General features: G+C 67.7%; 109 protein-coding genes and 4 tRNA genes (2 of these 113 only partly in view). 61 read left to right on the forward strand and 52 right to left on the reverse strand.

Annotated features, from left to right (window positions below; translation table 11 throughout):
* The 7 genes from lepB to ACIQ0W_RS02320 form a co-directional block, all read left to right on the forward strand.
* Positions 1–217 carry the final stretch of a signal peptidase I gene (gene lepB, locus ACIQ0W_RS02290; RefSeq protein ID WP_396641252.1) on the forward strand. 548 nt of this gene lie to the left of the window's left edge, so 217 of the gene's 765 nt are visible here — the last part of the coding sequence; the start codon falls outside the window, past its left edge; it ends in the stop codon at positions 215–217.
* A complete protein-coding gene (locus ACIQ0W_RS02295) occupies positions 214–870 on the forward strand; it encodes a ribonuclease HII (RefSeq protein WP_396641253.1) in 657 nt (218 codons plus the stop codon). Before lepB ends, ACIQ0W_RS02295 begins: the two co-directional genes overlap by 4 nt.
* Positions 871–931: 61 nt before the next feature.
* On the forward strand, positions 932–1,258 hold the full coding sequence (locus ACIQ0W_RS02300; protein ID WP_036296353.1) for a DUF2469 family protein: 327 nt from the start codon (positions 932–934) through the stop codon (positions 1,256–1,258).
* Positions 1,259–1,384: 126 nt separating this feature from the next.
* The gene (locus tag ACIQ0W_RS02305) at positions 1,385–1,747 is read left to right on the forward strand and encodes a YraN family protein (RefSeq protein ID WP_396641254.1); all 363 of its coding nucleotides are present in this window, start codon (positions 1,385–1,387) and stop codon (positions 1,745–1,747) included.
* Positions 1,744–3,270 (forward strand): YifB family Mg chelatase-like AAA ATPase, encoded by a 1,527-nt coding sequence (locus ACIQ0W_RS02310; protein ID WP_396641255.1) that lies wholly within the window; start codon positions 1,744–1,746, stop codon positions 3,268–3,270. Before ACIQ0W_RS02305 ends, ACIQ0W_RS02310 begins: the two co-directional genes overlap by 4 nt.
* Positions 3,267–4,532 carry a DNA-processing protein DprA gene (dprA, locus tag ACIQ0W_RS02315; protein ID WP_396641256.1) on the forward strand — a complete coding sequence of 422 codons (1,266 nt, stop codon included), beginning with the start codon at positions 3,267–3,269 and terminating at the stop codon, positions 4,530–4,532. Before ACIQ0W_RS02310 ends, dprA begins: the two co-directional genes overlap by 4 nt.
* 15 nt (positions 4,533–4,547) lie before the next feature.
* Positions 4,548–5,498: a tyrosine recombinase XerC gene (locus ACIQ0W_RS02320; RefSeq protein WP_396641257.1), complete on the forward strand. Its 951-nt coding sequence runs from the start codon at positions 4,548–4,550 to the stop codon at positions 5,496–5,498.
* A gap of 32 nt (positions 5,499–5,530) precedes the next feature.
* On the opposite strand, the gene ACIQ0W_RS02325 is transcribed toward ACIQ0W_RS02320, so the two are convergent.
* From ACIQ0W_RS02325 to ACIQ0W_RS02335, 3 genes are all read right to left on the reverse strand, one after another.
* Positions 5,531–6,136 carry a murein hydrolase activator EnvC family protein gene (locus tag ACIQ0W_RS02325; protein WP_396641258.1) on the reverse strand — a complete coding sequence of 202 codons (606 nt, stop codon included), beginning with the start codon at positions 6,134–6,136 and terminating at the stop codon, positions 5,531–5,533.
* Positions 6,137–6,273: 137 nt separating this feature from the next.
* Positions 6,274–7,164: a glycosyltransferase family 2 protein gene (locus ACIQ0W_RS02330; protein ID WP_396641259.1), complete on the reverse strand. Its 891-nt coding sequence runs from the start codon at positions 7,162–7,164 to the stop codon at positions 6,274–6,276.
* 34 nt (positions 7,165–7,198) lie between these two features.
* On the reverse strand, positions 7,199–8,437 hold the full coding sequence (locus ACIQ0W_RS02335) for a hypothetical protein (RefSeq protein WP_396641260.1): 1,239 nt from the start codon (positions 8,435–8,437) through the stop codon (positions 7,199–7,201).
* Positions 8,438–8,742: 305 nt separating this feature from the next.
* Between ACIQ0W_RS02335 and rpsB the strand changes: the two genes are divergently transcribed.
* From rpsB to ACIQ0W_RS02380, 9 genes are all read left to right on the forward strand, one after another.
* Entirely contained in the window at positions 8,743–9,738 is a 996-nt protein-coding gene (gene rpsB, locus ACIQ0W_RS02340) for a 30S ribosomal protein S2 (protein WP_396641261.1), read from the forward strand.
* Positions 9,739–9,829: 91 nt separating this feature from the next.
* Positions 9,830–10,657, forward strand: coding sequence for a translation elongation factor Ts (tsf, locus tag ACIQ0W_RS02345; protein ID WP_396641262.1), 828 nt, complete (start codon positions 9,830–9,832; stop codon positions 10,655–10,657).
* Positions 10,658–10,776: 119 nt separating this feature from the next.
* On the forward strand, positions 10,777–11,496 hold the full coding sequence (pyrH, locus tag ACIQ0W_RS02350; RefSeq protein ID WP_396641263.1) for a UMP kinase: 720 nt from the start codon (positions 10,777–10,779) through the stop codon (positions 11,494–11,496).
* A gap of 53 nt (positions 11,497–11,549) precedes the next feature.
* Positions 11,550–12,104, forward strand: coding sequence for a ribosome recycling factor (gene frr, locus ACIQ0W_RS02355; RefSeq protein WP_396641264.1), 555 nt, complete (start codon positions 11,550–11,552; stop codon positions 12,102–12,104).
* Positions 12,105–12,118: 14 nt separating this feature from the next.
* Positions 12,119–13,141 carry a phosphatidate cytidylyltransferase gene (locus ACIQ0W_RS02360; protein ID WP_396641265.1) on the forward strand — a complete coding sequence of 341 codons (1,023 nt, stop codon included), beginning with the start codon at positions 12,119–12,121 and terminating at the stop codon, positions 13,139–13,141.
* Complete coding sequence (locus tag ACIQ0W_RS02365) at positions 13,138–13,707, forward strand: DivIVA domain-containing protein (RefSeq protein ID WP_396641266.1); 570 nt, start codon at positions 13,138–13,140, stop codon at positions 13,705–13,707. The genes ACIQ0W_RS02360 and ACIQ0W_RS02365 overlap by 4 nt, the downstream gene beginning before the upstream one ends.
* Before the next feature lie 75 nt (positions 13,708–13,782).
* Positions 13,783–14,520, forward strand: coding sequence for a lytic transglycosylase domain-containing protein (locus tag ACIQ0W_RS02370; protein ID WP_396641267.1), 738 nt, complete (start codon positions 13,783–13,785; stop codon positions 14,518–14,520).
* Between the two features lie 5 nt (positions 14,521–14,525).
* The gene (locus ACIQ0W_RS02375) at positions 14,526–14,807 is read left to right on the forward strand and encodes a hypothetical protein (RefSeq protein ID WP_396641268.1); all 282 of its coding nucleotides are present in this window, start codon (positions 14,526–14,528) and stop codon (positions 14,805–14,807) included.
* A complete protein-coding gene (locus tag ACIQ0W_RS02380) occupies positions 14,804–15,523 on the forward strand; it encodes an alpha/beta hydrolase (protein ID WP_396641269.1) in 720 nt (239 codons plus the stop codon). Before ACIQ0W_RS02375 ends, ACIQ0W_RS02380 begins: the two co-directional genes overlap by 4 nt.
* Before the next feature lie 16 nt (positions 15,524–15,539).
* Here the strand turns inward: ACIQ0W_RS02380 and ACIQ0W_RS02385 are convergent, their stop codons facing one another.
* Positions 15,540–16,598: an AI-2E family transporter gene (locus tag ACIQ0W_RS02385; protein ID WP_396641270.1), complete on the reverse strand. Its 1,059-nt coding sequence runs from the start codon at positions 16,596–16,598 to the stop codon at positions 15,540–15,542.
* 171 nt (positions 16,599–16,769) lie between these two features.
* Between ACIQ0W_RS02385 and ACIQ0W_RS02390 the strand changes: the two genes are divergently transcribed.
* Together ACIQ0W_RS02390 and ACIQ0W_RS02395 are read left to right on the forward strand one after the other, a co-directional pair.
* On the forward strand, positions 16,770–18,668 hold the full coding sequence (locus tag ACIQ0W_RS02390) for a glycosyl transferase (protein WP_396641271.1): 1,899 nt from the start codon (positions 16,770–16,772) through the stop codon (positions 18,666–18,668).
* A complete protein-coding gene (locus ACIQ0W_RS02395; RefSeq protein WP_396641272.1) occupies positions 18,665–19,624 on the forward strand; it encodes a tetratricopeptide repeat protein in 960 nt (319 codons plus the stop codon). The genes ACIQ0W_RS02390 and ACIQ0W_RS02395 overlap by 4 nt, the downstream gene beginning before the upstream one ends.
* Positions 19,625–19,730: 106 nt before the next feature.
* Here ACIQ0W_RS02395 and glgB read toward each other — a convergent pair whose 3' ends face one another.
* The 3 genes from glgB to glgX all read right to left on the reverse strand — a co-directional run bounded on the left by glgB (position 19,731) and on the right by glgX (position 26,117).
* Complete coding sequence (glgB, locus tag ACIQ0W_RS02400) at positions 19,731–21,893, reverse strand: 1,4-alpha-glucan branching protein GlgB (RefSeq protein ID WP_396641273.1); 2,163 nt, start codon at positions 21,891–21,893, stop codon at positions 19,731–19,733.
* Entirely contained in the window at positions 21,890–23,857 is a 1,968-nt protein-coding gene (locus ACIQ0W_RS02405) for a maltotransferase domain-containing protein (protein WP_396641431.1), read from the reverse strand. The genes glgB and ACIQ0W_RS02405 overlap by 4 nt, the downstream gene beginning before the upstream one ends.
* Before the next feature lie 178 nt (positions 23,858–24,035).
* Positions 24,036–26,117: a glycogen debranching protein GlgX gene (gene glgX, locus ACIQ0W_RS02410; protein WP_396641274.1), complete on the reverse strand. Its 2,082-nt coding sequence runs from the start codon at positions 26,115–26,117 to the stop codon at positions 24,036–24,038.
* A 149-nt stretch (positions 26,118–26,266) separates the two neighbouring features.
* On the opposite strand from glgX, the gene ACIQ0W_RS02415 reads away from it, so the two are divergent.
* From ACIQ0W_RS02415 to ACIQ0W_RS02430, 4 genes are all read left to right on the forward strand, one after another.
* Positions 26,267–27,481: a cysteine desulfurase family protein gene (locus tag ACIQ0W_RS02415; protein WP_396641275.1), complete on the forward strand. Its 1,215-nt coding sequence runs from the start codon at positions 26,267–26,269 to the stop codon at positions 27,479–27,481.
* A gap of 110 nt (positions 27,482–27,591) precedes the next feature.
* Positions 27,592–28,737: a tRNA 2-thiouridine(34) synthase MnmA gene (gene mnmA / locus ACIQ0W_RS02420; protein WP_396641276.1), complete on the forward strand. Its 1,146-nt coding sequence runs from the start codon at positions 27,592–27,594 to the stop codon at positions 28,735–28,737.
* A 155-nt stretch (positions 28,738–28,892) separates the two neighbouring features.
* A complete protein-coding gene (gene ligA / locus ACIQ0W_RS02425; RefSeq protein WP_396641277.1) occupies positions 28,893–31,247 on the forward strand; it encodes an NAD-dependent DNA ligase LigA in 2,355 nt (784 codons plus the stop codon).
* Positions 31,248–31,292: 45 nt separating this feature from the next.
* Positions 31,293–31,784: a DUF4262 domain-containing protein gene (locus tag ACIQ0W_RS02430; protein WP_396641278.1), complete on the forward strand. Its 492-nt coding sequence runs from the start codon at positions 31,293–31,295 to the stop codon at positions 31,782–31,784.
* Between the two features lie 16 nt (positions 31,785–31,800).
* On the opposite strand, the gene ACIQ0W_RS02435 is transcribed toward ACIQ0W_RS02430, so the two are convergent.
* Entirely contained in the window at positions 31,801–33,504 is a 1,704-nt protein-coding gene (locus ACIQ0W_RS02435) for a long-chain-fatty-acid--CoA ligase (RefSeq protein ID WP_396641279.1), read from the reverse strand.
* Positions 33,505–33,708: 204 nt separating this feature from the next.
* On the opposite strand from ACIQ0W_RS02435, the gene gatC reads away from it, so the two are divergent.
* The 6 genes from gatC to ACIQ0W_RS02465 all read left to right on the forward strand — a co-directional run bounded on the left by gatC (position 33,709) and on the right by ACIQ0W_RS02465 (position 39,328).
* Complete coding sequence (gene gatC / locus ACIQ0W_RS02440; RefSeq protein WP_396641280.1) at positions 33,709–34,008, forward strand: Asp-tRNA(Asn)/Glu-tRNA(Gln) amidotransferase subunit GatC; 300 nt, start codon at positions 33,709–33,711, stop codon at positions 34,006–34,008.
* On the forward strand, positions 34,005–35,528 hold the full coding sequence (gene gatA / locus ACIQ0W_RS02445) for an Asp-tRNA(Asn)/Glu-tRNA(Gln) amidotransferase subunit GatA (RefSeq protein WP_396641281.1): 1,524 nt from the start codon (positions 34,005–34,007) through the stop codon (positions 35,526–35,528). Before gatC ends, gatA begins: the two co-directional genes overlap by 4 nt.
* Positions 35,528–37,030 carry an Asp-tRNA(Asn)/Glu-tRNA(Gln) amidotransferase subunit GatB gene (gatB, locus tag ACIQ0W_RS02450; protein ID WP_396641282.1) on the forward strand — a complete coding sequence of 501 codons (1,503 nt, stop codon included), beginning with the start codon at positions 35,528–35,530 and terminating at the stop codon, positions 37,028–37,030. Before gatA ends, gatB begins: the two co-directional genes overlap by 1 nt.
* 88 nt (positions 37,031–37,118) lie before the next feature.
* Entirely contained in the window at positions 37,119–38,378 is a 1,260-nt protein-coding gene (locus ACIQ0W_RS02455; RefSeq protein WP_396641283.1) for a DNA polymerase IV, read from the forward strand.
* A 52-nt stretch (positions 38,379–38,430) separates the two neighbouring features.
* The gene (locus ACIQ0W_RS02460) at positions 38,431–38,751 is read left to right on the forward strand and encodes a hypothetical protein (RefSeq protein ID WP_396641284.1); all 321 of its coding nucleotides are present in this window, start codon (positions 38,431–38,433) and stop codon (positions 38,749–38,751) included.
* Positions 38,726–39,328: a hypothetical protein gene (locus ACIQ0W_RS02465; protein WP_396641285.1), complete on the forward strand. Its 603-nt coding sequence runs from the start codon at positions 38,726–38,728 to the stop codon at positions 39,326–39,328. Before ACIQ0W_RS02460 ends, ACIQ0W_RS02465 begins: the two co-directional genes overlap by 26 nt.
* 55 nt (positions 39,329–39,383) lie before the next feature.
* Here ACIQ0W_RS02465 and ACIQ0W_RS02470 read toward each other — a convergent pair whose 3' ends face one another.
* The 5 genes from ACIQ0W_RS02470 to orn form a co-directional block, all read right to left on the reverse strand.
* Positions 39,384–39,902, reverse strand: coding sequence for a DUF2017 family protein (locus ACIQ0W_RS02470; protein ID WP_396641286.1), 519 nt, complete (start codon positions 39,900–39,902; stop codon positions 39,384–39,386).
* Positions 39,899–40,204 carry an ATP-dependent Clp protease adapter ClpS gene (gene clpS / locus ACIQ0W_RS02475; protein ID WP_396641287.1) on the reverse strand — a complete coding sequence of 102 codons (306 nt, stop codon included), beginning with the start codon at positions 40,202–40,204 and terminating at the stop codon, positions 39,899–39,901. Before clpS ends, ACIQ0W_RS02470 begins: the two co-directional genes overlap by 4 nt.
* Complete coding sequence (locus tag ACIQ0W_RS02480) at positions 40,195–40,545, reverse strand: metallopeptidase family protein (RefSeq protein WP_396641288.1); 351 nt, start codon at positions 40,543–40,545, stop codon at positions 40,195–40,197. The genes clpS and ACIQ0W_RS02480 overlap by 10 nt, the downstream gene beginning before the upstream one ends.
* Positions 40,546–40,621: transfer RNA gene (locus ACIQ0W_RS02485), tRNA-His, on the reverse strand.
* Positions 40,622–40,657: 36 nt separating this feature from the next.
* Positions 40,658–41,278, reverse strand: a complete 621-nt coding sequence (gene orn / locus ACIQ0W_RS02490) for an oligoribonuclease (RefSeq protein ID WP_396641289.1) — start codon at positions 41,276–41,278, stop codon at positions 40,658–40,660.
* A gap of 69 nt (positions 41,279–41,347) precedes the next feature.
* Between orn and ACIQ0W_RS02495 the strand changes: the two genes are divergently transcribed.
* The 3 genes from ACIQ0W_RS02495 to ACIQ0W_RS02505 all read left to right on the forward strand — a co-directional run bounded on the left by ACIQ0W_RS02495 (position 41,348) and on the right by ACIQ0W_RS02505 (position 42,605).
* A tRNA-Arg gene (locus tag ACIQ0W_RS02495) sits at positions 41,348–41,420 on the forward strand.
* Positions 41,421–41,440: 20 nt separating this feature from the next.
* On the forward strand, positions 41,441–42,334 hold the full coding sequence (locus ACIQ0W_RS02500; protein ID WP_396641290.1) for an alpha/beta hydrolase fold domain-containing protein: 894 nt from the start codon (positions 41,441–41,443) through the stop codon (positions 42,332–42,334).
* 58 nt (positions 42,335–42,392) lie between these two features.
* Positions 42,393–42,605 (forward strand): methyltransferase, encoded by a 213-nt coding sequence (locus ACIQ0W_RS02505; protein WP_396641291.1) that lies wholly within the window; start codon positions 42,393–42,395, stop codon positions 42,603–42,605.
* A 21-nt stretch (positions 42,606–42,626) separates the two neighbouring features.
* Here ACIQ0W_RS02505 and ACIQ0W_RS02510 read toward each other — a convergent pair whose 3' ends face one another.
* Positions 42,627–43,235, reverse strand: a complete 609-nt coding sequence (locus tag ACIQ0W_RS02510) for a YitT family protein (RefSeq protein ID WP_396641292.1) — start codon at positions 43,233–43,235, stop codon at positions 42,627–42,629.
* Positions 43,236–43,375: 140 nt separating this feature from the next.
* On the opposite strand from ACIQ0W_RS02510, the gene ACIQ0W_RS02515 reads away from it, so the two are divergent.
* Positions 43,376–44,821: a PLP-dependent aminotransferase family protein gene (locus ACIQ0W_RS02515; RefSeq protein WP_396641293.1), complete on the forward strand. Its 1,446-nt coding sequence runs from the start codon at positions 43,376–43,378 to the stop codon at positions 44,819–44,821.
* A gap of 60 nt (positions 44,822–44,881) precedes the next feature.
* Here the strand turns inward: ACIQ0W_RS02515 and ACIQ0W_RS02520 are convergent, their stop codons facing one another.
* Complete coding sequence (locus tag ACIQ0W_RS02520) at positions 44,882–45,160, reverse strand: hypothetical protein (protein WP_396641294.1); 279 nt, start codon at positions 45,158–45,160, stop codon at positions 44,882–44,884.
* 224 nt (positions 45,161–45,384) lie between these two features.
* Between ACIQ0W_RS02520 and ssb the strand changes: the two genes are divergently transcribed.
* From ssb to ACIQ0W_RS02540, 4 genes are all read left to right on the forward strand, one after another.
* On the forward strand, positions 45,385–45,921 hold the full coding sequence (ssb, locus tag ACIQ0W_RS02525) for a single-stranded DNA-binding protein (protein ID WP_396641295.1): 537 nt from the start codon (positions 45,385–45,387) through the stop codon (positions 45,919–45,921).
* A 109-nt stretch (positions 45,922–46,030) separates the two neighbouring features.
* On the forward strand, positions 46,031–46,531 hold the full coding sequence (locus ACIQ0W_RS02530) for a DUF6993 domain-containing protein (RefSeq protein WP_396641296.1): 501 nt from the start codon (positions 46,031–46,033) through the stop codon (positions 46,529–46,531).
* A gap of 71 nt (positions 46,532–46,602) precedes the next feature.
* Positions 46,603–48,285, forward strand: coding sequence for an energy-dependent translational throttle protein EttA (ettA, locus tag ACIQ0W_RS02535; protein ID WP_396641297.1), 1,683 nt, complete (start codon positions 46,603–46,605; stop codon positions 48,283–48,285).
* Between the two features lie 43 nt (positions 48,286–48,328).
* Entirely contained in the window at positions 48,329–48,802 is a 474-nt protein-coding gene (locus ACIQ0W_RS02540) for an acyl-CoA thioesterase (protein ID WP_396641432.1), read from the forward strand.
* Positions 48,803–48,814: 12 nt separating this feature from the next.
* Here ACIQ0W_RS02540 and ACIQ0W_RS02545 read toward each other — a convergent pair whose 3' ends face one another.
* A complete protein-coding gene (locus ACIQ0W_RS02545) occupies positions 48,815–49,714 on the reverse strand; it encodes an acyl-CoA thioesterase (protein WP_396641298.1) in 900 nt (299 codons plus the stop codon).
* Positions 49,715–49,765: 51 nt separating this feature from the next.
* On the opposite strand from ACIQ0W_RS02545, the gene ACIQ0W_RS02550 reads away from it, so the two are divergent.
* Positions 49,766–50,407, forward strand: coding sequence for a hypothetical protein (locus ACIQ0W_RS02550; RefSeq protein ID WP_396641299.1), 642 nt, complete (start codon positions 49,766–49,768; stop codon positions 50,405–50,407).
* Between the two features lie 13 nt (positions 50,408–50,420).
* Here ACIQ0W_RS02550 and ACIQ0W_RS02555 read toward each other — a convergent pair whose 3' ends face one another.
* The 10 genes from ACIQ0W_RS02555 to ACIQ0W_RS02600 all read right to left on the reverse strand — a co-directional run bounded on the left by ACIQ0W_RS02555 (position 50,421) and on the right by ACIQ0W_RS02600 (position 62,528).
* Positions 50,421–52,085: an FAD-binding dehydrogenase gene (locus ACIQ0W_RS02555; RefSeq protein ID WP_396641300.1), complete on the reverse strand. Its 1,665-nt coding sequence runs from the start codon at positions 52,083–52,085 to the stop codon at positions 50,421–50,423.
* A gap of 46 nt (positions 52,086–52,131) precedes the next feature.
* Positions 52,132–52,647: a globin gene (locus ACIQ0W_RS02560; protein ID WP_396641301.1), complete on the reverse strand. Its 516-nt coding sequence runs from the start codon at positions 52,645–52,647 to the stop codon at positions 52,132–52,134.
* The gene (locus ACIQ0W_RS02565; protein WP_396641302.1) at positions 52,644–53,831 is read right to left on the reverse strand and encodes a mechanosensitive ion channel family protein; all 1,188 of its coding nucleotides are present in this window, start codon (positions 53,829–53,831) and stop codon (positions 52,644–52,646) included. The genes ACIQ0W_RS02560 and ACIQ0W_RS02565 overlap by 4 nt, the downstream gene beginning before the upstream one ends.
* A 23-nt stretch (positions 53,832–53,854) precedes the next feature.
* Positions 53,855–54,532: a response regulator gene (locus tag ACIQ0W_RS02570; RefSeq protein WP_396641303.1), complete on the reverse strand. Its 678-nt coding sequence runs from the start codon at positions 54,530–54,532 to the stop codon at positions 53,855–53,857.
* A complete protein-coding gene (locus tag ACIQ0W_RS02575; RefSeq protein ID WP_396641304.1) occupies positions 54,525–55,781 on the reverse strand; it encodes a sensor histidine kinase in 1,257 nt (418 codons plus the stop codon). Before ACIQ0W_RS02575 ends, ACIQ0W_RS02570 begins: the two co-directional genes overlap by 8 nt.
* A gap of 9 nt (positions 55,782–55,790) precedes the next feature.
* The gene (locus ACIQ0W_RS02580) at positions 55,791–56,654 is read right to left on the reverse strand and encodes an ABC transporter permease (RefSeq protein ID WP_396641305.1); all 864 of its coding nucleotides are present in this window, start codon (positions 56,652–56,654) and stop codon (positions 55,791–55,793) included.
* Positions 56,651–57,562 (reverse strand): ABC transporter ATP-binding protein, encoded by a 912-nt coding sequence (locus ACIQ0W_RS02585; protein WP_396641306.1) that lies wholly within the window; start codon positions 57,560–57,562, stop codon positions 56,651–56,653. The genes ACIQ0W_RS02580 and ACIQ0W_RS02585 overlap by 4 nt, the downstream gene beginning before the upstream one ends.
* A gap of 103 nt (positions 57,563–57,665) precedes the next feature.
* Complete coding sequence (gene pepN, locus ACIQ0W_RS02590; protein WP_396641307.1) at positions 57,666–60,233, reverse strand: aminopeptidase N; 2,568 nt, start codon at positions 60,231–60,233, stop codon at positions 57,666–57,668.
* Positions 60,234–60,537: 304 nt separating this feature from the next.
* On the reverse strand, positions 60,538–62,166 hold the full coding sequence (locus ACIQ0W_RS02595; protein ID WP_396641308.1) for a SulP family inorganic anion transporter: 1,629 nt from the start codon (positions 62,164–62,166) through the stop codon (positions 60,538–60,540).
* Positions 62,163–62,528 carry an ArsR/SmtB family transcription factor gene (locus ACIQ0W_RS02600; protein WP_396641309.1) on the reverse strand — a complete coding sequence of 122 codons (366 nt, stop codon included), beginning with the start codon at positions 62,526–62,528 and terminating at the stop codon, positions 62,163–62,165. Before ACIQ0W_RS02600 ends, ACIQ0W_RS02595 begins: the two co-directional genes overlap by 4 nt.
* 38 nt (positions 62,529–62,566) lie before the next feature.
* Between ACIQ0W_RS02600 and ACIQ0W_RS02605 the strand changes: the two genes are divergently transcribed.
* A complete protein-coding gene (locus ACIQ0W_RS02605) occupies positions 62,567–63,376 on the forward strand; it encodes a TrmH family RNA methyltransferase (RefSeq protein WP_396641310.1) in 810 nt (269 codons plus the stop codon).
* A 25-nt stretch (positions 63,377–63,401) separates the two neighbouring features.
* On the opposite strand, the gene ACIQ0W_RS02610 is transcribed toward ACIQ0W_RS02605, so the two are convergent.
* Entirely contained in the window at positions 63,402–64,268 is an 867-nt protein-coding gene (locus ACIQ0W_RS02610; protein ID WP_396641311.1) for an SGNH/GDSL hydrolase family protein, read from the reverse strand.
* A gap of 160 nt (positions 64,269–64,428) precedes the next feature.
* Here ACIQ0W_RS02610 and ACIQ0W_RS02615 point away from each other — a divergent pair, with 160 nt between their 5' ends.
* Together ACIQ0W_RS02615 and ACIQ0W_RS02620 are read left to right on the forward strand one after the other, a co-directional pair.
* Positions 64,429–66,261: a DEAD/DEAH box helicase gene (locus ACIQ0W_RS02615; protein WP_396641312.1), complete on the forward strand. Its 1,833-nt coding sequence runs from the start codon at positions 64,429–64,431 to the stop codon at positions 66,259–66,261.
* A 144-nt stretch (positions 66,262–66,405) separates the two neighbouring features.
* Positions 66,406–67,497, forward strand: a complete 1,092-nt coding sequence (locus ACIQ0W_RS02620; protein WP_304689434.1) for a VIT1/CCC1 family protein — start codon at positions 66,406–66,408, stop codon at positions 67,495–67,497.
* Here ACIQ0W_RS02620 and ACIQ0W_RS02625 read toward each other — a convergent pair whose 3' ends face one another.
* Together ACIQ0W_RS02625 and ACIQ0W_RS02630 are read right to left on the reverse strand one after the other, a co-directional pair.
* On the reverse strand, positions 67,498–69,120 hold the full coding sequence (locus tag ACIQ0W_RS02625) for a peptide chain release factor 3 (protein ID WP_396641313.1): 1,623 nt from the start codon (positions 69,118–69,120) through the stop codon (positions 67,498–67,500). It abuts the gene before it with no gap.
* Between the two features lie 109 nt (positions 69,121–69,229).
* Positions 69,230–69,315: transfer RNA gene (locus tag ACIQ0W_RS02630), tRNA-Leu, on the reverse strand.
* A gap of 80 nt (positions 69,316–69,395) precedes the next feature.
* Between ACIQ0W_RS02630 and ACIQ0W_RS02635 the strand changes: the two genes are divergently transcribed.
* Both ACIQ0W_RS02635 and ACIQ0W_RS02640 read left to right on the forward strand, forming a co-directional pair.
* Positions 69,396–70,724, forward strand: a complete 1,329-nt coding sequence (locus ACIQ0W_RS02635; protein WP_396641314.1) for a M20/M25/M40 family metallo-hydrolase — start codon at positions 69,396–69,398, stop codon at positions 70,722–70,724.
* A 69-nt stretch (positions 70,725–70,793) separates the two neighbouring features.
* Positions 70,794–71,624, forward strand: coding sequence for an undecaprenyl-diphosphate phosphatase (locus ACIQ0W_RS02640; RefSeq protein WP_396641315.1), 831 nt, complete (start codon positions 70,794–70,796; stop codon positions 71,622–71,624).
* 127 nt (positions 71,625–71,751) lie between these two features.
* Here ACIQ0W_RS02640 and ACIQ0W_RS02645 read toward each other — a convergent pair whose 3' ends face one another.
* On the reverse strand, positions 71,752–72,615 hold the full coding sequence (locus tag ACIQ0W_RS02645) for a PAC2 family protein (RefSeq protein ID WP_396641316.1): 864 nt from the start codon (positions 72,613–72,615) through the stop codon (positions 71,752–71,754).
* A gap of 136 nt (positions 72,616–72,751) precedes the next feature.
* On the opposite strand from ACIQ0W_RS02645, the gene ACIQ0W_RS02650 reads away from it, so the two are divergent.
* The 9 genes from ACIQ0W_RS02650 (at position 72,752) to lnt (ending at position 82,676) form a co-directional block, all read left to right on the forward strand.
* Positions 72,752–73,438, forward strand: a complete 687-nt coding sequence (locus ACIQ0W_RS02650) for an HAD family hydrolase (protein WP_396641317.1) — start codon at positions 72,752–72,754, stop codon at positions 73,436–73,438.
* A complete protein-coding gene (locus tag ACIQ0W_RS02655; RefSeq protein ID WP_396641318.1) occupies positions 73,435–74,532 on the forward strand; it encodes a tRNA (adenine-N1)-methyltransferase in 1,098 nt (365 codons plus the stop codon). Before ACIQ0W_RS02650 ends, ACIQ0W_RS02655 begins: the two co-directional genes overlap by 4 nt.
* Before the next feature lie 5 nt (positions 74,533–74,537).
* A complete protein-coding gene (locus ACIQ0W_RS02660) occupies positions 74,538–75,497 on the forward strand; it encodes an FKBP-type peptidyl-prolyl cis-trans isomerase (protein ID WP_396641319.1) in 960 nt (319 codons plus the stop codon).
* Between the two features lie 46 nt (positions 75,498–75,543).
* The gene (locus tag ACIQ0W_RS02665) at positions 75,544–76,527 is read left to right on the forward strand and encodes a helix-turn-helix transcriptional regulator (protein ID WP_396641320.1); all 984 of its coding nucleotides are present in this window, start codon (positions 75,544–75,546) and stop codon (positions 76,525–76,527) included.
* On the forward strand, positions 76,524–77,471 hold the full coding sequence (locus ACIQ0W_RS02670; RefSeq protein ID WP_396641321.1) for a helix-turn-helix transcriptional regulator: 948 nt from the start codon (positions 76,524–76,526) through the stop codon (positions 77,469–77,471). Before ACIQ0W_RS02665 ends, ACIQ0W_RS02670 begins: the two co-directional genes overlap by 4 nt.
* An 84-nt stretch (positions 77,472–77,555) precedes the next feature.
* A complete protein-coding gene (tatA, locus tag ACIQ0W_RS02675) occupies positions 77,556–77,816 on the forward strand; it encodes a Sec-independent protein translocase subunit TatA (RefSeq protein ID WP_304688184.1) in 261 nt (86 codons plus the stop codon).
* 66 nt (positions 77,817–77,882) lie between these two features.
* Entirely contained in the window at positions 77,883–78,641 is a 759-nt protein-coding gene (tatC, locus tag ACIQ0W_RS02680; RefSeq protein WP_396641433.1) for a twin-arginine translocase subunit TatC, read from the forward strand.
* Positions 78,642–78,709: 68 nt separating this feature from the next.
* Positions 78,710–81,154, forward strand: coding sequence for a DEAD/DEAH box helicase (locus tag ACIQ0W_RS02685; protein ID WP_396641322.1), 2,445 nt, complete (start codon positions 78,710–78,712; stop codon positions 81,152–81,154).
* On the forward strand, positions 81,147–82,676 hold the full coding sequence (gene lnt / locus ACIQ0W_RS02690) for an apolipoprotein N-acyltransferase (RefSeq protein ID WP_396641323.1): 1,530 nt from the start codon (positions 81,147–81,149) through the stop codon (positions 82,674–82,676). Before ACIQ0W_RS02685 ends, lnt begins: the two co-directional genes overlap by 8 nt.
* Positions 82,677–82,745: 69 nt before the next feature.
* Here the strand turns inward: lnt and ACIQ0W_RS02695 are convergent, their stop codons facing one another.
* The 4 genes from ACIQ0W_RS02695 to ACIQ0W_RS02710 all read right to left on the reverse strand — a co-directional run bounded on the left by ACIQ0W_RS02695 (position 82,746) and on the right by ACIQ0W_RS02710 (position 85,504).
* On the reverse strand, positions 82,746–83,129 hold the full coding sequence (locus tag ACIQ0W_RS02695; protein WP_396641324.1) for an RNA polymerase-binding protein RbpA: 384 nt from the start codon (positions 83,127–83,129) through the stop codon (positions 82,746–82,748).
* A 149-nt stretch (positions 83,130–83,278) separates the two neighbouring features.
* Positions 83,279–84,055: a glycerophosphodiester phosphodiesterase family protein gene (locus tag ACIQ0W_RS02700; RefSeq protein ID WP_396641325.1), complete on the reverse strand. Its 777-nt coding sequence runs from the start codon at positions 84,053–84,055 to the stop codon at positions 83,279–83,281.
* 10 nt (positions 84,056–84,065) lie between these two features.
* Positions 84,066–85,016: an SPFH domain-containing protein gene (locus ACIQ0W_RS02705; RefSeq protein ID WP_396641326.1), complete on the reverse strand. Its 951-nt coding sequence runs from the start codon at positions 85,014–85,016 to the stop codon at positions 84,066–84,068.
* Positions 85,013–85,504 carry an NfeD family protein gene (locus ACIQ0W_RS02710; RefSeq protein ID WP_396641327.1) on the reverse strand — a complete coding sequence of 164 codons (492 nt, stop codon included), beginning with the start codon at positions 85,502–85,504 and terminating at the stop codon, positions 85,013–85,015. Before ACIQ0W_RS02710 ends, ACIQ0W_RS02705 begins: the two co-directional genes overlap by 4 nt.
* A gap of 132 nt (positions 85,505–85,636) precedes the next feature.
* Between ACIQ0W_RS02710 and ACIQ0W_RS02715 the strand changes: the two genes are divergently transcribed.
* Entirely contained in the window at positions 85,637–86,395 is a 759-nt protein-coding gene (locus tag ACIQ0W_RS02715; RefSeq protein WP_396641328.1) for an SDR family oxidoreductase, read from the forward strand.
* Between the two features lie 72 nt (positions 86,396–86,467).
* On the opposite strand, the gene ACIQ0W_RS02720 is transcribed toward ACIQ0W_RS02715, so the two are convergent.
* Together ACIQ0W_RS02720 and ACIQ0W_RS02725 are read right to left on the reverse strand one after the other, a co-directional pair.
* Positions 86,468–87,022, reverse strand: a complete 555-nt coding sequence (locus ACIQ0W_RS02720; protein ID WP_396641329.1) for an HdeD family acid-resistance protein — start codon at positions 87,020–87,022, stop codon at positions 86,468–86,470.
* 94 nt (positions 87,023–87,116) lie between these two features.
* A complete protein-coding gene (locus ACIQ0W_RS02725; RefSeq protein ID WP_396641330.1) occupies positions 87,117–88,040 on the reverse strand; it encodes an AEC family transporter in 924 nt (307 codons plus the stop codon).
* A 174-nt stretch (positions 88,041–88,214) separates the two neighbouring features.
* Between ACIQ0W_RS02725 and ACIQ0W_RS02730 the strand changes: the two genes are divergently transcribed.
* The 4 genes from ACIQ0W_RS02730 to ACIQ0W_RS02745 are packed head-to-tail and all read left to right on the forward strand — an operon-like array spanning position 88,215 to position 90,616.
* The gene (locus ACIQ0W_RS02730; protein ID WP_396641331.1) at positions 88,215–88,808 is read left to right on the forward strand and encodes a sulfite oxidase-like oxidoreductase; all 594 of its coding nucleotides are present in this window, start codon (positions 88,215–88,217) and stop codon (positions 88,806–88,808) included.
* On the forward strand, positions 88,805–89,527 hold the full coding sequence (locus ACIQ0W_RS02735) for an FAD-binding oxidoreductase (protein WP_396641332.1): 723 nt from the start codon (positions 88,805–88,807) through the stop codon (positions 89,525–89,527). The genes ACIQ0W_RS02730 and ACIQ0W_RS02735 overlap by 4 nt, the downstream gene beginning before the upstream one ends.
* The gene (locus tag ACIQ0W_RS02740; RefSeq protein ID WP_396641333.1) at positions 89,524–89,805 is read left to right on the forward strand and encodes a DUF6510 family protein; all 282 of its coding nucleotides are present in this window, start codon (positions 89,524–89,526) and stop codon (positions 89,803–89,805) included. The genes ACIQ0W_RS02735 and ACIQ0W_RS02740 overlap by 4 nt, the downstream gene beginning before the upstream one ends.
* 58 nt (positions 89,806–89,863) lie before the next feature.
* Positions 89,864–90,616 carry a hypothetical protein gene (locus ACIQ0W_RS02745; RefSeq protein ID WP_396641334.1) on the forward strand — a complete coding sequence of 251 codons (753 nt, stop codon included), beginning with the start codon at positions 89,864–89,866 and terminating at the stop codon, positions 90,614–90,616.
* A 106-nt stretch (positions 90,617–90,722) separates the two neighbouring features.
* On the opposite strand, the gene ACIQ0W_RS02750 is transcribed toward ACIQ0W_RS02745, so the two are convergent.
* Positions 90,723–91,109, reverse strand: a complete 387-nt coding sequence (locus ACIQ0W_RS02750; protein WP_396641335.1) for a GntR family transcriptional regulator — start codon at positions 91,107–91,109, stop codon at positions 90,723–90,725.
* Between the two features lie 68 nt (positions 91,110–91,177).
* Entirely contained in the window at positions 91,178–91,528 is a 351-nt protein-coding gene (locus tag ACIQ0W_RS02755; protein WP_396641336.1) for a hypothetical protein, read from the reverse strand.
* A 119-nt stretch (positions 91,529–91,647) separates the two neighbouring features.
* On the opposite strand from ACIQ0W_RS02755, the gene ACIQ0W_RS02760 reads away from it, so the two are divergent.
* Genes ACIQ0W_RS02760 through ACIQ0W_RS02770 form a run of 3 tightly spaced genes read left to right on the forward strand, consistent with a single transcriptional unit; the run spans position 91,648 to position 93,535 of the window.
* The gene (locus ACIQ0W_RS02760) at positions 91,648–92,217 is read left to right on the forward strand and encodes a dihydrofolate reductase family protein (protein WP_396641337.1); all 570 of its coding nucleotides are present in this window, start codon (positions 91,648–91,650) and stop codon (positions 92,215–92,217) included.
* Between the two features lie 26 nt (positions 92,218–92,243).
* Positions 92,244–92,780, forward strand: a complete 537-nt coding sequence (locus tag ACIQ0W_RS02765) for a hypothetical protein (RefSeq protein WP_396641338.1) — start codon at positions 92,244–92,246, stop codon at positions 92,778–92,780.
* 41 nt (positions 92,781–92,821) lie between these two features.
* Positions 92,822–93,535, forward strand: a complete 714-nt coding sequence (locus ACIQ0W_RS02770) for a hypothetical protein (protein ID WP_396641339.1) — start codon at positions 92,822–92,824, stop codon at positions 93,533–93,535.
* A gap of 75 nt (positions 93,536–93,610) precedes the next feature.
* Here the strand turns inward: ACIQ0W_RS02770 and ACIQ0W_RS02775 are convergent, their stop codons facing one another.
* The 4 genes from ACIQ0W_RS02775 to polA form a co-directional block, all read right to left on the reverse strand.
* Entirely contained in the window at positions 93,611–94,369 is a 759-nt protein-coding gene (locus ACIQ0W_RS02775) for an SGNH/GDSL hydrolase family protein (RefSeq protein WP_396641340.1), read from the reverse strand.
* Between the two features lie 167 nt (positions 94,370–94,536).
* The gene (locus ACIQ0W_RS02780; protein WP_396641341.1) at positions 94,537–95,586 is read right to left on the reverse strand and encodes an LLM class flavin-dependent oxidoreductase; all 1,050 of its coding nucleotides are present in this window, start codon (positions 95,584–95,586) and stop codon (positions 94,537–94,539) included.
* Positions 95,587–95,699: 113 nt separating this feature from the next.
* Entirely contained in the window at positions 95,700–97,376 is a 1,677-nt protein-coding gene (locus ACIQ0W_RS02785; RefSeq protein ID WP_396641342.1) for a DUF885 domain-containing protein, read from the reverse strand.
* 9 nt (positions 97,377–97,385) lie between these two features.
* Complete coding sequence (polA, locus tag ACIQ0W_RS02790; RefSeq protein ID WP_396641343.1) at positions 97,386–100,043, reverse strand: DNA polymerase I; 2,658 nt, start codon at positions 100,041–100,043, stop codon at positions 97,386–97,388.
* Positions 100,044–100,115: 72 nt separating this feature from the next.
* Between polA and ACIQ0W_RS02795 the strand changes: the two genes are divergently transcribed.
* Positions 100,116–100,541 (forward strand): hotdog fold thioesterase, encoded by a 426-nt coding sequence (locus ACIQ0W_RS02795; protein ID WP_396641344.1) that lies wholly within the window; start codon positions 100,116–100,118, stop codon positions 100,539–100,541.
* A gap of 86 nt (positions 100,542–100,627) precedes the next feature.
* Here ACIQ0W_RS02795 and ACIQ0W_RS02800 read toward each other — a convergent pair whose 3' ends face one another.
* The gene (locus ACIQ0W_RS02800; RefSeq protein ID WP_396641345.1) at positions 100,628–101,248 is read right to left on the reverse strand and encodes an ANTAR domain-containing response regulator; all 621 of its coding nucleotides are present in this window, start codon (positions 101,246–101,248) and stop codon (positions 100,628–100,630) included.
* Between the two features lie 38 nt (positions 101,249–101,286).
* Here ACIQ0W_RS02800 and ACIQ0W_RS02805 point away from each other — a divergent pair.
* Positions 101,287–101,369 (forward strand) — tRNA-Leu (locus ACIQ0W_RS02805).
* Between the two features lie 45 nt (positions 101,370–101,414).
* Here the strand turns inward: ACIQ0W_RS02805 and pyk are convergent.
* The 9 genes from pyk to ACIQ0W_RS02850 all read right to left on the reverse strand — a co-directional run.
* Positions 101,415–102,863, reverse strand: a complete 1,449-nt coding sequence (pyk, locus tag ACIQ0W_RS02810; protein ID WP_304689657.1) for a pyruvate kinase — start codon at positions 102,861–102,863, stop codon at positions 101,415–101,417.
* Between the two features lie 68 nt (positions 102,864–102,931).
* Complete coding sequence (locus ACIQ0W_RS02815; protein WP_396641346.1) at positions 102,932–104,398, reverse strand: glutamate synthase subunit beta; 1,467 nt, start codon at positions 104,396–104,398, stop codon at positions 102,932–102,934.
* Positions 104,391–108,965, reverse strand: coding sequence for a glutamate synthase large subunit (gltB, locus tag ACIQ0W_RS02820; RefSeq protein ID WP_396641347.1), 4,575 nt, complete (start codon positions 108,963–108,965; stop codon positions 104,391–104,393). The genes ACIQ0W_RS02815 and gltB overlap by 8 nt, the downstream gene beginning before the upstream one ends.
* 65 nt (positions 108,966–109,030) lie before the next feature.
* Complete coding sequence (lgt, locus tag ACIQ0W_RS02825; RefSeq protein WP_304686926.1) at positions 109,031–110,029, reverse strand: prolipoprotein diacylglyceryl transferase; 999 nt, start codon at positions 110,027–110,029, stop codon at positions 109,031–109,033.
* 143 nt (positions 110,030–110,172) lie between these two features.
* Entirely contained in the window at positions 110,173–110,970 is a 798-nt protein-coding gene (gene trpA, locus ACIQ0W_RS02830; protein WP_396641348.1) for a tryptophan synthase subunit alpha, read from the reverse strand.
* Positions 110,967–112,238, reverse strand: coding sequence for a tryptophan synthase subunit beta (trpB, locus tag ACIQ0W_RS02835; RefSeq protein WP_396641349.1), 1,272 nt, complete (start codon positions 112,236–112,238; stop codon positions 110,967–110,969). Before trpB ends, trpA begins: the two co-directional genes overlap by 4 nt.
* Positions 112,235–113,011: an indole-3-glycerol phosphate synthase TrpC gene (gene trpC, locus ACIQ0W_RS02840; protein WP_396641350.1), complete on the reverse strand. Its 777-nt coding sequence runs from the start codon at positions 113,009–113,011 to the stop codon at positions 112,235–112,237. Before trpC ends, trpB begins: the two co-directional genes overlap by 4 nt.
* 2 nt (positions 113,012–113,013) lie before the next feature.
* The gene (locus ACIQ0W_RS02845) at positions 113,014–113,244 is read right to left on the reverse strand and encodes a DUF6704 family protein (RefSeq protein WP_036296238.1); all 231 of its coding nucleotides are present in this window, start codon (positions 113,242–113,244) and stop codon (positions 113,014–113,016) included.
* A 77-nt stretch (positions 113,245–113,321) separates the two neighbouring features.
* On the reverse strand, positions 113,322–113,708 hold the 3' portion of the coding sequence (locus ACIQ0W_RS02850; protein WP_396641351.1) for a Trp biosynthesis-associated membrane protein. Its footprint extends 261 nt past the window's final position; 387 of the gene's 648 nt are visible here — the last part of the coding sequence; its start codon lies beyond the right edge, outside the window; its stop codon occupies positions 113,322–113,324.

Here is a 113,708-nt window from a genome sequence, read left to right on the forward strand (position 1 = left end):
CAGCCTGTGGGTGCTCGGCGATAACCGGTACCGCTCGAAGGACTCGCGCTACAACCAGGATCAACCCGGGAAGGGTTTCGTCCCGCTCGATAACGTCGTGGGACGCGCCTTCCTCGTCACCTTCCCCTTCTCGCGGTTCGGCACGATCGACTTCCACCACGGGGTGTTCGCGGGCGTGCCAGAACCCGAGGGTGCCGCGGGGGCTCTCGCGCGATGACCGTCATCGAGCCGCGTCTGACGCTCGAGCGTCGGCTGCTGCGCGAACGGCCGATCGTGATCGCATGCGACGAGGTCGGGCGCGGAGCTCTCGCCGGCCCGGTAGCCGTGGGAGCGACGGCGGTCGACGCTGGACGCGCACGTAAGCGGGTCCCGCAGGGTCTGCGCGACTCGAAACTGGTTCCCGAGGCGCGCAGAGCGGATGTGGCAGCTCGGGCGGCCGATTGGGTGCGTGCGAGCGGGGTCGGGTGGGCCTCCGCGGCAGAGGTCGACGAGGTCGGGATCATGCGTGCCCTCGGGCTGGCGGCCATCCGTGCCCTCGCCGATCTGCGTGCCCACGGCATTGCGCTCGAAGAGGGGATCGTCATCCTCGACGGCAACTACGACTACATCACGGCGGCGGGGGCGACGGGCCTGACGGTGCAACCCGTCATCAAGGCCGACCGAGACTGCGCGAGTGCGGCCGCCGCATCCGTCATCGCGAAGGTCGCGCGTGACGCCGTGATGACGGGGCTGCACGACGATCTGCCCGCGTATCAGTGGGCGCGAAACAAGGGCTATGCGAGCGCCGAGCACCGGCTCGCGATCGACGAACACGGGCTGAGCCCGCACCACCGGGCGTCGTGGGCGATTGCGCCCGCCACACTTTTCTGACTCTGATACGGAGCCCGTGCGGCCTGTTCGGGGCAGAGCGGGTAACTAGGATGGAAGCATCATGGATGACGATGTCTTCGAGGACTATGACCGCGAACTCGAGCTTGCTCTCTTTCGCGAGTATCGCGACGTCGTTTCGCAGTTCCAGTACGTGATCGAGACCGAGCGTCGCTTCTACTTGGCGAACGAGGTCAATGTCGTCCGCCGCGACACCGAGCACGACTTCTACTTCGAGATCACGATGAACGACGTGTGGGTGTGGGACATCTACCGCGCCGACCGCTTTGTGAAATCGGTGCGCGTGCTGACGTTCAAGGACGTCAACGTCGAGGAGCTTTCGCGTCGTGACTTCGAGTTGCCTCAGGAGCTCTCGCTCGACGGGGAGTAGCGCTCAGCCCTCCACATCGACGTGAATCCCGGGTGTTCCCCGGATTGGCCGTCGGCGCCCTACTGGCGGTCTGCGCGCTGCGAGGGTTGACCCGCATCGACCGTCGGTCGGGCGGGAGGGCGGCCGATGGCGCAGAAAGACGAGCGCGGGCGAGCGGGAGAGCAGCGGGCTGCCGAGTATCTGGAGCGCCTCGGCTACACCGTGCTTGACCGCAATTGGCGCTGTGATCAGGGCGAGCTCGACATCGTCGCGCGCCAGGGCGATGATCTCGTCTTCATCGAGGTCAAGACGCGTCGTGGCACGGGCTACGGGCATCCGTTCGAGGCGATCACGCCGGAGAAGTTCGCGCGCCTGCATCGCCTCGCGATCGCGTGGATCATCGCCCACCCGGGTTCCGGGTGGGAACGTAGCATCCGGATCGACGCGATCGGCATCGTCGGCGACGATCCCGCGACGGGAACGCTGGAGCACCTCGAGGCGCTCCGATGACCATCGCGCGCACGTGGTGCGTGGCCCTGAGCGGAATCGACGGTTCGCTCGTCGAGGTCGAGGCGGACCTGTCCAGCCAGCTACCTGAGTTCCGCCTCATCGGATTACCCGACAAGGCGCTCGGTGAGGCGCAGTTGCGGGTTCGAAACGCCACGGCCAATTGCGGGATGCCCCTGCCCGCCCGCCGGCTGACGGTGAACCTGTCGCCCGCCAGCCTTCCCAAACACGGATCCGGTTTCGACGTTGCGATCGCGGTCGCCGCGCTGGCCACCGCTGGCGGGTTCGATGCTTCGTCACTAGCCGAGACGGTGCATCTCGGTGAGCTGGGGCTCGACGGTCGTCTGCGTCCCGTTCCCGGGATTCTGCCGGCGGTGCTGGCGGCGGCGCGGGCGGGCATCCGGCGTGTGGTCGTGCCCCATGCGAACGCCGACGAGGCGCGGCTGATCGACGGTGTCGAGGTGCTCGGGGCGGTCTCGCTCGCCGACGTGGTTCGACTGCACGGGGTCGAGGCCCCCGAGTTGGATCTCGAGCCGGTGCCACGCACGGCGATGCCGGACGCGCTGAATCGTCCGCCTGAGCTCGCCGAGGTGGTCGGCCAACGCGAGGCGGTCGAGGCTGTGATCGCTGCCGCGGCCGGTGGCCACCATCTCTTGATGTCGGGTCCGCCGGGCGCCGGCAAGACGATGATCGCCGAGCGCCTGCCGGGCATCCTTCCTCCCCTCGCCGACGATGAGGCTCTCGAGGCCGCGGCGTTGCGATCGCTTTCCGGAGAGGCCGTCGATGCGCTCAGCCGCACACCTCCCCTTGAAGCGCCGCACCACAGTGCCTCGATGGCTGCGCTGGTGGGCGGCGGGAGCCGACTCGTCCGCCCCGGGGCGATCGCGCGCGCTTCGGGCGGAGTCCTCTTCCTGGACGAAGCGGGCGAATTCCCGGCATCCGTTCTGGATGCGTTGCGTCTGCCGCTCGAGAAGGGGGAGATCACGATTCACCGCTCCGGGGTGTCCGCCACGTTCCCCGCGCGGTTTCAGCTGGTGCTGGCGACCAACCCCTGCCCGTGCGGAAATCACGGCGTTCCCGGCGGCTCCTGCACGTGCCCGCCTCAGGCGATCCGTCGGTATGTCGGACGCCTTTCCGGCCCGCTGCTGGATCGCGTAGACATCCGATTCGGGCTCATGCGCGTCTCGCGGGTTCCGGGCGTCGCCGAATCCGACACGATCACGACAGCGGTGGCGCGGGAGCGAGTAGCCGGCGCCCGGGACCGCGCCCGGCGACGACTGAGTGGTACGCCCTGGCAGACGAACGCCCAAGCGGCCGGAGCATGGCTGCGTCAGGGACCCGTCGCCCTGGCGCCCGAATTGCGTCGTCCTCTCGACACGGCCCTGCAACGCGGAGCGCTGACTCTGCGCGGCTACGACCGTACGCTCCGCGTCGCGTGGACCCTTGCGGACCTCGGCGGGCGGGACCGACCCGCGCTCGAGGACATCGGGCGGGCCCTGTTCCTGCGCAAAGGGGTGCAGGCGTGAACCCCGAATTGCCTGACCGCGTGGAGGACCGGCGTGCTCAGCTCGCGGGGATCGTTCCCGCCAATCTGAAGGACGCAGATGTTTCGGATGCCTGGGCGCGGGCGATCTGGAGTCTCATTTCGGAACCGGGCGACGGTGTCGCGGGCCACCTGGTCGCGGCGCTCGGCGCTGAGGAGGCGTTGCGGGAGATCCGCTCCCAGGCGTCCGCTCGGAGGGGACCGCGCTCGTTGGCGCTGACGGCGGGACTCAAACGGTGGTTGCCTCGTTTGAACGACATCGCCGTAGAAGGCATGTTCAGGACGGCCCGGTTTGCCCGCCTACGACTCGTGACCCCGGAGAATGCCGACTGGCCGCGTGGGCTGACAGATCTCGGTGCGCACGCCCCCTTGGTGCTGTGGGTGCGCGGCGCTGGTGTCGCGTTGTCGTCGGGCGGTCCGCGTGTGGCGCTCGTGGGGGCGCGAGCATCCAGCGCGTACGGCGAGCTCGTTGCGGCCGATCTTGCCGCTGATCTGGTCGACCGCGGTGTGTGTGTTGTGTCCGGTGCCGCGTTTGGGATCGATGGTGCCGCGCATCGCGCGGCTCTCGGCATGGGCGGGGCGACGGTCGCCGTCCTGGCGGGCGGGGTCGACCGCCCGTACCCCTCGAGGCACTCCGAGCTGATCGCTCGAATCGCAGACCACGGCGCGGTGATCGGGGAGGTCGCACCCGGAGGCGCCCCGACCAAATCGCGGTTTCTCGAGCGGAACAGGGTCATCGCCGCGATGTCCGACGCGACGGTCGTGGTCGAGGCAGGCTGGCGGAGCGGATCGCTCAACACGGCGGGGCATGCCGCAGCCCTCGGCCGGCCCCTGGGCGCGGTGCCGGGTCCGATCACCTCCGCCACCTCCGCGGGCTGCCATCGCATGCTGCGGGAGTTCGACGCGACCTGTGTGACGTCCGCCGCCGACATCATCGAGTTGACCGGATGGGAAACGCAGCCGACGCGACGCGCGGCGGCGGATGGGGAAGACGAACGGGCTATCGCAGGCGAGACGACCCGGACGAATGAACCCAGGCGCGCCGATTCGTCCATGGACGCGAACACGAGCGTGCTCAATGCGCTGGGCGCCCGTGCGCGCAGATCGAGTGATGAGATCGCGCGTCGAGCGGGGCTGGTCACCGCGCAGGTGGAGGCGCAACTCGGCCTGTTCGAGCTCGAGGGGCTCGTCGTGCGAGAGGACGGCGGCTGGCGGCGCGCCGCCGCGCGACCGGAGCGGGGATGAGCGCATGCTGGGATCGTGGACTGGCACGAGGCATCCGAGGCGTTCGAAACGCATCTCAGGACCGTGCGCCGCCTCTCGCCCGCGACGACCCGTGCGTACCGTTCCGACCTCCGAGACCTGATCGAGGTCGCCCTGCTGACCGGTGTGCGAACGCCCGCCGAGGCAGACCTCGAACTGCTCCGTGAGTGGCAGGGGCAGGCGAGCGAACGCGGTGACGCGCGAGCGACCCTTGCACGCCGAACCGCGGCCATCCGGTCGTTCTTCGCGTGGACCCTCGAAATGGGCATCGTGACGCAGGATCCGAGCTTGCGGCTCGTCGCCCCGAAGCGCGGACGGACGCTGCCGACCGTCGCGACAGCCCCGGCGGTGGCCGAGATGCTCGACGGGCTCGACTCCCTCGCCGAGGGCGGCGACCCGCTCCCGCTGCGAGATCGGGCGATGCTCGAACTGCTCTACGGCGCGGGCGTCCGCGTGTCCGAGTTGTGCGGGCTCGACGTCGGCGACCTCGACCTCGATCGTGGCACGGCGCGCGTGCTCGGCAAGGGCTCGAAGGAGCGCGTCGTGCCGTTCGGTGCTCCCGCGCGACGCGCGATAGGTGCCTACCTCACGCGGGGACGCCCCGAACTCTTCGTGGAACGCTCGGGCGACGGCGCGGCCTCGGGGGGAGGCCCCGAGACACGGGGGAGCGGCAGTGCGCTGTTCCTCGGCTCGCGCGGGGGCAGGATCTCGCCGCGCGCCGTCTACGCCGTCGTCTCACACCGGCTAGCACCGGCGCTCGGCGTCGAGCACGTCGGCCCGCACGCGCTACGGCACTCGGCCGCGACCCATTTGCTCGACGGCGGCGCCGACCTGCGGACGGTGCAGGAGATCCTCGGGCACGCGAGTCTTGGCACGACCCAGATCTACACGCACGTCTCGAGCGAGCGGCTCCGCGCCGCCTATCGTCTGGCGCATCCACGGGCCTGAAGGGTGCGCCGGCGGGACGGCGGGAGGATCGCTCAGCGGCCCCCGTACGGAAGGAGCACCGCTCGGGGCATCGCACCCAACAGCACGAGCGGATTGATGTACTCGCCGTTCAGCCGCGCACCCCAGTGGAGTCGCCCGGGTTCTGCATGGCCACCTGAACCGAGCGTCGCGATCAGCTGTCCCCGTTGAACCCGGTCGCCTGCTCCGACGAGCGGATCCACCGGTTCGAGCGTGGAGACGATGCCACCAGCGTGCGAGATCGTGATCACGGAGCGGTCCGCGACGCGCCCTGCAAAGGCAACGACACCACCCGCCGGGGCACGGACGGAATGCTCGCCCGCTACGGCGATGTCGACACCGCGGTGACCTGCGCCATACGGGTTCGGAGGCGCGACGAATGCTCGCGAGACACGGACCGGCGCCCGTACCGGCCACTGAAACTCTGAGGCGCTGTCCGGCCCCGTGCTGTCCGTCGACGCGGGAACCATGGATCCAGACCCGAAAAGACGGTGTTCCGGTGCGACGCGCTCCACAGCCTGCGCCGGATAGGTCGCCCAGGTCAGTGTCACGAGTAGGGAAAGTGCGCCAGCAACTCTCACCATCGTCGACCCCGTGCGCGACCGAGCTGACTCATCCATCCGCCGAGCCTGCCAGCGTGGTGGAAGGGATCGGACGGGCGCTGCCCGGGCCGGGGTGATTCGGTCCCACCGAACATTGTGGAGGAGCGACTGCGCCGAATCCCGGCGGAACCAGCCGCCGCGGGCGTCTCAGGGGATCAGAGGAATAGGCGCCGGTGCCGGACGCTACCACCCAGACGGCCCACGCGAGCGCCGAGGTGTCGAGCCGCCACCACCAGGTCGATTCGATTTCGCGCGGTCACGAGCAACTGGAGGCTGCGACCCCACCGAAGCGCTGCGCGAAGCTGGCCCGACGCCTGCCAACCGCGCTCGTGGTACCGGCGATAGAGCGCTACCTGTCCGGCGCCCCATCCGCGACTCTGCCGGAACGCGTCTCGCACCCCGAGCCGCAGACGATAGTTGAGTGTCGCCTCTGGGACGTACCGGAACGTCGCACCCGCGTCCAATTGCGCTCGCCAGCAGAGGTCCGTGTCCTCGGTCGTGAGCAGCGAGTCGTCGAACCCGCCGACTCTGTCGAACGTCTCTCGTCGAACGCCGAGTGCACCACCGAAAGTCCATGGAAGGAAGCCGAAGTGACTCATCGGCCCCGACTCATGCAGCCCCTGCCAGTCCTTGACGAGATCCGCCGGGTTGAGCATGTCGAGCCGGATCCGCGGGGATACCAGGTCCGCTTCGTCGAGCGCCGCCGCCATCGCGAGGACGTAGTTCGGCGAGACCACGTCGTCGTCGTCGAGAAACAGAAGTCCGGGTGAACTGCTGTGTCGCGCGCCGACGTTGCGTGCGTAACCCGGGCTGCGAACCGTGCTGTCCTCGATCAGTGTCAGATTCGGCAGGCGTTCCCGAAACTCATCGATACGGACCGAAAGCGCGCCGGGAGTACCGTTGTTGACCACAATCACTTCCCGGGGCGCATGCTCCTGCGCAGCGAGGGACGCGAGCTGATCGACGAGCCAAGGACCCCCGAGGGTCGCTATGACGACAGTGCACTCCAAAATTCCTCCTGGAAATCCAGCGTAGGACCCATTCACCGACGTGCAAGCCGCCAGCCCAGTCAGTGACCGGTCAGGACGGGTCGTCTTCCGTTCGCTCGGCCCTGATCGCCGACCTCAGCCCCCACAGCTGGACGGTGATCGCGGTCAACTCGGCGAGGATCTCACCGAGAAATGCTCCCGGGGCGCCGGCCACGACAGCGAGAAGGCAGATTGCGGGTAGACCCACCACCGCGGCGACAGCGGTGGAGAGCGTCAGCCACGGGACGCGCCGATAGGCCACCAGCGCGAGCCCACCGGTTGCCCGCGAAACGCATACGAGGAAGACGACGACACCGCCGAGGGCTGCCACATGCCACGGTACGGAGACGGTTCCGGTGAACAGCAGCGGCGTCACCACCGGGGTCGCGACAGTGAACACCGCGCCCGCGACGATACCGAGTCCGCCGCATAGCAGGATCGACCGCGTAGCCCGCTCGCGCCGCTCGTCGCGACTGCGGGCCGAACCGAGCCAGTTCTGCAAGACGTTGGGGACGGCCTGGAGCAGGGTGAGGCCCATCCTCATCAATCGTTCCGCGGCCGCGAACATCGCGAGAGCTGCGGGTGCGAAAGCGCCGACCAGCGCGATCGGAAGCGCCATGTACAGCGCGGCGATGGAGCGGACACCCACGGCCGCAAACTGCTCCCTGATGACCCCGAAGTCCTGCCTCAGGGTGAACCGAGCGGCGAACTCCCGGTCGCGCCGGGCGAGGAGCAGGCTCGCGGCGGGGCTGAAGATTGCGGCGAGCAGGTAGCTGGCGGGAATGACTACGAGCGGCGCGCCGGCGACGACCGCAACGGAAGCGACGATGATCAGGAGGGTTCGCGGCAGTGCCTCGGACGCCAGAATGCGCAGCGGATGTCCCGTGCCGACGAAATACCAGCTCCCGGACAGGCCGACGGCAACGCAGGCGAGAGCCATGAGGCCCGCCGTGGCGACATGCTCGGACCGCGCGTTACCGGCGAGGAGCATCGCGACGACCGTCGCGACCGGCGCGACGACGACGAGTGCGATCAGGCGGGTACGCACAGAAGAGACGAGCGTGACCCAGCGCCGTCCAGGCGCTTCGGCGGCTACGCGCTGCGGGCCCATGAGCGACCAGCCCAGCTCGACGATCACTCCGCCCGCCGAACCGATCGACAGGCCCAGCGCATACGCTTCCCACCCGGGTGCGCCGGCAGTTGCTGTGATCGCCGGGATGGCGATCAGGGGCGTGGCCGCGCTCAGCCCGGGAATGACCAGGAAGGCGAGCAACTGCAGGAATCGGTTCACGGGGTTACGTCAGTCGCGAAGAACCACTTATGCACGCTGCTCACCGACAAAATCGTACGCCAGGTCGAGGTACCCACGGCCACCATGTCGCTGTCACCGACTGATACACTGGCAGAGCACCTCGTTTACGGGGTGACTTCGCGTGCCCAGAGCGCTGCGATCCGAGGATCGCGCGTGGCATACCCTCCCCACGGTCCCGCCTCACGGCGGGTGGGAGTGTGCCGGGCACCAGGCCCGTCGCCCAACCGGAGCGACGAATCACAACCGCAAGAGGCACCCGCGTGGTGCCAAGACAGGAGTCGGCCATGGCCGTCGTTACAATTCGCCAGCTGCTCGATTCGGGCGTGCACTTCGGACACCAGACGCGTCGGTGGAACCCGAAGGTGAAGCGCTTCATCCTCACCGAGCGCAGCGGCATCCACATCATCGATCTGCAGCAGTCGCTGTCGTACATCGACAAGGCGTACGACTTCGTCAAGGAGACGGTCGCCCGTGGCGGCACCGTGCTGTTCGTCGGCACGAAGAAGCAGGCTCAGAGCGTCGTCGCCGAGCAGGCGACCCGCGTCGGCCAGCCCTACGTCAACCAGCGTTGGCTCGGCGGTCTGCTCACGAACTTCCAGACGATCTCCAAGCGTCTCGCTCGTATGAAGGAGCTCGAAGAGCTCGACTACGAGGTTCCCGCGAACAGTGGCTTCACCAAGAAGGAACTGCTGATCAAGAAGCGCGAGCTCGACAAGCTGCACAAGTCGCTCGGCGGAATCCGCAACCTGACCAAGACGCCCTCGGCCATCTGGGTCATCGACGCCAAGCGCGAGCACCTCGCGATCAACGAGGCCAAGAAACTCGGCATCCCCGTCATCGGCATCCTGGACACGAACGCCGACCCGGACGAGTTCCAGTACCCGATCCCCGGTAACGACGACGCGATCCGCTCGGTGGGCCTGCTCACCCGCATCATCGCCGACGCCGCCGCCGAGGGTCTGATCCAGCGCCACCAGCCCTCGGGTGAAGCCGAAGCGGCCGAGCCCCTCGCCGACTGGGAGCGCGAGCTCCTCGAGCAGGCTGCTCCCGAGCAGTCCTCGGCCACCACCGAGAAGGTTGCCGAAGAGGCTCCCGCCGAGGCCGTCGCCAGCGAACTCGTCGCCGACGAGCAGGCCATCGAGGGCGCTTCCGCCACCGAGTCCGCCGCTGACGCCGAAGGCGCCGCCTCTCACGACCAGACGATCGCCGAGGCCGCGGGTCTCGACGCCGCGGACGTGAAGGCCGCCGAAGACGCAGCCGCGCCGGCCTCCGCCGAATAAGCGCGTCGGCTCGCCGGGCGGGATCCCGTCCGGCGAGCCTTCACCCCGACATCCACGACACACCAGAGACACCGCAAGGGGTTCACACACCATGGCAAACTTCACGATCGCCGACATCAAGGCGTTGCGCGAGCAGCTCGGCACCGGCATGGTCGACACGAAGAAGGCGCTCGAAGAGGCCGACGGAGACGTCGAGAAGGCCGTCGAGATCCTGCGCCTCAAGGGAGCGAAGGGCAACGCCAAGCGTGCCGATCGCTCCACCAGCGAGGGACTCGTCGTCGCCCGCGAGGTCGGTGGCAAGGTCACGCTCCTCGAGCTGGCCTGCGAAACCGACTTCGTTGCCAAGAACGAGCGCTTCATCGCCCTCGCCGACAAGGTCGCGGATGCCGCGGCCGCCGTTTCGGCCGACTCGGTCGAGGCCGCTCTCGCCGCGCCCGCGGGCAACGGAACCGTCGACCAGCTCATCTCGGACGAGGCTGCGATCATCGGAGAGAAGGTCGAACTGCGCCGCGTGCGCACGCTGACCGGCGATCACTTCGAGATCTACCTCCACAAGACCAGCAAGGACCTGCCGCCGCAGATCGGTGTCGTCGTCGCCTACTCGGGTGACGACGCCGAGACCGCGCGCAGCATCGCCCAGCACGTCTCGTTCGCGAACCCGTCCTACCTCGCAAAGGCGGACGTTCCCGAGGCAGACGTCGAGCGCGAACGCGACATCGTCACGAAGATCTCGCTCGAAGAGGGCAAGCCGGAGGCCGCGCTGCCCAAGATCGTCGAGGGCCGTGTGAACGCCTTCTTCAAGCAGGTCGCCCTGCTCGAGCAGGACTACGCGAAGGACAACAAGCTGTCCGTCGCGAAGGTTGCTCAGGATGCGGGCATCACCGTGACCGACTTCGCTCGGTTCAAGGTCGGCGCCTGACGCTGTGATGAAGGGGCCTGGTGCGATTGCACCGGGCCCCTTTTTTCTGCGCGCGTCACACGCGGCGCGCGGTGAGACGACCTCTGCCGTTAGGTTGGAGGCAGACGGAAGGATGCTGAGTGATCGACGAGGATACCGGGCGCCGACGCGTCCTGCTCAAACTCTCGGGTGAGGCGTTCGGCGGAGGGGCTCTCGGGGTCAACCCCGATGTCGTCAGCCAGATCGCACGCGAAATCGCCGAGGCGGTGGATCGCGTCGAGATCGCGATCGTCGTCGGCGGCGGCAACTTCTTCCGGGGCGCCGAACTGAGCCAGCGCGGGATGGACCGGGGCCGCGCGGACTACATGGGCATGCTCGGCACCGTGATGAACGCGCTCGCGCTGCAGGACTTCCTCGAGCAGGCGGGTGCCGCCACGCGCGTGCAGTCCGCGATCTCGATGATGCAGGTCGCCGAGCCGTACATCCCCCGCCGCGCGGAACGCCACATGGAGAAGGGGCGTGTCGTGATCTTCGGAGCGGGCGCCGGTCTGCCGTACTTCTCGACCGACACGGTCGCGGCGCAGCGCGCGCTCGAAATCGGTGCGAGCGAAGTGCTTGTCGCCAAGAACGGCGTCGACGGGGTGTACACCGCCGACCCCCGAACCGATCCGTCTGCCGTCCGGCTCGACAGCGTGACATACAACGACGCCCTGCAGCGCGGCCTGAAGGTCGTCGATTCGACCGCGTTCAGCCTGTGCATGGACAACCACATGGACATGCGCGTGTTCGGAATGGAACCCGCCGGAAACGTCACGCGAGCGCTTCTCGGTGACGAGATCGGCACGCTGGTCACGGTCTGACCGCGACCCCGCGGCTAGACTGGGTGAACGTTTTAACCCCTGAAGGAGTCACCGTGATCGCGGACGTCTTGGCGGATGCCGCCACCCGTATGGACCGTGCCGTGGAGTCCGCGAAGGACGACTTCGCGACCGTACGGACGGGTCGTGCGAACCCCCAGCTGTTCCAGAAGATCCTCGTGGACTACTACGGCACCCCGACCCCGCTTGCGCAGCTCGCGTCGCTCAACAACATCGAGGCGCGCACGATCGTCGTCACGCCGTACGACAAGTCCGCGTTGAAGGCGATCGAAGAGGCCATTCGCAACACCCCCAACCTCGGCGCTAACCCGACGAACGACGGAAACCTCGTTCGCGTGACCATGCCCGAGCTGACGGAAGAGCGTCGCAAGGAATTCGTGAAGATCGTCCGTACGAAGGGCGAGGACGCGAAGGTGCACGTTCGCGGCATCCGTCGCAAGGCGAAGGATGACCTGGACTCACTCAAGAGCGACGTCGGCGAGGACGAGATCTCGCGCGGAGAGAAGGAGCTGGACGCGCTGACAAAGGCGCACGTCGATCTGATCGACGAGGCACTCAAGCGCAAAGAGGCAGAGCTGCTCGAGGTCTGAGCCGCATCCCGACCATGAGCGACGCACCCGACGAACCAGAGCTTCGAGAAGCGCCGTCCCCGACGACGCGCGCGGGGCGCGGAGGCGGCGATTCCGCTGCAGCGTTCCAGGAGCACGTTCGTCAGGCGCGCAGCGACCTCGAACAGCAGGTTGCCCACGCGCGCGACCAGTTCGGTGAGGCGAACGAGCGGATCAAACAGAGGACGGGGCGCGACCTGATCGTCGCGATCATCATCGGCCTTGCGATCGGCGTCGTCGTGATCGCATCGCTGATCTTCTTCAAATGGGTCTTCGCGATCTTCGCGCTGGCCGTTGCGCTCTTCGGGACATTCGAACTGTGTCGTGCGCTGCAGGTGTCCGGTCGCAAAGTGGACATCGTTCCGCAGGTCGCCTTCGTGTTCGTCTTGGTCCCGGCGGGATTCTTCCTCGAACTGTGGGCCCTGTGGGTCCTGGTTTTCGTGGACATCGCCGTGGTGATCGTCTGGCGCGTGCTCGGTCAGATGATGGCGCAGGACGGCCGTCGCTACGGTGACGTGCTCTCGGACGTCTTGATCGGCGCTCTCGTCCAGCTGTACGTGCCGTTCCTCGGCAGTCTCGCCATGGTGCTGTTGCGACAGGACGGCGGGCAGTGGTGGGTGCTGTCGTTCATCATCATCGCCGTGGCATCCGACACCGGCGCGTACGCGACCGGCTTGGCTTTCGGGCGCACGCCGATGGCGCCCCGGATCAGCCCCAAAAAGACCTGGGAAGGCTTTGCCGGCGCGGTCGCGGCTGCCCTCATCGCCGGTGTGCTCCTGGCGTGGCTCATGATCGGGCTGCCCTGGTGGGCGGGCCTCATCCTCGGGGCGGTCATCGTCGTGACAGCGACGGCGGGTGACCTCGGCGAGTCGATGCTCAAGCGTGATCTCGGCATCAAAGACATGAGCTCGTGGCTTCCGGGTCACGGGGGTGTGCTCGACCGGCTCGACTCGATCCTCCCGTCGGCTGCCGCGGCACTCGCGCTCTTCTATCTGCTTTCGCCCCTGGGAGTGGCATGACCGACCCGACCCCAGCACTTTTCCCCGAGGCACCGCGCCGTGTACTCGGCTACGACAAGACAGCGGTCGACGCCTTCCTCGAGCGCGCGCGTCAGGAGTTCGAGGGTGAGCCGGCCGCGGACGGTACTCCTTACCTCGACGCCGCCGCCGTGCGCACCGCGGCGTTTCCTCTCGTGAAGGGCGGGTACGCGATCGATCCGGTGGATGCCGCGCTCGCCCGTATCGAGGACGCTTTCGCGGCCCGCGACCGGGAAGCGGCGGTCGCCTCCACGGGGACGAAGGTCTGGGTGGAACGCGCCCGCGATGACGCACAGGTTCTGCTCGATCATCTTTCCCGGCCCCGTCGGCGACGTTTCGCCCGCGCCGGGTGGCTGCGATTCGGGTACCGCACGGACGAGGTCGACCTGGTCGCCGATCGGCTGGTCGAGTACTTCGAGACGGGGCGTCCCATCACGGTGGACCAGGTGCGTGCGGTCGCGTTCCGGATGCAGCGGCGCGGGTACCGCGAAGAGCAGGTCGACGCGGTGCTCGACGCGGTCATCGACGTGATGCTCGCGGTGCGCTGACGATTCACTCGGATCCGCGCCGCGTGCGGCCATAACGTGGCACCTCGCCGGGGTCGCGGCTAAGCTCAAAGCACTGTGAGCCAGGGCAACGAGATCATCCCGACGCCGACTTCCACGTCTGTGGGTCGCGTGTCGTCGACGAGTTCGTCACACCTCGCACGCCGCGTGCCCGCGCCCCAGCCCGTCCGCTGGTCTCGGCGTCGCGGAGTCCTCGGGGTGTTCGCGACGGTCGCTGCGGTCGGCTTCCTCGGTGCGTACATCGTCGTTCCGACCGGGGCGGCTCTGGCCGAGGCATCCGCGGAGGACACGAGCGTGACGACCCTGTACGCGGCAGCCCAGAGCGACGCCCAGTCGCTCGTGGTCGACATCGCGGGCGAATCGAGCGCTCCCGAGCTGTCGCGCGGCAGCTACCAGGTCTATGTGAAGCCCAAACCGAAGCCCGTCGTGCCCGCCGCGGCGGCGAGCACGAAGGCTGCGAGCGGGTGGGCGCCGCCGAGCGTCGTCCCCGACCCGGGATCCGCACAGGCGATCGCATTCGACATGGTTGCGGCCCGCGGGTGGGGCACCGGCGAGTTCGACTGCCTCGTCGCTCTGTGGAAGAAGGAATCGGGCTGGCGCGTGAACGCGCACAACAAATCCAGCGGCGCCTACGGCATCCCGCAGGCTCTTCCCGGCACGAAGATGGCGTCCGCGGGTGCGGACTGGGAATCGAACCCCGCGACGCAGATCGCCTGGGGACTCGGGTACATCGGCGGCCGCTACGGCGCACCGTGCGGCGCGTGGGGTCATTCCCAGGCCCGCGGGTGGTACTGACCGCGATGCCGCGGTCAAACCGACGCAGACCCGACCCGCCCGGTGACGGGCTCGAGCGCCTCATGGCGGGCTGGAAGAAGTCCGAGTCTCGGCGTGGCGTCGAGTACACGGTTCAGCCCGTCTCGGCACACCGCGCCGTGAAGTCGTACACCTGTCCCGGTTGCGGGCGACCCGTCGCCGCGCACACCGCGCACCTCGTCGTGTGGCGTGCGGACGGCGTCCTCGGCGAGGCCGCCGATCTCGCGGCTCGGCGACACTGGCACACGCACTGTTGGAGGATCGCTTGACAGAGATACGTGGACCACTTCAGCTGCCCGCTCGTCGCGAGGATATCGAGCTGCGCACGTTGGACGGACTGACGTTGGTGGGGGAGTTGGCCTTGCCACTGTCGACCGAACCGGTGGCGACGCTCGTGACGCTGCATCCGCTCCCTACGGCGGGCGGATTCATGGACTCGCACATCCTGCGCAAGGCAGCGGGCCGTCTGCCGGCGCTGGCCGATCTGGCTGTGCTGCGTTTCAACACCCGAGGCACGACATCGCCGCGGGGGACGAGCGAGGGATCATTCGATGGCGGGCACGACGAGGCTTTCGACGTCGCCGCGGCGATGGACTTCGTGCGCGAGCGGGGCTTGCCGAATCCCTGGCTGGTGGGCTGGTCGTTCGGTACCGAGCTCGCCCTGAAATACGGTCGCGACCATGACATCGCGGGCGTTATTCTCCTCTCGCCGCCCCTGCACCGCACGAGCGATGACGAAATCGCCGCGTGGGCGGGGGATGACCGCCCCCTCGTCGCCGTGATCCCCGAACTCGACGACTACCTCCGACCGGATGCCGCGACGGAGCGCTTCGCGTCGATCCCGCACCTCGTCGTGGTTCCCGTCGAGGGCGGTCGGCACCTGTGGGTCGGCGAGACCCAGACCCGGCGTGTGCTGACCGAGATCGTGGCTGCGGTGAACCCGGGGGCGCTCCCGCTTGCCACGGAGTGGGACGGCCCGCTCTAGCCCGTGGCGCGGCGCGCTACAGCTCGTTCATCTTCGGGATGACGACCTGCCGGTAGATGATCAGGATGCTGGCGGCCACCGGGATCGCGACGAGCGCCCCGAGCAGTCCCAGCAGCGAGCCACCGGCGAGGGCCGCGATCACGACGACCGCGCCCGGTACGGAGACGGCGCGGCTCATGATGCGCGGTGCAAGAACGTAGGCCTCGATCTGCATGTAGATCAGGTAGTAGATCGCCGCCGCCAGGGCCGTACCGGGCGAACCGACGCCGGGCAGCAGGCAGGTCAGAACGATGATCGCTGATCCCGTCAAGGTGCCCACGAGGGGAATGATCGAAAACAGGAGGGCGACCACCGCCAGAACGGCTGTGAACGGCGCTCCGATGATCGACAGGAAGATGAAGCTCAACACGCCGTTCGTCAGACCGAGACTGAGCTGGCCCATGACGAAGTACCCCACAGAGTCGGTGATCTGCTCAGCGAGATCGATGAACCGGGCCCGTCTGCTGGCGGGCACAAGCTGATAGACCGCTGCTTTCAGGTTGGGGGTGGACGCGGTGAAGTAGATCGTGAGGATCATGACGATGAATCCACCGGCGATTCCTGCGACGACGGCCGCACCGAACGCGATCACACTCTCGCCGATCGCCGCGAAGTCGAGCGAATTGACCCAGTCGGTCACGTATTGCAGCACACGGTCGACGTCGAGGTAGGGGAAGACTCCGCCGAGCCAGGTCCGGAAGTCCGCGAGGAAAGGTTCTACTCCTTCGTCGAGCGCATCGGAGATCAACACGACGAGTTGGCTGATCTGGTCGACGATGATCGGGACGATCATCAAGACGATCCCGGTGAAAGCAGCCAAGATCCCAGCGACCGTGATCAGCACCGCGAGCCAGCGCTTCATGCGCCGGCGCTCGAGGAACGAGATCGCCGGTTCGAGTCCGAGTGAGAGGAAGAGCGCCGTGCCGACGTACAACAGGATCGTCGAGAGAGTCTGAATACTCGAGATCAGGACGATCCCGAGCCCCACGCCGAGCGTCGCGATGAATGCGACGCGGAACGGGTTGTGAATCTTCACGTGCACCTCCGGCTGCGACGCGCCCGACGCGCGTCACGTCAGACTACGTGCGCGGCGTCCAGATCCCGTGCTCTACGCGCGTGCGGCTGACATTCAGGCGTACTTCGGTAGTCTGGGATGTCCGCTTCCGCGCCGAAACTCTCCCGGGCGCGTCGATGGAGGAGTTTTCGTTTGCGTTTTGTCTGGGCTGTCGCGGCATTCGTGCTCGCCGCCGTACTGATCGGTGCGGGTATCGCGCAACGAACGGTCTTCGTCGGCGCCGAGACCACAGAGACCGAGATCAGCACGGAGGATGCGCTTCCGTACACGCTGATCGAGGGTGCTGTACTGACAAGCACGCCCGGTTCGCAGACGATGATCGCGACGGCCGATTCCGGCCCCGTTTACGCCGCTTACGGGCGTACGGCGGACGTCACCGCCTGGCTCTCCGATGTCTCCTACACGCGTGTGACGCTCGACGACGCGGGCGAGATCGTGACGGAACTCGTCGAACCCGAGCTCGTCGAACCCGAACCGACCGCGCCCGAAACAGACGAGCCCGCGACGGGCGCGGAGGGTGACACCGCCGACGACGGTGCGAGCACGGATGCGTCGACCGAAACGCCGCCGGACGCCACGACGGGGCGCAACCCCGCCGGTTCGGACCTCTGGCTCGATGAGTTCACCGACGAGGGAACACTCACGGCACAGCTGCAACTGCCCGACACGATGAGCGTGCTGCTCGCTTCCGACGGCACGGCGCCGGCGCCGGAGACGATAGAACTCAGCTGGCCCCTGGACAACTCGACGCCGTGGGCGGGACCGCTGATCGTGGCCGGGGGCATCCTGATGGTGCTCGGCGTGCTGCTGTATCTGCTCGGCATCCGTCATGCGCGTCGCTCGCGGGGCCCGCGGCGCAAGGGCATCCCGCAGCCCGCTACCCAGCCGCTCGACACGATCCCCGCCGGCGACGCCGAGGCGAAGGGTGTGATCAGTTCGGGAACTCCGTCCCGCCGAGCCTTGCGCGGCGGCACCCGCGGTTTCATCGTGATCCCGAGCCTCGCGCTCGCGGGTCTGCTCTTCACCGGCTGTACCGCCGCATCGTGGCCGCAGCTCGCCCCCTCGGCCACTCCGTCTCCCACCGCGAGCGTCCTCGACGCGGACCAACAGGACGCACCAGCCGTGACCGAGACCCAGGCGAAGCGCATCCTCGCGAAGGTCGCCCAGACCGTCTCCGAGGCTGACGTGGCGGCCGACGGTGATCTCGCGGCCACCCGCCTTGCCGGCGCGGTGCTCGACGAGCGCAAGGCGAACTATCTCATCCGCAGCAAAGTGGCGGATCACCCCGCGCTCGCGGCCATCCCCACCGAGCCGCTGCAGATCTTGCTGCCGCAGGCCAACGACGACTGGCCACGAACGATCATGACGGTTGTCGGCGAAGAGGGCGAGACGACCGTGGCGCCCACCGTCGCCGTGCTGACGCAGAACGACCCCTGGTCCGAATACAAGCTGACCTACTTGGCGAGCCTCGCGGCATCCGCCGAGTTCCCTGGCGGCGTCGCTCCCTCCACGATCGGCGCGGCGCTCGTCCCGCCCGACTCCCCGTTCCTGCTGCTCGAGCCGCAGGAGTTGGCCGCGGCCTACGCGGACGTCATCGACAACGGCGACAACAGCTCCTTCTCATCGCTGTTCGAGGAGGAGGGTGATCAGTTCCGTGTCAAGGTCGCAGAGGATCGACGGACACGCCTCGAGCAGTTCAATCAGACGGGTGCCGAGACGGGCAGCCTCACGTTCTCGTCGGCTGCCGGCGCCTACCCGGCGATCGGACTGGCCACACTCGAGTCCGGCGCCATCGTCGCCATCAGTCTCACCGAGACCGATACCGTTAAGCCGACGAACAGCGACGCCGTCATCAAACTCGACGGCAACCCGACGGCCGAGGCCCTCGCGGGAACGGCCAGTTCGGCCTCGGGCTTCCAGATCAATTTCTCCGACCAGCTTTTCTTTTACGTACCGAACCAGGCGGACGGTGGACAGATCCGACTGCTCGGTTACGCCTCGAACATTCTCAGCGCAGGAGTCATCCAATGAGCCAGAACGCCAATCCGGGCGCCGTCCTCCGCGGTGCCGTCGACCTGTCGTCGCTACGTAACCGTCCGCAGCCGACTGCGCCCGGTGCTGCTCCCGCATCCGCTGGCGCGTCGGCGCCGACCGGCACCGCGGGCCTTGTCCGGGATGCGACGGATGAGACATTCGGCGAGATCCTGGAACTCTCCCGCACCGTACCGGTGGTCATCGACCTCTGGGCCGAGTGGTGCGGACCGTGCAAGCAGCTGAGCCCGATCCTCGAGTCCGTCATCACCGAGCTTGCCGGCCGTCTGGTCCTGGTCAAGGTCGACGTGGATGCGAACCCCCAGCTTGCGCAGGCCTTCCGGGCCCAGTCCATCCCCATGGTCGTGGCGCTCGTCGCCGGTCAGCCCGTGCCGCTGTTCACGGGCGCGGTTCCCGAGCAGCAGGTCCGCGAGGTCTTCGCCCAGCTCCTGCAGCTTGCGGCCCAGAACGGAGTCACGGGAACGCTGGCCGTAGACGATGCGGATGCCATCGACCCGGACGATGAAACGGTAGAGCCGACGCTCCCGCCGCTGCATGCCGCAGCCTTCGCGGCCATCGAAGAGGGCGACTACGACGCGGCGATCGCGGCATACGAGCAGGCACTCGTGGAGAACCCGAGGGACGAGGATGCGCGGGCAGGACTCGGGCAGGTTCGCCTGCTCAGCCGCGTCACGGGCCTGGAGCTCGAAGCGGCACGCGCCGCCGCGGCTGCTGCGCCCACTGATGTCGCAGCGCAGTTCGCCGTCGCCGACCTCGACATCGCCGGGGGACACGTCGACGACGCCTTCGGCCGCCTGCTCGACCTGTTCGGTGCACTTCCCGAGGATGAGCGTGCGCCCGTCCGTGAGCGCCTGCTCGAGCTCTTCGGGCTCATCGGCGACCCTGACCCGCGCGTCATCCGTGCGCGTGGACGGCTGGCGTCGCTCCTCTTCTGACAAGCCTGCATCCGCGAGGGTGCCCATTCCATCCGCGAGGGTGCCCGTTGGTGTTCAGGACGGGCACCCTCGGGATCCGGAACGGGCACTCTCGCGCTGAGGCGGGTCAGCGGGTGTGGTGCAGCCAGACGACGCCGAGAGGCGGGAGGGTGACCGTGGCGCGCGCGGCGCCATCGGCGGTTGCCGAGGCATTCACCGCCCCGAAGTTACCCACCCCGGATCCGCCGTACTCGACGGCGTCAGAGTTCAGGATCTCTGTCCACACGCCGGCCTCGGGCAGCTCGATGTCGTAATCGTGCACCGGGACGCCCGAGAAGTTGCAGAGCACGGCGACCGTGTTGCCGTGCCAGTCCGTGCGCGAGAACGCCACGACGCTCGGGTTGTGATGAGACCCGAATAGTCGCCGGAAGGCCGCACCGTCGTGGTCGCGGGCCCAGAGGGGCGCGTGCTTCCGATACGTCTCGTTGAGCACCGACACGTATGCCTGAAGCTGTGCGTGCAACGGCTGGTCGAGGATCCACCAGTCGAGCGAGCGTCCCTCGGACCATTCCGAGATCTGCCCGAACTCCTGCCCCATGAACAGAAGCTGCTTGCCCGGATGCCCCCACTGGAAGCCGAGGAAGGCTCGAGCATTGGCGAGCTTCTGCCAGTGGTCACCAGGCATCCGTGACACCAGCGTGCCCTTGCCATGGACAACCTCGTCGTGGCTGATCGGCAGCACGAAGTTCTCACTGAACGCGTAGACGAAGGTGAAGGTGATCTCGCCCTCGTGGTGCTCGCGGTACATGGGATCGCGCCCGAAGTACTGGAGCGTGTCGTTCATCCAGCCCATGTTCCACTTGAGCCCGAACCCGAGGCCGCCCTGATCGGTCGGGGCCGTCACCCCCGGATAGCTCGTGGACTCCTCGGCGATCATCGCGATCCCCGGATAGCGCTTGTACGCCGTCGCGTTGACCTCTTGCAAGAAGCCGATGGCCTCGAGGTTCTCGCGACCACCGTGGATGTTCGGCGTCCACTCGCCCTCGTTGCGCGAATAATCGAGGTAGAGCATCGATGCGACGGCGTCGACGCGCAGCCCATCGACGTGGAACTCCTCGAACCAGTACAGGGCGTTCGCGACCAGGAAGTTGCGGACCTCGCGACGCCCGTAGTCGAAGATGTAGGTGCCCCAGTCCTTGTGCTCGCCACGGTGCGGATCCGGATGCTCGTACAGCGGCCGTCCGTCGAAGCGTGCGAGGGCGAACTCGTCCTTCGGGAAGTGACCCGGTACCCAGTCCATGATGACGCCGATGCCGGCCTGGTGCAGTCGGTCGATCAGGTATCGCAGGTCATCGGGCGTGCCGAACCGGCTGGTCGGCGCGTAGTACCCGGTGACCTGATACCCCCAGGATCCGCCGAACGGGTGCTCGGCGAGCGGCAGGAACTCGACATGGGTGAAGCCGAGGGAGGTGACATGCCCGATGATCTCGTCGACCGCGGTGCGGTAGGTGAGGCCCGGACGCCATGATCCGAGGTGGAGCTCGTAGACCGACATGGGCTGGTCGACGGGCGTCGTGCGGGCGCGTCGCTCCATCCATACGTCGTCCTGCCAGAGATGTCGAGCCTTCGTCACGACGGACGCGGTCGCGGGTGGCACCTCGGCCCAGCGCGCCATCGGGTCGGCCTTGACGATCCAGCGTCCGTCGCTCGTGAGGAGCTCGTATTTGTAGGCCGAGCCTTCGCCGACCCCGGGCGCAAAGAGCTCCCATACTCCTGAGCCCCCCATGGAGCGCATCGGATGACTCTGGCCGTCCCAGCCGTTGAAATCGCCGACGACACGTACCGCCTGTGCGTTCGGAGCCCAGACGGCGAAGGAGGTGCCCGACGCGCCCTGGTGGTCACGCAGGTGAGATCCGAGCACACGCCAGAGCTCTTCGTGCCGGCCCTCGGCGATCAGGTGCAGGTCGAGGTCGCCGACGGTCGGGGTGAAGCGATAGGGGTCGTCGGCGGTCCACGTCGGCGCAGACGCGTAGGTCGCCTCGATGAGATAGGGAACCGGGGCTCCCTGATGGGTACCTTCCCAGATCCCACTGCGGACGTGCTCGAGCGCTGTTCGTTCACTACCGTTCGTGATGGCGGTCACGGTCTCGGCGAGGGGACGACGAACGCGAATCGTGGTGATCGCGCGGCCCGAGGCATCCTGACCCGCGTGATGACCGAGCACGCTGTGGGGCGAGTAGTGGGATCCCGTGGCAACAAGATCCAGATCGTTCTGAGATACGACAGTCATCGCGGGCTCCTCACCTTCAGAATGTGTACCGGCTCGGCGAAGGCATCGAGGCGGACATAGTTGCGGTCGGTCCAGGTCCAGACGGCACCGGTGACAAGGTCTTCGACCTCGAAGGGCGCCCCGGGTTCGACGCCCCAGAGGGTCGTGTCGAGATAGACCGTCGTCTCGCGGGCGGAATGGGGATCCACGTTCGCGACGACGATGATGGTGTCTGCCTGCCCGGTCGGCGAGAGGGCAGCGTCGAGGTGCTTCGAGTAGACCAGGATCGCCTCGTCGTCGCTCCAATGGGTGCGGAGGTTGCGCAGCTGCTGCAGCGCAGGATGCTCGTTGCGCACGCGGTTGAGCATCCGCAGATACGGCGCGAGAGAGTCACCGGATGCCTCGGCACCGGCCCAGTCGCGCGTCTTGTACTCGTACTTCTCGTTGTCGAGGTTCTCTTCCGACCCCGGTCGGGCCACGCTCTCGTAGAGCTCGTACCCGGCGTAGACGCCGTATGTGGGCGCAGCCGTCGCGGCGATCGCGGCACGGGTCTTGTAGCCGGCCCTGCCGCCGTACTGCAGGTATTCGGTCAGGATGTCGGGGGTGTTGACGAACAGGTTCGGACGCAAGAAGTCGGCCGTCTCGGTCGCCAGCCCGGTCAGGAACTCCTCGAGCTCTTCCTTGGTGTTGCGCCAGGTGAAGTACGTGTAGCTCTGCTGGAATCCCGCCATCGCAAGACCCTGCATGATCGCCGGGCGCGCGAACGCCTCGGCGAGGAACACAACCCCGGGATGCTCGGCGTTCACGGTGCGGATCAGCCACTCCCAGAACTTCAACGGCTTGGTGTGGGGATTGTCGACGCGGAAGATCTCGACGCCTTGAGCGATCCAGTGCCGGATGACCCGCAGGGCCTCCGAGCGGATGCCCTCGTAGTCGTTGTCGAAGTTGATCGGGTAGATGTCCTGATACTTCTTCGGAGGATTCTCGGCATACGCGATCGAGCCATCAGGAAGGGTCGTGAACCATTCGGGATGCTCAGTGACCCAGGGGTGATCCGGCGACGCCTGCAGGGCGAAATCGATCGCGACCTCGATGCCCTCGGTTCGCGCAGCCTTCACGAATGCGCGGAAGTCGGACAGCGTCCCCAGGTCGGGGTGGACGGTGTCGTGCCCGCCTGCGGCGCCGCCGATCGCCCAGGGCGACCCGGGGTCGCCGGGCTCGGTGACGAGCGAATTGTTCCGTCCCTTCCGGTGCGTCTCGCCGATCGGGTGGATCGGGGGCAGGTACAGCACGTCGAAGCCCATCGCCGCGACCTCCGGCAGCCGCTTCATCGCCGTGCGGAAGGTGCCGCTCTTGACGCGTCCGTCCTTCAGCCGTTTGGCGCCTTCCGAGCGCGGGAAGAACTCGTACCAGGCGCCGACGCCCGCTCGGCGACGTTCGACGAGCAGTTCTCGTGTCGCACCGACGGTGACGAGCGAGGCGACCGGGCGGGCCGCGAAGGACGCGGCGATCGCGGCGTCCTGAACGATCAAGAGCGCGTCTTCGTCCGACACCTCGGGGTCGAGCAGACGAGCAGCGGATGCCTGGAGCAGACGTCGCTCCGCAGCCGGTCGGGTGCGCTCGCGCCCCGCACCCTCGAACAGGTCGGCCCCGATCCGGCGCATCACGGGCGCATCGACGCCCGCGGCGATCTTCAGGCTCGCGGCATGCCGCCAGGTGGCGTACTCATCCGCGAAAGCCTCGTACTGGAATGTCCAGACACCTTCTTCGAGGAGGGCGACGAGGACCTGCCATCGATCGAATCCGTCCTCGAGAGCGGTGAGTCGGTGCAGCGATTCGTCGCCGCTCGGGGAGAAGAGGCGCAGGTGCACGCCGATCCGGTCGTGTCCTTCGCGGAATGCCGTCACGATGAACGGGACGACCTCTGTTGCGTAGGCCTTCGGCCGGTACTGATCGCCCGGCACGGACGGCCTCGGCTGGAACATCGGGATGCGCCCGGCAGCCGTGACGCGCTCATCGGGCCACGCGGTGGCGGGGCGGACGGGGAGAGCGGCGGCACTGCGCCACGCTCGGGGGACAGCATTCACGGAAGGGGCAGCCACACCCCGAACCTACCTTGCATGCCGAGGTGAGGATACGCCTTGCGCGGCCCGCCGAACGGTGTTACTCGGCGCGGAAGAGTCGCATCGAGGTGCCGGGAAGAGGCACGATGTCACCGGGCTCGAAGGTCTGCTCGACATCCCTCGGGCGCTCGTCGATCGATGACCACAGCTCGACGTATCGGGTCACGCCCTCGACGTCCGGCAGGGTGACGTCGATGGGCGACTCGTTGCCGTGCACCATGAGCAGGATCCGGTTGAAGGCCTCGTGTTCCGGGGTGGACGCTGCGACGTACTGGATCGTCCTGTGCGCCGGATTCGTCCATCGGTCGATGGACATCATCGCGCCGCTCTCGTCGTACCAGTCCATGACGGATGCCGAGGGCGTCGGCCGGTCTTGGACGGCGAACCGGCTGGGCCGGAGGGCGGGGTTCTCGCCGCGCAGGGTGATCAGTCGGCGGACGTGCTCCTGAAGATCCGTCTGCCACTCGGCGTGGTCCCATGACAGCCATGTGAGGGCCGAGTCATGGCAATACGCGTTGTTGTTGCCGCGCTGCGTCCGGCCGAATTCATCCCCCGCCGTGAGCATCGGGATGCCCGACGAGAGCAGAAGCGTTCCGAGCAGATTCCGCATGGCCTTGCGGCGTGTGGCGAGGACGTGCGGATCGTCGGTCGGACCCTCGGCGCCGTGGTTGAAGGCGCGGTTGGTGTCGGCCCCGTCGCGGTTCTGCTCGCCGTTGGCGAGGTTGTGCTTGACGTCGTACGAGACGAGATCGCGGAGGGTGAAGCCATCGTGCGCGGTGACGAAGTTGACGCTCGCGAGCGGTCCGCGCTCGTGCGAGAACGTGTTGGAGGAGCCGGCGAGGCGGGTTGCGAAACCGCCGATCCCGACCGGGGCGGTCGATGCCCGGCGGGCGTAATCGACGTCCGAGAGCCAGAAGTTGCGGACGCGATCGCGGTATCGGTCGTTCCATTCGCTCCAGCCGGTCCCGAAGTTGCCGGTCTGCCAGCCGCCCATGCCGACGTCCCATGGTTCGGCGATCATCTTGACCTCGGCGAGCGCCGGGTCGTCCATGATCGTCTGCAGCAGGGGGTGCTCGGGCGTGAAGTGGTGCTGCGCGTCACGACCGAGTGTCGCGGCGAGGTCGAAACGGAATCCGTCGATCTGCACGTCGTTCGCCCAGTACCGGAGCGAATCGAGGATGAGTCGCGCAGCGGCATCCGTCGCCGTGTTCACGGCGTTGCCGCATCCGGTCTCGTCAACGTACGTGCCGTCGTCGAGTTGGCGGTAGTACGAGCGGTTGTCGATGCCGCGGAAGCTCGAGCGCGGACCGCCGACGCCCTCTTCGGCGGTGTGGTTGTAGACGACGTCGAGGATGACCTCGAGTCCGGCCTCGTGTAGCAGGCGCACCATGCCCTTGAACTCGCGCAGGATCGCCTCGGGCCCCTCGCGTCGGCTGGCCTCGGTGGCGTAGGCGGCGTGCGGGGTGAAGAAGTTAAGGGTGTTGTAGCCCCAGTAATTGCTGAGTCCCAGCTGGTGCAGCCGCGGTTCGCTCGCGAAAGCGTGAACCGGCAGCAACTCGACGCTCGTGACGCCGAGCCCCACGAGGTAGTCGATCATCGCCGGATTGGCGAGCCCGGCATAGGTTCCGTGCAGTGCGGGCGGGACCGCGGGGTGACGCTTCGTCAGGCCCTTGAGGTGTCCCTCGTAGATGACGGTCCGATCGAGGGGAACGCGGGGCTTCTGGACGCCGCCCCAGTCGAAGGATCCGTCGAGGGCGACCGAGCGCCAGTCGCTGAAACCACCGGACACGAGGCCGCGCGCGTACGGGTCGAGCAAAAGGGTGCGCGGGTTGAATGTGTTGCCGGGGCCAGCAGGACCGCTGACGCGGATGGCATAGCGCGTGCCGGGGCGGAGCAACGGCGTCGTGACCTCCCACACCGACCCGCCGACGAGTCGCAGGGGGAGGGTCTCGACGATCCAGTCGAGGTCCGTGTCGTCGAAGACGACGAGGTCGATGCCATCGGCGTGCCCCGACCACACGCGCAGGCGACCGCCCTCGGGGGTGTACGTGACGCCCAGGTCGTCTAGCGCGGGCGAGAGGAGTGCAGGGCGCGCGTCGGTCGTCGGTGTCGGGATGACCATGGGGACAAGACTAATGAGCACGTGAGTCCGGCGCGTTACGCGGGAATGGACGCGGGTTCGCGTCGGTCCTTGAGAGTGTTGCGCCCTCGGCCCCCGAACCCTGTCGACGGGTCCATCCAGCGCGGGCACGGATATGTGAGAGTTGTCGGGTGAACGCACCCCTCGACCGCGCGTATCTGGATCATGCGGCTACGACCCCGCTGCGGGCCGAGGCGCGGGCGGCCTGGATCGAGGCATCCGAGATCGTCGGTAACGCGTCGTCCATCCACGGCGCGGGGCAGGACGCGCGGCGGCTGCTCGAGGACGCCCGCGACCGGCTGGCGGCCGCGCTGGGCTGCGAACCGATCGAGGTCGTGTTCACTTCGGGCGGCACCGAGTCGATCAACCTCGCCCTCGTCGGCCTGTTGCGCACCCGCCGCGCGGCGACCGGGCGGAACCTGATGGTCGTGCCCGAGGGCGAGCACCACGCCACGCTCGACACCGTCCGTTGGTTGGAGTCGAGCGGTCAGGCGGACGCCCGGTGGGTGTCGATCGATGCGGACGCCCGGGTGGACCTGGATGTCTGGCGCGCGGCGCTCGCGGACGAACGCGCCGCTGTCGCCACCCTCCTCGGCGCCAATAACGAGGTCGGCTCGCTGCAGCCCGTGGCCGAGGCATCCGCCGCAGCCGCGGACGCCGAAGTTCCGCTGCACGTGGACGCGGTCGGCACGTTCGGGCACGTCCCCCTGTCATTCCGCGAGCTGCGCGCGGATGCGCGTGGCGGCACGGGGCTCGTGGCGCTGAGCGTTTCGGCGCACAAGGTCGGCGGCCCGGTCGGCGTCGGAGCCCTCGTCGTATCGCGCCACGTCACGCTCGAGGCCTTGCTGCACGGCGGTGGACAGCAGCGGGGCCTTCGGGCAGGGACGCAGGATGTCGCGGGCGCGGTCGCCTTCTCGGTCGCCGCCGAACTCGCCGTCGCCGCATTGGCCGCCGAGGCCGAACGGGTGGGTGCGCTCCGCGACACGCTCGAAGAAGGCCTGCGGGCGGCGATACCCGACGTCGTGGTCTCTGCAGCCGGGGTGGATCGTCTGCCCGGGCACCTGCACGTCGTGTTGCCGGGAGCCCAGGGCGACTCGTTGCTCCTGTTGCTCGATAGCGCAGGTGTTGCCGTTTCCACGGGATCCGCATGCCAGGCAGGCGTTCCGGAGCCATCCCACGTCCTGTTGGCGATGGGCGTCGCGTCCGACCTCGCCGCGGGCGCCCTGCGCTTCACGCTCGGGCGGACGTCGACGCGTGCGGACGTCGACGCGCTTCTCGCCGCCTTACCGCCGGCCTACGACCGCGCCCGGCGCGCGGGTCTGTCGTCGCGCACCCCCCGCGCCTGAGCGCGCGCTTCCTGCTCGGCCGGCGCACATCGATGTTTCCGAGCCGGGTGGGCGTCGATGTCCGACAGCGGAACGGACCCACGCAGAGGTGCCCCGCGTAGAATCGATGGATGCGTGTTTTGGCGGCGATGAGCGGCGGGGTGGACTCCGCGGTGGCTACCGCGCGCGCGGTCGACGCGGGTCACGACGTCACCGGTGTGCACTTGGCGCTCTCGCGCGCGGGCGGAACGCTGCGGGCGGGCAGTCGCGGATGCTGCACGATCGAGGACGCTATGGATGCCCGCCGCGCGGCCGACCGCCTCGGCATCCCCTTCTACGTGTGGGACTTCTCCGAGCGCTTCCGCGACGACGTCATCGAAGACTTCGTCAACGAGTACGCCGCCGGCCGCACGCCGAACCCGTGCATGCGCTGCAACGAGCGGATCAAGTTCGCCGCCGTCCTCGAGAAGGCGCTCGACCTCGGATTCGACGCGGTCGTGACGGGGCACTACGCGATCGTTCGGCCGGGCGCATCCGGCGAACTCGAGTTGCACCGCGCCAGCGACGCGGCGAAGGATCAGTCCTACGTGCTGGGAGTGCTGACGGCCGAGCAACTGCCGCACACGCTCTTCCCGCTCGGTGAGACGCCGTCGAAGGCGCTCGTCCGAGCCGAGGCCGAGGCGCGCGGCCTGACCGTGGCGCAGAAGCCGGACAGCCACGACATCTGCTTCATCCCGGACGGCGACACGCGCGGGTGGTTGGCCGATCGGGTCGGAACGGTCCCCGGGGACATCGTCGACGCATCCGGCGCCGTCGTCGGTGCGCACGAGGGAGCGCACGCGTTCACGGTCGGGCAGCGGCGCGGCCTCGCGCTCGGGGTGCCCGCGGCGGACGGCAAGCCCCGATTCGTGCTTGAGGTCCGTCCGGTGTCCAACACGGTCGTCGTCGGTCCGCGCGAGGCGCTCGCGATCGCCGAGATTTCGGGCGATCGCTTCACGTGGGCGGGTTCTGCGGCGCTGGCGGTCGGGTCGGAACTGACGTGCCATGTGCAGATACGCGCGCACGCGGATCCCGTGCCCGCGACCCTGAGTTTCGTGGCGGGTTCTGAGGTCGGTTCCGGCGTGGACGGCGACGGGATGCCGCGGCTCGTCGTGCGCCCGGACGTGCCCCTCGACGGCGTCGCGCCCGGCCAGACCGCGGTGCTGTACGCCGGCACGCGCGTGCTCGGGCAGTTCACGATCGACCGCACGGTCTCCGCGGTTCCCGCGGGCGTCTGACCTACCCTGGCTGAACCTTCTGGCGTTCGCGTCGACTGACCATGCGTCGTCCGCATCTTGCGGCGTTCGCGTCGTCGCGCGCCCCACTCGTGCGGGGGCTGAAGTGCAGTCGCGGGTCGCGGACGGATGTCGGAGGTCGAACCTAAACTGAACCGGTGGCATCCGAAGCGCCGGTGGAATCCGAAGCATCCGAACTTCCCGACCTCACACTCGACGAGGCGCGCGAGGAGGCGCGGACCCTGGCCGAGCGGATTCTCGGAGCGCGAGAGGCCTACTACGGGCGAGACACGGTCCCGGTCGACGATGCGACCTACGACGGCTGGATGCATCGACTCGAGGCGATCGAGCGGCTGTACCCCGAATTGCAGGGGCAGGATTCACCGACGCTGACGGTCGGTGCCGCTCAGGGGACGCAGTTCGCGCCCGTCGAACACGCCGAGCGGATGCTGAGCCTCGACAACGTCTTCTCGCTCGACGAGTTGCGGGAGTGGTGCGCCAAGGCTCAGGCGGGTGCCGGCCGAGCCGTGCGGTGGCTGACCGAGCTGAAGATCGACGGGCTCGCGATCAGCCTCCGCTACGAGAACGGCGTGCTGACGTCCGCGGCGACGCGCGGCGATGGCCGCGTGGGCGAAGACGTCACGTTCAATGCCGTTCGGGTGACCGGTATCCCGCAACGGTTGGCGGGTACAGGGCATCCGCCGATCGTGGAAGTACGCGGTGAGGTATTCATTCCGGTGGCGGCCTTCGCCGCACTCAACGCCCTGCAGGCGGACATGCGCGATCGTGCGGTCGAAGAGACGCGCGCACGCTCTCGCGCATTCGATGAGGACAGGGCGCGGATCAGCGCCGAGCGTCGTTTCCCCGCGTTCGCGAATCCGCGGAACGCCGCGAGCGGAGGGCTGCGCCAACAACTTGACAAGAAGGATGGGCTCGAGCTCGAAGCCGGGCAGGCGCGACTCGATTCACTCCGCCTGTTCGTGCACGGCATCGGGGCGTGGGAGCGCCCGCCCGTCGACTCGCAGAGCGAAATCTATGCTCTGCTGAAGGAGTGGGGTCTTCCGACGAGCCCGTACTTCCAGACGATGGACTCCATCGACGGGGTCACGGCTTTCGTCGAGCACTATGGCGAGCATCGCCACGACGTCGAGCACGAGATCGACGGAATCGTGGTGAAGGTCGACGAGCTCGCGCTGCACGACGAGCTTGGTGCGACGAGCCGCGCGCCGCGGTGGGCGATCGCATACAAATACCCGCCCGAGCAGGTCAACACCAAGCTGTTGGACATCGTGGTGTCCGTGGGGCGCACCGGCAGGGCCACCCCCTTCGCGGTCATGGCCCCCGCCCGTGTCGCGGGGTCGGTCGTGCGTCAGGCGACCCTCCACAATCAGGATGTCGTGCGTGCCAAAGGCGTGTTGATCGGCGACACGGTGGTGCTCCGCAAGGCGGGCGACGTGATCCCCGAGGTGCTCGGACCGGTCGTCGAGCTGCGCGACGGCACCGAGCGCGAGTTCGTGATGCCGACGGAGTGTCCGGAGTGCGGCTGGACGCTGGCGCCCGCCAAAGAGGGTGACATCGATCTGCGCTGCCCGAATACGCGGGCCTGCCCCGCACAGGTTCGAGGCCGGGTCGAGCACATCGGGTCGCGCGGCGCCCTCGACATCGAGGCGCTCGGCGAAGTGACGGCCGCCGCGCTGACGCAGCCGTCCACCCCCGCGGTCCCTCCGCTCGAAACCGAGGCCGGGCTCTTCGACCTGACGATCGAACAACTCGTTCCGATCGAGGTCATCGTGCGCGATTCCGAGACGGGTGAGCCCCGCGTCGACGACACGACGGGGGAGCGGGTCCGCCGCGCGCCGTTCCGGCGCAATCCGTCGCCCGCCGAGAAGAAGCAGGGCCTCACAGGGCCGCAGCCATCCGCTCAGGCGATCACACTCCTGGAGGAGTTGCAGAAGGCGAAGACGAAAGACCTGTGGCGTTTTCTCGTCGCGCTCAACATCCGACACGTCGGACCCGTCGCGGCGCGCGCGCTGGCGCAATGGTTCGGCTCGGTCGACGAGATCCGCAAGGCGTCGCGTGACGATCTGGCCGCCGTCGAGGGGGTCGGCGGCATCATCGCGGATGCCCTGATCGACTGGTTCGAGGTCGACTGGCACCAAGAGATCGTCGAGCGGTGGACCGCGGCGGGCGCTCAGCTCGCGACTCCTGGACACCCGGGCCCGGGGGCCGCCGTCGCCCCGGGCGGGGTGCTCGAGGGCATCACCGTCGTCGCGACCGGGTCCCTCGAGGGCTATACCCGCGAGGGTGCGCAGGAGGCGATCATCGCTGCGGGCGGAAAGTCAGCGTCGAGCGTTTCGAAGAAGACGGATTTCGTCGCCGCGGGTCCCGGCGCGGGGTCGAAGCTCGGCAAGGCCGAAGAACTCGGCGTGCGCATCATCGATGCCGCGCAATTCCGGCTGCTCGTCACCGAAGGTCCTGCGGCGCTCGAGGCGATTGACCCCGACGCGGGCTGAGTGTCGTACGTATGTTCTACTCTCGTCGAAACGAGAGGGGAACACATGTCATCGAATTCGGATCTCGAGATCCAGGCATGGCTCGACCAGGAAGACGAGCACACGGCGCAGATCATTCGTGCCCACGGCGTCTACCTGCAGTACGTCGGCGGCGACAGCCGGCACCGCGAAGCATCCTTCGCCTACACGGTGGGACTATTCGGTGTCGGTCATCCGGAGCTGCTGATCGTCGGGGTGGGGCCCAACACGGCATCGGGGGTGCTGAACGACGTGTCGGCGAAGATCAGGGGCGGGCGCAATATCGTCGCGGGCGAGATGCTGTCGTTCGCGGATTGGCCGCACCGGGTTGTGGCTGAGGCCGTGCCCAATCCGGGTGAGATCGCGTTCGCGGCCAACCGGTTCTATCAGCGTCCCGCGGAAGCATCGGTGCCTCTCCTGCAGCTCACGTACGACGACAAGAACGGCCGATTCCCCTGGGAGGACGACTACGCGAATGCGCCGTGGGTTCAGCCGCGTCCGGGGGAGCTACGCGCCTGAGCGCTCGCAGATCGCGCTAGCGTCCGGTCGTGAGCTGGAGGAGCGAGTCGCGCACCTGGCGGCGTAGCACCTTGCCGATCAGCGACTTGGGGAGCTCGTCGACGACGAAGATGCGCTTGGGCACCTTGTAGGGAGTCAGGATGGCCCGGGCGAACTCTCGAACGGACTCTTCGTCGAGCGTCGCCCCGGGAACGGGAACGATGGCGGCGACGACCTCTTCGCCCGAGTGTTCGCTCGGTAGACCCACGACCGCGGCATCCTCGACCTGGGGGTGCTGGCGCAGCGCGATCTCGACCTCGGTCGGGGCGACGTTGAACCCTCCCGTGATGATGAGCTCCTTGATCCGATCGACGATCCGGACAAATCCCATCTCGTCGATCGTGACGATGTCACCGGTGCGGAACCATCCGTCGACGAACACTTTGTCGGTCTCTTCGGGCTTGCCGTAGTAGCCGCCGAAGACCTGGGGCCCCCGCACGAGCAGTTCGCCGCGCTCACCGGCGGGGACATCGCGGGTGGGTTCATCGGGGTCGACGACCCGGCACTCGGTACCGGGGAGTGGCAGGCCCACGGTCCCTGGCACTCGGTTGTCGGCGACGGGGTTCGCCATGAGAACGGGGGAGCACTCGCTCAGACCGTATCCCTCGACGAGGTATCCGCCCGAAGCGGCCTCGAACGGCACCACAAGGTCATGAGGCAACGCCATCGCGCCCGAGATCGCGACCTCGGTTCCGGCGAGCGAGACTCCCTGCTCGAGGGCGGCCTTCAGCAGGCGATCGGCGATGGGCGGCACGAGGGGGAGGAACGTCGCCGGGTGTTTCTTCGTGACCGCGAGCACCATGTCCGGGTCGAAGCGCGGGAAGAGTACGAGTCGTGCGCCCATCGACATCGCGAAGGTCAGGCACAGGGTCAGGCCGTAGGCGTGGAACATCGGAAGGACGGCGTATACGACGCATCCTTCGCCGCGCCGGATGGACGGGACCCATGCGCGGGATTGGGCGGCGTTGGAGATCAGGTTTCGGTGGGTGAGTGAGGCGCCCTTCGGGGTTCCCGTGGTGCCGCTGGTGTATTGGATGATCGCGAGATCATCGGTCTGGGGCTTCGAGACCGTCGAGGGCAGCGGGTCACTTCCGACCAGGGTCTCCCACGGGACGGTGCCGCTGACTCTCGTCGTCAGCGCCGATCGGGCCTCGCGGGCCTGGGGGATCGGGAGCCTCAGCGCGAGCCGTGTGCGTGTCGGCATCGCTCGCGTGACGTCGACCGACACGATCGCCTGGAGGGCCAGGTCGGCGGGGAACTGCTGCAGGGTCTGCACGACCTTGTTCCACACGATCGCGTGCACGGCGCCGTGGTCTTCGAACTGCTTGCGCAACTCGCGGGGAGTGTAGAGCGGGTTGTGCTCGACGACGACCGCGCCGAGCCGCAGGACGGCGTAGAACGCGACGATGTGCTGCGGACAGTTCGGCAGCACGATCGCGACCGGATCACCGCGCTTGACGCCCTGCGCGCGCAGGCCCGCGGCTGCTCGCTCGATCTGCTGCTGCAGCTCGCGGTACGACGTGGTGCGACCGAAGAACTGCAGGGCCGGAGCATCCGGATAGTCCCGCGCGGACGCCTCGACGATGTCGACGAGCGACCCCGTCACGGGTTCGAGGTCGTCCGGAACACCCTCGGCGTAGCTCTGGATCCACGGTCTCGGCGGCTCATACGTCGTCGTCACGTCGTCAGCCTACTGCCGGGGAGCCGCCCGCCCGGGCTCCGCACCGCGGTCCACATCATGGCGAAACACCCCGCGTGCGGCGAAACACCCTGTGGAGTGGGGTGTTTGGTCGCGGCAGGGGTGTTTCGCCGTGGCGGAGGGCGGGGCGAGGGCACCGGGGTGAGCATGACGGGGAGGCGAGAGGGCGACGCCTAGAATGGGGCAGTGTCTGAAATCACCCCCGAACTCGTGCGCCATCTGGGCGTGCTCGCCCGGATCCAGCTGACCGACGAGGAGGTGGACCGCCTCACCGGAGAGCTCGACGTCATCGTCGACAACATCGCCAAAGTGTCGCAGGTCGCCACCCCCGACGTCCCCGCGACGAGCCACCCGGTGCCCCTCCAGAACGTCTTCCGTCCCGACGTCGTCGGCGAGACGCTGACCCTCGAGCAGGCCCTCCAGAATGCGCCGGATGCTGCAGACGGACGTTTCCGCGTGACCGCGATCATGGGGGAGGAGCAGTGAGCGACCTCACGCGCCTGAGCGCCGCCGCCCTCTCCGAAAAGCTCGCGCGGGGCGAGGTCTCGAGCGTCGAGGCCACCCGCGCGCACCTCGACCGCATCGCCGCCGTCGACGGCGACGTCCACGCGTTCCTCCACGTCAGCGACCACGCCCTCGACGTCGCGGCGGACATCGACCGCCGCCGCGCCGCGGGTGACGAGCTCGGCCCTCTGGCGGGGGTGCCACTCGCGATCAAGGACGTGCTTGTCACGACCGACATGCCCTCGACCAGCGGCTCGCGCATCCTCGAGGGGTACATGTCGCCCTTCGACGCCACCGTCGTTGCGCGCTCGCGCGCCGCGGGACTCGTGCCGCTCGGCAAGACCAACATGGACGAATTCGCCATGGGCTCGTCCACCGAGCACTCGGCGTACGGCCCGACCCACAACCCGTGGGACCTCGACCGCGTGCCCGGTGGGTCCGGTGGTGGTTCGGCCGCTGCCGTCGCCGCCTTCGAGGCGCCGCTGGCGCTCGGTTCAGACACCGGCGGCTCGATCCGCCAGCCCGCGCACTTGACCGGCACCGTCGGCGTGAAGCCGACGTACGGCGGAGTCAGCCGGTACGGCGCAATCGCCCTCGCCTCGAGCCTCGACCAGGTAGGTCCCGTCACGCGTTCGGTGCTTGACGCGGGCCTGCTGCACGACGTCATCGGCGGGCACGACCACCGTGACTCCACGTCGTTGACCGACGTCTGGCCCTCGTTCGCCGAGGCCGCCCGCGACGGAGCCCGCGGCGATGTACTGAAGGGCCTGCGCGTCGGCGTGGTGCGCGAGCTGCCCGACAGCGGGTTCCAGCCCGGGGTGTCCGCGTCCTTCCGCGCATCCCTCGCGCTGCTCGAAGCGAACGGAGCCGAGATCGTCGAGATCAGCGCCCCGCACTTCGAGTACGGTGTGGCCGCGTACTACCTGATCCTGCCGGCCGAGGCATCCAGCAACCTGGCGAAGTTCGATTCGGTGCGTTTCGGTATGCGGGTCACCCCGAACGCCAACGCGACGGTCGAGGATGTCATGGCCGCGACGCGCGAGGCGGGCTTCGGCGACGAGGTCAAGCGCCGCATCATCCTCGGCACCTACGCCCTGTCGGCCGGATACTACGACGCCTACTACGGGTCGGCCCAGAAGGTTCGGACGCTCATCCAGCGCGACTTCGACGCCGCTTTCGAGGCCGTCGACGTGATCGCGACGCCGTCCGCGCCGACGACCGCGTTCCGCCTCGGTGAGCGCGTCGACGACCCGCTCCAGATGTACCTCAACGACGTCACGACCATCCCGGCGAACCTGGCCGGTGTGCCGGGTATCTCGATCCCGTCGGGTCTGGCAGAAGACGACGGACTGCCCGTCGGCATCCAGTTCCTCGCGCCCGTCCGCGAAGACGCGCGTCTGTACCGCGTCGGCGCGGCGTTAGAAACACTGCTCGAGAATGCCTGGGGCGGACCGTTGCTCGACCGAGCCCCCGAGCTCACCACCCGAGGAGGGGTTTCCTGATGGCCAAGGCCCCGCTGATGGACTTCGACAAGGCGCTCGAGCTGTTCGAGCCCGTGCTCGGCTTCGAGGTCCACGTCGAACTCAACACCGTGACCAAGATGTTCTCGGCCGCACCGAACTCGTTCGGTCGCCCCGCGAACACGGATCTCGCGCCCGTCGACCTGGGGCTGCCCGGGTCGCTGCCGGTCGTGAACGAGCAGGCCGTGCGGTACTCGATCAGCCTGGGCCTCGCGCTCGGCTGCCAGATCGCCCCCTCGAGCCGCTTCGCGCGCAAGAACTACTTCTACCCGGACCTCGGCAAGAACTACCAGATCTCTCAGTACGACGAACCCATCGCCTTCGAGGGCAGCGTTACCGTTGAGCTCGAAGACGGCACCGAGGTGGTGGTGCCGATCGAGCGCGCCCACATGGAAGAGGATGCCGGCAAGCTCACGCACGTCGGCGGTGCGACCGGACGCATCCAGGGCGCGGAGTATTCGCTCGTCGACTACAACCGTGCCGGCGTTCCCCTCGTCGAGATCGTCACCAAACCCATCTACGGCGCCGAGCACCGCGCTCCCGAGATCGCCAAGGCCTACGTGCAGACGATCCGCGACATCGTGCTCGCGCTCGATATCTCGGACGCGAAGATGGAGCGCGGCAACCTGCGCTGCGACGCGAACGTCTCGCTGCGCCCCCGGGGTCAGGAGAAGCTCGGCACGCGCACCGAGACGAAGAACGTCAACTCGATGCGTTCGGTCGAGCGTGCCGTGCGGTACGAGATCCAGCGTCAGGCCGCGATCCTTGCCGCGGGCGGCACGATCACGCAGGAGACGCGGCATTGGCACGAGGATACGGGCACCACGTCGCCCGGGCGTCCGAAGTCGGATGCCGACGACTACCGATACTTCCCGGAGCCCGACCTGCTGCCCGTCGTACCCGCACCCGAGCTGATCGAAGAACTGCGAGCCGCGCTTCCCGAGGCGCCGCCCGCTCGTCGTCGTCGGCTCAAGGCCGAGTGGGGTTTCACCGACCTCGAGTTCCAGGATGTCGCCAACGGCGGACTGCTCGCCGAGCTGGCGGCGACTGTCGCTGCCGGTGCCTCGCCCGCGGCCGCGCGGAAGTGGTGGACGGGCGAGATCACCCGACTGGCCAATGCGGCTGGGCGTGAGGCATCCGATCTCATTTCGCCGACGGATGTCGCGGCCGTGCAGGCGCTCGTCGATGCCGGAACCCTGAACGACAAGCTCGCCCGCCAGGTGCTCGAGGGTGTCATAGCGGGGGAGGGCACGCCGCAAGAGGTCGTCGACGCGCGCGGGCTGGCCGTCGTCTCGGACGACGGGGCGCTGATCGCCGCGATCGACGAAGCGCTGAAGGCCCAGCCGGACGTGCTCGAGAAGATCCGTGACGGAAAGGTGCAGGCCGCCGGCGCGGTCATCGGTGCGGTCATGAAGGCCATGCGGGGCCAGGCCGATGCGGCCCGCGTGCGCGAATTGGTTCTGGAGCGCGCCGGGCAGTTGTAGCCCAGGGATCGAGATGCCCGGGGCTCCCGGACTGGTTTAGCCCATCGTTGGGCCCGGCAATGTCGGTGCCCCGGACGAGAATGGACGCATGGGACGCGGCGACGGCAGTGGGCGAATCGTCTCCGCCGACGGCGCGGATGACTCCGGCACCGGAATACTGCACGTCGACATGGATGCGTTCTACGCGGCCGTCGAGGTGCTCGACAACCCCGCGCTCCGCGGCAGGCCCATCATCATCGGCGCACCCGAAGGGCGATCGGTCGTCTCGAGCGCGTCGTACGAGGCGCGACGCTTCGGAGTGCGGTCCGCGATGCCGGTCTCGCAGGCACTCCGGCTGTGCCCCGCCGCGATTGTCGTCCCGCCCCACTTCGACCGCTATCTCGCGCTCTCGACCCAGGTCATGAGCATCTTCCACGACGTCACGCCGCTCGTCGAACCGCTGTCGATCGATGAAGCTTTCCTCGACGTCCGCGGCGCCCGCCGTCTCTGGGGGAGCCCTGGGGAGATCGCTCGGATGCTTCGGCAGCGCGTCCAGCAACAGACCGGTCTGACCTGCAGTGTCGGTGTCGCAGCGACCAAGCATGTCGCCAAGATGGCCTCGACCATCAGCAAACCCGACGGCATGCTGATCGTGTCGGCCGCTGAGACGGAAGCCTTCCTCCGCCCGCGCTCCGTTCGCGCGATGTGGGGGGTCGGGCCGAAGTCCGCCGAGTCCCTCGAGGCTCGAGGCATCCGGACGATCGCCGACATCATCGAAACGCCTCGTGACGTCCTGGATCGCATCGTCGGGCCCGCGTCGGGTGAGCGTCTCTCGCAACTCGCCCGCGGCATCGATCCTCGCGAGGTCTCGACGACGCGCGTTGAGAAGAGCATCGGGCACGAAGAGACGTTCCATGAGGATGTCTGGGATCCGGCGTTCCTGCGCTCCGAACTCCTGCGGCTCTCCGACCGGGTCGCGAGGCGCCTGCGCAAGGGTGGCTGGGACGCCGCGACCGTCGCGATCAAGGTCCGTTTCGCGGACTTCACGACGATCAGCCGATCGCGCACCCTCTCCGAGCCGACGGACGTCGGCCAGCGGATCGGCGACGAAGCCCGCGATCTGTTCGCATCGATCGAGGCGCGGCAGCCCATCCGTCTGCTCGGGGTACGGGCCGAGAATCTTCGACCGGCGGCGCACGGACAGTCCCTCTGGGACGACGACGAAGACCGCCGCAAGCTCGAAGACACACTGGATGCAGCGTCCGCACGGTTCGGCGGTGCTGCCGTGATGCGGGCCACCTTCGTGGGCCGGTCGGAGCGTCCAACGGCACTTCCGTCGCATCCGCGACCGCCCGCAAGACGTGATTGATCGCGCCCGCAAGCCCCTCGTCACCGGCGGGATCGCGCGCTAGCGTGGGGGAATGCCCAACATTGCACAGGACCTCGCCCAGCAGTCCGTTCACTTCGGCGTCAGCAGCGCTTACGGCGATCAGCAGGATGTCGATGGTGTGCGCATCATCCCCGTCGCCGCGACCTGGCACGGCTTCGGCGGCGGCTCAGACGAGAAGGGTAATGAGGGTGGCGGCGGTGGCGGCTACTCGCTCCCTTTCGGCGCCTACATCCGCCGGGGCGACGATCTTCGCTTCGAGCCGAACGTGATCGCTCTGCTCGGAGTGGGCATCCCGTTCCTGTGGGTTGCTGGCCGGGCGCTCAGCCGTGTCATCCGCGCCCTCAAGAAGTAGACCCGCGCCCGACGATCCCCTCACCGCGGCGTCCCAGGCCGGCGTCGCCCGCATCGTGGGTGAGCTGCGCGGCCTCGACGCTCTGAATCCCGTCGTGCTGATCGATGGGCAGAGCGGGGCCGGGAAGACGAGACTCGCGGCGGCGCTCGTGCGGCAGTGGCCATCGGCGGGTCGGGTCCAGCTGGTCGCGCTCGATTCGATCTACCCCGGTTGGGACGGACTGGAATCCGGCGTCGAGATCGCGCGTCAAGACATCCTCGTTCCACACGCCCGCGGCTTGATGGGCGTGTGGCGGCGGCATGACTGGGAAACGGATGCTCCGGCAGAGGCGCACGCCGTCGATCCGTCACTGCCGCTCATCGTGGAGGGCGCGGGCATCATCACGGCCCAGACGCTCCGCCTGAGCGACATCGCCGTGTGGGTGGAAGCGCCCGAAGAGGCGCGGAAACGGCGCGCCCTCCTCCGCGACGGCGACACCTATCGGCCGCACTGGGATCGCTGGGCGGCTCAGGAGCGAGCCCACATCCGGGCGGACGATCCGGCACAGCGTGCAACGCTCGTGGTCTCGATGCCCTGATGCAGCCTTGATGCGGCCCTGACCGTACGACCGCCCAGGTGGGCTCGCGGCGGTCTCAGTCCGAGGTCTCCAGCGCGCGGACGATCCCGTCCAATCGGTAACCGATCCAGTCGTAGACGGCGAAACGGTCGTCGTCGGGGTCATGATCGTCGTCCGCGCCCGAAATGCCGAGGCGCGTGGCGATGACGAGACGGATCGCGGTGAGCGTGCGCATCCAGGCCCAGCCGGCGTCCCCCTCGATCGCCAGGTCGATCGTGTCCGCGGCGGGATCGGGGTCATCAGGGTTTCCCGAGGCGAATGAGGGCGCGAGATCGGCGAGCACACGCAGGGCGTCATGCTGGCGGCGCTCGAGCAGATCGTGCCGCGTCGCGTCATGGAATTCTGCCGCGGCATCCGCGTCATCGGGGTACGGGTTCGGCGCGAGTCGCGCGAGTGCCGGGTCGCGCGACGCGTCGGATGCATCGGCATCGGCGACCGCGTGCGGTTCGAGCAGCTCTGAGAACTGGGCGACGAGGTCGGCGAGCTGCTGAGCCTCGAGACGCGAGATCGTGAGGATGAGAGCGTTCTCGGTCATTGGGGGATCCTCCGAACGGTGGCCCAGAGGCCGTAATCGTGCATCGCCTGCGCATGCAGTTCCATCTGTTCGCGTGGCCCCTCCGCCACGACCGCGTGACCGCGTTCGTGGACATCCAGCATCAGCGCCGTCGCCCGATCGGTGGAGAAGCCGAAGTAGCTGCGGAAAACGTGAACGACGTAACTCATCAGGTTCACGGGATCGTTCCATACGACGGTCTGCCAGACGGCGGGATGCTCGGGGCTTTCTCGTTGTCGAACCTCGCGGTCGATATCGGGTAGGGCGATCGACATCAGGCCCAACCCAGCTCATGCAGGCGATCGTCGTCGATCCCGTAGAAGTGCGCTATCTCGTGAACGAGGGTCGTGTGGATCTCTTCCCGCAGTTCGTCCTCGTTTTCGCACGCCGCCAGGTGGGGTTCGCGGTAGACGATGATGCGGTCGGGCAGCTCGCCGATCCCGTATCGGTCGCGCTCGGTGAGTGACGTGCCGTCGTAGAGGCCGAGCAGGTCGAGGCTGCCGTCCTCGGGCCGGTCGTCCACGACGAACACGACGTTGTCCAGACCCTCGACCATCTCGTCGGGGAGCGCGTCGAGCTCCGAGACGACGAGCGCCTCGAACGCCTCGGCATCCAGTTCAATCATTGGGGTGAGTAACGGGGCTCGAACCCGCGACATCGGCCACCACAAGGCCGCGCTCTACCAACTGAGCTATACCCACCATGTACCCGTGCGCCCGGGTAACCCAGCAATTGTATTACACCCCCGGGGCGTATGAAGACACGGCGGCGGCAGCGGCGGCGCGCGCGCCATCGCTGGTGGGGCCCGGCTGGGGCACGAAGACGGCCTGGCGGTAGTAGGCGAGCTCGCGGATCGACTCGCGGATGTCTGCCAGCGCGCGGTGTCCACCATCTTTCGCGGGGGCGTGGATGTACGCGCGGGGGTACCAGCGCCGCGCGAGCTCCTTGATGCTCGAGACGTCGACGCTGCGGTAGTGCAGGAAGCGATCGAGTCGCGGCATGTATTTGGCGAGGAATGCGCGGTCCGTGCCGATCGTGTTGCCGGCGAGGGGAGCCTTGCCCTCGTTCGCGAAGCGCTGGACGTACTCGAGGGCGAGGAACTCCGCCTCGGCGACGCTGACCCCGTTGGGGATCTCTTCGAGCAGCCCCGAGCTCTCGTGCATCCCGGTGACGAAGTCGTTCATGTGCTCGAGTGCCGACGCGTCGGGCTTGATGACGATCTGGAACCCGGGGTCGAGCACGCGCAGTTCGAAGTCCGTGACGACGACGGCTATCTCGACCAGTTCGTCCTGGTCGAGGTCGAGCCCGGTCATCTCGCAGTCGATCCAAACGAGCCGGTCGTTCTCATGCGCTGGCATTTCGACATCTTATCCATGGGCATGGACCCAACCGGCGACCTCGACGGCGAGGCGATAACCTGAACGGGCGCCCTCGTAGCTCAATGGATAGAGCATCGGCCTTCTAATCCGACGGTTACTGGTTCGAGTCCAGTCGGGGGCACAGCCGGGGAGGAGTCCGAGATGCCGATGCCGGTGTGGTTGGCCGATACAGTCGCGAAGCTGATGCAGAGGCTTCCGAACAACATGCCCGCCCGGGCTGATCTCTCCTTTGATGAGATCACCGCGACCCTTCGCGACGCGACGATCCCGACACGCCACGGCGCCGTGGATGCAACGCTCTATCTGCCGCCCGACGGCTCAACCGGCAATGGTGTCTACGTGAACTTCCATGGCGGAGGGTTCGTGATGCGGCATCCGGAGCAGGATGACGCGCTGTGTCGATACATCGCGGCCGAAGCCGGGGTGACCGTCGTCAACGTCGACTACATCCCCGCGCCGCAGTCCCGATTCCCCGGACCCGTCGAGCAGGCGTATGACGTCGCGGTCTGGGCGGCCTCCGTTGAGCGACCATGGCTGGGCGAGAAACTGGTCCTGGGTGGACAGTCGGCGGGTGGCGCGCTTGCTGCAGGTGCGGCACGTCTCGCGCTCGAAGCGGGAACGCCGCACGTCAGCCTTCAAGTGCTCATGTACCCGCCACTGGACCTGACGGTGCCGGCCAAGACCAAGGTCTCGGAGGGCAAGGAGACGCTCCTTGCCCGCATGGGGCCGATCTTCGACACCGCCTACTGTCCGGACGTGGGGCTCCGGACCGACCGATTGATCTCGCCCGCCTCGAGCGCGGACAGTGCGGACCTGACGGGCATCTCGCCGGCGCTCATCGTCACGGCAGAGAAAGACATCCTCCGCGAGGAAGAGATTCGCTACGCCGCTCGGCTCGCGGGCGTGGGCGCCCTGCGCGAGCATATCGATCTGGCGAATGTCGGACACGGGTTCAACGTCAGCGACGCGCCCCGCGAGCTCGTCGAGACGGTTTATGCGGCGATCGCACGGCATGTGCGGGGAAGTCTCTCCTGACCCCTGGTGCTGTCCTCGGGTCAGGCGTAACGTCGCCACCGTCGAGAGGAGTTCGATGATGAATAACGCGACGAAGACCCGCACGATCTGGGTCGCATTCGGCGAATCCGGTGTGGTCGGGACGATCCGCAAGGATTCGGATGGCTACACGGTCACGATGGCAGGGGCCGAGGCATCCGTAGGGATATATCCCACGATGGATGTCGCGAAGTCCGCGCTCCATGCGCGGATGCGCCCGGGAAGCGACTGGCCAACCTTTCAGGAGCATTGAGCCGAGTTCACCTGCTCGGAGTTAGAAGGGGTCGGTGGAACGTGTCCGTCGCCTCGCGGGCCGCTGAGTGTCGAACAACCGCAGGGCCGCATGGCTCGCCGGTCCAATGGCGAGCGCGTAAACGAGGGTGCCCACGCCGACCGTGCCACCCAGCGTCCATCCGATCGCCAGCACCGTGATCTCCACGGCCGTACGCGCCAACCACAGGGGCCAGCCCCAACGTGCCGAGATACCCGTCATCAGGCCATCACGCGGGCCCGGTCCGAACCTCGCCCCGAGATAGAGACCACCGGCGATCCCCACGAGCGCGACCCCGCCCAGCAGCAGGGCGCAGGACTGCAGGAGGTTTTCGGGCGATGGCACCAGCGGCAGCGCGAACTGCAGGGCCGTGCCGACCACCAGGATGTTGGCGATGGTTCCGAGCCCCGGCTTCTGCCGCAGCGGTATCCACAGAATCAGCACGGCGAGCCCGATGATGTTGGTGATCCACCCGAGCCCGATCCCGGTCCGAAGGGCCAAGCCCTCCGCGAGAACGGTCCAGGGGTCGACTCCGAGGCCTGCGACCACGACGATGGCCACCCCGACGCCGTAAAGAATGAGCCCGAGCATCAGTTGTGTGAGCCGGCGCACCTGGAGAGGGACGGAGGGCGATGCCGGGGGACCTTGCTCGGCTGACGCTCGTGCTGGTCGGCCGGTGGTGAGGAACATGTTCCGTAGCCAATCCGAATATTGGCCTTTTCGGTAGAGGCCAATCCTCGTAGGGTGGACGGATGGCCGACTCCCGACTGTCTTCCCGCGCACTCGTCCAGTTGCTCGGCGAATGGCGTGACAGCGCGCCCGCGTACCGTGGGCTCGCGGATGCTGTTCGGATGCTGTGCTTGGACCGGCGCATCGCACCGGGCACGGCCCTCCCCGCGGAGCGTGATCTCGCAGCCCGGCTCGAGCTGAGTCGAACGACCGTGGCCGCCGCGTATCGGGATCTGCGCGAGTCCGGCCACATCGCGAGTTTGCGTGGTTCGGGCAGCGTCGTGCGCGCCGTCGGGCCCATCGCGGATGTCCCGGAGCCGGGGGACGAGGACACGATCGATCTGCATCGGGCGAGCCCGGCGGCTTGGCCCGGCCTGAGTGCGCTCTTCGTCGAGGCAGCGTCCGATGCGGCACGGTGGGTTGGGCGGTCCGGCTACGATCTCGTGGGCGCGGTCAAGCTCCGTACCGCGATCGCCGACCGCTACACGGCACGCGGCCTACCCACTGATCCCGACCAGATCATCGTGACGACAGGCGCGCAGAGCGCTATCTCGCTCGTGACGGATGTGATCGTGCGACGTGGGGACCGCGTCGCGATCGAGACTCCGACATATCCACACGCCGCCGATGCGCTTCGGGAGGCGGACGCGCGGCTCGTGGCGATTCCGGTCGATGCGGAGTACGGGTGGGATCTCGAGCGCGCCGACCATGTCCTGCGTCGCGCGGCTCCGAGCTTGGCGTATCTGATGCCCGACTTCCAGAACCCGACCGGCGCGACGATGAGTGAGCACACACGTCGCACGTTCGCGGAATCGGCGGCGGATGCCGGTGCGATAGTCCTCGCGGACGAGACCACCGCCGACCTCAACATCGATCGACCGTTCGAGAGCCTGCCATTCGGCTTCGGCTTCGGTCTCGATCCCGCGGTCCAGCGAAGTATCGTCACGATCGGATCGCTCGGAAAGACCGTCTGGGGTGGCCTGCGGATCGGGTGGATCCGCGCGGACCTCGACCTCGTGCCGAGGCTCATCGCGGCACGTCCTCGGCGCGAGCTGGGGACTCCGGAGCTGGAACAGCAGGTCGCCATACTCGCGTTCGAGCGTCTACCCGAAATCCTGTTGCAACGCGCCCAGCTCCTGCGTGAGGGACGCGACACACTCGTGCGCGCGTTGTCCGAGCGTCTGCCCGAGTGGACGGTGCCGACCGCGCACGGGGGAGTCTCGTTGTGGGTGGGCCTCGGCGCGCCCGTCAGCTCGCCGCTGGCGCTGGCCGTCCGGAGCCGCGGCCTCATTCTCTCCTCGGGGCCCCGCTTCGGGGTGGACGGTGGGCACGAGCGGCACCTGCGCGTGCCATTCACGGCGCCGCCGGCCGAGCTCACGCGAGCGGTGGAGATTCTCGCGGAGGCGTGGCCGGAAGCACGCGATCGTGGTCGTCCGGTGACGGAGACGGTACTGGCCGCAGTCGTGTGACCATGTCGGCAGCCGACCGCGGTCGGCTTGATCGCAGCATCGAGCGGTCGTGCAGGCGGGTCAACCGTTCCGCAGTGCGCTGACGGCCTCATCCACAGACCAGAACTCCCCGACGGTCCGGAAACCCACGACACCGTCGCGGTAGCGGCGCGCTGCCCATCGCGAACCGAGTGCGTGATCGAGCTGGTGCAGATGGCCGATGATGCGACCCGTCCCATCGAGCACGCGCCACAGCGCCGGCCCGGCTGGGGCAAGCCGGACCCGTAGACCGGGGGACGGTGCGGGAGCTGTGGCGGCGAGGCGAATCGACGGAGGAGCGGTGAGTGCGGGGGTTGTCATCGAGGAACTCCTTTCGACTTCGAATCTATGTTCGACCTCCGACATTCGCTCGATCGTTCTCGTGGGCGGGGTTTGTTGGACCTCCTCCCCAGGCGTGTGCCGCACGGCGTTGTCCCCGGATCAGGCGATCGGCCGTCACTGCGGGGGCGCCGCGCGACATGCTGGCCGAAGAGGGCACCGTGCTCTCGGTCGGGAGAGCACTCCCGTGCGAAAGGAGTCGGGTCATGAGCGACCACATCACGATCATCGGCAACATCGCGGGGGATCCGCGACATACCCAAACCCCTTCGGGAATCCCGATCACGACTTTCCGGATCGCGAGCTCCCCGCGTCGGTTCGACCGCACGACCGAGAAATGGGTGGACGGCGAGACCAGCTGGTACTCGGTGTCTGCCTTTCGCGCTCTCGCCCTCAATGCCGCTGCATCGCTTCAGCGCGGCGAACGGGTCATCGTCAGCGGTCGGCTCAGGATCCGGACGTGGGATAAGGGCGATCGCAGCGGAACCACCGCCGAGATCGATGCCGAGGCGATCGGGCATGACCTGTTGTGGGGTACGACCCGCTTCGAGCGAGCCGGTGCGCGCGAAGCGCCCCCCGCCTCGACGAACCAGGGCTCGGCAGATGCCGAGGGATGGTTCGCGCCCGGTACGCAGAGTGACTCCGGACCCGAAGAGGCGGCCGTGGGGACGATGGAGGGTGCATCGGCGCCCACGGGGTCCTTGGTGTCGCACGAGCCGGATCGCGAGCCCGTTCCCTTCTGAATCGGCCGGTGTCCGTCGGCGTCAGCCGATGTCGGCGGGCACTGCCACCAATCCAGACGGTCGCCGTCAGCTGTCTGGGTCTCTCGGCGGGCGCGCTTAGACTTTCCTGGTGCAGCCTCGCCGATCCCTTCGTGCTGTCGCCCGTGGAGTCGCCCTGGCCGTCGCCGCTTTGACTCTGACCGCGTGCGTGCAGTCGCCGGCGCCCGACGCTACGCCGACATCGGCGGCACCCACCGTGTCCGTCGCTCCCTCGGCGACGCCCATCCCGCCGCAAGCCCCCACGTTGCAGCCCCAGGGAACCGCCGACGACAACCTGCCGTACTTCAGCCTTGTCGTTCAGCAGGTTTGGGCGGGTCCCGAACGCATGGCCGGGCGTGCCTATGTCGATGCGCTCGTGGCGGCGGGCTTCGATAAGAGCCGGATGCAGGTCACGAAGGATCAGACGGCCATAGGGAACGCGGCCGACAGCATCCAGTTCTCGGTCGCATGGAACGACGCATGCCTGATCGGACAAGCGGGGGCGGCGTTCGCGGAACCGGCGACGGTGGTAGCGCCGATACTCGAGGGCGGGGCATGTCTCATCGGGGACACCCGTCCGATCGACTGGTGAAGCCCCCGTCGCCAGACGGAGTGCTATGCGGCGCTGAGCTGGCGGTGTACCGCCCGTAGACTGGACGGGACATGGCTGAATATATCTACCAGATGGTGCGCGCCCGCAAAGCGGTCGGCGACAAGGTAATCCTCGACGACGTCACGATGGCGTTCCTCCCCGGCGCGAAGATCGGCGTGGTGGGCCCGAACGGTGCGGGTAAGTCCACGATCCTCAAGATCATGGCGGGGCTCGACATCCCCTCCAACGGTGAGGCCCGGCTATCGGCGGGTTATAGCGTCGGCATCCTGATGCAGGAGCCCGAGCTCGACGAGGACAAGACCGTCCTCGAGAACGTGGAGCAGGGCGTCGGGCCCATCAAGGCCCAGCTCGACCGGTTCAACGAGATCTCGGGTCTCATGGCCGATCCCGATGCCGACTTCGATGCACTCCTCGCCGAGATGGGCACGCTGCAGGAGGCCATCGACGCCGCTGACGCGTGGGATCTCGACTCCCAACTCGAGCAGGCGATGGACGCCCTCCGCACGCCGCCCTCGGACGCCATCGTGTCGAACCTCTCGGGTGGAGAGAAGCGCCGTGTCGCGCTCTGCAAGCTGCTGCTCCAGAAGCCCGACCTGCTGCTGCTCGACGAGCCCACGAACCACCTCGACGCCGAGAGCGTTCAGTGGCTCGAGCAGCACCTCGCCAAGTACCCCGGGGCCGTTCTCGCCGTCACCCACGACCGGTACTTCCTCGACCACGTCGCGGAGTGGATCTGTGAGGTCGACCGCGGACGCCTGTACCCCTACGAGGGCAACTACTCGACCTACCTCGAGAAGAAGCAGGAGCGTCTGCAGGTCCAGGGCAAGAAGGACGCGAAACTCGCCAAGCGGCTCGCCAGCGAACTCGAATGGGTTCGCAGCAACGCCAAGGGGCGCCAGACCAAGTCGAAGTCGCGTCTCGCACGCTACGAAGAGATGGCCGCCGAGGCCGATCGCACCCGCAAGTTGGACTTCGACGAGATCGTCATCCCGCCGGGACCGCGACTCGGCCAGATCGTACTCGAGGCCAAGAAGATCCAGAAGGGCTTCGACGGCCGCAGCCTGATCGACGGCCTGAGCTTCTCACTGCCCCGCAACGGCATCGTCGGCATCATCGGCCCCAACGGCGTGGGAAAGACGACCCTGTTCAAGTCGATCGTGGGACTTGAGCCCCTCGACGGAGGCGAACTGAAGGTCGGCGAGACCGTCGAGATCTCCTACGTCGACCAGACGCGTGGCGGCATCGACCCGAACAAGTCGCTCTGGGAGGTCGTCAGCGACGGCCTCGACTGGATCCAGGTCGGCAAGGTCGAGATCCCCTCGCGCGCCTACGTTTCGCAGTTCGGCTTCAAGGGCCCCGACCAGCAGAAGAAGGCCGGTGTGCTTTCCGGTGGTGAACGCAACCGCCTGAACCTCGCACTCACCCTGAAGCAGGGTGGCAACCTCCTGCTCCTCGACGAACCGACGAACGACCTGGACGTCGAGACACTCGGCAGCCTCGAGAACGCGCTCCTCGAGTTCCCCGGATGTGCCGTGGTCATCACGCACGACCGGTGGTTCCTCGACCGCATCGCGACGCACATCCTGTCGTACGAGGGGACGGAAGAAGAGCCCGACAAGTGGTACTGGTTCGAGGGCAACTTCGAGGCGTACGAAGAGAACAAGATCGAACGCCTCGGCCCCGACGCACTGAACCGTTCGAGCTCGACGTACCGCAAGCTCACGCGTGACTGACCCCACGACCACGAACCCCGGCGGCGTGCGGCTGCACGTGCCGATGCCGCTCCGCTGGGGCGACCTCGACGCGTTCAACCACGTCAACAACACGTCGATGCTCAAGCTGCTTGAAGAGGCGCGCATCCGCGCCTTCTGGCGGTCGACGGGCGAAGACGGTGAGGATGCGCCATCCACCGCGGTACTCGACTCCGGGATCGAGCACGGCGTTCTTTCGTTGATCGCGCGCCAGGAGATCGAGTACCTGCGCCCGGTTCCCTATCAGCGTCGGCCGCTCGACGTGCAGATCTGGTTCGGGCGGATCGGAGGCTCGAGCATCGAGATCTGCTACGAGGTCTACAGTCCGCTCGGGGCCAATGCCGACGACCACGACACGCAGGAGTTGTACGCGCGCTCCTCCGCGGTACTCGTGATGGTGGATGCCGCGAGCGGCCGTCCGCGACGCCTCACCGACGAGCAGCGCGCCGCCTGGACGCCGCTACTCGGCGAACCGATCGTGTACGCGCGACGCGGCTGACGAAGCGAGCAGTCAGGACGCGTCGGGAACCCGGATGACGATCTCCTGAGCCGACGTCGCCACGAGCAACCCGTCACGGGTGTAGATGCGGCCGGTCGCAAGTCCTCGCCCGCTGCTCGCGCTCGGCGACTCCTGCACGTACAGCAGCCACTCGTCGACACGGGCGGGTCGATGCCACCACAGCGCAGCATCCAGGCTGGCGACCTTGATGCCGGGGCGCGTCCACGCGATACCGTGGGCCCGCATCACAGACTCTTGGATCGTGTGGTCGGAGATGTAGGCGAGCGCCGCACGATGCAGCGCCGGGTCATCGGGCAGTCGACGCCTCGTGCGCACCCATGCCGCGTTCTCCGGACGAGCATCGGGATCGGCGTGAAGGTAGACCGCGGGCAGAACATGACGCACCTCGACGGGGCGGTCCGTCAAGAGACGCTTGGACATCGGATGCACCTGATCGGCACCGCGGGGCAGCTCAGACAGCGACTCGGGGTCGGGGATCCCCTCCGGCATCGGTGTCGCGTGCTCGAGTCCAGCGCCAGCCGTCTGGAAAGACGCGATCATCGAGAAGATCGGCTCGCCCTCCTGGAAGGCTTGGACGCGGCGGGCCGAGAATGAGCGCGCGTCGTTGATGCGATCGACCGAGAACGTGATGGGCTTCAGCGAATCGCCGGGCCGCAGAAAGTAGCCGTGCAGGGAGTGTACGAGACGTTCTTCGGGCACCGTACGCTGCGCCGCGATCACGGCCTGCCCGAGCACCTGCCCACCGAACACGCGCCCGCCGGGCATCGGTTCGGACTGCCCCACGAAGATGTCCTCGGTGGTCCGCGCCTCGCCGCCCTGGAGCGACAGCACGTTCAGAAAGCGATCCACCGGATCGTCCGAGCTGAGGGTGGGAACGGCTGAATCAGTCACGAAAATCCTCCCGTGGCCTGGGGGCTACGCCACCTTGATAGCTTAGAGGGGATGCCGCAGACCCTCAGATTCCCCGATTCCGAGGCGCGCGACGACTTCGTGACCTTCACGTCCCGTGCCTCGCGCCTGAGCGACCCCGAGGTGCGGCTCGAAGCATCCCGCGGCACACTCGCCACCTGGGCGCCGATCCTCGTGCCGCGCGGTCTGCTCGACCGCACGCCGACGATCCTCGCCCTGCGTGCTCTGCCCGTCGATCCGGAACTCGTCTGTGATCTCGTTGTGGCGGCGTCGAGTGTTGCGGCATCCTCGAGCGACCCCACAGCAGCCGAGCTGCCCGCGACTGCCGTGCGCGCGACGTGGGCGGGCGTTTCCGCCCCGCGTGGCGGTTGGACCCCCGTGCGAACGATCGACAGCGCGGATGTCGCGGCCCGAGCGCACGAGGGGATGGCGCGGGTCGCCGAGGTCGTGCCGGCCGATGCCGGTGCCGAAGCTGTGCAGCGCGTGCGTTCAGCCGTCTGGAGCGAGCCGGTCGAGGTCTGGTCGGGGCTGTCCCTCGGCGCAGGTTTCGCGGCCGTGGCGCTCGGTTTCATCGTGGGATCCGAACAGGTGCATCTGCTGAAGTCCGGGGCGTGGGCCCGACTCAGCTTCACCCGCGGCCACGTGTTGGTACGCGGCGCGACGATCACCGTCTGACTCCGACGCTGAGTCAGACCGTGGCCGCGGCCGCCCGACCCGCCGCACGTCCCGAGAACAGGCATCCGCCGAGGAACGTTCCCTCGAGTGCGCGGTAGCCGTGGACGCCGCCCCCGCCGAAGCCGCTCGCCTCACCCGCGGCGAACAACCCGGGAACAGGTCGGCCACCCATGCCGAGCGCGCGCGACTGCAGGTCGGTCTCCATTCCGCCGAGCGACTTGCGGGTCACAACGTGCAGTTTGACCGCGATCAGGGGTCCCGCCGACGGATCCAGGATGCGGTGGGGTGAGGCGGTGCGGATCAACCGGTCGCCGCGATAGGCACGAGCCGACCGCAGCATCGAGATCTGTGCATCCTTCGTGAAGTCGTTGTCGATCTCTCGGTCGCGCGCCTCGAGCTCACCCCGCGCGCGCCCGACGTCGAGGGCGTCGCCGCCGGGCAGGGCCGCCATCCCGGTGAGCAGGCGGTCCAGTGTGTCTGCGACGACGAAGTCCGCGCCACGGTCCATGAACGCCTGTACGGGGTCGGTCGGGCCTTTCGCCAGTCGTGACCGAACGAGGAGCCCCAGGTCTTTGCCGGTCAGGTCGGGATTCTGCTCACTCCCCGAGAGGGCGAACTCCTTCTCGATGATGCGGCGTGAGAGCACGAACCAGGAGTGTTCGTGCCCGGTCGTGCGCAGGTGCGCGAGGGTGCCGAGGGTGTCGAAACCGGGAAACAGCGGCACCGGAAGGCGTTTGCCGGTCGCGTCGAGCCACACCGACGACGGTCCCGGGAGGATCCGGATGCCGTGATTCGGCCAGACGGGATCATAGTTCTGGATCCCCTCGACGTAATGCCACATCCGGTCGCCGTTGATCTGGTGCGCCCCCGCCCGTTCGGCCACGTCGAGCATCGCGCCGTCGACGTAGGCCGGGACTCCGGAGAGCATGTGTTCCGGGGGAGTACCCAGACGCTCGGGCCAACGACTCCGCACGAGCTCGTGATTGCCGCCGATCCCGCCGGAGGCGACGACGGTCGCACCCGCCGTGATGGTGAACGATCCGACCACCTCTCGGGATGTCGCCTCGCCCCGCGGGGCTCCGGAAGGGGCGAGGATCTCGCCCACCGCGCCGACCACGCCGCCGTCGTGCGTGACCAGGTCGGTGACTCGGTGGCGGGCGAGCACCGTCGCGCGTCCCTCCGCTTCGCCGCGCTCGACCCGTGCCTGGAACGCCCCCACCAGGGCGGGCCCGGTGCCCCAGACGATGTGGAAGCGGGGGACCGAGTTGCCGGGACCCATGGCTGTGTACCCGCCGCGCTCTGCCCATCCGACAACAGGAAAGAGGCCGATGCCCAGTTCGCGCAGCCAGGCGCGCTTCTCGCCCGAGGCGAATTCGACGTATGCCTCGGCCCAACGCCTCGGCCAGGCATCCTCTTCGCGATCGAATCCGGCGGTGCCGAACCAGTCCTGTCGCGCGAGGGCGAGCGAGTCCCTGATGCCCATCCTCCGCTGTTCGGGGGAGTCGACCAAGAAGAGCCCCCCGAACGACCACCACGCCTGCCCGCCGAGGTTGCTGCGGGGCTCTTGATCGACGATCGTGACCGTCTTGCCCGCGTCCAGTGCGTGCGCTGCGGCGACGAGCCCGGCGAGGCCCCAGCCGATCACGAGGACGTCGGTGGTATGGGTTGTCTCGGCCATGGCGACTCCTGTGTCGATGGATCCGCGGGTCGCGCGGGGGGCGTGCTCAGGTACCGGGCGAGGGCGGTTCGTCGGCCGGTGCCTTCGGGACGGGGGGATGGTGCGGACCCGCGACGCTCGCGGTGAACGCGGTCCGCCCGCCGCTCGGCGGACCGATCGGCGATGCCTCGAATGTGTTGACCATAGCCATCGCGGCGCGCTCGAGGTAGTCCCAGAGGGTCGCGTCGTGGAGCGGCGGCAGGTCGAGTTCGTCGAGCGAGGCGCGCATGTGCCGTAGCCAGCGGTCGCGGGCGTCGGGGTTCACGTGGAAGGGGTTGTGGCGAGCGCGCAGACGCGGGTGGCCGCGACGCTCGCTGTAGGTCGTCGGGCCGCCCCAGTACTGCTCGAGGAACATCGTCAGGCGCTCCGCCGCGGGGCCGAGGTCTTCTTCCGGATACATCGGCTTCAGGACGTCGTCGGTCGCGACGCCCCGGTAGAAGCCGTCGACCAGCCGGACGAAGGTCTCGTGGCCGCCGACCTCGTCGTAGAAGCTCAGGGGCGACGCATCCGTGCCGTCTGTCATGTTGTGCCGCCTGTCTTCGGGGTCGTATCGTCGTCCGGGGGAGGGGTCTCGCCAGTCGCGTTGTCGCCGCTCGGGTTGCGAGCGGCCCCGTTCTCGGGTGCCGTCGCGGCAGGTGTCGTCTCTGCCGGGGGCGCGGTCTTGCGGGTGCGCTTCGGCTTCCACACCGGGCGCTCCGGCATCGGCGCGGCTTCGGCTGCGACCGGGGTCGGGCGGGTCTTCGGGGGATTCGCGCCGCGAACGCGCTGCGCACCCTCGAGTCCCGTCAGGACGATCGAGTTGAGCTGCGGCAGTGTCAGGCCCATTGCGTCGATCGCGCGCTTGAGACGCATCCGCAACTCGCGTGCGACATCGTCCTTCGCGTTGGCTCGCGTCTTCATGACCAGGCGGATGACGAGGGCGTCACCCGAGACGGACTCGAGACCCCATACCTCGGGCTTCTCGATGATGCGGGTGCGCCACTTCGGCTCCTTCGCGAGGTCCTTGGCGGCCTCGAGCATGGCCGACTCGACTTCGTCGATGTCGGCGTCGACCGGAACGGCCAGGTCGATGATGACCCGCGACCACCCCTGCGACATGTTTCCGATGCGGGTGATCTCACCGTTGCGGACGTACCAGAGCGTGCCGTTGACGTCGCGGACGTGCGTGATCCGAACGCTGACGTACTCGACGATGCCGGTCGCGAGACCGAGATCCACGACGTCGCCGATCCCGATCTGATCCTCGGCGACGATGAAGATGCCGTTCAGCACGTCCTTGACGATGTTCTGCGCACCGAAGCCGAGACCCGCACCGATCGCCGCGGTAAGGAGGGCGAGCGAGCCGAGCGCATTCGGGGCGATCGCGTTGATGACGAGCACGATCGCGACGATGCCGACGGCCACGTTGACGATGTTCTGCAGGATCGACCCGAGGGTGCGAGTGCGCTGAACGAGGCGGACGGCAGCCAAGGGGGAGCGTTCCAGAGCCTGGGTGTCGTCCACGTTGGCTTTGTTCTTGGCCCCGTTCACGATGCGTGTGACCACGCGTCGGATGACGATGCGAAGGATCCACGTGAGCAGTAGCGCTCCGATGATGATCGCCACGACATTGAGTGCCCGGAAACCGGCGACGGTCAGTCGCTCGAGGAGTTGCGCCCACCACTCGGGGTTGGCGACTGTCTCGTCAGCGGGGGCGAGGGGGAGCATCCTCCCGATTCTACCGGCGGGCACTATGCCGTTCCTGTGACGCCCAACCGGTGAGCGAGGATCACGGCCTGTACCCGGTCGCGTGCGCCCATCTTCGCCAGGACCCGTCCGACGTGTGTCTTGACGGTGGATTCGCTCACGAACAGCGCGGTTGCGATCTCGGTATTTGTCAGACCCTGACCGATCGCGGCGAAGACGTCGCGTTCCCGCTCGGTGAGCGTCGCGAGTGCGGCGAGATCCGTGCCGCCACCGGAGGCGTTGGGCAGATGCCCGCCGAACAGTTCCAGCATCCGTCGGGTCACGCGTGGCGACAGTGTGGCATCGCCCGAATGCACGGCCCGGATGGCTGCCGTCAGCTCGCTCGCCTGTACGTCCTTCAGCAGAAAGCCGCTCGCGCCCGCGGCGAGCGCTCCGAAGGCGTATTCGTCGAGGTCGAAAGTCGTGAGGACGATGATCCGCGACTCGGGATGCTGCTGCACGATCTGCTCTGTCGCGGCAATGCCGTCGAGCCGAGGCATCCGGACGTCCATGAGCACGACGTCGGGGGTGAGCTCGCGCACCGCCTCGATCGCCTCGGCACCGTTCGCGGCCTCACCGACCACGACGAACTCCGGCGATGCCTCGAGCACCATCCGAAAGCCCATCCGAATGAGCTGTTGGTCGTCGACGAGCAGGATGCGGATGGCTGCGCGGTCACTCATGCGGTGGCTCCAGGGGGATGCGGGCGCGGAGTCGCCAATGGTCGGGAGAGATCATCCCTGCCTCGAGGCTTCCGCCGAGGTGGGCGAGGCGTTCGCGCAGACCCAGCAGCCCGAGACCGCCGCCGCCCGATGGCTCGTCGAGCCGCGATCCGTCGTTGTCGACGCTCAGCGCCAGTTCGTTCGGGGCGTGGACGACCTCGACACGGATGAAGCGCGGGTCGTGGGCGTAGCGCATCGCGTTGGTGAGCCCCTCTTGCACGATGCGACGGACGGCTTGCCGGACGACCGGTGGGCAGTCGGCGACGCCGGTCACCGACAGGCTGACAGGGAATCCCGCGTTACGCGCGGCATCGACGAGATCGTCGAGCGAGCCGTCCTCGATCGGTGCCAGCGGAGCACCGGCAGGTCGATCATCGCGGAGCACACCCAGCATCATCCTCATCTCGGCGAGCGCATCGCGTGCCGTAGCGGCGACCGCACGGGATGCCTCGCGCGAACGCTCCGGGTCGGATGTGACACTTGCCCCCTCGGACAGCGCAACGATGACGGTGAGGGAGTGCGAGACCACGTCGTGCATCTCGCGTGCGATGCGGGTCCGTTCTGCGGCTGCTGCGAGCTGCGCCTGCTGATCCCGTTCGACGAGGAGCTGTCGGGAGCGGTCGATCAGTGCCTCGAGGTATCTCTTCCGGTTTCCGACGTTCGCGCCGACGAGCGTTCCGAGCAGGAGGGTCACGCCGAAGCTGATCGCGATGTTGAGCAGCAGCGTCAGATCGGTGTACCCCGTGAGGGTGTGAATCGCGATGTACAGGCCGAGCGCGACCACCGCGGATCCGAGCGCGATCCACGCGGCGCTCGCGCTGCGGTAGACCGCGATCGAATAGATCGCCACCACCGTCGCGGGCCCGCTGATCGTGTTGATCTCGTCCGGACCGAGAAGGAGAACGGGCGCCAACGCCACGACGAAGACGGCGATCGGCCACCGTCGGCGCCACACGAGTGCGACGCAGCCGAGGACAGCCAAGCCGATCATGAGCGCCAGGAGCACCCCCGTCGGCGGGTTCTCGCGATCCGCCCGAATCGTGAGCGTCGGCGCCGACAGCAGGAACGCGAAGATGGCTATCAGGATGTCGGCGAAGAGCGGATGCCGTGCCCAGAAGCGTCGAAAGACACCGGGTGGCCGCGGCAGACGCAACTCGTCCTCGGCCGGGCGGGTGCCCGGGCCGAGGACGAGTTCGCGTGCTGCGGACATCGATCGACTCTACGCGTCGCGCGTCTTCAGGACCGCGATCCCGCCGACGAGCGCGGCCGCCGCCCACACGATGATCGTGATGATCGCCGGGACGGTGTCGAGCGCGTCGCCGGACATCCCACCGCCGAGGAACAGTGACTGCCCGGCGTTCGAGGGCAGGTAGCTGGCCAGGTCGTGAATCCAGGCGAACCCGTCGACGCGCGGGAAGAAGCTGACGAGGAGAGGCGCGACGAACACCAGTCCGATGCCGACAGCCAGCGCGCCCGGCCCGTTGCGGATGATGAACCCGATCCCGACTCCCATCATCGCCATGAGGGCGAGGAAGAGAGCGGCGCCGAGGAGCGGCATGAGCGCCGTCTCGGGCTCGCCGAGATCGAGCGCGTTGGTCGTGAGGATCGGTGCGGTGACGATCGCGATGATCGCGAACACCACGATGCTCGTGACGAACATCGTCACCCCGACGACGAGTGCCTTGGCGAGAACCGCGCCGCTGCGCCCCGGGGCTGCGGTCAGGGTGGAGCGAATCATCCCGGTCGAGTACTCGCCCGTGACGGTGATGGAGCCGAGGATGACGGCCAGCAGTTGGGTCAGCACCGTGCTGAAGACGATGACCTGCACGGCGACGGCGTTGCCCTGGGGCATCCCCGCCTCCGCGTTGTCGAGGGCGAAGCTCGCGTACGACGCGGCCATCAGCAGGCTGAGACCGACAGAGAGGACGAGCACGAGCGCGATGGACCACCACGTGGAGCGGATGGTGGTGAACTTGTGCCATTCGGAACGCACGAGGCGCACGAAGGAGAGATGGATGCGGGGGTCCGCCGCAGCGGGGGCGGTGGACTGCGCGGCGGGTGCTGTCGCGTTCAGGGTGCTCATGCGATGTCCTTCGTCTTGTACTCGACGTCTTCTCCGGTCAGGCGGAGGTAGGCGTCTTCCAGGGTTCCCGAGGCCGGGGTGAGTTCGTGGAGTGCGAATCCGCGCGAGGCGGCGAGGTCACCGACGGTGGCGGCCGTGACGCCGACGATGTCGAGCAGGCCGGGTTCGGACGTGGTGATCGTGACGCCGTCCGCGGCGAGCGCCTCGGCGAGGGAGGAGGCGTGCGGGCTCCGCACCCGCACGGAGTGCTGGGTCCACTGCGAGACGAGCTCCCTCACAGGTGCGTCCGCGAGCACCTTGCCGCGACCGAGGACGATGATGTGGTCGGCTGTCACGGCCATCTCACTCATCAGGTGGCTGGAGAGCAGGACGGTTCGGCCCTCGGATGCGGCGTGGCGGACGAACCGGCGCACCCACATGACGCCCTCGGGGTCGAGACCGTTGACCGGCTCGTCCAGGATCAGGGTGTGCGGGTTGCCGAGCAGCGCGGCAGCGATTCCGAGCCGCTGACCCATGCCGAGTGAGAAGCCTCCGGCGCGCTTCTTGGCAACGGAGGTGAGTCCGGTGATCTCGATCACTTCGTCCACCCGGGAGCGGGGGATGCCGTGGGTGGCGGCCATCGCGCGCAGGTGGTTCTTGGCGCTCCGGCCCGTGTGCACGGCCTTCGCATCGAGGAGCACGCCCACCTCGGTGAGCGGCGAACGCATACCCGTGTACGCGCGGCCGTTCACGGTGACGCTGCCCTTCGACGGACGGTCGAGTCCCACGATCATGCGCATCGTGGTGGACTTGCCGGCGCCGTTCGGGCCGAGGAACCCGGTGACTTTGCCGGGTTGGACGGTGAAGCTGACATCCGAGACCGCGTGCTTGGTCCCGAAGTCCTTGCTGAGATTCTCTGCGACGATCATGTGCTTCACGCTACGGAAGAACCCGCCGTCGGCGCGTCCGCCTCCGGAGGGTTCTTCCGTGCTGTGGCGTGGTACCGCGGTACCGTGCCGTGGGTCCTGCGGGTCAGGCTGCGTCGCGCTCCTGCACCGCGATGGCGCGCTCGACGCCGGCCAGGTTCTCCAGCACCAGACGACGCAGGGCCGCCGGAGCATCCGCGTTCGCGTCCAACCAGGCGAGCGTCGCATCGCGCAGCGCGGCATTCGCCAGCGGCGCGGGGTAGAGGCCCGTGATCAGGTACTGCGCGATCTGGTAGCTGCGTGCGTTCCAGACGGGCAGCAGCATCTCGAAGTACGGCTTCACGAACTCCCCGAGAAGCTCGACGCCGGCCGGATGCGTGAAGCCCAGCGCCGTCGACCGCACGATCGTGTTCGGCTGGTCGGAGCGCTCGACGAGCGAGTCCCAGGCCGCGAGCTTCGCCTCGACGTTCGGCAGGGCGGCCTTCGCCTGCGCGGCGAGCTCGCCCCCCTTCGAGGTGTTGTCCTGCGCGAGCGCGTCGTCGATCTGCGCGGCGGTGGCGAAACCACCCGCGGCGAGGGAGATGAGCAGCTGCCACGACAGGTCGGTGTCGATCGACAGTCCCTCCATGACGGTCTCGCCGTCACGCAGGCGCCGCACCTGCTCCCACTGCGTGGCCGACGAGGCCGCCGTGGCGAACGCGGTCACGAACTGCAGCTGGCTGTCGCTGCCCGGCTCGGCCTGTTCGGCGAGCGCCCACAGGCCGTCCGCAACCCGCTCGCGGGTAGCCTTCCGCTTCCCGGGTGCGACGTACGAGTTCGCGGCGAGCTGCAGCTGCGCGAGCGTGGTCCGCACGGTCGTCGACTCGGTCTCGGATCCGATGTTGAGCAGGACGAGATCGACGTAGTCGGTCGCGGAGGCCTCGGCATCCCGCGTCTGATCCCACGCCGCGCCCCACACGAGCGAGCGGGCGAGGGGATCGGCGATGTCGCGCAGGTGGGCGATCGCGGTACCGAGCGAACGCTCGTCGAGGCGGATCTTGGCGTAGGCCAGGTCGTCGTCGTTCAGGAGGACGAGGTCGGGGCGCGTGATCCCGGCCAGCTCGGGCACCTCGGTGAGTTCGCCGTCGACGTCGAGCTCGACCTTGTGCACGCGGGTGAGCGCGCCGTTCTCGAGCGAGTAGAAGCCGACACCCAGGCGGTGGGGGCGGATCGTCGGGTAGTCGGCCGCGGCGGTCTGCGTGATCGCGAATCGCGTGATCGTGCCCTCCGCGTCCTCCTCGATCACCGGGGTGAGGGTGTTGACACCGGATGTCTCGAGCCACAGCTTGGCCCAGGAGCCGAGTTCGCGGCCGCTCGTCTTCTCGAGCTCGACGAGCAGGTCGCCGACCTCGGTGTTGCCCCACTGGTGCTTGTCGAAGTACGCCGCGACACCCGCGAAGAACTTCTCGATGCCGACCCACGCGGCGAGCTGCTTGAGGACGGACCCGCCCTTGGCGTACGTGATGCCGTCGAAGTTGACCTGCACGTCGTCGAGGTCGCGGATCTCGGCGACGACCGGGTGCGTCGAGGGAAGCTGGTCCTGGCGATAGGCCCAGGTCTTCTCCATGGCGTTGAACGTGGTCCACGCCTCGGTCCACTCGGTCGCCTCGGCGGTGGCGATCGTCGACGCCCACTCGGCGAACGATTCGTTCAGCCAGAGGTCGTTCCACCACTTCATCGTCACGAGGTCGCCGAACCACATGTGGGCGAGCTCGTGCAGGATCGTGACGACGCGGCGCTCCTTGACGGCATCCGTCACCTTGCTGCGGAAGACGTACGTCTCCGTGAAGGTGACGGCGCCCGCGTTCTCCATGGCGCCGGCGTTGAACTCGGGCACGAAGAGCTGGTCGTACTTGGCGAACGGGTAGGGGAAGTCGAACTTCTCCTCGTAGTAGGCGAAGCCCTGGCGCGTCTTCTCGAACACGTAGTCGGTGTCGAGGTGCTGCCAGAGGCTCTTGCGGCCGTAAATCCCGAGCGGGATGACCCGGCCAGAGGCGCTCGTCAGCTGCGAGAACGTCGACTCGTAGGGGCCGGCGATGAGGGCCGTGATGTACGACGAGATGCGGGGGGTGGGCTCGAATGACCACGTGGCCGTCCCGTCCCCGTGCCGCTTCGGCTCGGGGGTGGGGGAGTTCGAGACGACGGCCCATGGCTCGGGCGCCGTGACCGTGAACCGGAAGGTGGCCTTGAGGTCGGGCTGCTCGAACACCGCGTACATCCGGCGCGAGTCGGGGACCTCGAACTGCGAGTAGAGGTAGACCTCGCCGTCGACCGGGTCGACGAAGCGGTGCAGCCCCTCACCCGTGTTCGTGTACAGGCAGTCGGCGTCGATCACGAGCTCGTTGTCGCGCTCGAGACCCGTCAGGGCGATGCGCGAGTCGGCGAATGCCGTGGCGGGGTCGATCGAGCGGCCGTTCAGGGTGATCTCGCGGACGTCGCGCGCGATCAGGTCGATGAACGTGTCGGCGCCCTCCGTGCCCGTGAACCGGACGACCGTGCGAGAGCCGAAGATTCCGGCTCCGCGGGTGAGGTCGAGCGTGACTTCGTACGAAATCCCGGCTCCTGAGCCTGTCGAAGGATCGACGACGGCGCGGCGCTCCTGCGCCTCGATGCGGGTGAGGTTCTCTCCAGGCACAGCGTTACTCCCGTGGGTCGTGGGCGATGGGTGCCGCACGCGCGGCTGGCGCCCGCGGCATCCGTCCAGCCTACTGACGCGTGCGACACGGCGCGCCGGGCGGCTCCTCTCAGCCCGCCCGGGTCATCGAACGGGCGCGACACGCCGGCGCGCCGGGCGGGTCCTCTCAGCCCGCCCGGGTCGTCGAACGGGCGCGACACGCCGCGCGCGCCGCGACCAGGCGGCGTGTCGCGTCCGTTCGCGGGAGGGATGGTCCGCATAAGACGACACGGACGCCGGAACCCGAGGTGCGGCTGCGCGGAGGTCAGGACTCCCGGACGACGTGGCTGCGGGCATGGGCGATGGCGGCGGGCAGGTCGGTGAAGAGGTGGTTCTGGTGCCGGAGCGCACCGAGCACACCGACGGTTCGGAAGAGCTCGACGTGCCCCTCGCGCACGCCCTTGATCAGGACCGTGACACCGCGTCGCTCGAGTTGTTGCACGATCTCGCCGAGCACGTGGGCTCCGGTCGCGTCGACGAGTTCGAGCTGAGACATCCGCAACACCACGACCGAGACATCGTCGAGGGAGGTCACTTCCGCCAGCACGCGGTCGGCCGCCGCGAAGAAGAGCGGACCATCGAGACGGATGATGGCGATCCGCTCGTCGCCGCGTTCCGGGTCGCCGAGGATCGGCTCGCGCTGGACCCCGGTCGCCCGAGCGAGCCCACGAAGCGCGAAGATCGCCGCGACGATCATGCCGATGACGACCGCGACGATGAGGTCGACCGAGACCGTCACGATGTAGGCGACCGCGTCCGCTCGTGTCGAGCGCAGGATCGAGCGAGCCGTCGCGAGGTGGACCATCCGGATGGCCGTGACCATGAGGACGCCCGAGAGCGCGGCGAGCGGGATCGCGCCCACGGGGCCCGCGACCGCCACCACGACGAGCAGCAGCACGAGCGCGTGCACGATCGCGGCGAGGCGCGTTCGAGCCCCGGCGCGGACATTGACGGCCGTCCGTGCGATGGCACCGGTGGCGGGCATCCCGCCGAACAGACCTGATCCGATCGAGGCGAGTCCCTGTCCGAAGAGCTCACGGTCAGGGTCGTACGGGCCCGTGTCGGCGAGGGATGCGGCGACCCGGGCGGACAGGAGGGACTCGATCGCTGCGAGGGTCGCGACCGTGAGAGCCGGCAGCAAGAGGCCCGAGAGAGTACCGAGGTCGAGTGCGGGCAGGCTCGGGACCGGCAGCGCGGCGGGAAGGGCGCCGATCACGGCGAGTGGGTCCGACACGACGAGCGTCAGCAGCGTCACGAGGATCACGCCGACGAGTGAGCCGGGGATGGCCGGATGCAGGCGGGGGAGCAGGAGCATGCAGCCCGCGACGATGACGACCGCACCGAGCGCCCAGAGCAGGTAGCCGATGTCGGCCGAGGCCAGAGCATCGAACGCCGCCAGGACCACATTCGTGTGCGAGCCGCCGTGCGTCGAAGGTCCGGTCAGCGCCGGCACCTGCTGCAGGAAGATGATGACGGCGATTCCGAGGGTGAAGCCCTCGATCACCGGCCAGGGGATGAACGACACCGCACGGCCGAGCCGAGCGATCCCGGCGATCACGACGATGACCCCGGCCATCAGGCTCACGATCGCGACGGCGCCCATGCCGTTAGCCGCCACGATGGGGGCGAGCACGACGACCATCGCGCCGGTCGGTCCCGATACCTGCACGTTCGACCCGCCGAAGACCGCCGCGATGACACCCGCGACGATCGCCGTGATCAGGCCCGCCGCGGCGCCCGCACCAGACGAGATACCGAACCCGAGAGCCAGCGGAAGCGCGACTATGCCGACCGTGACGCCGGCCAGCAGGTCGCGGCGCCAGCTGTTCGGGACTTCCCGATAGTCGGCACGTGACGGCAGTAGCGCGCGCAGAGCATGCAGCGCGCGGATCATGAGGATGCGCCGAAAGACGGCAGCTCGGCGACGTCGTCAGCACGCGCACCGTCCTCGGCGACCAGCGCGGCGAGGAGTCGGCGTGCGACGCCGAGGAGCTCGGCCACTTCCGGTCGCGCGAGTTGGTAGTAGACATTGCTGGCGCGGCGCTCGGACGTGACCAGTCGGTGCCGGCGCAGCACCGACAGGTGTTGGGAGAGGTGGGATGCCTCGAGCCCGGTGCTCGTCTGCAGGTAGCCGACCGTGTGTTCGTCGCCGTCTGCCAGCAGCTCGAGCATCCGGATGCGCAGGGGATGCGACAGGCCCTTGAACAGCCCCGCCTTGACCTCGTAGAGCGGACGCTGTGAATGGGTTAGTGACATGATGAATCCATCATATCGCGCGAGGGTAGGTTGGGCGAGTGACAACTGAGCGGGTGACGGATGCCGCGGACCCGCGTTTGGCGGACTACCGTGACCTGACCGATGTCGCCCTCAGGCGGGTGCTCGAGCCCGAGGGTGGGCTGTACATCGCCGAGTCCGCCAAGGTCCTCTCCCGTGCCCTGGCCGCGGGGCACCGTCCGCGGTCGGTGTTGACGCAAGAGAAGTGGCTCGGTGACGTCGAAGACCTGCTCGGGGAGGACGACGCGACCCCCGTGTACGTCGTGGATGCCGAGCTCGCCGAGAGCGTGACCGGCTATGCCGTGCACCGGGGCCTGCTCGCGTCGATGCATCGGCCCGCAACTCCCTCGGTGCAAGAAATCCTCGCCGACGCGCGCCGGGTCGTGGTGCTGGAAGACCTGGTGGATCACACCAACGTCGGGGCCGTGTTCCGCGCCGCCGCGGGCATGGGGGCAGACGCCGTGCTGGTATCGCCGCGGTGCGCCGATCCGCTGTACCGACGCAGCATCCGGGTCAGCATGGGAACGGTCTTCCAGGTGCCGTGGACGCGCCTGCCGGCCTGGCGCGAGAGCACCGAGCTCCTGCACGAGGCCGGTTTCCACATCATGGCGCTCGCCCTCGCTGAGGATGCTGTTTCGCTCGATGACTTCGTCGAGAACCCTCCCGAGCGGGTGGCCATCGTGCTGGGTGCGGAGGGCGACGGCCTCTCGCGCCAGGCGATCGCCGCCGCCGACTCGACCGTGACGATTCCGATGACCGGCGGAGTCGACTCGCTGAACGTCGCCGCCGCAAGCGCGGTCACCCTCTGGGCCCTGCGCATCCGCTCGTAAACCACGGTACCGAGGCCCGCGCTGGCTAGACGGTCTTCGCCGGCCCGGAATCGGGGTCCCGGCCCGGCGCGAGGATCTGCATCGGGAGCGGTTCGGGGCGCTTCGCCGTGACGTGATCGCCCGAGGACTGGTGCCGAAGGCGCCGCAGCACCCAAGGGACGAGGTGCGAGCGGGCCCAGACGAAGTCCCCGACGCGCGCGGTGCGCCAGGTCGTGGCGGGGAGACGGTCGGGCTGCATGGGGACGAGGTCGTTCGAGACGTTGAGCGTCCGAAGCACCATGCGAGCCACCTCGTGATGGCCGAGGGAGTTCAGGTGGAGGCGATCGGCGTCGAAGAAACGGGCATCCTGGATTTCTTTCAGCCCCCACTGGTCGGCGACCACGCAGTCGTACCGGTCGGCGATAGCGCGCAGGTTCTCGTTGTAGATCGCGATCTTTCCCCGCATGGGGCGGAAAACCGGCTGCCAGCCGACATCGATTCCCGTGAAGATGACGATCGTCGCGCCGCTCTGCGAAAGCCGTGCAACGGCATCCTCGAACTGTGCGGCGACGGCGTCCGGATCGGCTCCCGGACGGATGATGTCGTTTCCCCCTGCACACAACGTGACCAGGTCGGGTTTCAAGGTGAGGGCGGGTTCGATCTGTTCGGCGATGATCGGCGCGATCAGCCGCCCGCGCACCGCCAGGTTCGCGTAGGCGAAGTCGGGCACCTGCGAACCCAGTACCTCGGCCACACGGTCCGCCCACCCTCGGTAGCCGCCGTCGAGTCGCGGCTCCGGGTCGCCGACGCCCTCGGTGAACGAGTCGCCGATCGCGACAAATCGACGCCACGGATGCGTGGGCTGATCTGCCGTATCCGCGGTGAGAGAGACTTCGGGCTCGTGTGCGGGCATCGGACCTCCTCGCTCGTGATCGTTTTCGACCATACCGCGCGGAGGTGACACCGCTGGGCGTCCAGGTTGGCAGCACGGAGGCCGGGTGTCTGCGGGTTCGTCTATCGTGGTCAGTCGTGCGTTCGGGCGAGCGGATGCCGACGCGGGAGGGGTGTGCAGGGTGATCGACGAGCAACCCGGCGCGCACGTCGGCAGCTTCGCGGCCGAGCACCTGTCGCCCTCCTACCCGCAACGCGCCCCCTGGGGCACGGCCCAGGCGCTGCGCGCGTGGCAGGCCGAGGCCCTGGACATCTACTTCGCCCTCGACGGCCCCGAGGGCGTAGGAAACGGCCCGCGCGACTTCCTCGCGGCGGCGACGCCGGGTGCCGGTAAGACCACCTTCGCCCTCCGGCTTGCAACCGAGCTGCTCCGCCGTCGCGTCATCTCCCGCATCGTCGTCGTCGCCCCCACCGAGCATCTGAAGACGCAGTGGGCGGATGCTGCGGCCCGCGTCTCGCTGCGGCTCGATCCGAACTTCAGCAATCGGCACGCCATGCCGTCGAGGCAGTACCACGGCGTCGCCGTGACCTACGCGCAGGTGGCGGTCAAGGCATCCGTCCACGAACGCCTGATCATGGATGCGCGCACGCTCGTCATCCTCGACGAGGTCCACCACGGTGGCGACGCGCTGAGCTGGGGTGATGCGCTGCGTGAGGCCTATGGCCGCGCGACCCGCAGACTGCTGCTGTCGGGCACACCCTTCCGGAGCGACACCGCTCCGATCCCGTTCGTGGAGTACGCGCCGAACGAGAAGGGCATCCGCCTCTCGCGTACCGACTACAACTACGGGTATCGCCGCGCGCTCGAAGACGGCGTCGTCCGGCCCGTCATCTTCCTCGTCTATGCCGGCAAGATGCGCTGGCGCACGCGGGCCGGCGACGAGATGGAGGCCTATCTCGGCCAGGACAACACGAAAGACATCACCGCTCAGGCCTGGCGGACGGCGCTCGACCCGAACGGTGACTGGATCCCCGCCGTATTGCGCTCCGCCGATCGGCGACTGACCGAGGTAAGGGAGCAGATCCCGGATGCCGGGGGGCTGATCATCGCGACCGATCAGACCGCGGCGCGCGCCTACGCCGCGATTCTGGAATCCATCAGCGGCGAAACGCCGACGGTTGTGCTGTCGGACGAGGCCGAGGCATCCGCCCGCATCGAGCAGTACGCGAACTCGACGTCGCGCTGGCTGGTGGCCGTACGCATGGTGTCGGAGGGCGTCGATGTGCCGCGCCTCGCCGTCGGGGTCTATGCGACATCCGCGTCGACGCCCCTGTTCTTCGCGCAGGCGATCGGACGTTTCGTGCGTGCGCGGCGCCGCGGCGAGACCGCGAGCATCTTCTTGCCGAACGTGCCGCAGTTGATCGCGCTGGCCGGCGAACTCGAGCGGGAGCGTGATCACGCGCTCGACCGTGACAGCGACGGCGATGACGAGTGGGCCCTCGACGAGGACGCCATGGACGCGGCCGAGCGTGAAGAATCCGCGTCGGACGCCCTCACGCAGGAGTTCACGTACCAGGCGCTCGGATCCTTCGCCCACTTCGACCGCGTCATGTTCGACGGGCGCGAGTTCGGTCAGCTCGCCGTCCCCGGCACCCCGGAGGAGGAGGAGTTCCTGGGTCTGCCGGGTCTGCTCGAGCCCGAGCATGTGCACGAACTGCTGATGCAGCGCCAGGCCCGGCAGGGCAAACACCGGAGCGTCCGCGAGGCCGCCGAAGCGGCTTCGGGCGACGAGCGGGCGGCGGATGCTCCACCGCCCGCCCTGCACCGGACCCTGCGGGAGCAGCGCCAACTGCTGAACAGCCTGGTCGGACTTTATTCCCGGCAGGCGGGCGAACCGCACGGACTCGTGCACGCCGAGCTCCGGCGCATCTGCGGTGGCCCCGCCGTCTCGCATGCGACGGTGTCTCAGCTGCAGGCGCGCATCGAAGTGCTCCGCCGTCGCGTCCACTCCTGATCGCGGACGCGTACCGGGTGCGCTTCGGAGGCCCGAAATGCTGGCAATAGCGGCAAACGACGGCCGCGGGCAGTGCGCTGTGGATAGCGTGGACGGGTTCCCCACCCCCGACTACTCCACCGTCCCCGCCGTCCTGGAGGCCCTATGAGCGAGCCCGCGCCGACACCGACCGCTGCCGACAGGCGGCGATGGATCCGGTACCTCGTCAACGAACGTGCGGAAGCGAGCGTTTATCGGCACCTCGCAGCGCGGCGCGAGGGCGAAGAGCGCGACATCCTGCTCGCGCTCGCGGAGGCCGAGGGGCGGCACGAGGCGCATTGGCTCGAGCTGCTCGGCGGCGAACCCGCCCGCCTCCCGAAGGCCGATCTCGAAACGCGCGTGCTCGGATGGATGGCCCGGCGCTTCGGATCCATCTTCGTGCTCGCCCTCGCACAGAACGCGGAGGGTCGGTCGCCCTACGACAGCGATGCGGCCGCGACACCCGCGATGCGTGCCGACGAGAAGATCCATCACGAGGTCGTGCGAGGGCTCGCGGCTCGGGGGCGGCGACGGTTGTCCGGAACGTTCCGCGCCGCGGTGTTCGGTGCGAACGACGGCCTGGTCAGCAACCTCGCCCTGGTCATGGGTATCGGGGCGACGGGTGCGGCGCCGCAATTCGTGCTCTTCAGCGGCATCGCGGGACTCCTCGCCGGCGCGCTCTCGATGGGCGCGGGGGAGTTCGTGTCCGTGCGGTCGCAGCGTGAACTGCTCGCGGCGACCGAACCCAACGGATACGCGGATCATGTGCTGCCAGACCTCGACCTCGACGCCAACGAGCTTGCGCTCGTGTACCGCACGCGGGGGATGGCGATCGACGACGCCATGGATCGTGCGCGCCTAACGGTCGAGGCGGCGCGCGCGGCCGACCGCTCAGTACCGTTCACGGTGCCCCGGGAGGCCGCGGGCGAGCATGATGTGGTCGGCGGCGCGTGGGCCGCTGCGGGCTCGAGCTTCCTGTTCTTCGCCTCGGGCGCGATCATCCCCGTGCTGCCGTGGATCTTCGGACTGTCGGGTGTCGCCGCGATCGCGCTGGCGCTGGCTCTCGTGGGTGTCGCGCTGCTCGCGACCGGGGCGATGGTGGGGCTGCTCTCGGGTGGACCCCCGCTCCGACGCGCGCTCCGGCAGCTCGCGATCGGGTTCGGCGCTGCCGCGGTGACCTACGTGCTCGGCCTGGTCTTCGGCGTGTCGATGGGCTGATTACCGCCCGACGACGACTCGGTCGGCGTCGAGCGCGAGCCCCGGGATGTCCTTCTCCAGCGAGCGCAACTGCCACTCGGTGCGGAACAGGGCAAGACGCTGCGCCTTCCGCATCACGATCTCCGAGTCGCGGCGGGACGCGAGCGCGGCAGCCGTATCGGCGTCGACGAGCCGGGCGACGGTGTAGGGCAGGTCGGTCAGCCGTATCTCGACCCCGAACTCCGACGCCATCCGCCCCGACAGCACCTCGAACTGCATCGCACCGACCGCACCGAGCACGGGGTTCTGGGGCCCGCGCTTCTCGGAGTCGAGGAGCTGAACGACCCCCTCTTCGGTGAGCGCCGTGATGCCCTTCCGGAACTTCTTCGCGGTGCTGACATCGACGGGGGAGGCGAGCGCGAAGAGCTCGGGGGTGAACGAGGGGATGCCCTCGAACTCGACCCGGTCCTCCGAGTAGAGCGTGTCGCCGGGTCGCAGGTGCGTGGCGTTGACGAGGCCGACGATGTCGCCGGGCCACGCGGTGTCGACGGTGTCGCGTTCGCGACCGAACATCTGCAGGGCGTACTTCGTCGCGAAGGGGCGTCCCGTCTGCGCGTGCACCACGGACATCCCACGCGTGAAGATGCCCGAACAGATGCGCATGAACGCGACCCGATCTCGGTGCGCGGGGTCCATGTTGGCCTGAACCTTGAAGATCTGTGCCGAGAAGGGCGCGTGAACGGGACGGGGCGTCCCGTTCACGGTGACCCGCGGCGTTGCCGAGGGTGCGGCGCGGCAGACGAAACGCAGCAACTGCTCGACGCCGACGTTGCGGACGGCGGCACCGAAGAACACGGGCATACCGGTCAGATCCGCGAAGGCCTGGGCGCGGAACTCTCCGCCGTCGAGTTCGACCAACTGGGCTTCTTCGACGGCGGTCTGCCAGTCATCCCCGAGCATCCCGGCCGCGTCCGTCGCGGGATGCAGCTGGATCTGCGGAAGGTGCGCGTTGCCGTCGACGTGCTCGAACGTGAGAAGTTCGCCGGACGTGACATCCCGTAGCCCGAGGAACCTCCCCGCCTCGCCGACGGGCCAGTTGAGCGGCATCGGCTGGCGGGACGTGACGCGCTGCAGTTCATCGAGCAGGTCGAGGGGATCGCGGCCGGGGCGGTCCCACTTGTTGATCATGACGATGATCGGGATGCCTCGGTTCCGACACACCTCGAAGAGCCGGAGTGTCTGGGCCTCCATACCCTTCGACGCGTCGATCAGCATCACGGCCGTGTCGACGGCGGAGAGTACGCGGTAGGTGTCTTCCGAGAAGTCCGCGTGACCCGGCGTGTCCACGACGGTCACGACGACGTCCTCGACGATGAACTGGATCGCGGCGGAGCTGATCGAGATCCCGCGCGCTTTCTCCATCTCCATCCAGTCGGAGACGGTCGAGCGTCGCGTCGACTTGCCGTGCACGGCGCCGGCCTCGGAGACGGCGTGCGCGTTGAGGAGCAGCGACTCGGTCAGTGTCGACTTACCCGCGTCGGGGTGGGAGATGATCGCGATCGTCCGTCGCCGCTTCGCCTCGTCGACCACGCGGGGGTCCGCCGGGCGATGGTCGGCAGGTCCGGTCTTTTCTTCAGATGTCACGATGCTCTCGATTTTAGGCGACTGGGGCGGTACCGCGCTCCGCGAGCGGGCGTTCAATGAAGAAGGCCCCGGATCTGAAATCCCAGATCCGGGGCCTTCTTTACCGCTGTGCGCGAGGGGGGACTTGAACCCCCACGCCCGTTAAAGGGCACTAGCACCTCAAGCTAGCGCGTCTACCTATTCCGCCACCCGCGCATGGGTGAGCTGCTTTCGCAACCGAGGATCGAGACTATCACGACTCGGCCGACTACCCCGACCCCGGTAGCGTGGTCGGCATGCCCGGAGCTGATGCGTCCTCATCGTCGTCCCTCTCCGGGCAGAATCTGCCCGAAGTCGCTCGGATCGCGCGTGACCTGATCCGCTTCGACACCTCCAACTGGGGTGGCGGCAAGGCGATCGGCGAGCGCGAGGCTGCGGAGTACGTCGGCGCCTACCTGGAAGCCCTCGGGCTGGCGGTCGACTACTTCGAGCCCATTCCGAAACGCACCAACGTCCACGCCCGGATCCCGGGCCGCGATGCGTCCCAGCCCGCTCTGATCCTGCACGGGCACCTCGATGTCGTGCCCGCCCCGGCGGAGGGCTGGAGCGTCGATCCGTTCGCCGGTGAAGTGCGCGACGGAATGCTCTGGGGCAGGGGAGCGGTCGACATGAAGGACATGGATGCCATGATCCTTGTCTCGATCGCCGATCTTCTGCGCGCCGGGGAGCAGCCCGAACGAGACGTGATAGTCACATTCTTCGCCGACGAAGAGAACGGCGGTGTAGAGGGTTCCCAACTCGTCGTCGCCCAGCGTCCCGAATGGTTCGCGGGGGCGACCGAGGCGATCAGCGAGGTCGGGGGCTACTCCATCTCGGTCGACGACCGCCGGGCGTATCTGCTGCAGGTCGGTGAGAAGGCCCTGATCTGGATCCGCCTGATCGCTCGGGGCCGTGCCGGTCACGGTTCCCGTCTGCACCCCGACAACGCCGTGACCCGCCTGGCCGAGGCCGTCGCTGCCCTCGGTCGTACGCAATGGCCCGTGCGCCTCACCGCGACGACGACCCAGTTGCTCGAGGGCCTCGCCGCCCTCACGGGAACAGGCACGGGCGACCCGGACGCGCTCGCGGCGCACGCGGGACCGGCTGAGGGATTCTTGCGTTCGACCTTCCGTACGACCACCAACCCGACGGGGCTCACCGCGGGCTACAAGCACAACGTGATTCCCGATCACGCCGAAGCGCTGATCGACGTGCGGGTTCTGCCGGGCACCGAAGAGGCGGCACTCGCCGACATCCGGCACATCATCGGTGACGACGTCGAGATCGAGATCGTGCACGCCGACATCGGCCTCGAGGTGCCTTTCGCCGGATCGCTGGTCGACGAGATGGTCGCGGTGCTCGGCGAGCACGATCCGGGTGTGCCCGTCATCCCGTATCTGATGGGCGGCGGCACCGATAACAAGGCGCTGGCGGCTCTCGGCATCGCGGGTTTCGGCTTCGCGCCGTTGCGCCTCCCCGCCGACCTGGACTTCACGGGTATGTTCCACGGCATCGACGAACGCGTGCCGATCGAGTCGCTCGAGTTCGGTCAGCGCGTGCTCACCGATCTGCTTCGCCGATACTGACTTACGGATGATCCGGTCTTTGGCCGCTCATCCGCTCCTGCCCTCAACACCTCGCACCGAAAGTGGCCCATGCAGTTCATCGAAGCCCTCATCCTCGGCATCGTGCAGGGACTCACCGAGTTCCTGCCCATCTCGTCGAGCGCGCACCTGCGCATCCTCGGCGAGTTCCTGCCGTCGGCGACCGACCCCGGGGCGACCTTCACCGCCATCACGCAGATCGGCACCGAGGCCGCGGTGCTCGTGTACTTCTGGGGCACGATCGTCCGCATCATCTCGCGCTGGGCGCACTCGCTGGCGGGCAAGGTACCCCGCAGCGACCCTGACGTGCGGATGGGTTGGCTCATCATCATCGGCTCCGTGCCGATCGCGGTTCTCGGATACCTGTTCCAGGACACGATCCGCGGCACGTTCCGAAACCTCTGGCTCGTCGCGATCGTGCTGATCGTGTTCGGCCTGCTGCTCGGTGCCGCGGATTACTGGGGTCGCCGCACGCGCGAGCTGAAGGACCTCACCTACCCGCACGGTCTGGCGCTCGGATTCGCTCAGGCGCTCGCGCTCATTCCGGGCGTATCGCGCTCGGGCGCGACGACGACGATGGGTCTGACGCTCGGCTACACCCGTCCCGCGGCTGCCGAGTACGCCTTCCTGCTCGCCGTGCCCGCCGTGTTCGGGTCCGGGTTCTACGAGCTCGTGCAGAGCTTCGAGGGCCCGAGTGGCCCCTACAGCCTGTTCGACACGGTCGCCGCGACGATCGTCGCGTTCATCGTGGGCCTCGCGGTCATCGCGTTCCTCATGCGGTACCTCAAGCGCGGCAGCTTCCTGCCGTTCGTGATCTATCGCCTGCTGCTCGGCGGCGCCCTGATCGTTCTGCTGTCGATGGGCGTGCTACAGCCGTACTGACCCGCGCCCATTCATCCGCGAACGGACGCAACACGCCGCGAGAACACGGGCCGTACGGCGGGTCGCGTCCGTTCGCGAGTGGCACGACGAGACGGTGAGTGATCGGCGGGCGCGTTAGCGGCGAGCGTCAGCGGCGCGGATCGTCGCGGCCGGGCTTGGACGGCCCGTCGCCGCCCCGGCGCAGGTAGCGCTCGAACTCCTGAGCGATGGCGTCGCCGGATGCCTCGGGCGAGTCCCATGTGTCGCGGGTGCGCTCGAGTTGGCGGATGTACTCCGTCATCTCTTCGTCGTCGGCGGCAGCGGCGTCGATGGATGCCTCCCACGTCGCCGCCTGGGTCGGCAGATCGCCCCGCTCAATAGGTGCGCCCGCGACATCCTCGAGGCGGTCCAGCAGCGCGAGGGTCGCCTTCGGCGAGGGCGTATGTCCTGCGACGTAGTGCGGCACGCTCGCCCAGAGTCCGACGGCGGGGATCCCGGCCTCTTCCGCCGCGGCCGAGAGGACGGACAGAATGCCGACGGGCCCCTCGTACGTGCTGCGCTCGAGGCCGAGGCTCTCTCGGATGCGCTCGTTCTCGGTACCCGCGAAAACCGAGATGGGGCGCGTGTGCGGGACGTCGGACATCATCGACCCCAGGCCGACGATGCCCGTGATGTCCTCGCGGAGGGCGACGTCGACGAGCTCGGCGGCGAACGCCTGCCAGGCCCGCGCCGGCTCGACTCCCGTGAGCAGCCAGAGCTGCGTGCCACGGGTGCGTTGCGCGGGACGAAGGATGGTCGCCTCGGGCCAGCGCAGCGAGCGACGCCCTTCGGCATCCATGGCCACCGATGGGCGCGTGTATTGGTAGTCGAAGTAGAGCTCCGGATCGACCGAGTGGACGGGTTCGAATTCTCCCGCGCCACGCAGCACCCCGAGGGCAGCCGAGGCTGCTTCGCCCGCGTCGTTCCACCCATCGAATGCGACGACGAGCACTCTGCGTCCGAGACCTTCCACCGCGCCTCCTCCCCGCGCCTCCTGGGCGTGCGGTCCACGTGATGACGGATGTCGTCGCGCGGAATCACTCCAGGATAGGCGCTCACGCTCGGGCACGGTCCAGGCTCGGCGCGAGGCGCTCGGTAGCATAGGGCGGGTGACCCATCCCCATCCGCGTGCTGTCCTGTGGGACATGGACGGAACCCTCGTTGACACAGAACCCCACTGGATGGCGGCCGAGACCCCGCTCGTGGAGAGCTTCGGAGGGACGTGGTCACACGAACAGGCTTTGCAGCTCGTCGGTCTCGGACTCGAAGACTCGGCCCGCATTTTTCAGGCCGCCGGCGTGCGGATGAGTGTTCCCGAGATCATCGATCGCCTGACAGACGATGTGCTGGCCTCGCTCGCGAGCGGCGGCGTGCCGTTCCGCCCGGGAGCGCGCGAATTGCTGATGGGTCTGCGCGAGGCGGGTATCCCGACGGCCCTCGTGACGATGTCGATGCGCCGGATGGCGACGTCGATCGTGGATCTGCTCGATTTCGACGCCTTCGACCTGATCGTCGCCGGAGACGACGTCGAACGGCCCAAGCCGTTCCCCGACCCCTACCTCAAGGCTGCGGAACTGCTCGGTGTCGAGATCAGCGACACGGTCGCCATCGAGGACTCCCCGAACGGGGTGCGCTCGGCGGTCGCGGCGGGCTGCACCGTCATCGGCGTGCCGAATCTCGTCTCGCTGGCGGGTACCGGCACCTCGGTCATCATCGAGACACTGGCCGGAGTGGGCGTCGCGGATGTCGCACGTATGCATGCCGAACGCGGCCTGCACGCCGGGCACGTCGCATGACCGGCGCCGAGCAGCACGAGGGTCCGCGCACGTCCGGGCCATTCGGCGCGGGTGATCGGGTACAGCTGACCGGTCCCAAAGGTCGCCTGCACACCATCACCCTGCGTGCCGGCGGCGAGTTGCACACGCACCACGGCGTTCTGCGTCACGAAGCGCTCATCGGGCTGCCGGATGGTTCGGTCGTGGAGAACAGTGCGGGTCACGAGTACCTCGCGCTCCGTCCGCTCCTGCGCGATTTCGTGATGTCGATGCCGCGCGGTGCCGCGATCGTCTACCCGAAGGATGCGGCGCAGATCCTCGCGCAGGCGGACGTCTTCCCGGGCGCGACGGTCGTCGAGGCGGGGGTGGGCTCGGGCGCGCTGTCGCTGTGGTTGCTGCGGGCGATCGGCCCGGCCGGGCAGCTGGTCTCGTTCGAGCGTCGCGCGGACTTCGCGGAGGTTGCCCGGGCGAACGTCCAGACCTTCCTCGGCGAGGAGCCGCCGACCTGGCAGGTCGTCGTCGGCGATCTCGCCGAGGAGATGCCCGCGGCGACCGAGCCCGCGAGTGTCGATCGCGTCGTGCTCGACATGCTGGCCCCCTGGGAGTGCATCGGTGTGGTTGCCGAGGCGCTTCGACCCGGCGGCGTCGTGATCTGCTACGTCGCCACGGCGACGCAGCTCTCGCGTGTCGCCGAGTTCTTGCGCGGCACGGCGCTGTTCACCGAACCCGAGTCATCCGAGACCATGGTGCGCGGATGGCACGTGGAGGGCCTTGCGGTCCGGCCCGACCATCGGATGGTCGCGCACACGGGCTTCTTGATCTCGGCTCGCCGTCTCGCTCCCGGAGCGATCGCGCCTGAGCAGAAACGCCGCGCCTCGAAGTCGAGCTACGGCGACGAAGACGTGGAGCTGTGGACACCGGGTGCCGTGGGCGACCGCGATATCACCGACAAGAACCTGCGCAAGCGGGTGCGCGAAGCGCAGCGTGCCGCCGACGCTCGGCGGATCGGCGACGGGACTGCCGACACCGCTGCAGACGATGGCTCGGACGTTGACTCTGACGCTGGCCCGGGCACTGCGCCTGACAGTGACGCCGAAGCGCCGACCGTAGACTGATGCCCGTGCGTAAATTCCTCGTAGCCGCGGTCGCGGTCGGTCTCGTCGGCGTCGGACTCGTCGGGTGCTCGTCGGCTGACACGACGGACACGTCGTGTGTCCGGCCCGCCTCTCCTGGGACCGAGCTCCCGGCGACCGTGACGGGCGCCTTCGGCTCCGAGCCCGAACTGGACGCGTATACCCCCGTGATCACGGACGAGACGGTCTGGACGGATCCCATCGAGGGTGACGGACTCGCCATCTCGACGTCTGATCAGCTCGTGCTCGCAGACATCGTGCTCTTCGACGGGTCGACCGGGGAACGCCTCGGCGCGACCCTCTTCGACGGCGACGCGGCGCAGGCGCGCCCGCTGTCGGAATGGACGACGACGTTTCCGGGGCTCGAGGATTCCCTCGTCTGTGCCCGTGAGGGAAGCCGCGTCTTGACGCTGATGCCGAGCGCTTCGTTGCCGGCCGAGTCCGCGGCGAGCCTGGGCCTGACCGAGGACGGCACGGCGATCCTGTCCGTCGACCTGCAGAAGGTCTATCTGCCGAAGGCGGACGGTGACGATCAGTTCGTGACCGAGAACGGCCTGCCGAGCGTCGTTCGCGCACCCGATGGACGTCCGGGGATCATCGTCCCCGACAGCGCCCCGCCGACGGATCTGAAGATCGAGGTCCTGAAGAAGGGCACCGGCGCCGAGGTGACCGGAGATGTGCCCGTTCGTGTCGCGTATACCGGTGTGCTCTGGGACGACAAGTCCGAATTCGACTCGTCGTGGGGCAAGACGCCCGTTTCGTTCTCGCTCGATCAGGTCGTCGAGGGGTTCGCGGAGGGTCTTCGCGGCCAGACGGTGGGTTCGCAGGTGCTCATCGTCGTCCCGCCCGAGCTCGGCTACGGCGATCAGGCGAACGGTGCGGTGCCGGCAGACTCGACGCTCGTGTTCGTGGTGGACATCCTGGGGCTCGACGAACTGCCGGAGTGATCCCGCGCCCCGTCTGGGGTTCCGTGCCCGCGCCTAGGATGGGTCCGTGCCGGAGAAGATAGCGCCCGAGGAGCGACTGCTCAGTCTGACCGTCGCGCTCATGGCACACCGGTACGGGCTGACGAAGGAGCAGATCCTCTCGTCCGTCTCGGGCTATCGTGAGGCGCGCGCGGAGGGTCGCAGCTCTGATGCGCTCGAGAAGATGTTCGAGCGCGACAAGGATGCTCTCCGCGACCTGGGAGTACCGATCCACACGGTGGGGGACCACGCCGACCCGGACGACATGCGCGAGGCGCGGTACGTGATTCCCAAGGCCGAGTACCTGCTGCCCGAGGACATCACGTTCACGCCCGCGGAGGTGGCTGTCCTGAACCTTGCCGCGGCGGTGTGGGGCGAGAGCTCGATGTCGGCGGACGCGAGCGCCGCTCTCCGGAAGATCCGTGCGCTCGGAATCGACGTCGACGAGCCCATCATCGGCTTCGCCCCGCGGATCTCGGCTCGCGACCCCGCCTTCGCCCCGCTGCGTCAGGCCAACGACCAGGCGCGCGTCGTGCGGTTCACCTACGTCAAGCCGGGCGACGACGTCCCGCGTGTGCGAACGGTCGAACCGCACGCGCTGATCGAATTCGAGGGCCGCTGGCACGTGCACGGGCTCGACCGCGATCTCGGGCAGACGCGCACCTTCCTGCTCTCGCGAATCGTCGGTGATGTCGTCCTGACGAAAGAGGGGTTCGATCCCGAGGTGCGCGTGGGTGCAGGGGAGCGCGCTCGTGTGGGGCTCGAGAGTGTGTCGGCGCAGAATTCTGCCGAGTTGCGCGTACAGGATTCGACCGAGGCCGCGGTGCGCCTGCGTCGGCGAGGTACGCGTGACGGGGACATCCTGCATGTCCGGTTCGTCGATATCCACGTTCTCGCCGATGAGCTCGCCTCCTATGGTCCCGAGGTGCGCGTCGAATCCCCGCCGGAGCTGCGGCGCGAGGTCATCGCGCGGTTGCAGCGGACCCTCGAAGCGCACGGGGTGAGCGCATGAGTGCCGACAAGCCGCTTCTCGCGATCGACCGCGTCGCGATCGTGATGAATCTCGTGCCTTATCTGGTGGAACGCGGGCCCGTCTCGGTCACCGAGGCCGCGCGCGAGCTCGATGTCGCGCCCGACGTCTTGCGACGTTTGGCCGAAGGGTTGGTCGTGATCGGCCTACCCGACGGCATGCACAACGAGCTGTTCGACATCGACTGGGATTTGCTCGACGAGCATGACGAGCTGCAGCTGCTCAACACCGTCGCCTTCGAACGGGCGCCACGGCTCACGGCGCGCGAAGCTGCAGCGCTTCTGGCGGGGCTGCAGCTCGCGGGTGCAGCACCGGGTGTCGCCGCGCAGGGTGTCGTGCCGGGGCTCATCGCGAAGCTCTCGCGCGGCGCGAGCACAGCGCCCGCCGAGTTGACGGTTGCGGCACATCCGGCGGACGAGGTGCGATCGGCTGTCATGGACGCGCTGGACCGCGGGTTCGCGGTGTCGTTCACGCATCAGAAGCCGGATGCCTCGCCCACCACCCGCACGGTCGACCCGGTCAAGATCATGGTCAAGGACGACCAGTGGTACCTGCGCGGCTGGTGCCACATGCGCCGCGACATGCGGACGTTCCATCTCGATCGCGTCAGCGACGTCGTGGTCACCGACATCCCAGCGGGCGCCCACGATGATCCCGAGGCGAGCATCTTCGGCACGGCAGACGGCCCCCTCGAGGCCACCATCCTTTTCAGCTCTCATGTCGCTCCACTTCTCGGGCAGTTCCTAGACCACGCGGTGGTGAAGGCCGAAGGAGCGCGGTCGAGCGCGGTGCTCCGGGTCGCCGATCCCACACAGCTGAAGCGCCTGGCCACGCGCCGAGGGGGAGAGGTCGAGATCGTCGCCCCGGACGAAGCGCGCATCGCCGCTGTGGAGTGGGCACGTGCGGGGCTTGCTCAGTACCGGTAGGTCGTCGCGCCTTCAGGACTGCCCCCGCACACCCGGGGTAGACTGAAATCTGCGCACGTTCTGGCGATACGACGGAGAGAGCACATGCTAGGAAACCTGACTGGATGGCACCTGCTGATCCTCCTCGCCGTGATCCTTCTTCTTTTCGGTGCCGCCAAGCTTCCCGCGCTGGCTCGCAGCATGGGCCAGTCCGCCCGGGTGTTCCGGGGCGAGATGAAGGCCATGAAGGAAGAGGACGCGGCTTCCGAGAGCGCGAAGGCAGACCAGACCGCCGCTCCCTATCCGCCGTCGGCTACGGGGCTCACGCCGCCCCCGCCGGCGGGAAGCCCCGAAGCCAAGCCGTAGTCGAGCGTGGTCACGACCGACGCGGGCGCGACCGTCTCGGAGGACGAACCGCGCCGCGATAAGCGGATGTCTCTCGCCGCGCACCTCGTGGAGTTGCGCAAGCGGTTGATGATCGCTGCGCTCGCGCTCGTGGTCGGCATGGTCGTCGCCTTCTTCATCACCGGGCCGATCATCGATCTGCTGACGGTCCCGATCAGGCAGATCGCGGAAGAAGAGGGGCGGACCTACGTCCAGCTGAACTTCGACACCGTGACCGGCGGGTTCGACCTGCGTCTGCGGATCTCGTTCGCTATCGGCCTGTTGATCTCGGCTCCCGTCTGGCTGTGGCAGGTCTGGGCGTTCATCATGCCCGGTCTCACCCGCAAGGAGGTCCGGTACACCTGGTCGTTCCTCGGAGCGGCCATCCCTCTCTTCTTCGCGGGGTGCACGCTCGGTTTCTTCCTGCTGCCCCACGTCATCGAGCTCATGGCGAGCTTCGTCCCGACGGGCATGGCTCAGTTCTACAAGTACGACATCTACTACGACTTCGTTTTCAAGTTCCTGCTCGTGATCGGCGTCGCTTTCGTCTTGCCGGTGTTCCTCGTGGCGCTCAACCTCGCCGGGATCATGAGCGGGATCGCCATCCTGAAGGGGTGGCGGGTGGCGGTGCTCATCGCGACGACATTCGCCGCGCTGGCGACGCCGGCGGCAGACATCGCCTCCATGCTGCTTCTGGCCGGGATGATGATCATCCTGTATCTCGCGGCCGCGGGGCTGTCGGTGCTCTTCGATCGGCGTCGTAGCAAGCGCCAGCCTCTCCTCCCGACGCCCGGGCTCGACGGGTGAGTCCCTCGGCCGAGGTCCCGTCGCCGGCCGAACGTTTCGCTGCGGCACGCGAAGCGCAGCGACACCCCGTGACAGCCGCTTTCGCCGCGGCGCAGCCGTTCGACCTCGACCCGTTCCAGATCGCCGGATGCCAGGCCCTCGAAGAGGGACGCAGCGTGCTTGTAGCGGCTCCCACCGGCGCAGGCAAGACGATCGTCGGTGAGTTCGCCATCCATCTGGCGATGCTGTCGGCACGCGGCAAGGCGTTCTACACGACGCCGATGAAGGCGCTCTCGAACCAGAAGTTCCGTGAGCTGCAGCAGGTCTACGGCGCCGACCAGGTCGGTCTGCTGACCGGAGACACGAATATCAACGGCAACGCCCGCGTCGTCGTCATGACGACCGAGGTGCTGCGCAACATGCTGTACGCCGACTCTCCGGCGCTGCGCGATCTCTCCTTCGTCGTGATGGATGAGGTGCACTACCTCGCCGACCGCTTCCGTGGTGCCGTGTGGGAGGAAGTCATCATCCACCTGCACCGCTCGGTGCGGTTGGTCTCGCTTTCGGCCACGGTGTCGAACGCCGAAGAGTTCGGCGACTGGCTCGATACGGTCCGCGGCGATACCGAGGTGATCGTTTCCGAGACCCGGCCTGTGCCGCTCGAGCAGCACGTGCTCGTGCGCAGCGACCTCCTGCCGCTGTTCGACGATCGGGCCGGGATCGCGACGGCGCAGGTCAACCAAGAGCTGATGCGCATCCGGTCGTTCAAGGGACCCAACTTCGAGAACAATCGGCGCGCGCAGAGCATGAACAGCGGTCGGCAGTCCGGTCGCTACGAGCAGTTGCGGGGGCGTCCACAGAAGGGCGGTCAACGCCCAGGAGGCCAACGTCCGGTGCGGCCGAGCAATGTGCAGCGCATCGAGCGGATGGATCGGCCCGAGGTCGTCGAACTGCTGCGCCGCAACAATCTGCTGCCCGCGATCTTCTTCATCTTCAGCAGAGCCGGGTGCGAACAGGCGGTCGCGCAGGTCCGACGCGCCAACCTCCGTCTCACGACTCCCGAGGAGCGCGCCGAGATCCGCGCTGTCGTGGAGGACCGGACGCGCTCGCTCCCCGACGAGGACCTGGCCGTGCTGGGGTTCTGGGAGTGGCGCGAGAATCTGGAGCGGGGCGTCGCGGCGCATCACGCTGGAATCCTCCCCGCCTTCAAAGAAGTCGTCGAAGAACTCTTCCAACGCAAACTCGTGCGGGCCGTGTTCGCGACCGAGACCCTTGCTCTCGGCATCAACATGCCCGCGCGCACCGTGGTTCTCGAGAAGCTCGAGAAATTCAACGGTGAGGCGCGGGTCGCCATCACGTCGGGGGAGTACACCCAGCTGACGGGCCGCGCCGGCCGGCGTGGGATCGACGTCGAGGGCCATGCGGTCATCCAATGGACCGAGGGGCTCGACCCGCAGGCGGTCGCGGCGCTCGCCTCGCGGCGCACATACCCGCTCCACTCGAGCTTCCGGCCCACATACAACATGGCCGTGAACCTCATCGACCGATACGGTCGGGCCCGCGCGCGCGAGCTGCTGGAATCCTCGTTCGCGCAGTTCCAAGCCGACCGGGCCGTGGTCGGCCTCGCCCGCCAGGTGCGCGAGCAAGAGGAGTCGCTCGCCGGCTACGAGAAGTCGATGACGTGCGATCGAGGCGACTTCGCCGAGTATTCAGGCATCCGACGCGAGCTGAGCGATCTCGAGAAGCAGAACCGCGGAGAGTTTCTCGGTTCGAAGGGTGCCCGCGAACGCCGGCAGACGCAGATCCGCGATCTCCGTACGCGAATGCAGCGGCATCCGTCGCACACCTGCCCGGATCGTGAGGCGCACGCGCGCTGGGCCGAGCGGTACTGGAAGCTCAAGCGTCAGACGGACAAGACCCGTCGCGAGATCGACACCCGCACGGGCACGGTCGCGCGTCAGTTCGACCGCGTCACCGATGTGCTCGCCGCGCTCGACTATCTGCGCGTGGGGGAGGACGGCGGAACCACGCTGACCGCCGAGGGACGCACGATGCGCCGGATCTACGGCGAGCGCGACCTTCTCGTCGCGGAGTCGCTGCGGCGTGGGCTGTGGGATCGGTTGGATGCCCCCTCTCTGGCGGCGCTTGCCAGTTGCCTGGTGTACGAGCCTCGCCGCGATTCCGCGGGTCCTGGCGAGCACGGACTCCCCGGTGGTGAGTTCCGCGTAGCGCTGAGCGCGACGGAAGAACTCTGGTCCGACCTGGATGACCTCGAGCGGGAGCACCGTCTGCCCGGATCGGAACCCCTCGCCACCGGCCTTGCGCGTGCGATACGCGCCTGGGCGCGCGGAATGCCTCTGGACCGTGTCCTCGAAGACGCCGACATGGCGGCCGGCGACTTCGTGCGGTGGTGCAAACAGTTGATCGATCTTCTCGATCAGCTCTCGATCGTCGCGGACGGAGAGTTGGGGCGCACGGCACGGACCGCGCTCGATGCGGTGCGGCGCGGGATCGTCGCGTACTCGGGTGTCTGAGCCCGTGACCCGGCCCCTGCTGCCGTTGTGGGCCGCCGTTCTCGCGTCGGTCGCTGCCGGGTTCTCACTCGATCTGGCGTACCCCGATGTCGCCTGGTGGCCCGCAGCCTTCGTCGCCGTCGTGCTCGCGCTCGTCGCGATCATCGGACGGGGCGCGTGGGGCGCCGTCCTGGTGGGATTCTCCTTCGGGGCACCCTTCTTCCTCTCGAATCAGGTCTTCACGGCACGCTATCTCGGCCCCGTTCCCTGGCTCGCCCTGTCGTTGTTCGAGGCGGCCATCACGGCCGCGTTGACGATCCTGATCGCGTTGGCATACCGATGGCTGCCCCGAGTCCTGCCGGGACTGTGGTCGCGTCTCATAGCGCTGCCGGCCGTCGTCGCCGGCTTGTGGTGCGTGCGCGAACTGGTCGTGGGGACCTGGCCCTATGGCGGATATCCCTGGGGTCGGGTGGGCATCACCCAGACGAACGGACCCTTTGCGGAGGCGACGTCCTGGGTCGGCATCACGGGATTGTCTTTCCTCGTGGTGGCGTTCTGTGCAGCGCTGATCGAATACGTGCGCGCCGCACGGTTCCGCGACCTGCGGACCGCGGCACCCGCGGCTGTCGTCATCCTGTTGATCGCCGTCGCGCCGCAGTTTCCCACCACAGACGCAGGAACCATGCGTGTGGGATCCGTACAGGGGAACGGTCCCTCGGGCTATTTCGATCGCGCACCCGCGAACGCCGTACTCGGCGCGCAACTCGCGGCCACCCGGCCGCTCTATGGCCAAGAGATGGACGTGCTGCTGTGGCCTGAGGGTGGCTTGGACTCGGACCCGTTGAACAATTCGGACACCGCGAGGACGCTGGATAATGTCGCCCAGGGTGTTGATGCGCCGTTGATCGTGAACGCCGCCACGGAACGGGACGGACTGTACTTCAACACGTCGATGCTGTGGGAGGCGGGGGAGGGCGCGGTTGCCAGCTATGACAAGAGGCACCCTGTACCTTTCGGTGAGTACGTCCCGGATCGCTGGTTCTACCGTCTGTTCGCGCCCGACCTGATCGACCTGATCCAGCGCGAGTACACCCCGGGCAGTGCCACGCCGCTCTTCGATGTCGATGATGTCGGTGTCGGCCTCGCGATCTGCTTCGACGTCATCTACGACGAGGTCATCTGGAACGGAGCACGCGAGGGTGCCCAGGTCTACATGTTCCAGACCAACAACGCGGATTTCCGGGGGACGGACGAGAATCTGCAGCAGCTGACATTCGCACGGATGCGCGCGATCGAAACCGGTCGGGCCGTGGTCAACCTCTCGACCGTGGGCACGAGCCAGGTGATCGCGCCTGACGGTCGTGTGATCGACAGTCTTCCCGTGGACGAGGCCGGCTACATGCTCACGGACGTTCCGCTGCGGACGGGACTGACGCCGGCCGTGGTGCTGGGCGACGTGGTGCCGATCGGGATCTCGGCCGTGAGCATATTCGCGCTCGCCCTCCTGGGGCTCGTCCTCAGACGGCGCAGCCGCAGGGTGTGACGTCGCACCCCGAACGCGAAGAAGGATCGGATGCCTCGGCATCCGATCCTTCTTCGTTCGTCGTGTGGGCTATGCCCCGAGCAGCAGGCTGTCGGGGTTCTGGCCGGCGCCGCGGCGTGCCCGCAGGTACGCGAGACGCTCCTCGAGGAGTTCCTCGAGCTCGGCCCGGGTACGGCGCTCGAGCAGCATGTCCCAGTGCGTGCGCGGGATCTTGTCGGCGCTGTGATCGATCGTCACGGCCTCGTTGTCGACGACCAGCGCGGCCTCGGCACCGCATGTGCGGCACTCCCAGGCCTCCGGTGCTTCGGCGTCGGCCGCGAACACCAGCTTCGTCTGTCGTTCGCACACGGTACACGCGTAGGTGTACTCCGTGCGCTCCATGAATACGACGCCCTCTTCGCTCTGTAGGCTCTGGGCGCCGAGACGCATGCCCCGTAGGCTGCGATCTGCCATCGTGTGGTCTCCTCGGCGTGGGTTTGACGGAGTCGTTTGACTCCTTCCTCCGGTATAACGTCATGACCTGGGTGGATCATCCGAACGGGCCGTGCGTGCGCGTCATTCCCAGTCAACGCACAGAGTCACGGCCCGCGTGTTCTCCCTGCCTATCCGATGGTGTCGAGGGCGACGTCGGCCCTGTCTGTGACGATCCCGTCTACTCCTCGTCCCACGAGACGGCGCATGTCCGCCGGGTCGTTCACTGTCCAGACGTGCACCTCCACACCCGCCGCGTGCGCCGCTCGGACGAGACGCGGGGTGAGGACGGGGAAGCGCCCGTGGCGTTCGGGGATCTGGATGGCGTCCACTCCCGCGAAGAGTCGGGTTGCAGCGCGCGATGAACCGAGCGCCACCGCGGCGACGAGGCGGGCGATTGTGGCAGTACCCGCGGATGTCGCAGGCTGCACGACAGCGGCCGTAGAGCGGGCTGTGGACATCGCGGCGAGGCGCCTGCGATCAGAGAAGCTCGTGAGCAGCACTCGCGCGCCGTGGGCGGCGACCTCGCGTCCCACGGACCTTGCCGCCCCCGGCGCCTTGACGTCCAGGTTGAACCGCAGGGTGGGAAACGCGTCGAGCGCCTGCGCAAGAGTGGCGAGACCACCGCGCGATGCCATCAGATCGCTGAGCTCACTCACCTCGACACTCGCGATCGGGCGGGGGTCGCCTGTCACCCGTTTCAGGTCACTGTCGTGGAACAACACGACGACCCCGTCGCGAGTGACATGGCAGTCGGATTCGACGTAGAGCACGCCGGCCGAGTGCGCCTGCGCCAGAGCGGCGAAGGAGTTCTCGGCGACGCCCTCACGCGCCATGCTCGGCGTCACGAGCCCGCGATGGGCGAGCACACGCGGCGTGCCTGCACCGGCGAACCAGGGGTGGCTCACGAGAAACGGGTCAGGCGAGAGGCGGAACGGGACTATTCGACGACGGGGGAGTAGGCGGTGCTGATGCCGCAGGCTTCACGCCGAAGGCGCTCGTGATGCCACTCAGTGCCGCCGTGAACTCGCTCGGGATGATCCAGAGCTTGTTCGACTCGCCTTCGCTGATCTTGGGCAGCATCTGGAGGTACTGGTACGCCAACAGCTTCTCGTCCGCGTCGCCCACGTGGATGGCGTGGAAGACGGTCTGGATGGCCTCGGCCTCACCCTCGGCACGCAGGACCGCCGCGGCCTTGTCGCCCTCGGCGCGCAGGATCTCTGCCTGCCGCGCACCCTCGGCCGTGAGGATCGCGGACTGCTTCGTTCCCTCGGCGGTCAGGATGAGTGCGCGACGGTCACGCTCGGCGCGCATCTGCTTCTCCATCGAGTCCTGGATCGAGACGGGCGGGTCGATGGCCTTGAGCTCGACACGACCGACGCGGATGCCCCATTTGCCCGTGGCCTCATCCAAGACGATGCGGAGTTTCTGGTTGATCTCGTCGCGGCTCGTCAGCGCTTCTTCGAGGTTCAAGCCACCGACGACGTTACGGAGCGTCGTGGTCGTGAGCTGTTCGACGGCGCCGAGGTAATTGTTGATCTCGTACGTCGCTGCGCGCGGGTCGGTCACCTGGAAGTAGATGACGGTGTCGATCGACACGACGAGGTTGTCTTCGGTGATGACGGGCTGAGGGGGGAACGAGACGACTTGCTCGCGCAGGTCGATGAGCGGGCGTACCCGATCGATGAACGGAACGAGCACGTTCAGGCCCGGCATCAGGGTGCGGTGGTACCGGCCCAGCCGTTCGACGACCCCAGCAGAGGCCTGCGGGATGATGCGGATGGACCGCACGATCACCACGACCACAAAGATGAAGACGACGAGCGCGAGCGCCCAGCCGATTGCGGTGGGGATGATGTCCTCGATCATGCGGGGAAGTCCTCCTGGATTGCTTGCGTTGTTTCCACCGGTTGGACGACGGCCGTAGCCCCGTCGATCAGGGCGACGGTGACCGCCACGCCGGGAGTGATCTCGATCGCCGTCGCTGCGCGTGCCGACCACGTTTCGCCGTTCGCGAGGCGGACCTGTCCGCCCATCGGGCCGACGGTGGCGACGACGACGCCGAGCATGCCGCGGAGTGCATCGACATTGCTGAGGACGGGATCCTCGCCACGGCGCAGGCGGCGCAGGAGTGGCGGCCGAAGCACGAGAAGCAGAAGAGCGGCGACAGCGGCGGCGATGATGACCTGGAGCCAGAGCGGCGCACCTACGAGGTCCGATGCCAGGCCCGCGAGACCGCCGAGTCCGAGCATCAGAAAGGTCATCTCGAGCGTCAGAGTCTCGATCGTGAAGAAGACGAGGATCAGAACGATCCATCCGATCCACGCGAACTGCTCGATGTTCTGGATGAGTTCCACGGTAGGCCTCCTCCTCAATCAACCTAGCACGCGGGTATCGCCGAAAGGCCGGGGGATCTGCCGAAACGACGGGCGATCGATGCCCGCTTGGTAGGGTCGAGAGCGTCTCACCTCGCCACCCCAGGAGTACGCATGTCACAGCCCCTCGCACCCGGTTCGCTCGCAGGAAAGCGGGTGCTTGTGACGGGTTCCTCCCGCGGAATCGGCGCCGATACGGTTCGTTATCTCGCCGAGGCGGGCGCGGATGTCGTCATCAACTTCCGCAACAAGGCGCCCCGCGCCGAAAAGCTCGCCGCAGAGGTCCGCGAGCTCGGTGTTCGAGCGCTCGTCATCGGTGCAGACCTCACCGACGCCGACTCGGTCGGCACGATGTACGCCGAGGTCGAGCGGGAGTTCGGTGGGCTGGACATCCTGGTCCTGAACGCCTCGGGCGGTATGGAGAGCGGAATGGGCGAGGACTACGCGCTTCTGTTGAACCGTGATGCCCAGGTCGGTGCGCTGCAGCGCGCCCTGCCGTTGCTCGGTGCGGGTTCTCGTGTCGTGTTCGTGACGAGCCACCAGGCGCATTTCATCCGGACGACTCCGACGATGCCCGAGTACGAGCCCGTCGCTTTGTCGAAGCGCGCCGGAGAGGACGCTCTGCGCGAGTTGATCCCCGACCTGACCGAGCGCGGTATCGAGTTCGTCGTGGTGTCCGGCGACATGATCGAGGGCACGATCACCGCGACCCTCCTCGAGCGCGCGAACCCGGGCGCCATCGCTTCTCGTCGCGAGTCCGCCGGCAAGCTCTACAACGTGGGCGAGTTCGCCGCTGAAATCGCCCGGGCGGCTGTCGACCCGATTCCCGAGGACAACACGCGCCTGGTCGGGGACACCAGCGACTTCGTCTGATCGGACGAACGAAAAGCGCGCATCCCGAACGAGGGGATGCGCGCTTTTCGCGTTCGATCGACCGGTGGGCGCCTAGAGAGACTTGAAGCTGAAGGCGCGGACGATCTGGATGATGCCGAGCACGACCAGCGAGATGCCGAGCAGCCACCAGAGCACGAGAGCACCCCAGAGCGGCGAGAAGAGCAGAACGATACCCGCGATGATGCTGATGATCGCGAAGAAGATCGTCCATCCCTTGGGTGCGGAGCCGCCGAGGGTCGTGAGTGCGACGACGCCCTCGACGATCCACATGATGCCTACGAGGACGCCGAGGAAAAGTGCGAGCCAAGCGGCGGTCATGCCCAGGTTGAAGAACGCGATGATGCCCGCGACGACGTAGAGCACGCCGAGCGCGATGTGTCCGACGCGGGACCATCCGCCCATGGACTTGGAGAAGATGCCGAGACCGGCATATACGAGACCGCCGATGACGGCGTAGACGGCGATGATGGCGGTGACGACGATGGCCGTCCGGCCGGGCCAGACGAGGATGAGGATGCCGACGATGAGGGCGATCGCGCCGCTCAGACCGAGGGCGGTGCGAATGCCGTTGACAGCGGCCTTTTCGACGGGGATGTCGGTGGACATGGGAGCGTCCTTTCTGGGAAATACCTGTGAGACACCAGATTAGCGCTGTCGAGCCCCGAGATCACGTGCTTGTTACTGGCGTGTCGATGCGGAACTACGACAGCAGGAGCGCGACCACGAGCAGCACGGGGATGCATCCGATCGTCGTCAGGAAGATCGTGTCGCGAGCGATCCGTTCGCCGACGTCGTATCGCTGCGCGAAATTGAAGACGTTCTGCGCGGTCGGTAGCGCGGCCAACACGACGACGGCCAGGACCTGGTCGCGGGGGAGAGCGAAGACGAATTGCGCGAGCGCCCACGCGACGAGCGGCATCGCGACAAGTTTGAGCCCGCTCGCCAACAGGATGTCGCGGCGACGCCCCTTCGCCGTCAGCACCCGAGACCCGGGAAGCGAGAGTCCGTACGAGATCAGCAGGATGGGGACGCATGCCCCAGCGATCAGTGCGATCGGCTCCCACACCACCGGCGGCAGGCGGACGCCGGTGAGCGCCACGACGACGCCGAGAGCCGCGCCGATCAGCATGGGGTTTCGGGCGGTCTGCTTGAGGATGCGGCCGACGGACGGCGCCGATGCGCTCGTCGATGCGTCCAGCAGCACGAGCGCGATCGGCATGAAGACCAGCAGCTGCGCCAGGATCACCGGGGCCGAGAAGGCAGCGTTGCCCAACAGGTACAGCGCGATCGGGATTCCGATGTTGTTGGCGTTGACGTATCCGGAGCCCAGTGCGCCGACCACGGTGTCGCCGAGCCCGCGTCGCCACAGCACCCGTGCGATCACGCCGTAGACCGCGAACATCGATACCGCGGTGAGCGCCGAAACCGGCAGGAGGGCCGAGAAGAGCGTGGGGATGTCTGCCTCGGCGAGGACGACGAAGAGCAGAAAGGGGGAGAGGACGAAGAACGTCAATCGCGAGAGGACGAATCGCGCGTGCTCGCCGAGCAGTCCCTGGCGTCCGAGCACGTAACCCAGAGCGATCGCGAGCCCGACGACCGCGAAGCCGGTCAGAATGCCGCTCATCGCGCCGGGCCCGAAGCGAAGGGGCGCCGCGCGCGTGGGGGGGTCACCTCTCGAGCGTAACGATTTGCGACAAGCGGCTGTGCCAGGGGTCGGCGCGCTCGGATACGCTGTGGCTCGGAGTTGCCCGCACAGGGCAGACTGGATTGCCCGTTCCGGGCGTGACGGGAGGCTGACGTGGCGATCTTCTCGCGGGGATTCGGAGAGCGGCGGCGCGAGAGCGACCCGCGCCTTCCGCCCGGGCAGTACCTGACGGCGGACTTCCCCGTTCTCTCCGCGGGCCCGACCCCCCAGATCGACACGGCGGAGTGGACCTTCTCGATCGGGACGGAGACAGGTGTCGTCACCAACTGGTCATGGGACGAGATCCATGACCTGCCGATCGAGGACGTGCACACCGACATCCATTGCGTCACGCGGTGGTCGAAGCTCGAGACGACCTGGCGCGGTGTGTCGGTCGACACGCTGTTCGCCGGCATCGACACGGCCGAGAAGTACGTGATGGTCCACTCGTACGGCGGTTACACGACGAACCTCGCACTCGAGGATCTGCTGGGCGGAAAGGCCTGGATCGCGTTCGACTTCGATGGAGAACCGCTCGACCCCGAACACGGTGGTCCCGCGCGTCTGCTCGTGCCGCATCTGTACTTCTGGAAGAGCGCGAAGTGGGTGCGCGGCATAACGATGCAGGCGCACGACGACCCGGGATTCTGGGAGCAGAACGGCTACCACACGCACGGTGACCCGTGGACCGAGGAACGCTATTGGTGACCCCGCGAACGTGGGCCGTGGCGCGGGTCGCCGACGTGACGATGGTGACGCCCAACGCACGGCTGCTAGGCGTAGAAGTGCCCGGTTGGGGCGGTAATCTGCCCGGCCAGCACGTGGACGTTCGACTCACCGCCGAGGATGGCTACCAGGCTGTGCGCTCATATTCTCTGGGCACATCCGGGCCGGGGGAGCGGATCGAGCTCGCGGTCGACGCGCACCCCGAGGGTGAGGTGTCGCCGTACCTCGCGTTCGACGCACAGCCGGGCGATCATCTCGAGATCCTCGGCCCGCTGGGCGGGTACTTCGTCTGGCGCGAGGACGACGCATCCCCCGTGCAACTCATCGCGGGAGGATCGGGGATCGTTCCGCTCCGCGCGATCGCCCGCGCTCGGGCCGCCGCGGTTACCGGGCAAACGTTCCGGCTGCTGTACTCGGTGAAGTCCCCCGAAGATGCGATATATCGTGATGACCTGATGGCGCTGGGGGAGCAGGGGCTCGAGCTGACCTGGGCTTTCACGCAGCACGCCCCCGAAGGCTGGCCGGGAGTCGTCGGCCGGCTGAACGCGGAGACGATCGCCGCCGCCGTTCTTCCCGCGTCGGATGCTCCGACCGTGTACGTGTGCGGGCCGACGGCGTTCGTCGAGGTCGTCGCGCGCAGGCTCGTCGAGCTCGGGCACGATCCTGCGCGCATCAAGACCGAGAGATTCGGGGGCGGATGATGGATCCACACAGGCGTGCGGCCCACGCGGACTACGTCGACGGCAACGTCCTGGCCGGCGCCCTCGAGCGACTGTTCGGCGGCGAACCGACCGAGATGATCGCGGTCTGCGGTGCGTGTGGCTCGGCCGCGCCGATCGCCGAGGCTTGGGTGGAGATCGACGGGGCCGTCGCGATCGTCCGCTGCCGATCATGCACGAAGACTCTCGCTACCGTGATGACCGGGGAGGACCCGCCGCGGATGACCTTCTCAGCCCTCGCCGAGTTGCGCGCAACCTGAGATGAGGAACGGTACGCGGCGAACGCAGACGTCCTGGTCGGCGAACGGTGTGAGACGGATGCGGTCATCCGTCTCACTCTTCGTGGCCGCGGTTGCACTGGGATTGAGCGGGTGTGCAACGGATGACGCGGGCTCAGGGGAGCTGTCGGGGCTGCCGGAACCCGAACCATCCGTCGCCGTCGACGATGCGATCTCTGGTGTGGGGCCGACCGGGTTCCCGGGAGTGGACTTGCCGATTCCGGCGGAAGCGCGCTCCGTGGCCGTGACGTTCGAATGCGACGGCGGTGAACCCTTCTCCCTGGAGCTCGGGGACTCGATGATGCTCGGACAAGCTCCGCTGTCCGGTACCTGTGACGGCGAGAGCGAGCTCACATGGCCCATTACGGCGAAGACAGGACCGACCCTCGGCGTGTTCGTCGCCGACGGTGTCGCGTGGGTGGCCACAACGGAATTCTCCACCGATGAGTTCGTCGTCGACGCTGCGCTGACGTCGGACTGTACGCGGTTCTCCGATGTGTACAGCGCACTCCTGAACGCCGACACCGGATACACGCAATACAACGCGTTCGACGAGACCGAGTGGGCTTTGCGCGTGGACGCGGCGTCCGCTGAACTCGAAGACCTCGCGAACACGGCTGAATCGTCGTTGCGCGAAGAGTTTGCTCGAATGTCGCGGGCGGTGTCCGATCCGACCCGTGCGGTGGGATCGGCCGTGACGACGGCGGCTGCTCAGGAACTGACCGGCCCGATCGGCGAAGCGTGTGCCGTGAATCAGACACCGGTGATCATTCAGTCTGAGTTCGGCGGCTGAGCCTCTTCTGACGACTCTTGGTAAACGCCGATAATGCACATTATGTCAGTTCGTAGAGAACCGACTGCCGACTGTTCTCCCCGACTGAGCACGTAGGTCGTCGAGGTCAGGTCGGCGCATCCGTCCGCGTTTCCGTCTGCAGCGCTGCCGCCACGAGTGACATCGCTTCTTCCGTGTCGAAGTGCAGGGCGCGAATCTGGTCGGCGAACACCATCGCCGCGCGCTGTGCTTCGCGATGAGCGGCGTCGCCATGCGGTGACACGAACGTGCCGTTTCTGCCCCGAGTCTCGATGAAACCGGATGCCTCGAGCTCGCGATACGCCCGCGCGACCGTCCCCGCGGCGATGCCGAGATCTTCCGCGAGCCGTCTCACCGTCGGCAGCCGTTCTCCCGGCACCAGTCTTCCCGTCTCGATGGCGCCGATGAGTTGGATTCGCAGCTGTTCGAAAGGCGGTGTGGCTGCGGTGGGTTCGATCGTGAGGAAGCTGTCCACTCCCCTATTGTGCTCCTGTTTGTACTATTGTGTCAACACATAGTGTCGCGACGTGCTTGTCCGGAGTGTCAGAACTCTTCGAGGTCCGTCCACTCCTGCTCGGGATCGACCGGCACAACGGCCGCCGCCGGCGTGTGCCAGCCGAACTGACGCAGACGCGTCGCCTCCGTGGTCATCCTGTCGACGAGCTCGTCATCGACCAGGTCCGCTTCGTCCGTACGCACCTCGTGCGCGATCAGCTGGCTGGCGGGTCCGATGAGGAGCTCGACTCGACCCTGTTCGCCATCTTCTTCCATCGTCGGCACCTCGACGGTGGCCGATGCAGTCACTTGCGACAAAGCCTGTGCGTAGTCCAGCAGTGCGCGGGCGATCTCCGACCCGGTCACGATCGAATCGCCCGCGTAGTGGATTTTGTGCATGTTCTATCTGTATCAATCTCCCGGGTTTGACCCCACCCCCTATCGTCGGGCGCCCTTATCCGCTAGACCGTCTTTCGCATCGTCGAGCGGGTGTCGGTTGCGCCTCGTACATTTGCAGGATGACCCGGGTCGTCTACTACACCGCCGCCACGTTCGACGGCTTCATCGCGGATGCGTCCGATTCCCTCGACTGGCTTTTCGCCGTACCGGATGCTTCCGAAGCGGAGGCCGGCATCGACTTGTTCATGGATCGCATCGGCGTCCTCGTCGAGGGGTCCACGACCTACCTGTGGGTGGTGGACCACGATCAACTGCTCGATCATCCGGAGAGGTGGGCGCAGTTCTACGCGAACCGTCCGACGTTCGTCTTCACGAGCCGGGCGTTGGAAGCCGTTCCCGGCGCCGACATCCGCTTCCGATCGGGTGATGTCGTCCAGACCTGGGCCGAGATTCTCGCTGCGGCCGGTGAGAAGGATGTCTGGGTCGTCGGGGGCGGCGACCTGGCCGGACAGTTCGCCGATGCGGGGCTCCTGACCGAGATCGTCCTGAGCGTCGCCCCGGTCACTTTGGGGTCGGGGCGGGCGCTACTCCCCCGCCGGCTGGAATCGGACCGTCTGAGCCTCGAGGGAGTGCGCCGGGTCGGTCAGTTCGCCGAGCTGACCTACTCTGTGGATAAGTCCCGACGCTGAGCTTCACCCCGCGCTAGCGTGTGGGCGTGCAGCGGCCCGCCCGGATCCTCGTCGTCGCGGCTCTCGCCGCCCTGCTCGCCGGGCTGCTCGCCGGGTGCGCGGCCGATCCGGTGATCGAGCCCACGCCCACCCCATCCTTCCGTTCGGAGGCCGAGGCCTTCGCCGCGGCGGAAGCCACCTATCGGGCGTATGTCGATGCGCTGAATCAGGTGGACCTCGCCGACCCCGAGACATTCGGGGCGGTGTACGCCTGGACGACTGGTGACGCAGATGCGGACGGGCGTGAGCTGTTCTCTCAGATGCACGCCAATGGATGGACGGTCAGCGGAAGATCTCTAGTGTCGAGGACGGAATGGCTGGGCGGTAACCCAGATAGGCCTGCCATTGGAGTCTGCTTGGACGTCTCGGCTGTCCAAGTGTTCGACGCGGCTGGAGCTTCAGTTGTGTCTGGCGATCGCCCCGATCTTCAATCGATCAAAGTCGAGTTCGTACATACGCCCGACACGGAGTTCGCGCTGGCGGTCGAGAGCCTCGTTGGCTACGAACCGGTGCAGCCGTGCTAGTTGTCCTCACGCTCACCGCTGCGCTGCTTGCTGGTTTCCCTGTGTCTACCGCCGGCAGCTGCGCCTCTGGCGGACCATGGCTCGATTACTGCAGCGCCACAACTGACGGGAGCCAGGTCGACGTCGGCGCCGGGGTCACCACTCCGGGCAACCCCGGCGCGTCGAACGGCGAGGGCGGGTCCGGCGGCGGTTCGGGCACCACTCCCCCGGCAGCCGAGGAGGAATGTGACTCGGCTCTGTGCCGACCGCTCTACAGCGTCGTGACGCTCCCCGATGTGACCGCCGAAGATCTGCGCTCATTCATTCCCGCTCTGCCGACGGTCACGGGCGAACCGCTGGGTCTCGGTGTGGTGGGGATGCCGACGAATCTGGTGGCAGCGTCATCCGTCCAGCTCCAAAGCGGGCCGCTGCTGGGGTTCGACGTGACCGTGCGCTTCACGCCAACCGGGTACCGTTTCGATCACGGCGACGGCACGAGCCGCACGACGACGACGGGCGGATCGAGCTGGGCACGCCTCGGCGTTCCCGACTACACGGCGACCCCGACCAGTCACGTCTACGGCGCCCCGGGCTCGTACCGCGCGGGAGTGCGGGTCGTGTACACCGCGGCCGTGAACTTCGGCACGGGCACGTGGCGGCCGGTCACCGGGGCCGTCACCTCCGCTCCGGCGTTCTACGACGTCCGCGTCGTCGTGGTGCGGACGGGACTCGTGCAGCGCACCTGCGCCGAAGACCCCGCAGGCCCCGGCTGCTGACGCCGCGAACGGACGCAACACGCCGTGCGCGTCGCCGATGCGCGGCGTGTTGGGTCCTCTCGCGGGGGTGCCGGCTCAACCGAGCGGAGGAACCGTCACCCACTCCGCATACTTGGCCACACGGCCGTCGCCGGACGACGTGCGCGTGATACGTCGACGCATCCACGGTCCGACATGCGTGCGGTAGTACCTGAGCCCCGTCAGCCCTCCGGCCGCGAGCGACGGGAGTTCCCACCAGTCGGCGGGCGGGGTGAGCCCGAGTGCATCCAGCACCCGAGCAGCCACCCGGTGGTGGCCGCGAGCATTCATGTGCAGCCGATCCTCCGACCAGAACGGAGGCGTTCCGAGGTCTGCGTCGGGCCAGTTGAGTGCCCGGACGATATCGGAACGGCCCTTCGCCCGAGCAAGGACTGCGCGTGACAGGGCATCGCCGCGACGCCGGATCATGCGGCCGAGCGGAAGCTGCTGCGACGGGTCTGCGCCCGAGAGCAGGATGAGCGTCACACTCTCCTCATCGCAGCGCCGGAGCACCTGCGTAAAGGCATCCGCGATGTGCTCGATGTCGGCGCGCGGACGAAGCATGTCGTTGCCGCCGCCGTTGAACGACAGATGCGTCGGCTTCAGCGCCAGCGCGGGCTCGAGCTGTTCGCGGACGATCGGCCAGATGAGCTTGCCGCGGATGGCGAGGTTCGTGTACTCGATGGGCTCGGCGGTCGCGTTCGCCCATCCCTGAGCGACCAGGTCCGCCCAGCCGCGCGTCGTGCCGTCGGGGAGCTCGTCGCCGACGCCCTCGGTGAAGGAGTCGCCGATCGCGACGTAACGTACGGATGACACCGACCCAGCCTAAGCGCCGCGATTGTGGCGGCGTCCCGCCGCGAGGCGCGGCTCACCGAGCCAGCGGGCACAACGACGCAAGAATCGCGCCCGAAGGCCCCGATCGGCGTCTCGGTGACGCTGTTGGGCGGATTCTGCGTCGCTGTGCACACGGAAAGCCGGGAGGGCTAAGCGGCGTGCGGCCCCGGATCTTCGGCGAGCAGCTCGTGCACCCGCGGGATGACACGCGTGCCGTAGAGCTCGATGCTCTTCATGAGCTTGTCGTGCGACAGCGAACCCGAGGCGTACTTCAGGTCGAAGCGCGAGATGCCGAGCGTGCGGACGGTCTGCGCGATCTTCTGCGCCACTGTCTCCGGCGATCCGGCGTACGTCGCGCCCTCGGGCCCGACGTCATGCTGGAAGCGCATCCGGTTGTACGGGGGCCAACCCCGCTCGCGACCGATCGTGTTGTTCAGCTCCTCGAAGCCCGGGTACGCCTCTTCCCACGCCTGCTGGTCGGTCTCGGCGATGTGGCCGGGCGAGTGGACGCCCACCGGCAGCATCTCGCTGCCGAGCGCGGTGAGCGAGCGGTGGTAGAGCTCGACGAACGGACGGAACCGGTCGGCCGGTCCCCCGATGATCGCCAGCATGAGGCCCAACCCGTGCCGCGCGGCCCGCACGACCGACTCCGGACTGCCGCCCACCCCGATCCAGGCCTTGAGCCCGTTCTCGGTCTTGGGGAAGACGTCGGCGTTGTTGAGCGGTGCACGAGTCGTGCCCTGCCAGGTGACCGGCTTCTCTTTCAGCAGCTCGGTGACCAGCCCGAGCTTCTCTTCGAACAGCACCTCGTAGTCGCTCAGCTCGTAGCCGAACAGCGGGAACGACTCGATGAACGAGCCGCGCCCGAGGATGATCTCGGCACGGCCTCGCGAGATCGCGTCGAGCGTGGCGAACCGCTCATACAGGCGCACGGGATCGTCGCTCGAGAGCACGGTCACGGCGGTACCCAGACGAATGTTCTCGGTGCGGGCCGCGATCGCCGAGAGCACGATCTCGGGACTCGTGATCGCGAAGTCACGACGGTGGTGCTCCCCCAGGCCGATGAAAGAGACGCCGACCTGATCGGCAAGCACCGCCTCGTCGACGACGTCACGGATGGTTTGAGCGTCGCTGACCAGAGAGCCGTCGGAGCCGCGGGTGATGTCGCCGAAGGTATCGAGACCGAGTTCGAGAGTCATGGGCACGCCTTTCTATTCACATGTATGTAACAGGATGTCGCACTCAACCATTCCCGTCGACCCGACGGACTCTGTCTCCGGTCTGGGTCCCATCTCCGGCCCCTGATTCGAGGTCAGCCGCGCAGCAAAGCCGTGCGCAGCGTGTCGAGGCCGACGCCGCCCATGTCGAGCGCGCGCTTGTGGAACTCCTTGATCGAGAAGTCCGTGCCCCGGGCCTCGGCGTAGTCGTCGCGCACCTGCTCCCAGATGCGCTGCCCGACCTTGTAGGACGGTGCCTGTCCCGGCCATCCGAGGTAGCGGTTGACTTCGAAACGCACGAACTCATCCGGCATATTGACGTTCCGACCCATGAAGGCGAGTGCGTAGTCGGCATCCCAGATGCCTTGACCGTCCGGCCGCTCCTTGCCGAGGTGGACCCCGATGTCGAGAACGACACGGGCCGCACGCATCCGCTGTCCGTCGAGCATCCCGAGCCGGTCGGCCGGGTCGTCGAGATACCCGAGGTCCTGCATCAAGCGTTCCGCGTAGAGCGCCCATCCCTCGGCGTGACCCGATGTCCCAGCGAGCAGACGCCGCCACGAGTTCAACTGGGCCCGGTTGTAGACGGCCTGGCCGATCTGCAGATGGTGGCCGGGGATGCCCTCGTGATAGACGGTCGTGAGTTCGCGCCAGGTGTCGAACTCGGTGACGCCCTCGGGCACCGACCACCACATGCGGCCGGGTCGGGAGAAGTCGTCGGTGGGGCCGGTGTAGTAGATGCCGCCCTCTTGCGTGGGAGCGATCATGCACTCCAGCGTGCGGATCTGCTCGGGGATGTCGAAGTGGGTCGCGCCCAGCTCGGCGACGGCTCGGTCGCTCGTTGCCTGCATCCACTCCTGCAGCGCCTGTGTTCCGTACAGCTTGCGCGACGGGTCCTTCTCGAGCAGGGCGACGGCTTCTTCGACGCTCGCGCCGGGGCTGATCTCGTGCGCGATGGACTCCTGCTCGGCGACCATGCGCGCGAGCTCTTCCGTACCCCATTCGTAGGTCTCGTCGAGGTCGATGGAGGCGCCCAGGAAGCGTCGGGAATGCAGGGCGTAGACCTCGCGCCCCACGGCGTCTGCCTCACCCGCGGCGGGCGCGAGTTCTGCGCGCATGAACTCCGCCAGCTGGTCGTAGGCGACTCGGGCGGCGCCCGACTGGTCGGCCAGTTCGCGGGCCAGAGATGCCGGGAGTTGTCCCTCCGCGGGCGCGGCTTCGCCGGCGAGCTCGGCGAAGAAGCCGTTGTCGGCTGTGTAGCGGCTGATCTGCGTGAGCACCTCGACGACCTGTCGCCGGGCGGGCACGATGCCCTGACGCACACCTTCGCGGAGCGACGCCGTATAGCCCTCCACCGCGCCCTTGACAGCGCCCAGCCTGCGGGCGATGACTTCCCAGTCGTCGGCAGTGGATGTGGGCATCAGGTCGAAGACCTCGCGGATCTCTTGCGCGGGGGAAGCGATCACGTTGAGGTCGCGCAGGTTCCAGCGGATGTCGTGTAGCTCCAGCGCCAGACGAAGCTCGCTCGAGAGGTCGGTGCGGGTGATGTCGTCGATCGGATCCGTGGGCTGCGCCGCATCGAGGGCAGTCAGAGTGTGACGCGCCTCTTCGGCGAAGCGAGCGTGACCCTCAGGCGAGAAGTCATCGAACCGGTCGGCGTGCTCCATCCGTCCGATGTACGTACCGAGCGTGGGCGAGAGCTCTGCGAGCGTATCGACCCAGGATTCGGCGATCGCGTCGATCTGCGTTGGCATGCGAGTTGCTTCGGTCATCCTTCGAGCCTAGTGAGCGGCCTCGTTCCAATCCGAACCTCGACCGATCTGCACGTCGAGGGGAACCGACAGCTTCGCGGCACCGCCCATGCGGGTCCGCACGATCTGCTCCGCGGCATCCCACTCCCCCGGCGCCACCTCGAGGACCAGTTCGTCGTGGATCTGCATCAGGACCCGTGACCCGAGGCCCTGCTCGCGTAGGGCAGCGTGGATGTCGAGCACCGCGATCTTCATGATGTCGGCGGCGCTGCCCTGGATGGGCGCGTTGAGGGCCGCGCGCTCGGCGTTCTCACGCAGCACACGGTTCGGGCTGGAGAGATCCGGGAACGGACGTCGTCGGCCGAAGATGGTCGTCGTGTACCCGTCGATCTTGGCCTGCTCGACCGAAGCGCGCAGGTAGTCCCGCACGGCGCCGAAGCGCGCGAAGTACTCCATCATCAGCTGCTTGGCTTCGCTCTGCTCGATGCGAAGCTGCTTGGACAGTCCGAATGCCGACAGCCCGTAGACCAGTCCGTACGACATCGCCTTGACCTTCGTGCGCATGGCCGGGGTGACCTCGGCAGGCTCGACGCCGAACACGCGGGCACCCACGAAGCGGTGCAGGTCTTCGCCGGAGTTGAACGCCTCGATCAGTCCGGGGTCTTCCGACAGGTGCGCCATGATGCGCATCTCGATCTGCGAGTAGTCGGCCGTGAGAAGAGCCTCGTACCCCGTCCCGACCTCGAATGCGCTGCGGATGCGGCGCGACTCCTCGGTGCGGACGGGGATGTTCTGCAGGTTCGGGTCCGTGCTCGAGAGCCGTCCCGTCTGGCTGCCCGTCTGCAGGTACGTGGTGTGGATGCGCCCGTCGTCCGCGATCGCCGTGTCGAGCGACTCGATGATCTGTCGCAGCTTGGTCGCTTCGCGGTGTTGCAGGAGAAGGTTCAGGAACGGGTGCGGAGCCGTCTCTTGCAGGTCGGCGAGCACGGCTGCATCCGTGGAGTAACCCGTCTTCGTCTTTCGCGTCTTCGGCAGGGCGAGCTCTTCGAAGAGCACCTCTTGGAGCTGTTTGGGTGACCCGAGGTTGACCTCACGACCGATGGTTGCGTACGCCTCTTGCGCGATCCCCTCGGCACGAGCCGCGAGTTCTCCCGAGAACTCCGACAGCTTGGTGTGCGAGACCGCAACACCCGCCAGTTCGAGATCCGCCAGGGCCGTAAGGGTCGGCAGCTCGATGTCGTCCAGAACCGCGCGGACCGGCTCCGGCATGTCGTCGGCGAGGGCGTCGGCGACGCGCAGCGTGTACCAGGCGAGCTGTGCGGGGGTGGCACCCTCGGTCTCGGGAACGAGCTGGGTCGGATCGGACTCCGGCAGCTTCTCGTCGAGGTACCGGTCGACGAGGTCGGCGAGCGTCTTGTCGGGGAAGCTCGGGCGCAGCAGCCAACCCGCCAGCAGCGTGTCGAACGCGAGCCCGCCGAGGGAGTATCCCGCGCGGCGAAGGGCCTTGACCTGCGGCTTGGCATCGTTGGTCACCTTGGGTGCCGGCCCCGCGAACCACTCCCCCAAAGCATCCCAGCCGGGAGCATCCGCGGTCCACGTTAGCTCCAGGGCCTCATCGGTCGTCGCGAGACCCACCCGGTGCGGCATCCCCGACTGCAGGGTGACGGCGACGCCGACGGATACCTCGGGCGCGAGCGCGTTCGCCCAGTCCGCGGCTTCCGAGGCCGTGACTTCGCGCACGGTCGGGGCTGCCACGCCTGGCTCGCGCGCGGCTGCGGCGGCGGTCTCTTCGGCATCCAAACCCACGGCTTCGAAGACGCGCGGCAACAGGGTGCGGAACTCGAGGCGCGCGAAGATGTCGCGCACCGCCTGCGCGTCGATCGGCTGCATGGCGAGATCCGTGGGTCCGAGCGGAAGCTCGAGGTCCGTGACGAGGCGGTTCAGGGTGCGGTTGCGCCGCACCGCATCGAGGTGCTCACGCAGGTTGTTGCCGACGACGCCGCCGACCTTGTCTGCGTTGCTGAGGAGCTCGTCGAGCGAGCCGAACTGGTTCAGCCACTTAACCGCGGTCTTCTCGCCGACCTTCGGCACGCCGGGCAGGTTGTCGCTCGTCTCCCCGACGAGCGCCGCGATGTCCGGGTACTGCTCCGGACGAACGCCGTAGCGCTCGATCACCGCTGCGGTGTCGTAGCGCTTGAGTTGAGAAACTCCCTGAACCGACGGGTACAGGAGCGTGACGTCATCTGTCACCAGCTGAATCGAATCACGGTCGCCCGAGACGACCAAGACATCGAAACCCTGCGCCGCACCCTGGGTGGAAAGGGTCGCGAGAACGTCGTCCGCCTCGTAGTCCTCTTTCGTCACGATCGGGATGCCCATCGCGTCGAGGGCGTCGCGCAACAACGGGATCTGGCCCGAGAACTCAGGAGGAGTCTCGGACCGATTCGCCTTGTACTCCGCATACTCGCGGGTACGGAACGAGGTGCGGGACAGATCGAAAGCGACGGCGATGTGCGTCGGTTTGTGGTCTTTGATCAGGTTCACGAACATCGACAGGAAGCCGTAGATGGCGTTCGTGTGCTGATGGTCTTTGGTGGTGAAATTGTCGACCGGGAGCGCGTAGAACGCGCGGAAAGCCAGCGAATGGCCGTCGACGATCATGAGAGTAGGCTTTTCGGAGTCCGGCACCCCCACAGCCTAGCCACCGGTTCGGACAGTCCCCACGGGCGCGACCGTGCCCTCGCTCATGAAGGAGGGCTCATGCCCGATGCTCCTGCCGTGGACCCGCTCGAATGGGTCAACCGACGCGGATTCGGCGCCTTGGGCGACAAGATGGGCATGGCCTGGGTCGAGTTCTCCCGGGAGCGTGCGGTCGCCACGATGCCCGTCGAGGGCAACACGCAACCTGTCGGGCTCATGCACGGCGGCGCTTACGTCGTGCTCGGCGAATCACTCGGTTCGATGCATGCGAACCTTCTCGCCGGTCCCGGCCGCCTGGCCGTGGGACTCGACATCAATGCGACGCACACCCGCTCGGCCACCGCCGGACTCGTGACCGGTACCTGCACGCCGATCCACGTCGGTCGCAGCGTGGCGGTGCACGAGATCGTGGTGACGGATGACCAGGGCCGACGCCTGTCGACGATCCGGATCACGAACCTCATCAAGGACATGCCCGCGTCGTGAGGCCTCTCGTGGTCCCTTCGACAGGCTCAGGGACCGTGGGGCTCAACGGTTGCTGAGCTTGTCGAAGCGACCCGCCCAGCAGAGGACTACGCCTTCTTCGACGCCAACTGCTCGATGATGGCCTTCGCGACATCCTGCATCGTCAGACGGCGATCCATCGAAGCCTTCTGAATCCAGCGGAAAGCCTCGGGCTCCGACAGGCCCATCTTCTCGTTCAGGAGGCCCTTGGCCCGATCGACGAGCTTGCGGGTCTCGAAGCGCTCGACCATGTCGGCGACCTCGGCCTCGAGCGTGATGATCTGCTGGTACCGACTCAGCGCGATCTCGATCGCCGGGAGGAGGTCGTTCGGCGTGAAGGGCTTGACCACGTACGCCAGGGCGCCGGCCTCGCTGGCACGCTCCACGAGCTCTTTCTGGCTGAATGCCGTCAGCAGCACGACGGGAGCGACATGGTTCTTGTTCAGCTTCTCGGCTGCGCTGATGCCATCCATGATGGGCATCTTGACGTCCATGATCACCAGATCGGGGCGCAGTTCGGTGGCGAGCTGAACAGCCGTTTCGCCGTCCCCCGCCTCTCCGACGACGTCGTATCCGTTGTCACGGAGAATCTCGACGATATCGAGGCGGATGAGCGACTCGTCCTCCGCGACGACAACGCGCCTCGGGGTCGAGGGCGTGGGCGAGGGGTTCTGGTCTAGCTCAGTCACGTTTGAATCCTACGGTATGGTCAATGTCGGACGTGCGGGCCGGTGTGGCGGAATGGCAGACGCGACCGACTCAAAATCGGTTGCCCGTGAGGGCGTGTGGGTTCGAGTCCCACCACCGGTACGTGCGGAAGGGCGCCCCGAGGGGCGCCCTTCCGGCTGTTCGGGCCTACTCGCGCGTCTGGTAGATCGGCGCGGCGCCGTGGACGGCGTCTCCGACCTTGTGGACACGGATGTCGTTGGTCGAGCCGACGATCCCGGGAGGGGATCCCGAGATCACCACGACCTTGTCTCCGACGGATGCCAGGTCGTTCGAGAGCAGGTAGTCGTCGACCTGGATGAACATGCGGTCCGTGTGGGCGACGTGCTCGACCAGGGTCGACTGGATGCCCCAGGTCAGCGCCATACGGCGCCGGATGGCCGGCTCAGGCGTGAACGCGAGCATGGGGATGTTCGGACGCAGACGCGACATACGACGCGCCGAGTCGCCCGATTCCGTGAAGATGCAGAGGTACTTGGCCTCGACGAAGTCGGCGACCTCGATGGCCGCGAGGGTGATCGCGCCACCCTGCGTGCGCGGCTTGTTCGTGAGCTTGGCGATGCGGTCCAGACCGTGCTCTTCGGTCGACGCGACGATACGTGCCATCGTCTCGACGACGACGACGGGGTACTCCCCCACGCTCGTCTCGCCCGACAGCATGACCGCGTCGGCACCGTCGAGGACGGCATTGGCGACATCGGAAGTCTCGGCGCGGGTCGGCACCGGGCTGTTGATCATCGACTCGAGCATCTGCGTCGCGACGATAACCGGCTTGGCCATGCGGCGAGCGATCTCGACAGCGCGCTTCTGAACGATCGGCACCGCCTCCAGGGGCAGCTCGACACCGAGGTCACCACGGGCGACCATGATGCCGTCGAACGCGTCGACGATCTCTTCGAGGTGATCGACGGCCTGCGGCTTCTCGATCTTGGCGATGATCGGAACGTGGCGTCCCTCTTCGGCCATGATGACGTGCGCGCGCTGGACATCCTTCGCGTCACGGACGAACGACAGGGCGATCAGGTCGGCGCCGATGCGCAGGCCCCAACGCAGGTCCGCCTCGTCCTTTTCGGACAGGGCGGGGACATTCACGGCAACGCCGGGCAGGTTGATGCCCTTGTTGTTCGACACGGGGCCCGCAACGATGACCTTGGTCGTGACGACCGTGTCGGTCTTCTCGACGACCTCGACCTTGACCTTGCCGTCGTCGATCAGCAGGAAGTCTCCGGGATTCACGTCCTGGGGCAGGCCCTTGAAGGTCGTCGAGACGATCTCTTTGGTGCCGGGGATGTCTTCGATCGTGATCTTGAAGATGTCGCCCACCGCGAGGTCGTGGGGGCCGTCGGCGAACTTTCCGAGCCGGATCTTCGGGCCCTGCAGGTCGACCAGGATCGCCACCGGGCGTCCCGCGTCCTCTGCCGCCTTACGCACGTTCGCGAAGTTGGTCTCGTGCACGGTGTAGTCGCCGTGGCTGAGGTTCATGCGGGCGACGTCCACCCCCGCGTCGATGATCGCTCGCACCGACTCATAGGTCGAGGTTGCGGGGCCGAGGGTGGCGACGATCTTGGCACGTCTCATCGTGTGATGCTCCGGTGGGGTTCGGGGTTTGGTCTAGATGGGACCGGTAACACAGTCCGGGGGTCAGCCTACGCGGGCTGCAGTCCGATCGCGATGTCGGTGGGATGCACGGGGAATGGCAGTTCGGTTGACCCCATCAGGTAGGCGTCCACACGAGCGGCTGCGGCACGGCCCTCCGCGATGGCCCACACGATCAGGGACTGGCCACGACCGGCGTCGCCGGCGACGAAGACGCCCGGAGCGGTGGTCTGATAGTCCCCGTCGCGTTCGACGTTGCCCCGGTTGGTGAAGCGCGCGCCCAGCTGGTCCGCGAGCTCGTTCTGCTCGGGGCCGGTGAAGCCGAGGGCGATCAGAACCAAGTCCGCGGGGATCTCGCGCTCCGTGCCGCTCTTGGGCACGCGACGTCCGTCCACGTACTCGGTCTCCGCGACCCGGAGCGCCCGCACCTCGCCGGCGTCGTTCGAGAGGAACTCGACGGTCGACGCGAGATACATGCGCTCACCGCCCTCTTCGTGGGCCGACGAGATCTCGAAGAGCGTGGGAGCCATCGGCCACGGTTGGTGCTCGGTGCGAGCCGTGGGCGGCTGGATGCCGATCGCGAGGTTCGTGACGCTGAGCGCTCCCTGCCGGTGCGCCGTGCCGATGCAGTCGGCGCCGGTGTCGCCGCCGCCGATGACGATGACGTGCTTGCCCTCGGCCGAGATCTGGTGCGGCACGGCGTCGCCTGCGACGACCCGATTGGACTCGATCAAGTACTCCATCGCGAAGTGGATTCCCGCGTGATCACGACCGGGGATCGCCAGGTCTCGCGGCACGGTCGAGCCGGTCGCGACCACGACGGCGTCGTAGCGCGCGCGCAGATCGTTCCACGAGATGTCGACGCCGATCTCGACGCCGGCACGGAAACGGGTGCCCTCGTCCTGCATCTGACGGAGGCGCATCTCGATGTGGCGCTTCTCCATCTTGAAGTCCGGGATGCCGTAGCGCAGCAGACCGCCGATGCGATCATCCCGCTCGTACACGGCGACCGTGTGTCCGGCGCGCGTGAGCTGCTGAGCGGCCGCGAGGCCCGCGGGGCCGGAACCCACGACAGCGACCGTCTTGCCGGTCAGGCGTCCGGGGGGCTCGGGCTCGACCCATCCGTTCGAGAACGCCTGATCGATGATGCCGACCTCGACCTGCTTGATCGTCACCGCGGGTTGGTTGATGCCCAGCACGCATGCGCTCTCACACGGCGCGGGGCACAGGCGACCCGTGAACTCGGGGAAGTTGTTGGTCGCGTGCAGCCGCTCGATCGCGTCGCGTCCCTCACCCCGCCAGAGCAGGTCGTTCCACTCGGGGATCAGGTTGCCGAGCGGGCATCCCTTGTGACAGAACGGGATGCCGCAATCCATGCAGCGGCCGGCCTGGCGACGCAGTACGGCCTTGTCTCCCGGCTCGTACACCTCTTTCCAGTCCATGATGCGCACGGGTACGGGACGACGGGGCGCGAGTTCGCGCTCCGTGACTTTCAGGAAACCCTTCGGGTCAGCCACCGGTCACCTCCAGGATGCGAGTCCAGACGACGTCGCCGTCGGGGTCGAGCCCCTCCGCAACCGCCGCCTGACGGGTCTCGAGCACCGCCGCGTAGTCGCGCGGAAGAACCCGCGTGAAGCGCGTGCCGGCGTCGTCGAAGTTTTCGAGCAGGTCGGCCGCGAGGGACGAATCCGTCTCGGCGACATGCAGCTTCAGCAGGTCGCGCAGGATCTCGACATCGCCCGAACCCAGCTCGAGCAATTCGAGCTCGCCGGATGCGAGCGCCTCGCGGTTCACGAGGGTGCGGTCGAGGTCGTAGACGTAGGCGGTACCGCCCGACATCCCGGCTCCGAGGTTGCGTCCCGTCGCCCCGAGGATCACCGCGAGACCGCCCGTCATGTATTCGAGCGCGTGGTCGCCCACGCCCTCGACGACGGCGGTCGCGCCCGAGTTACGGACGAAGAAGCGCTCTCCCACGACGCCACGCAGGAACATGCTGCCCTGCGTCGCGCCGTATCCGATCACGTTGCCGGCGATCACGTTCTGCGATGCGTCGAACGAGGCGCCGCGAGGCGGACGGATGACGATCTGCCCACCCGAGAGGCCCTTGCCGACATAGTCGTTCGAGTCGCCCTCGAGACGCAGCGTGATGCCCGCGGGCATGAAGGCGCCGAAGGACTGGCCCGCCGAGCCACGCAGGTTCACCACGATCGAGCCGGACGGCAGTCCGTTCTCGCCGTGCGCCAGCGTCACGCGGTTGCCGAGCATCGTGCCTACGGCGCGCGCCGTGTTGCGGATCGGCAGGTCGATCTCGACCTGACCGCCGTGCGCGATGACATCCTGCGCGCGCTCGATCAGCTGCACATCGAAGTGCTCGTCGAGCTCGTGCTCCTGCTCGCGCGCGTTGCGGCGCGGCTCGTCCTCCGCGAACGGCGGGCCCACCAGGATCGGCGACAGGTCCAGCCCGCTCGCCTTCCAGTGCTCCACGGCGCCGTCGACATCCAGCAACTCGTGGTGTCCGACGGCCTCGTCGATGGAGCGGAAGCCGAGTTCGGCCAGGATCTCGCGGACCTCCTCGGCGATGAACTCCATGAAGTTCACGACGAACTCCGGCTTGCCCGTGAATCGCGCGCGCAGGACGGGGTTCTGCGTCGCCACCCCGACGGGACAGGTGTCGAGGTGGCAGACGCGCATCATGACGCAACCCTCGACCACCAGGGCAGCCGTCGCGAAGCCGAATTCCTCCGCGCCGAGAAGCGCGCCGATGATGACGTCGCGCCCGGTCTTGAGCTGTCCGTCGACCTGAACGACGACGCGGTCGCGCATGCCGTTGAGCATCAGCGTCTGCTGCGTCTCCGCCAGCCCGAGCTCCCACGGCGTTCCGGCGTGCTTGAGCGAGTTGAGCGGGCTGGCGCCCGTTCCCCCGTCGTGACCGGATACGAGGATCACATCGGACAGCGCCTTCGCGACACCCGCAGCGACCGCCCCGATGCCCGACTGGCTGACGAGCTTGGTGTGGATGCGCGCCTTCGGGTTCGCGCGCTTGAGGTCGAAGATCAACTGCTTCAGGTCTTCGATCGAATAGATGTCGTGGTGCGGAGGTGGCGAGATCAGGCCGACACCCGCGGTCGCGTGGCGTGTGCGCGCGATCCACGGGTACACCTTCGTCGGCGGCAGCTGACCGCCCTCGCCGGGCTTGGCGCCCTGCGCGAGCTTGATCTGGATGTCTTCGGCGTGCGTGAGGTACATGCTCGTCACGCCGAAGCGGCCCGACGCGACCTGCTTGATCGCACTGCGCCGCTCGGGGTCGAGCAGGCGGTCGAGGTCTTCGCCGCCCTCCCCCGTGTTCGATCGTCCACCGATCCGGTTCATCGCGATCGCAAGCGTCTCGTGCGCCTCTTTGGAGATCGAGCCGTAGCTCATCGCGCCGGTCTGGAAGCGCTTCATGATCGAAGAGATGGGCTCCACCTCGTCGATCGGCACGGCGGGACGCACGCCCTTGCGCAGACGGAACATGCCGCGCAGCGTCTTCAGCTCCAAAGCCTGGTCGTCGACCAGCTTGGTGTACTCGCGGAACAGGTCGTAGCGGCGCGAACGGGTCGCGTGCTGCAACTTGAAGACGGTGTCGGGGTTGAAGAGGTGCGGTGAGCCATCCCGCCTCCACTGGTACTCCCCACCCGTCCAGAGGCGCTCGTGCGCGTGCACCGCGGCGTCCTCGGGGTACGCGTACGCGTGACGGGAAGCGTTCTCCGTCGCGATGACATCGATGCCGACACCGCCGAGCTTCGTCTCGGTGCCCGTGAAATAGGCGTCGACGAAGGACTGCGAGAGTCCGACGGCCTCGAAGACCTGCGCGCCGGCATACGACGAGACGGTCGAGATGCCCATCTTGGACATGATCTTGAGAACACCCTTGCCGAGGGCGTAGATCAGGTTCTTGACGGCCTTCTCGGGTGTGATGTTCGAGATGAACCCGGCGCGAACCAGGTACTCCACGGTCTCCATCGCCAGGTACGGGTTGACGGCGGATGCGCCGTACCCGATCAGCGTCGCGACGTGGTGAACCTCGCGCACATCGCCGGCCTCGACCACCAGGCCGACCTTCATGCGCGTCTCTTTGCGGATGAGGTGGTGGTGGATCGCGGCGACCATGAGCAGCGATGGGATCGGCGCGAGGTCCTTGTTGGAGTCGCGGTCGGACAGCACGATGAACTCCGCGCCGTCCTCGATCGCCTGGTCGACCTCGGTGCACATCTGCGTGATGCGCTTCTCGAGGCCCTTGCGTCCGGCCTCGACCCGGTAGAGGCCGCGGATCGTGACGGACGAGCGCCCGGGCAGTGCGGTGTCGACGTGCTGGATCTTCGCCAGTTCGTCGTTGTCGATCACCGGGAAGTCGAGCGTGACCGTGCGCGCGTGGTCCGGTCCCCACGTCAGGAGGTTCGGCTCGGGGCCGAGGCCGATGCGCAGACTCGTCACGACTTCTTCGCGGATGGAGTCCAGCGGCGGGTTCGTCACCTGTGCGAATTGCTGCACGAAGTAGTCGAAGAGCAGGCGTGGACGCTCGCTCAGCACGGCGATGGGGGTATCGGATCCCATCGCGCCGAGTGGCTCGGTGCCGTTCTGACCCATGGGCGTGAGAAGGATCCGCACCTCTTCTTCGGTGTACCCGAAGGTGCGCTGACGACGAGTGATCGAGGCGATCGGATGCACGATGTGTTCGCGCTCGGGAAGGTCGGACAGACGCACGGTGCCGCGGTCGAGCCATTCCTGCCACGGGTGGAGCTCGGCGAGCTGCTCCTTGACCTCTTCTTCTTCGATGATCCGGCCCGCGGCCGTGTCGACGAGGAACATGCGGCCGGGACGCAGACGCCCACGGCGCTTGATGCGCTCCGGCTCGAAGTCGAGCACGCCGGTTTCGCTGCCGATGACGATGAGGCCGTCGGTCGTCTCGGTCCAGCGTCCCGGACGCAGCCCGTTGCGGTCGAGCGTGGCCCCGACGAGCGTGCCGTCGGTGAAGATCAGGGCTGCCGGACCATCCCACGGCTCCATCTGCATGGAGTGGTAGTCGTAGAACGCCCGCAGCTTCGGGTCGATGTCGGCCTGCTTCTCGTAGGCCTCGGGCACCATCATCATGACCGCGTGGGGCAGACTGCGGCCGGTGAGGGTGAGCAGCTCGAGCACCTCGTCGAAGGACGCGGAGTCGGATGCGCCGACCGTGCAGATCGGCAGCAGCGGTTTGATGTCGCCGAGCAACTCGGACTCGAGCTGCGACTGGCGGGCACGCATCCAGTTGCGGTTGCCGTTCACGGTGTTGATCTCGCCGTTGTGCGCAAGCATGCGCAGCGGCTGCGCGAGCGGCCACGAGGGGAACGTGTTCGTGGAGTAGCGGGAGTGCACGACGGCGAGCTCGGACGCGAAGCGCTCGTCCTGCAGGTCGGGATAGAACGGCTCGAGCTGGAGCGTGGTGACCATGCCCTTGTAGCCGAGCGTGCGCGCCGAGAGCGAGACGAAGTACGCGCCGAGCTCGTGACGGGCGCGCTTGCGCAGGCGGTACACGCGGCGGTCCAGATCGATGCCGGAGAGAGCCGGGGCACTGCCCACGGCCGGACGCGAGAGGAAGAGCTGCTCGAACGCCGGGCGCGCAGCGTGGGCGAGCTTGCCGAGGTGCTGCTCGTCGGTGGGAACCTCGCGCCAGCCCAGCACGACGAGGTTCTCGCTTGCCGCGATCTCGGCGATGCCGTCCTTGAGCTTCGTCCGCTCGTCCTCGTCGAGGGGCAGGAAAGCCATCCCGACGGCGTACTCGCCCATGGGCGGCAGGTCGAACTCGACGACCGCGCGGAGGAATTCGTCGGGGATCTGCGTCAGGATGCCGGCACCGTCGCCGGTACCCGCATCGGAGCCGATGGCCCCGCGGTGCTCGAGGTTTCGAAGCGCCGTCAGCGCCTGCGCGACGATGTCGTGCCCGGGCGTGCCTCGGAGCGTGGCAACCATCGCCAGACCACAGGCATCCTTCTCGAATGCCGGGTTGTACATCCCCTGCTTTGCGGGGAATGAAGCGTTGTCGCCGTAGTTCGGGCTCACGGCCATGTCAACCGTCCTCACTGGTGGATCTCATGGGACGACGTCGGCCCGGAAGTAATACTTCGTGGCGGTTACTTTGTGGCGACTGTGCTTGTGGCCGTTGCCCCGCCAGGTTCGTTCGCGGGCGGCTCGCTCACGTCCACGAACTCAGTGGTGTCCTGCGATTGTACCCCAGCGGCTTCGCCCGGCTCCGCTGCGGCAGGGCCGCGCCCGGGCATGTACGGGCTCGGCTCCTTGCCGGTGTGGCGGCGCTTCTGGATGACCATGATCGCGATGCCGACGATCACACCGAAGATAGCCGCCCAGACGTTGGTGCGCAGGCCCAGGATGATCTCACTGGGATCGATGCGGATGGACTCCCAGACGATGCGGCCCGCGCTGTACCAGATCAGGTACAGACCGAAGAGGCGGCCCCACTGCAGCTGGAACTTACGCCCCACCCAGAGAAGGACGAAGACCCCCGCGACGTTCCAGATCACTTCGTAGAGGAAGGTGGGATGGAAGAGCGTGTCGGGCGCGAGGCCCGGGGGGAAGGCCGCGTTGTCGGGATCGATCTCCAGTCCCCACGGAACGTCGGTCGGTAGACCGAACAGCTCACTGTTGAACCAGTTGCCGAACCGACCCATCGCCTGGGCGAGCAGCAGACCCGGGGCCAGGGCATCCGCGTAGGTCCAGAATCGAATCCCGCTCCAGCGGCAACCCAGCCACGCACCGATCGCGCCACCGATCAGGGCACCGTAGATCGCGATGCCGCCCTCCCAGATGTAGAACACGGCTAGGGGGTCGGTACCTTCGCCGAAATAGAACCCGGGATGCGTGAGCACGTGATAGATCCGCGCGACGATGATGCCGAGCACCACGGCCGGGAGCGTCACGTCGAGCACGACCCACGGCTCGGCGCCTCGCTTCGTGAGGCGGTGGTTGGTCATGATCGCGGCCACGATGATGCCGGCGATGATGCACAGCGCGTAGAAGTAGATCCGCAGAGGGCCGAGCTGAATGAAGCTGATCGACGGGCTCGGGATGCTCGCGAAGACACTCGCGTGCACGCTCAGGGCGAAAGAAGGCATGAGCGGAAGTCTAGATCAGCGAGGCGACGCACCCGAGTCGAGCCGGGTCCCGCGGGGCGCACGAGGACAGGCGAACGCACCAGCACGGGCAGAAACCCGCTGCATCAGCCTGTTCTCGTGCGTTCGCCTGTGTCGGTGTTCGCCTACGCGGTCTGGGGGCGCGGCGTACCCGCGGAGAGGGCGCGGACGACCTCTCGCAGGCCCTCCACGCCGCCGTCGCGCAGCGCGCGCACGAGCGCCGTACCGACGATCGCGCCGTCCGCGTACTCGATGACGCCTGTGACCTGATCCGGCGTCGAGATCCCGATGCCGACGCACGCGTGCTTCGCTCCGTGTTCGCGCAGGCGCGCGACCAGCGTCCGAGCAGCGGCATCCAATTCGGTGCGCTCGCCCGTGATGCCCATCGTCGAGACCGTGTAGACGAACCCCGTCGAGTTCGCGACCACGAGACTGAGGCGCTCGTCGGTCGAGGTCGGTGCAGCGAGGAAGATGCGGTCAAGGCCCGTGCGGGTGCTCGCGGCAATCCACTCCCCCGCGGCTTCCGGCGTGATGTCCGGCGTGATGATGCCCGCCCCGCCTGCGGCGAGCAGGTCGTCGGCATATCGATCGACGCCGTACTGCCAGATCGGGTTCCAGTACGACATGACGAGCACCGGGATGTCGATGCGCTCGGTGATCGCACGGATTGCCGGGAACAGATCCTTCAAGCGGAATCCGGCCGCCAGGGCCGCCTGGGTCGCCTCCTGGATGACGACCCCGTCCATGACCGGATCGCTGTAGGGCGGGCCGAGCTCGATGATGTCGACACCGTTCTCGGCCAGCGCTACCGCCGCCTCGATACTCGTCTCGATGTCGGGGAAGCCGACCGGCAGGTATCCGATGAGCACCCCGCGGCCCTCGGCGTGGGCGCGCGAGATCGCCTCTTCGACGCGCGAGGTCACAGCTGGATTCCCTCGCCCGAGGCGGCCTCATCGGGACCGATGACGTCTTCCGGGATAACCGGGGCCACCGCATCCGCGTCGTACAGCTCGAAGTAACGCGCCGCCGTGTCCATGTCTTTGTCGCCCCGCCCGGAGAGGCAGATGGCGATGATGCCGTCGGGTCCGAGTTCCTGGCCGATCCGCAGCGCCCCCGCGAGGGCGTGTGCGGACTCGATGGCGGGAATGATGCCCTCGGTCCGGCTCAGCAGGCGCAGAGCCTGCATGGCTTCGTCATCCGTCGCCGGGATGTACTCCGCGCGTCCGATCGCCGACAGCCAGGCGTGCTCGGGACCGACGCCCGGGTAATCGAGGCCGGCGGAGATCGAGTGCGACTCGGTCGTCTGTCCGTCTTCGTCCATCAGAACGAAGGTCTTCGCACCGTGCAGGATGCCGGGGCGTCCGCGTTCGATGGATGCCGCATGGAACGGAGTGTCGACGCCGTCACCGGCCGCCTCGACGCCGTACAGGCGCACGTCGGTGTCGTCGAGGAACGCGTCGAACATGCCGATCGCATTCGAACCGCCGCCGACGCATGCGATGACGGCGTCGGGCAGACGCCCGAGCTCTTCGAGCAGCTGGGCGCGTGCCTCGTCGCCGATGACCTTCTGGAAGTCCCGCACCATGGCGGGGAACGGGTGCGGACCCGCTGCCGTGCCGAAGATGTAGTTGGTCGTCTCGACGCTCGAGACCCAGTCGCGGTAGGCCTCGTTGATCGCGTCCTTCAGGGTGCGCGAGCCTGTCGTGACGGGGATGACCTCGGCACCGAGCAGACGCATCCGTGCGACGTTCAAGGCCTGGCGCTCGGTGTCGACCTCACCCATGTAGATCGTGCACTCGAAACCGAACAGCGCTGCGGCGGTCGCGGTCGCGACACCGTGCTGACCGGCGCCGGTCTCGGCGATCACGCGCGTCTTGCCGAGACGCTGCGTGAGCAGGGCCTGACCGAGCACGTTGTTGATCTTGTGCGACCCGGTGTGGTTGAGATCTTCACGTTTGAGGAAGACGCGGGCGCCGCCGGCGTGCTCGGCGAAACGCGGCACCTCGGTGATGATCGAGGGACGGCCGGCGTAGGTCGCCAGGAGGCGGTGGAACTCGCGCGTGAACTCCGGATCCGCCATCGCGGATTCGTAGACCGCCGTGAGCTCGTCGATCGCGGCGATGAGCGACTCGGGCATGAAACGCCCGCCGAACTCGCCGAAGAACGGCCCCGTGGCCGCGCGCAGGCTCACGCCGGCACCGCCAGGAAGTCGCGGAGGGTGGCGACTGGATCGCCCGTCACGAGCGCCTCGCCGACGAGCACGACATCCGCGCCGTCCTTGCGATAGTGCGCGACGTCCTCCGGACGCAGCACCGCCGATTCCGCGATCTTGATCGCGTCGGCGGGGATGTGCTCGGCCAGGCGACCGAAAAGGTCGCGGTCGAGTTCGAACGTCGTCAGGTCACGTGCGTTGACACCCACGAGGCGTGCTCCGATCTCGCTTGCGCGGCGGACCTCGTCGAGATCGTGCGTCTCGACGAGGGGGGTCATGCCCAGTTCGCGAACGAGCTCATGCAGCGTCGCGAGGGTGGGCTGGTCGAGTGCGGCGGCGATCAGCAGAACGAGGTCGGCGCCCGCGGCGCGTGCTTCGAAAACCTGATAGGCCGTTGCGATGAAGTCCTTGCGCAGGACGGGGAGAGAGACGGCGCCGCGTACCGCTTCCAGGTCGGCGAGGCTTCCCTTGAAGCGGCGTCCCTCGGTCAGAACGCTGATCGCCGATGCGCCGCCCTGCTCGTAGAGGCTCGCCTGTAATGCAGGATCGGGGATGTCGGCGAGGTCGCCGCGGGACGGACTGGCCCGCTTGACCTCGGCGATGATCCGTACGGCGGCGGTCGGAGCGAGGGCCGCGAGAGCATCGATCGCGGGGGCGGCGGCGAGGGCCTTGCGCTCGAGGTCGGCGAGGGGAAGCTCGGCCTCACGAGCGCGCGCATCTTCGACGGCGCCGGACGTGAGGTCGGCGAGCATGCTCAATGTGCTTTCGGGGCGGACTTGGCGCCGCCGACTCCGTAACCGGCGCGCTTCATCACCCAGCCGACGAGCAGGCCGACGAGCAGGAGAACGGCCGAGGCCCAGACGACCCAGGGAACGTCGATGACGAACGCGACGGTGCCGATCGTGACCGCGACCAGCATGATCACCACTGCTGTCCAGGCGGCCGGAGAGTGTCCGTGACCGGGCTCGTCGATGTCGTGGCTCATGAGGGCTCCTTCGGTGGAATGCGCACCCCAGTCTATCGGGAGCGCGCGGGGTGCTGAGCCCGACGAACGGTGCGGGATCAGCGCGTCGGGTCGGATCCGTGGCTGAGGTCGTCCCACGAATCGATGGCGTCGAGCGGCTCGGCGGGTGTCGAGGGTGAACCCGCTCCGGACGCTGTGGGGTCGCTGACCTGCATCGCCGCGCCGGGGCTTCGGGTCGGCGAGTCCGTCCGGTAGCGCCGGCCCGTGCGGCGCCAGGTGTGTGCGGTGGCGACGGCGAAGAGTCCGATCAGCAGGAGGGCGACGGAGAGCACGAGCGCGATGACGGGCCACGGCGTCGTCTCGACACGTCGGACCAGAGCGGCGACGGCATCCGCTCCGGCGATTCCCGTCGCCTCGGTCACCGTCGGGGCGATGGCGTTCGCGGTGTCACCCGTCGAGGGTGCCCACAGCAGCACGACGAGCGC

This window comes from Microbacterium sp. (assembly GCF_044340635.1).
Lineage (GTDB): Bacteria > Actinomycetota > Actinomycetes > Actinomycetales > Microbacteriaceae > Microbacterium.

Bases quoted from the DNA above. Each gene is read 5' to 3' on its own strand.
- ACIQ0W_RS02550 (WP_396641299.1), top strand. From the start codon at position 49,766: ATGCCGCAGACCCTCAGATTCCCCGATTCCGAGGCGCGCGACGACTTC.
- ettA (WP_396641297.1), top strand. From the start codon at position 46,603: ATGGCTGAATATATCTACCAGATGGTGCGCGCCCGCAAAGCGGTCGGC.
- ACIQ0W_RS02600 (WP_396641309.1), bottom strand. From the start codon at position 62,528: ATGTCACTAACCCATTCACAGCGTCCGCTCTACGAGGTCAAGGCGGGG.
- ACIQ0W_RS02655 (WP_396641318.1), top strand. From the start codon at position 73,435: ATGACCGGCGCCGAGCAGCACGAGGGTCCGCGCACGTCCGGGCCATTC.
- ACIQ0W_RS02580 (WP_396641305.1), bottom strand. From the start codon at position 56,654: ATGAGCACCCTGAACGCGACAGCACCCGCCGCGCAGTCCACCGCCCCC.
- ACIQ0W_RS02470 (WP_396641286.1), bottom strand. From the start codon at position 39,902: ATGACCGAGAACGCTCTCATCCTCACGATCTCGCGTCTCGAGGCTCAG.
- tsf (WP_396641262.1), top strand. From the start codon at position 9,830: ATGGCAAACTTCACGATCGCCGACATCAAGGCGTTGCGCGAGCAGCTC.
- ACIQ0W_RS02365 (WP_396641266.1), top strand. From the start codon at position 13,138: ATGACCGACCCGACCCCAGCACTTTTCCCCGAGGCACCGCGCCGTGTA.
- ACIQ0W_RS02405 (WP_396641431.1), bottom strand. From the start codon at position 23,857: ATGTTCCAGCCGAGGCCGTCCGTGCCGGGCGATCAGTACCGGCCGAAG.
- ACIQ0W_RS02610 (WP_396641311.1), bottom strand. From the start codon at position 64,268: ATGCCCGCACACGAGCCCGAAGTCTCTCTCACCGCGGATACGGCAGAT.
- ACIQ0W_RS02755 (WP_396641336.1), bottom strand. From the start codon at position 91,528: ATGCACAAAATCCACTACGCGGGCGATTCGATCGTGACCGGGTCGGAG.
- ACIQ0W_RS02360 (WP_396641265.1), top strand. From the start codon at position 12,119: ATGAGCGACGCACCCGACGAACCAGAGCTTCGAGAAGCGCCGTCCCCG.
- ACIQ0W_RS02725 (WP_396641330.1), bottom strand. From the start codon at position 88,040: ATGAGCGGCATTCTGACCGGCTTCGCGGTCGTCGGGCTCGCGATCGCT.
- ACIQ0W_RS02520 (WP_396641294.1), bottom strand. From the start codon at position 45,160: ATGACAACCCCCGCACTCACCGCTCCTCCGTCGATTCGCCTCGCCGCC.
- ACIQ0W_RS02720 (WP_396641329.1), bottom strand. From the start codon at position 87,022: ATGTCCACCGACATCCCCGTCGAAAAGGCCGCTGTCAACGGCATTCGC.
- ACIQ0W_RS02570 (WP_396641303.1), bottom strand. From the start codon at position 54,532: ATGAGTGACCGCGCAGCCATCCGCATCCTGCTCGTCGACGACCAACAG.
- ACIQ0W_RS02460 (WP_396641284.1), top strand. From the start codon at position 38,431: ATGCCCAACATTGCACAGGACCTCGCCCAGCAGTCCGTTCACTTCGGC.
- ACIQ0W_RS02640 (WP_396641315.1), top strand. From the start codon at position 70,794: ATGCAGTTCATCGAAGCCCTCATCCTCGGCATCGTGCAGGGACTCACC.
- ACIQ0W_RS02695 (WP_396641324.1), bottom strand. From the start codon at position 83,129: ATGGCAGATCGCAGCCTACGGGGCATGCGTCTCGGCGCCCAGAGCCTA.
- ACIQ0W_RS02565 (WP_396641302.1), bottom strand. From the start codon at position 53,831: ATGCTCCCCCTCGCCCCCGCTGACGAGACAGTCGCCAACCCCGAGTGG.
- ACIQ0W_RS02745 (WP_396641334.1), top strand. From the start codon at position 89,864: ATGCGGTCATCCGTCTCACTCTTCGTGGCCGCGGTTGCACTGGGATTG.
- ACIQ0W_RS02780 (WP_396641341.1), bottom strand. From the start codon at position 95,586: ATGACTCTCGAACTCGGTCTCGATACCTTCGGCGACATCACCCGCGGC.
- ACIQ0W_RS02635 (WP_396641314.1), top strand. From the start codon at position 69,396: ATGCCCGGAGCTGATGCGTCCTCATCGTCGTCCCTCTCCGGGCAGAAT.
- ACIQ0W_RS02760 (WP_396641337.1), top strand. From the start codon at position 91,648: ATGACCCGGGTCGTCTACTACACCGCCGCCACGTTCGACGGCTTCATC.
- ACIQ0W_RS02295 (WP_396641253.1), top strand. From the start codon at position 214: ATGACCGTCATCGAGCCGCGTCTGACGCTCGAGCGTCGGCTGCTGCGC.
- ACIQ0W_RS02560 (WP_396641301.1), bottom strand. From the start codon at position 52,647: ATGACAGACGGCACGGATGCGTCGCCCCTGAGCTTCTACGACGAGGTC.
- gltB (WP_396641347.1), bottom strand. From the start codon at position 108,965: ATGGCCGTGAGCCCGAACTACGGCGACAACGCTTCATTCCCCGCAAAG.
- ACIQ0W_RS02430 (WP_396641278.1), top strand. From the start codon at position 31,293: ATGTCATCGAATTCGGATCTCGAGATCCAGGCATGGCTCGACCAGGAA.
- ACIQ0W_RS02310 (WP_396641255.1), top strand. From the start codon at position 1,744: ATGACCATCGCGCGCACGTGGTGCGTGGCCCTGAGCGGAATCGACGGT.
- ACIQ0W_RS02375 (WP_396641268.1), top strand. From the start codon at position 14,526: ATGCCGCGGTCAAACCGACGCAGACCCGACCCGCCCGGTGACGGGCTC.
- ACIQ0W_RS02670 (WP_396641321.1), top strand. From the start codon at position 76,524: ATGAGTGCCGACAAGCCGCTTCTCGCGATCGACCGCGTCGCGATCGTG.
- ssb (WP_396641295.1), top strand. From the start codon at position 45,385: ATGAGCGACCACATCACGATCATCGGCAACATCGCGGGGGATCCGCGA.
- ACIQ0W_RS02575 (WP_396641304.1), bottom strand. From the start codon at position 55,781: ATGTCCGCAGCACGCGAACTCGTCCTCGGCCCGGGCACCCGCCCGGCC.
- ACIQ0W_RS02620 (WP_304689434.1), top strand. From the start codon at position 66,406: ATGAGCGAGCCCGCGCCGACACCGACCGCTGCCGACAGGCGGCGATGG.
- ACIQ0W_RS02595 (WP_396641308.1), bottom strand. From the start codon at position 62,166: ATGATCCGCGCGCTGCATGCTCTGCGCGCGCTACTGCCGTCACGTGCC.
- ACIQ0W_RS02795 (WP_396641344.1), top strand. From the start codon at position 100,116: ATGCCCGATGCTCCTGCCGTGGACCCGCTCGAATGGGTCAACCGACGC.
- ACIQ0W_RS02305 (WP_396641254.1), top strand. From the start codon at position 1,385: ATGGCGCAGAAAGACGAGCGCGGGCGAGCGGGAGAGCAGCGGGCTGCC.
- ACIQ0W_RS02785 (WP_396641342.1), bottom strand. From the start codon at position 97,376: ATGACCGAAGCAACTCGCATGCCAACGCAGATCGACGCGATCGCCGAA.
- tatC (WP_396641433.1), top strand. From the start codon at position 77,883: ATGTCTCTCGCCGCGCACCTCGTGGAGTTGCGCAAGCGGTTGATGATC.
- ACIQ0W_RS02555 (WP_396641300.1), bottom strand. From the start codon at position 52,085: ATGGCCGAGACAACCCATACCACCGACGTCCTCGTGATCGGCTGGGGC.
- mnmA (WP_396641276.1), top strand. From the start codon at position 27,592: ATGCGTGTTTTGGCGGCGATGAGCGGCGGGGTGGACTCCGCGGTGGCT.
- gatB (WP_396641282.1), top strand. From the start codon at position 35,528: ATGGCCAAGGCCCCGCTGATGGACTTCGACAAGGCGCTCGAGCTGTTC.
- ACIQ0W_RS02505 (WP_396641291.1), top strand. From the start codon at position 42,393: ATGAATAACGCGACGAAGACCCGCACGATCTGGGTCGCATTCGGCGAA.
- ACIQ0W_RS02715 (WP_396641328.1), top strand. From the start codon at position 85,637: ATGTCACAGCCCCTCGCACCCGGTTCGCTCGCAGGAAAGCGGGTGCTT.
- ACIQ0W_RS02325 (WP_396641258.1), bottom strand. From the start codon at position 6,136: ATGGATGAGTCAGCTCGGTCGCGCACGGGGTCGACGATGGTGAGAGTT.
- ACIQ0W_RS02395 (WP_396641272.1), top strand. From the start codon at position 18,665: ATGAGCCAGAACGCCAATCCGGGCGCCGTCCTCCGCGGTGCCGTCGAC.
- ACIQ0W_RS02845 (WP_036296238.1), bottom strand. From the start codon at position 113,244: ATGAGCCACGACATCGACGAGCCCGGTCACGGACACTCTCCGGCCGCC.
- ACIQ0W_RS02500 (WP_396641290.1), top strand. From the start codon at position 41,441: ATGCCGATGCCGGTGTGGTTGGCCGATACAGTCGCGAAGCTGATGCAG.
- ACIQ0W_RS02455 (WP_396641283.1), top strand. From the start codon at position 37,119: ATGGGACGCGGCGACGGCAGTGGGCGAATCGTCTCCGCCGACGGCGCG.
- glgB (WP_396641273.1), bottom strand. From the start codon at position 21,893: ATGACTGTCGTATCTCAGAACGATCTGGATCTTGTTGCCACGGGATCC.
- ACIQ0W_RS02540 (WP_396641432.1), top strand. From the start codon at position 48,329: ATGCCGCTCCGCTGGGGCGACCTCGACGCGTTCAACCACGTCAACAAC.
- trpC (WP_396641350.1), bottom strand. From the start codon at position 113,011: ATGCTCGCCGACCTCACGTCCGGCGCCGTCGAAGATGCGCGCGCTCGT.
- pyk (WP_304689657.1), bottom strand. From the start codon at position 102,863: ATGAGACGTGCCAAGATCGTCGCCACCCTCGGCCCCGCAACCTCGACC.
- ACIQ0W_RS02705 (WP_396641326.1), bottom strand. From the start codon at position 85,016: ATGATCGAGGACATCATCCCCACCGCAATCGGCTGGGCGCTCGCGCTC.
- lgt (WP_304686926.1), bottom strand. From the start codon at position 110,029: ATGCCTTCTTTCGCCCTGAGCGTGCACGCGAGTGTCTTCGCGAGCATC.
- glgX (WP_396641274.1), bottom strand. From the start codon at position 26,117: ATGGTCATCCCGACACCGACGACCGACGCGCGCCCTGCACTCCTCTCG.
- ACIQ0W_RS02585 (WP_396641306.1), bottom strand. From the start codon at position 57,562: ATGATCGTCGCAGAGAATCTCAGCAAGGACTTCGGGACCAAGCACGCG.
- rpsB (WP_396641261.1), top strand. From the start codon at position 8,743: ATGGCCGTCGTTACAATTCGCCAGCTGCTCGATTCGGGCGTGCACTTC.
- tatA (WP_304688184.1), top strand. From the start codon at position 77,556: ATGCTAGGAAACCTGACTGGATGGCACCTGCTGATCCTCCTCGCCGTG.
- ACIQ0W_RS02480 (WP_396641288.1), bottom strand. From the start codon at position 40,545: ATGATTGAACTGGATGCCGAGGCGTTCGAGGCGCTCGTCGTCTCGGAG.
- ACIQ0W_RS02515 (WP_396641293.1), top strand. From the start codon at position 43,376: ATGGCCGACTCCCGACTGTCTTCCCGCGCACTCGTCCAGTTGCTCGGC.
- ACIQ0W_RS02300 (WP_036296353.1), top strand. From the start codon at position 932: ATGGATGACGATGTCTTCGAGGACTATGACCGCGAACTCGAGCTTGCT.
- ACIQ0W_RS02740 (WP_396641333.1), top strand. From the start codon at position 89,524: ATGATGGATCCACACAGGCGTGCGGCCCACGCGGACTACGTCGACGGC.
- orn (WP_396641289.1), bottom strand. From the start codon at position 41,278: ATGCCAGCGCATGAGAACGACCGGCTCGTTTGGATCGACTGCGAGATG.